At 52.8% G+C, this 115343-nt stretch carries 110 protein-coding genes and 1 pseudogene (1 of these 111 running past the window's edge); 34 read left to right on the plus strand and 77 right to left on the minus strand.

Translation table 11 applies throughout. The features are described 5' to 3' along the window. The first annotated feature begins 366 nt into the window (after positions 1–366). Both G3578_RS11135 and G3578_RS11140 read left to right on the plus strand, forming a co-directional pair. A complete protein-coding gene (locus G3578_RS11135) occupies positions 367–624 on the plus strand; it encodes a CDGSH iron-sulfur domain-containing protein (RefSeq protein ID WP_165212651.1) in 258 nt (85 codons plus the stop codon). Positions 625–952: 328 nt separating this feature from the next. After that, entirely contained in the window at positions 953–2317 is a 1365-nt protein-coding gene (locus tag G3578_RS11140; protein ID WP_165212653.1) for a putrescine aminotransferase, read from the plus strand. Positions 2318–2395: 78 nt separating this feature from the next. Here G3578_RS11140 and G3578_RS11145 read toward each other — a convergent pair whose 3' ends face one another. The 6 genes from G3578_RS11145 to G3578_RS11170 form a co-directional block, all read right to left on the minus strand. Beyond that, positions 2396–3520 (minus strand): polyamine ABC transporter substrate-binding protein, encoded by a 1125-nt coding sequence (locus tag G3578_RS11145; protein ID WP_241254583.1) that lies wholly within the window; start codon positions 3518–3520, stop codon positions 2396–2398. Positions 3521–3552: 32 nt separating this feature from the next. Beyond that, positions 3553–4332, minus strand: coding sequence for an ABC transporter permease (locus G3578_RS11150; protein ID WP_165212655.1), 780 nt, complete (start codon positions 4330–4332; stop codon positions 3553–3555). A gap of 1 nt (position 4333) precedes the next feature. Beyond that, the gene (locus G3578_RS11155) at positions 4334–5134 is read right to left on the minus strand and encodes an ABC transporter permease (protein WP_241254587.1); all 801 of its coding nucleotides are present in this window, start codon (positions 5132–5134) and stop codon (positions 4334–4336) included. Between the two features lie 110 nt (positions 5135–5244). After that, on the minus strand, positions 5245–6312 hold the full coding sequence (locus tag G3578_RS11160) for an ABC transporter ATP-binding protein (RefSeq protein WP_165212944.1): 1068 nt from the start codon (positions 6310–6312) through the stop codon (positions 5245–5247). 189 nt (positions 6313–6501) lie between these two features. Next, the gene (locus G3578_RS11165; RefSeq protein WP_165212659.1) at positions 6502–8325 is read right to left on the minus strand and encodes a sigma 54-interacting transcriptional regulator; all 1824 of its coding nucleotides are present in this window, start codon (positions 8323–8325) and stop codon (positions 6502–6504) included. 31 nt (positions 8326–8356) lie between these two features. Continuing rightward, positions 8357–8707 carry an Mpo1-like protein gene (locus tag G3578_RS11170; protein WP_165212660.1) on the minus strand — a complete coding sequence of 117 codons (351 nt, stop codon included), beginning with the start codon at positions 8705–8707 and terminating at the stop codon, positions 8357–8359. A 405-nt stretch (positions 8708–9112) separates the two neighbouring features. Here G3578_RS11170 and G3578_RS11175 point away from each other — a divergent pair, with 405 nt between their 5' ends. The 8 genes from G3578_RS11175 to G3578_RS11210 all read left to right on the plus strand — a co-directional run bounded on the left by G3578_RS11175 (position 9113) and on the right by G3578_RS11210 (position 16914). Then, complete coding sequence (locus tag G3578_RS11175) at positions 9113–9916, plus strand: glycosyltransferase family 2 protein (protein WP_165212661.1); 804 nt, start codon at positions 9113–9115, stop codon at positions 9914–9916. A 215-nt stretch (positions 9917–10131) separates the two neighbouring features. Beyond that, entirely contained in the window at positions 10132–10959 is an 828-nt protein-coding gene (locus G3578_RS11180) for a glycosyltransferase (protein WP_165212662.1), read from the plus strand. A gap of 68 nt (positions 10960–11027) precedes the next feature. Further along, positions 11028–12293: a nucleotide sugar dehydrogenase gene (locus G3578_RS11185; protein ID WP_165212663.1), complete on the plus strand. Its 1266-nt coding sequence runs from the start codon at positions 11028–11030 to the stop codon at positions 12291–12293. 22 nt (positions 12294–12315) lie between these two features. Then, the gene (locus G3578_RS11190; RefSeq protein ID WP_165212664.1) at positions 12316–13317 is read left to right on the plus strand and encodes a CgeB family protein; all 1002 of its coding nucleotides are present in this window, start codon (positions 12316–12318) and stop codon (positions 13315–13317) included. 1 nt (position 13318) lies between these two features. Next, a complete protein-coding gene (locus G3578_RS11195) occupies positions 13319–14434 on the plus strand; it encodes a DegT/DnrJ/EryC1/StrS family aminotransferase (protein WP_165212665.1) in 1116 nt (371 codons plus the stop codon). Then, the gene (locus G3578_RS21290; protein ID WP_165212666.1) at positions 14419–15504 is read left to right on the plus strand and encodes a Gfo/Idh/MocA family protein; all 1086 of its coding nucleotides are present in this window, start codon (positions 14419–14421) and stop codon (positions 15502–15504) included. Before G3578_RS11195 ends, G3578_RS21290 begins: the two co-directional genes overlap by 16 nt. Next, the gene (locus G3578_RS11205; RefSeq protein ID WP_165212667.1) at positions 15501–16481 is read left to right on the plus strand and encodes an NAD-dependent epimerase/dehydratase family protein; all 981 of its coding nucleotides are present in this window, start codon (positions 15501–15503) and stop codon (positions 16479–16481) included. The genes G3578_RS21290 and G3578_RS11205 overlap by 4 nt, the downstream gene beginning before the upstream one ends. A gap of 13 nt (positions 16482–16494) precedes the next feature. Beyond that, positions 16495–16914 (plus strand): hypothetical protein, encoded by a 420-nt coding sequence (locus G3578_RS11210; RefSeq protein WP_165212669.1) that lies wholly within the window; start codon positions 16495–16497, stop codon positions 16912–16914. A gap of 45 nt (positions 16915–16959) precedes the next feature. Here G3578_RS11210 and G3578_RS11215 read toward each other — a convergent pair whose 3' ends face one another. After that, positions 16960–17511 (minus strand): hypothetical protein, encoded by a 552-nt coding sequence (locus tag G3578_RS11215; RefSeq protein WP_165212671.1) that lies wholly within the window; start codon positions 17509–17511, stop codon positions 16960–16962. A gap of 174 nt (positions 17512–17685) precedes the next feature. Here G3578_RS11215 and G3578_RS11220 point away from each other — a divergent pair, with 174 nt between their 5' ends. The 5 genes from G3578_RS11220 to G3578_RS11240 all read left to right on the plus strand — a co-directional run bounded on the left by G3578_RS11220 (position 17686) and on the right by G3578_RS11240 (position 24647). Continuing rightward, entirely contained in the window at positions 17686–18309 is a 624-nt protein-coding gene (locus tag G3578_RS11220) for an FMN-binding negative transcriptional regulator (RefSeq protein WP_165212673.1), read from the plus strand. An 88-nt stretch (positions 18310–18397) separates the two neighbouring features. Beyond that, positions 18398–19156: a 2-phosphosulfolactate phosphatase gene (locus G3578_RS11225; protein WP_165212675.1), complete on the plus strand. Its 759-nt coding sequence runs from the start codon at positions 18398–18400 to the stop codon at positions 19154–19156. A 484-nt stretch (positions 19157–19640) separates the two neighbouring features. Continuing rightward, a complete protein-coding gene (locus G3578_RS11230; protein WP_165212677.1) occupies positions 19641–21782 on the plus strand; it encodes a hydantoinase/oxoprolinase family protein in 2142 nt (713 codons plus the stop codon). A 51-nt stretch (positions 21783–21833) separates the two neighbouring features. After that, positions 21834–24113 (plus strand): hydantoinase B/oxoprolinase family protein, encoded by a 2280-nt coding sequence (locus G3578_RS11235; RefSeq protein WP_165212679.1) that lies wholly within the window; start codon positions 21834–21836, stop codon positions 24111–24113. A gap of 27 nt (positions 24114–24140) precedes the next feature. Next, on the plus strand, positions 24141–24647 hold the full coding sequence (locus tag G3578_RS11240) for an acetone carboxylase subunit gamma (protein ID WP_165212681.1): 507 nt from the start codon (positions 24141–24143) through the stop codon (positions 24645–24647). A gap of 59 nt (positions 24648–24706) precedes the next feature. Here G3578_RS11240 and G3578_RS11245 read toward each other — a convergent pair whose 3' ends face one another. Both G3578_RS11245 and pdxR read right to left on the minus strand, forming a co-directional pair. Next, positions 24707–26638, minus strand: coding sequence for a sigma-54-dependent Fis family transcriptional regulator (locus G3578_RS11245; protein ID WP_165212683.1), 1932 nt, complete (start codon positions 26636–26638; stop codon positions 24707–24709). A 108-nt stretch (positions 26639–26746) separates the two neighbouring features. Beyond that, a complete protein-coding gene (gene pdxR / locus G3578_RS11250; protein ID WP_165212685.1) occupies positions 26747–28174 on the minus strand; it encodes a MocR-like pyridoxine biosynthesis transcription factor PdxR in 1428 nt (475 codons plus the stop codon). Positions 28175–28288: 114 nt separating this feature from the next. On the opposite strand from pdxR, the gene G3578_RS11255 reads away from it, so the two are divergent. Beyond that, the gene (locus G3578_RS11255) at positions 28289–29284 is read left to right on the plus strand and encodes an aldo/keto reductase (protein ID WP_206529636.1); all 996 of its coding nucleotides are present in this window, start codon (positions 28289–28291) and stop codon (positions 29282–29284) included. A 107-nt stretch (positions 29285–29391) separates the two neighbouring features. Here the strand turns inward: G3578_RS11255 and G3578_RS11260 are convergent, their stop codons facing one another. The 5 genes from G3578_RS11260 to G3578_RS11285 all read right to left on the minus strand — a co-directional run bounded on the left by G3578_RS11260 (position 29392) and on the right by G3578_RS11285 (position 33186). After that, positions 29392–29937 carry an SRPBCC family protein gene (locus G3578_RS11260; RefSeq protein WP_165212689.1) on the minus strand — a complete coding sequence of 182 codons (546 nt, stop codon included), beginning with the start codon at positions 29935–29937 and terminating at the stop codon, positions 29392–29394. 84 nt (positions 29938–30021) lie between these two features. Further along, a complete protein-coding gene (locus G3578_RS11265) occupies positions 30022–30360 on the minus strand; it encodes an ArsR/SmtB family transcription factor (RefSeq protein ID WP_165212691.1) in 339 nt (112 codons plus the stop codon). Between the two features lie 324 nt (positions 30361–30684). Beyond that, on the minus strand, positions 30685–32223 hold the full coding sequence (locus tag G3578_RS11275) for an MFS transporter (RefSeq protein ID WP_346774001.1): 1539 nt from the start codon (positions 32221–32223) through the stop codon (positions 30685–30687). 17 nt (positions 32224–32240) lie between these two features. Next, a complete protein-coding gene (locus G3578_RS11280) occupies positions 32241–32681 on the minus strand; it encodes an SRPBCC family protein (RefSeq protein ID WP_165212697.1) in 441 nt (146 codons plus the stop codon). A 19-nt stretch (positions 32682–32700) separates the two neighbouring features. Next, the gene (locus tag G3578_RS11285; protein WP_165212699.1) at positions 32701–33186 is read right to left on the minus strand and encodes a MerR family transcriptional regulator; all 486 of its coding nucleotides are present in this window, start codon (positions 33184–33186) and stop codon (positions 32701–32703) included. A gap of 129 nt (positions 33187–33315) precedes the next feature. On the opposite strand from G3578_RS11285, the pseudogene G3578_RS11290 reads away from it, so the two are divergent. The 4 genes and pseudogenes from G3578_RS11290 to G3578_RS11305 all read left to right on the plus strand — a co-directional run. Further along, positions 33316–33483: pseudogene (locus tag G3578_RS11290) on the plus strand (DUF255 domain-containing protein); the annotation flags it as partial. 89 nt (positions 33484–33572) lie between these two features. Then, positions 33573–33803, plus strand: coding sequence for an AbrB/MazE/SpoVT family DNA-binding domain-containing protein (locus G3578_RS11295; protein ID WP_165212703.1), 231 nt, complete (start codon positions 33573–33575; stop codon positions 33801–33803). After that, entirely contained in the window at positions 33797–34210 is a 414-nt protein-coding gene (mazF, locus tag G3578_RS11300) for an endoribonuclease MazF (protein ID WP_165212705.1), read from the plus strand. The genes G3578_RS11295 and mazF overlap by 7 nt, the downstream gene beginning before the upstream one ends. A 258-nt stretch (positions 34211–34468) precedes the next feature. After that, positions 34469–36529, plus strand: coding sequence for a thioredoxin domain-containing protein (locus G3578_RS11305; RefSeq protein WP_165212707.1), 2061 nt, complete (start codon positions 34469–34471; stop codon positions 36527–36529). A gap of 107 nt (positions 36530–36636) precedes the next feature. On the opposite strand, the gene G3578_RS11310 is transcribed toward G3578_RS11305, so the two are convergent. Then, positions 36637–38034, minus strand: coding sequence for a hypothetical protein (locus G3578_RS11310; protein ID WP_165212709.1), 1398 nt, complete (start codon positions 38032–38034; stop codon positions 36637–36639). A gap of 216 nt (positions 38035–38250) precedes the next feature. Here G3578_RS11310 and G3578_RS11315 point away from each other — a divergent pair, with 216 nt between their 5' ends. Together G3578_RS11315 and G3578_RS11320 are read left to right on the plus strand one after the other, a co-directional pair. Further along, positions 38251–39555: an AAA family ATPase gene (locus G3578_RS11315; protein ID WP_481752739.1), complete on the plus strand. Its 1305-nt coding sequence runs from the start codon at positions 38251–38253 to the stop codon at positions 39553–39555. A gap of 18 nt (positions 39556–39573) precedes the next feature. Further along, entirely contained in the window at positions 39574–41277 is a 1704-nt protein-coding gene (locus tag G3578_RS11320; protein ID WP_165212713.1) for a hypothetical protein, read from the plus strand. A 114-nt stretch (positions 41278–41391) separates the two neighbouring features. On the opposite strand, the gene G3578_RS11325 is transcribed toward G3578_RS11320, so the two are convergent. After that, positions 41392–42270, minus strand: coding sequence for a 5'-3' exonuclease H3TH domain-containing protein (locus G3578_RS11325; protein WP_165212715.1), 879 nt, complete (start codon positions 42268–42270; stop codon positions 41392–41394). Between the two features lie 226 nt (positions 42271–42496). Between G3578_RS11325 and G3578_RS11330 the strand changes: the two genes are divergently transcribed. The 7 genes from G3578_RS11330 (at position 42497) to G3578_RS11360 (ending at position 46864) form a co-directional block, all read left to right on the plus strand. Then, positions 42497–42697: an alpha/beta-type small acid-soluble spore protein gene (locus G3578_RS11330; protein ID WP_165212717.1), complete on the plus strand. Its 201-nt coding sequence runs from the start codon at positions 42497–42499 to the stop codon at positions 42695–42697. A 184-nt stretch (positions 42698–42881) separates the two neighbouring features. After that, positions 42882–42962, plus strand: coding sequence for a YjcZ family sporulation protein (locus G3578_RS11335; protein WP_165212946.1), 81 nt, complete (start codon positions 42882–42884; stop codon positions 42960–42962). A gap of 28 nt (positions 42963–42990) precedes the next feature. Continuing rightward, entirely contained in the window at positions 42991–43254 is a 264-nt protein-coding gene (locus tag G3578_RS11340) for a hypothetical protein (RefSeq protein ID WP_165212719.1), read from the plus strand. 155 nt (positions 43255–43409) lie between these two features. Next, positions 43410–44291: a M23 family metallopeptidase gene (locus G3578_RS11345; RefSeq protein WP_206529637.1), complete on the plus strand. Its 882-nt coding sequence runs from the start codon at positions 43410–43412 to the stop codon at positions 44289–44291. A 36-nt stretch (positions 44292–44327) separates the two neighbouring features. After that, the gene (locus tag G3578_RS11350) at positions 44328–45143 is read left to right on the plus strand and encodes a GTP pyrophosphokinase (RefSeq protein ID WP_165212721.1); all 816 of its coding nucleotides are present in this window, start codon (positions 44328–44330) and stop codon (positions 45141–45143) included. Positions 45144–45224: 81 nt separating this feature from the next. Further along, positions 45225–46433 carry a D-alanyl-D-alanine carboxypeptidase family protein gene (locus G3578_RS11355; protein ID WP_165212723.1) on the plus strand — a complete coding sequence of 403 codons (1209 nt, stop codon included), beginning with the start codon at positions 45225–45227 and terminating at the stop codon, positions 46431–46433. Positions 46434–46531: 98 nt separating this feature from the next. Beyond that, complete coding sequence (locus G3578_RS11360; protein ID WP_165212725.1) at positions 46532–46864, plus strand: pyruvate kinase; 333 nt, start codon at positions 46532–46534, stop codon at positions 46862–46864. On the opposite strand, the gene G3578_RS11365 is transcribed toward G3578_RS11360, so the two are convergent. The 4 genes from G3578_RS11365 to G3578_RS11380 are packed head-to-tail and all read right to left on the minus strand — an operon-like array spanning position 46861 to position 50994. Continuing rightward, positions 46861–47964, minus strand: coding sequence for a GerAB/ArcD/ProY family transporter (locus tag G3578_RS11365; protein ID WP_206529638.1), 1104 nt, complete (start codon positions 47962–47964; stop codon positions 46861–46863). The two genes, G3578_RS11360 and G3578_RS11365, sit on opposite strands and share 4 nt — an antisense overlap. Positions 47965–47981: 17 nt before the next feature. Beyond that, entirely contained in the window at positions 47982–48209 is a 228-nt protein-coding gene (locus G3578_RS11370; RefSeq protein ID WP_165212727.1) for a hypothetical protein, read from the minus strand. A 6-nt stretch (positions 48210–48215) separates the two neighbouring features. Further along, the gene (locus tag G3578_RS11375; protein ID WP_346774002.1) at positions 48216–49427 is read right to left on the minus strand and encodes a Ger(x)C family spore germination protein; all 1212 of its coding nucleotides are present in this window, start codon (positions 49425–49427) and stop codon (positions 48216–48218) included. Further along, entirely contained in the window at positions 49408–50994 is a 1587-nt protein-coding gene (locus G3578_RS11380) for a spore germination protein (RefSeq protein ID WP_481752740.1), read from the minus strand. Before G3578_RS11380 ends, G3578_RS11375 begins: the two co-directional genes overlap by 20 nt. A gap of 287 nt (positions 50995–51281) precedes the next feature. Here G3578_RS11380 and G3578_RS21170 point away from each other — a divergent pair, with 287 nt between their 5' ends. After that, a complete protein-coding gene (locus G3578_RS21170; protein ID WP_206529639.1) occupies positions 51282–51401 on the plus strand; it encodes a pyruvate kinase in 120 nt (39 codons plus the stop codon). Positions 51402–51453: 52 nt separating this feature from the next. Here the strand turns inward: G3578_RS21170 and G3578_RS11390 are convergent, their stop codons facing one another. Then, positions 51454–52176: a serine hydrolase gene (locus G3578_RS11390; protein ID WP_165212731.1), complete on the minus strand. Its 723-nt coding sequence runs from the start codon at positions 52174–52176 to the stop codon at positions 51454–51456. A 149-nt stretch (positions 52177–52325) separates the two neighbouring features. On the opposite strand from G3578_RS11390, the gene G3578_RS11395 reads away from it, so the two are divergent. Further along, entirely contained in the window at positions 52326–53105 is a 780-nt protein-coding gene (locus G3578_RS11395; RefSeq protein ID WP_165212733.1) for an MBL fold metallo-hydrolase, read from the plus strand. An 839-nt stretch (positions 53106–53944) separates the two neighbouring features. On the opposite strand, the gene G3578_RS11400 is transcribed toward G3578_RS11395, so the two are convergent. The 20 genes from G3578_RS11400 to G3578_RS11495 all read right to left on the minus strand — a co-directional run bounded on the left by G3578_RS11400 (position 53945) and on the right by G3578_RS11495 (position 72005). After that, positions 53945–54895: a phosphotriesterase family protein gene (locus G3578_RS11400; protein WP_165212735.1), complete on the minus strand. Its 951-nt coding sequence runs from the start codon at positions 54893–54895 to the stop codon at positions 53945–53947. A 3-nt stretch (positions 54896–54898) separates the two neighbouring features. Next, positions 54899–55303: a PTS sugar transporter subunit IIA gene (locus tag G3578_RS11405; RefSeq protein WP_165212737.1), complete on the minus strand. Its 405-nt coding sequence runs from the start codon at positions 55301–55303 to the stop codon at positions 54899–54901. A gap of 57 nt (positions 55304–55360) precedes the next feature. Next, the gene (locus G3578_RS11410; protein WP_165212739.1) at positions 55361–56224 is read right to left on the minus strand and encodes a PTS system mannose/fructose/sorbose family transporter subunit IID; all 864 of its coding nucleotides are present in this window, start codon (positions 56222–56224) and stop codon (positions 55361–55363) included. Beyond that, complete coding sequence (locus tag G3578_RS11415) at positions 56217–56981, minus strand: PTS mannose/fructose/sorbose/N-acetylgalactosamine transporter subunit IIC (protein ID WP_165212740.1); 765 nt, start codon at positions 56979–56981, stop codon at positions 56217–56219. The genes G3578_RS11410 and G3578_RS11415 overlap by 8 nt, the downstream gene beginning before the upstream one ends. A 74-nt stretch (positions 56982–57055) precedes the next feature. Then, positions 57056–57514, minus strand: a complete 459-nt coding sequence (locus G3578_RS11420; protein ID WP_165212741.1) for a PTS sugar transporter subunit IIB — start codon at positions 57512–57514, stop codon at positions 57056–57058. Positions 57515–57539: 25 nt separating this feature from the next. After that, positions 57540–58277, minus strand: a complete 738-nt coding sequence (locus G3578_RS11425) for a GntR family transcriptional regulator (protein ID WP_165212742.1) — start codon at positions 58275–58277, stop codon at positions 57540–57542. A gap of 86 nt (positions 58278–58363) precedes the next feature. After that, positions 58364–59008 carry a bifunctional 2-keto-4-hydroxyglutarate aldolase/2-keto-3-deoxy-6-phosphogluconate aldolase gene (locus G3578_RS11430; protein WP_165212743.1) on the minus strand — a complete coding sequence of 215 codons (645 nt, stop codon included), beginning with the start codon at positions 59006–59008 and terminating at the stop codon, positions 58364–58366. 2 nt (positions 59009–59010) lie between these two features. Next, a complete protein-coding gene (locus G3578_RS11435) occupies positions 59011–59982 on the minus strand; it encodes an ROK family protein (protein WP_165212744.1) in 972 nt (323 codons plus the stop codon). A 17-nt stretch (positions 59983–59999) separates the two neighbouring features. After that, on the minus strand, positions 60000–60782 hold the full coding sequence (locus tag G3578_RS11440; RefSeq protein ID WP_241254593.1) for an SDR family NAD(P)-dependent oxidoreductase: 783 nt from the start codon (positions 60780–60782) through the stop codon (positions 60000–60002). A gap of 87 nt (positions 60783–60869) precedes the next feature. Beyond that, entirely contained in the window at positions 60870–61970 is a 1101-nt protein-coding gene (locus G3578_RS11445) for a Gfo/Idh/MocA family protein (protein WP_206529640.1), read from the minus strand. A gap of 43 nt (positions 61971–62013) precedes the next feature. Then, entirely contained in the window at positions 62014–62832 is an 819-nt protein-coding gene (locus G3578_RS11450; protein WP_165212746.1) for a sugar phosphate isomerase/epimerase family protein, read from the minus strand. A 2-nt stretch (positions 62833–62834) separates the two neighbouring features. Continuing rightward, the gene (locus tag G3578_RS11455) at positions 62835–63821 is read right to left on the minus strand and encodes a Gfo/Idh/MocA family protein (RefSeq protein ID WP_165212747.1); all 987 of its coding nucleotides are present in this window, start codon (positions 63819–63821) and stop codon (positions 62835–62837) included. Further along, complete coding sequence (locus tag G3578_RS11460) at positions 63818–64774, minus strand: Gfo/Idh/MocA family protein (RefSeq protein ID WP_165212748.1); 957 nt, start codon at positions 64772–64774, stop codon at positions 63818–63820. The genes G3578_RS11455 and G3578_RS11460 overlap by 4 nt, the downstream gene beginning before the upstream one ends. A 19-nt stretch (positions 64775–64793) precedes the next feature. After that, positions 64794–66041 (minus strand): MFS transporter, encoded by a 1248-nt coding sequence (locus G3578_RS11465; RefSeq protein ID WP_165212749.1) that lies wholly within the window; start codon positions 66039–66041, stop codon positions 64794–64796. A gap of 100 nt (positions 66042–66141) precedes the next feature. Then, on the minus strand, positions 66142–67419 hold the full coding sequence (locus G3578_RS11470; protein WP_165212751.1) for an FAD-dependent oxidoreductase: 1278 nt from the start codon (positions 67417–67419) through the stop codon (positions 66142–66144). Positions 67420–67520: 101 nt separating this feature from the next. Continuing rightward, on the minus strand, positions 67521–68243 hold the full coding sequence (locus tag G3578_RS11475; RefSeq protein WP_165212753.1) for a GntR family transcriptional regulator: 723 nt from the start codon (positions 68241–68243) through the stop codon (positions 67521–67523). A 55-nt stretch (positions 68244–68298) separates the two neighbouring features. Further along, positions 68299–69096: a sugar isomerase domain-containing protein gene (locus G3578_RS11480; protein ID WP_206529641.1), complete on the minus strand. Its 798-nt coding sequence runs from the start codon at positions 69094–69096 to the stop codon at positions 68299–68301. A gap of 273 nt (positions 69097–69369) precedes the next feature. Further along, the gene (locus tag G3578_RS11485) at positions 69370–70326 is read right to left on the minus strand and encodes an MBL fold metallo-hydrolase (protein WP_165212755.1); all 957 of its coding nucleotides are present in this window, start codon (positions 70324–70326) and stop codon (positions 69370–69372) included. A gap of 85 nt (positions 70327–70411) precedes the next feature. Then, positions 70412–71194, minus strand: a complete 783-nt coding sequence (locus G3578_RS11490) for an enoyl-CoA hydratase/isomerase family protein (protein WP_165212958.1) — start codon at positions 71192–71194, stop codon at positions 70412–70414. Between the two features lie 25 nt (positions 71195–71219). Next, positions 71220–72005: an MBL fold metallo-hydrolase gene (locus tag G3578_RS11495; protein WP_165212757.1), complete on the minus strand. Its 786-nt coding sequence runs from the start codon at positions 72003–72005 to the stop codon at positions 71220–71222. A 132-nt stretch (positions 72006–72137) separates the two neighbouring features. Here G3578_RS11495 and xerS point away from each other — a divergent pair, with 132 nt between their 5' ends. After that, the gene (xerS, locus tag G3578_RS11500) at positions 72138–73256 is read left to right on the plus strand and encodes a tyrosine recombinase XerS (protein ID WP_165212759.1); all 1119 of its coding nucleotides are present in this window, start codon (positions 72138–72140) and stop codon (positions 73254–73256) included. A gap of 129 nt (positions 73257–73385) precedes the next feature. Here xerS and G3578_RS11505 read toward each other — a convergent pair whose 3' ends face one another. The 6 genes from G3578_RS11505 to G3578_RS11530 form a co-directional block, all read right to left on the minus strand. Further along, complete coding sequence (locus G3578_RS11505; RefSeq protein WP_165212761.1) at positions 73386–74522, minus strand: serine hydrolase domain-containing protein; 1137 nt, start codon at positions 74520–74522, stop codon at positions 73386–73388. Between the two features lie 130 nt (positions 74523–74652). Beyond that, positions 74653–76776, minus strand: a complete 2124-nt coding sequence (locus G3578_RS11510) for an RNA degradosome polyphosphate kinase (protein WP_165212763.1) — start codon at positions 76774–76776, stop codon at positions 74653–74655. 102 nt (positions 76777–76878) lie between these two features. Continuing rightward, positions 76879–77103, minus strand: coding sequence for a hypothetical protein (locus G3578_RS11515; protein WP_165212765.1), 225 nt, complete (start codon positions 77101–77103; stop codon positions 76879–76881). Continuing rightward, positions 77084–77281, minus strand: a complete 198-nt coding sequence (locus G3578_RS11520) for a hypothetical protein (RefSeq protein ID WP_165212767.1) — start codon at positions 77279–77281, stop codon at positions 77084–77086. Before G3578_RS11520 ends, G3578_RS11515 begins: the two co-directional genes overlap by 20 nt. A 31-nt stretch (positions 77282–77312) precedes the next feature. Further along, a complete protein-coding gene (locus tag G3578_RS11525; protein ID WP_165212769.1) occupies positions 77313–77588 on the minus strand; it encodes a DUF5132 domain-containing protein in 276 nt (91 codons plus the stop codon). Positions 77589–77636: 48 nt separating this feature from the next. Then, entirely contained in the window at positions 77637–82352 is a 4716-nt protein-coding gene (locus G3578_RS11530) for a cation-translocating P-type ATPase (protein ID WP_165212771.1), read from the minus strand. Between the two features lie 142 nt (positions 82353–82494). Between G3578_RS11530 and G3578_RS11535 the strand changes: the two genes are divergently transcribed. Together G3578_RS11535 and G3578_RS11540 are read left to right on the plus strand one after the other, a co-directional pair. Then, positions 82495–82821, plus strand: coding sequence for a hypothetical protein (locus tag G3578_RS11535; protein WP_165212649.1), 327 nt, complete (start codon positions 82495–82497; stop codon positions 82819–82821). A 29-nt stretch (positions 82822–82850) separates the two neighbouring features. After that, the gene (locus G3578_RS11540) at positions 82851–83207 is read left to right on the plus strand and encodes a glycine zipper domain-containing protein (protein WP_165212773.1); all 357 of its coding nucleotides are present in this window, start codon (positions 82851–82853) and stop codon (positions 83205–83207) included. 66 nt (positions 83208–83273) lie between these two features. On the opposite strand, the gene G3578_RS11545 is transcribed toward G3578_RS11540, so the two are convergent. The 30 genes from G3578_RS11545 to G3578_RS11695 form a co-directional block, all read right to left on the minus strand. Then, on the minus strand, positions 83274–84479 hold the full coding sequence (locus G3578_RS11545) for a trans-sulfuration enzyme family protein (RefSeq protein WP_165212775.1): 1206 nt from the start codon (positions 84477–84479) through the stop codon (positions 83274–83276). A gap of 364 nt (positions 84480–84843) precedes the next feature. Continuing rightward, positions 84844–85734 carry a lipase family protein gene (locus G3578_RS11550; protein ID WP_165212777.1) on the minus strand — a complete coding sequence of 297 codons (891 nt, stop codon included), beginning with the start codon at positions 85732–85734 and terminating at the stop codon, positions 84844–84846. Positions 85735–85771: 37 nt separating this feature from the next. Next, entirely contained in the window at positions 85772–86602 is an 831-nt protein-coding gene (locus G3578_RS11555; protein ID WP_165212960.1) for a lipase family protein, read from the minus strand. Between the two features lie 744 nt (positions 86603–87346). Next, on the minus strand, positions 87347–87781 hold the full coding sequence (locus G3578_RS11565) for a universal stress protein (RefSeq protein WP_165212779.1): 435 nt from the start codon (positions 87779–87781) through the stop codon (positions 87347–87349). A gap of 259 nt (positions 87782–88040) precedes the next feature. Beyond that, positions 88041–89213 (minus strand): thiolase family protein, encoded by a 1173-nt coding sequence (locus G3578_RS11570; protein WP_165212781.1) that lies wholly within the window; start codon positions 89211–89213, stop codon positions 88041–88043. 94 nt (positions 89214–89307) lie between these two features. Next, positions 89308–90477, minus strand: coding sequence for an acyl-CoA dehydrogenase family protein (locus G3578_RS11575; protein ID WP_165212783.1), 1170 nt, complete (start codon positions 90475–90477; stop codon positions 89308–89310). A gap of 41 nt (positions 90478–90518) precedes the next feature. After that, complete coding sequence (locus G3578_RS11580; protein ID WP_165212785.1) at positions 90519–91277, minus strand: SDR family NAD(P)-dependent oxidoreductase; 759 nt, start codon at positions 91275–91277, stop codon at positions 90519–90521. Between the two features lie 194 nt (positions 91278–91471). Further along, a complete protein-coding gene (locus tag G3578_RS11585; protein ID WP_165212787.1) occupies positions 91472–92674 on the minus strand; it encodes an ABC transporter substrate-binding protein in 1203 nt (400 codons plus the stop codon). Between the two features lie 41 nt (positions 92675–92715). After that, entirely contained in the window at positions 92716–93423 is a 708-nt protein-coding gene (locus G3578_RS11590) for an ABC transporter ATP-binding protein (protein WP_165212789.1), read from the minus strand. Further along, entirely contained in the window at positions 93407–94180 is a 774-nt protein-coding gene (locus G3578_RS11595) for an ABC transporter ATP-binding protein (RefSeq protein ID WP_165212791.1), read from the minus strand. Before G3578_RS11595 ends, G3578_RS11590 begins: the two co-directional genes overlap by 17 nt. Then, positions 94177–95208, minus strand: coding sequence for a branched-chain amino acid ABC transporter permease (locus G3578_RS11600; RefSeq protein WP_165212793.1), 1032 nt, complete (start codon positions 95206–95208; stop codon positions 94177–94179). Before G3578_RS11600 ends, G3578_RS11595 begins: the two co-directional genes overlap by 4 nt. A gap of 1 nt (position 95209) precedes the next feature. Then, complete coding sequence (locus G3578_RS11605) at positions 95210–96073, minus strand: branched-chain amino acid ABC transporter permease (protein WP_165212964.1); 864 nt, start codon at positions 96071–96073, stop codon at positions 95210–95212. Between the two features lie 52 nt (positions 96074–96125). Further along, positions 96126–97739 carry a long-chain-fatty-acid--CoA ligase gene (locus tag G3578_RS11610; RefSeq protein ID WP_165212795.1) on the minus strand — a complete coding sequence of 538 codons (1614 nt, stop codon included), beginning with the start codon at positions 97737–97739 and terminating at the stop codon, positions 96126–96128. A gap of 121 nt (positions 97740–97860) precedes the next feature. Next, the gene (locus tag G3578_RS11615; RefSeq protein ID WP_165212797.1) at positions 97861–98613 is read right to left on the minus strand and encodes an SDR family NAD(P)-dependent oxidoreductase; all 753 of its coding nucleotides are present in this window, start codon (positions 98611–98613) and stop codon (positions 97861–97863) included. A gap of 72 nt (positions 98614–98685) precedes the next feature. Continuing rightward, positions 98686–99105: a MaoC/PaaZ C-terminal domain-containing protein gene (locus G3578_RS11620; RefSeq protein ID WP_165212800.1), complete on the minus strand. Its 420-nt coding sequence runs from the start codon at positions 99103–99105 to the stop codon at positions 98686–98688. A 13-nt stretch (positions 99106–99118) separates the two neighbouring features. Continuing rightward, positions 99119–99556, minus strand: coding sequence for a MaoC family dehydratase N-terminal domain-containing protein (locus tag G3578_RS11625; protein ID WP_346774003.1), 438 nt, complete (start codon positions 99554–99556; stop codon positions 99119–99121). 60 nt (positions 99557–99616) lie between these two features. Next, a complete protein-coding gene (locus G3578_RS11630) occupies positions 99617–100390 on the minus strand; it encodes an SDR family oxidoreductase (RefSeq protein WP_165212802.1) in 774 nt (257 codons plus the stop codon). A 227-nt stretch (positions 100391–100617) separates the two neighbouring features. Then, positions 100618–101811 (minus strand): acyl-CoA dehydrogenase family protein, encoded by a 1194-nt coding sequence (locus G3578_RS11635; protein WP_165212968.1) that lies wholly within the window; start codon positions 101809–101811, stop codon positions 100618–100620. Between the two features lie 131 nt (positions 101812–101942). Further along, positions 101943–103091 (minus strand): acyl-CoA dehydrogenase family protein, encoded by a 1149-nt coding sequence (locus G3578_RS11640; protein ID WP_165212970.1) that lies wholly within the window; start codon positions 103089–103091, stop codon positions 101943–101945. Between the two features lie 59 nt (positions 103092–103150). Continuing rightward, positions 103151–104299, minus strand: a complete 1149-nt coding sequence (locus G3578_RS11645) for an acyl-CoA dehydrogenase family protein (RefSeq protein WP_165212804.1) — start codon at positions 104297–104299, stop codon at positions 103151–103153. Between the two features lie 30 nt (positions 104300–104329). Beyond that, positions 104330–105511, minus strand: a complete 1182-nt coding sequence (locus G3578_RS11650) for a thiolase family protein (protein WP_206529644.1) — start codon at positions 105509–105511, stop codon at positions 104330–104332. 353 nt (positions 105512–105864) lie between these two features. Then, the gene (locus tag G3578_RS11655; RefSeq protein WP_165212805.1) at positions 105865–107556 is read right to left on the minus strand and encodes a sigma-54 interaction domain-containing protein; all 1692 of its coding nucleotides are present in this window, start codon (positions 107554–107556) and stop codon (positions 105865–105867) included. Continuing rightward, positions 107553–108473 (minus strand): ketopantoate reductase family protein, encoded by a 921-nt coding sequence (locus G3578_RS11660; protein WP_165212806.1) that lies wholly within the window; start codon positions 108471–108473, stop codon positions 107553–107555. Before G3578_RS11660 ends, G3578_RS11655 begins: the two co-directional genes overlap by 4 nt. A gap of 183 nt (positions 108474–108656) precedes the next feature. Beyond that, positions 108657–109187 carry a hypothetical protein gene (locus G3578_RS11665; RefSeq protein ID WP_165212807.1) on the minus strand — a complete coding sequence of 177 codons (531 nt, stop codon included), beginning with the start codon at positions 109185–109187 and terminating at the stop codon, positions 108657–108659. A gap of 218 nt (positions 109188–109405) precedes the next feature. Beyond that, positions 109406–110575: a VWA domain-containing protein gene (locus G3578_RS11670; RefSeq protein WP_165212808.1), complete on the minus strand. Its 1170-nt coding sequence runs from the start codon at positions 110573–110575 to the stop codon at positions 109406–109408. A gap of 2 nt (positions 110576–110577) precedes the next feature. Then, a complete protein-coding gene (locus G3578_RS11675; protein ID WP_165212809.1) occupies positions 110578–111444 on the minus strand; it encodes an AAA family ATPase in 867 nt (288 codons plus the stop codon). Then, entirely contained in the window at positions 111441–111926 is a 486-nt protein-coding gene (locus G3578_RS11680) for an SRPBCC family protein (protein WP_165212810.1), read from the minus strand. Before G3578_RS11680 ends, G3578_RS11675 begins: the two co-directional genes overlap by 4 nt. A gap of 26 nt (positions 111927–111952) precedes the next feature. Next, positions 111953–112897, minus strand: a complete 945-nt coding sequence (locus G3578_RS11685) for an XdhC family protein (protein ID WP_165212826.1) — start codon at positions 112895–112897, stop codon at positions 111953–111955. A 92-nt stretch (positions 112898–112989) separates the two neighbouring features. After that, on the minus strand, positions 112990–115341 hold the full coding sequence (locus G3578_RS11690; protein WP_165212828.1) for an aerobic carbon-monoxide dehydrogenase large subunit: 2352 nt from the start codon (positions 115339–115341) through the stop codon (positions 112990–112992). Next, positions 115331–115343 carry the end of a (2Fe-2S)-binding protein gene (locus tag G3578_RS11695; protein WP_165212830.1) on the minus strand. It continues 500 nt past the right edge of the window, so only the last 13 of its 513 coding nucleotides appear in the window; its start codon lies beyond the right edge, outside the window — the gene reads right to left on this strand; the stop codon is at positions 115331–115333. Before G3578_RS11695 ends, G3578_RS11690 begins: the two co-directional genes overlap by 11 nt.

Here is a 115343-nt window from a genome sequence, read left to right on the forward strand (position 1 = left end):
GGAAACACTTCAGACAGCGAGATCAACGTCTCAAACCCAGATTCGTTTCCCCCGGCTACCGCCATTCTACACCTTTACTCATGAAAAAAGGTCAATCAGATGTTACTCTGATTGACCTCATAATACGGAAACGCCCAGATGTTGAGCCCCCTGCCCGCGTCGCGTTTCGGAGCGGACAAAAGCCGGCTTTATCGCGGGTCGTCAAGAGAGCGAGCAGGAACCATCATCCGTGACATGACCGACTTTGTCTACACGCTGAGCCGATCCTCCTGAGGATCGGCTCGTTTTCTCCGCTGAGACGATGCTCCTGCCTTTCCTTTTGGGCCTGACAGGCGGTATAATGGGAGGGGTAAGGAGAGATGGAGCATGGCGATGTACGACAAGCAGAAACCATATATCCTCACGGAGGAACCCGGCCTGCGGGAATATTGCGGCTGCGGATTGACAGAGTCGGCGCCGTATTGCGACGGTTCCCACAACGGCAAGGGATTTGGCAAGCGGCCTTATCTGGTAAAGTATACGGATACGAAAACCGTCTCGATCTGCGGATGCGGGAAATCCGGCAATCTTCCTTTCTGCGACGGCAGCCATCAAAACAGGGAAGGGGTCGGACGGCGTGAGTAGGGAAGATAGACACAACAAACTCGTCATCGGCGTTTTTGTCCTGACCGTCGTGGTATGTGTCATTGCGATCGGCGCCTTCATGTACGGAACGCTGACCAAATCATAAACGCCAACAAGGGGACACCCCGTCCTTGCCGGATTGATCGGCGGAGGAGGGGTGTTCTCGTTTGTGGGAAACGCTTCTCAATCCGGTGGTTTCTCCTCGAACGTTCTTTCTCCAGAATGAGAAAAACCCTTCGAGACGATGCCGGAACGGCCGGATACTGGCTGGCATCGTTCTTGCTTCCAGAATCAGTTGAACAATGGAGGAAAAGAAGGGGGGAACCGCATGGAACGGAAATCAAGGGAAGAGTCCCTGCAGTTGGCCAAAAAAATTCTGGGGTATATCGAAAGCGAACGTTTGACGCTGGAACAAAAGAAAGCCATCGTCTCGGAATCGATCGACAACTTTACCAACCATGTCACCAAAGCGATCCTGACGCACCGCAAATCCGTTTCCACCGATTACTCGGTGGTGGAGTGGGAAGACGAAGGCGCCGTCTTCCGCGACACGATGGGGGATGAATATATCGACTGCCTCGGCGGCTACGGCGTCTACCTGCTGGGCCACCGCAACCCCAAGGTGGTGAGAGCGGTGGAAGCGCAGCTGAAACGTTACGCGCTGCACAGCCAGGAAATGGTCGACCCGCTGCGCGGCTATCTGTCGCAGCTCGTCGCATACATTACGCCGGGCGATTTGCAGCATTCCTACCTGGTCAACTGCGGAACCGAGGCCAACGAGATGGCATTGAAGCTGGCCCGTCTGGCAACGGGGAAAACCTATTTTATCTCCACGGAGAAAGGCTTCCACGGGAAAACGTTCGGCTCGCTCTCCGCGTCGGGCAAGGCCCTTTTCCGCGAGCCTTATCTGCCGCTGGTCCCCGGGTTTCAGCATGTGCCGTATGGGGATGCCGATGCGGTGGAGCAGGCGATCCGCATGCTGATCAGCACGGGGGAAACGGTAGCGGGCGTCATCGTTGAGCCGATCCAGGGCGAAGGCGGCGTCAACATTCCGCCCGACGACTATCTGCCGCGGCTCCGGCAAATCTGCGACAAATACGAGTGCCTGCTGATCGTCGATGAAGTGCAAACTGGGATGGGGCGCACCGGGACGATGTTCGGCGTCGACCATTGGAACGTGGTGCCCGATATCATGACGCTGGGGAAAGCGTTTGGCGGCGGCGTGATGCCGATAGCGGCGATGGTGGCCAAGAAAAAATGGTGGGCCAAGATGGAAGAGAATCCGTTCATTCTGGGCTCTTCCACATTCGGCGGCAACCCGCTCTGCTGCGCGGGAGCGATTGCGGCCATCCATACCATTCTGGAGGAGAATATCCCGCAGCAGGCCAAAGAGAAGGGGGATTATTTCCTCAAGCACCTGAACGAAATCCGCGCCCGCCATCCCGAAATCCTCGTGGATGTACGCGGCAAGGGGCTGCTGATCGGGATGGAGTTCGCCCACAACAGCCTCGGCTATACCCTGGCCAAAATGCTTTTCGGCAAAAAGATCCTGGTGGGCGGAACGATCAACAACGCGACCGTGATCCGCATCGAACCGCCCGCCATCATCTCCTATGAGCAGATCGATTACGTGTTGGCCTGCATTGAAGAAGGGATCGCCCAGCTGGCGAAAGAGAGCAAAGTGGTGAGATGATCCTCATGGTGCGCTCGGCTTGACAAGCATAAAGTACCGGCCCCCCGATCGGGTGGGCCGGTTTCTCATGGATTCCCCTTATTGTGCGCTTTTCACTTCGGACCAGATGCGGTCGTACAGCTTGGCGGCATCGCCGATGTCCTGCAGCCCTTCGACACGGTTCATCTCTTCGGCAGGCGGGTAGATGGCGATATTCTCCAGGGTGGCCCGATCGATCATCGTCCGGGCTTCCTTGTTCGGATTGATATACGGGAACGAATCGGCGATTTCCGCACTGATCGCCGGATCAAGCAGGAAGTTGACAAACGCTTCCGCTGTCTTTTTATGCTTCGCCCCGGCAGGAATCACGAAGTTGTCCATCGTGATCATCAGCCCTTCCTTGGGCAAAATGGTTTGGAAGGTCGGCACTTCCCGCTGGGCGAGGGCGATCTCCGCTCCCCAGACGAACGCGACATTTACCTCTCCATTGATCATCAGCGTCTTCGGGCTGTCGCTGTCAAACGCCTTGATGTTGGGCATCAGCTCAATCATTTTCTGTTTGGCTTGCTCCAGGTGAGCGGGATCGGTGTCGTTGGCCGAATAGCCCAGCGACTTCAGCACCATGCCCAGAATAAACCGCTGGTCATCCACCATGACAATCTGTCCCTTCAGTTCCGGCTTCCAGAGATCCTGGTAGCTGGCGATCTCCGTCTTGATTTTCTCCGTGTTGACGGCCAGGGAGACGGTATTGCCCATGTAGGGAATCGAGTACTTGTTCCCCGGATCAAATTCCTTGTTGACAAATTCCGGCAGCAGGTTCTTGAAATTGGGAACATTGTTCAGGTCAAACGGCTCGATCATGCCCTGTTTCACCATGGGCTGTATGTAGTAGTCACTCGCTACCGTCAAGTCATAAATCCCGCCGCCCGCAGCAACTTTGGCGAGCATTTCCTCATTGGAGGAGAAGGTGGTGTAGTTTACCTTCACGCCGTATTTTTCCTCGAATTTCTTGATGACCGACTCAGGCAGGTACTCGGACCAGTTAAACACATTCAATTCCGCGTCTAGCCCTGCTCCGGCCTGCCCTCCTGGCGATCCGGCGGCTTGCGGGGAACCGCCGCCGTCCGCAGGCGTTGATGCGCTGGGGGAACCGCAGCCGGCTGCAGCGGCCAGGCCCAGCACGGTAAGTCCGATGCCCATCATGCGTTTCCAACGTTTCTTCATGAATACTCCTCCTCAATTGATTTCGATATGGTTCAGCTTTTACGCAGCCGTATCCGTTCGGCGATGACCACAATCAGCAGGGTGACCATGAGCATCAGGGTGGACAGGGCATTGATCTCGGGGGAGACGCCGAATTTCACCATGGAGAAGATCTTGAGCGGCAGCGTCGGGCTCGTCGGACCAGCCACGAAGAAGCTGATGATCACATCGTCCACCGACAGCGTAAACGCCAAAAGCGCGCTGGCGATCACACCCGGCGCGATGACCGGCAGGGTGACTTTCACAAACGTTTGCCAGGGCGTCGCCCCCAGATCCATCGCCGCTTCTTCGATGCTTTTGTCAAAGCCCGCAAGCCTGGCCTTCACCACCACTACCACAAAGGGAACGGAGAAGGTGATATGGGCGGCAATCAATGTCAGATACCCCAGCGGGATTTTCAGCTGTGCAAAAAAGGCCAGCATGGAGATGCCCATCACGATCTCCGGTATCACGATGGGCAGATACAGCATCGCGTCGAGCGCCGTTTTCCCCCGAAAGTGGTAGCGGTACATCCCGACGGCGGCCAGGGTGCCGATCATCGTGGAGGCAAGCGTGCTGACCGCCGCGACGATCAGGGTGGTGTTCATGGCTTCCAGCACATCGCTGTTGTGGAAAAGCTTGAGGTACCAGTCGACGGTAAAGCCCGTCCAGACCGCGTTGAGCTTGGATTTGTTGAAGGAGTAAAGAATCAGGATGGCAATCGGCAGGTAGAGAAACAGATAGATCAGCGCGGCGTATACGGCTCCGAGCCTGCCGGCAAAGGAAAGACGCATGTCAGGTCAACCCCTTTCCTTCTTTGTCTTTCGTCACCGCGAGATAACCGCCGATAAAGAGCAGCGTCAGCGCCATGAGGATGATGGAGGCGGCCGATCCAAACGGCCAGTCACGGGCGGTCAAAAACTGATTCTTGATCAGATTGCCGATCAGCACCGCTTTGCTGCCGCCCATCAGATCGGGGATAAAGAAGAGGCCGAGCGACGGGATGAATACCAGGAGCGATCCGGCCATGATCCCGGGAGCGGTGAGCGGAACGGTTACCCGCCAGAAGGTTTGCCAGGAGGTTGCCCCCAGGTCGGCGGCCGCCTCCAGGTAAGCCTTATCCAGCTTTTCGATGGAGGCATAGAGTGGCAGCACCATGAAGGGAAGCATGGTATACACCAGGCCGGTCAGGACGGCAAACTCGTTGTACAGCATCGGCAGCGGTTCGGCGATGAGGCCGAGCGCCTTCAAGACCGTATTGATCACCCCTTCCGTCCGCAGCAGCACGATCCACGCATACGTGCGGATCAGCGAGTTGGTCCAGAACGGGACGATGATCAACAGCAGCAGCAGATTGCGAAGATGGACAGGGGCCCGCGCAACCACGTAGGCAAAGGGATAGCCGAGGAAGAGGCAGAGGATGGTGGTGGTGAACGCAAGGACGCAGGAAACCCACAGGATCTTGTAGTACAGGGGATCAAAGAAACGGATGTAATTGTTCGCCGTCAGCGGCGGCTCAATGCCGCCAAACGTGCTGCGGCTGAAAAAACTGACGGCCAGCACCAGCAGGAGCGGCAGAAGAAAGAGCACTCCCATCCAGACGACAACTGGGCCAATCGTCCAGAGCCGGCCGTAATCGCGGGAGCGTTTCGGTTTCAGGGCGGCGGGAGTCTCCGTGCGGACAGGGGAGGTGGTGACGGACGATTTCATGGCTTCAACACCACCGCATGAGCCGGATTCCACTGCACGTACAGGGAATCACCCTGTCCGACCGGCAGGAGCTCGTCCGTTTTTTCATGGGAAACCAGCGTCTTGCCGTCAGCCAGCGTCACCACCGTCCTGGTGAAAGCGCCCGTGTAGATGCGTTCCGACAGCCGGGCGGGCAGACAGATCCGCTCAGGGGTGTCCGCCGGAGAAAGGGAGAGGGATATGCGTTCCGGGCGTACTGCCACGACAACCGGTTCCTGTTCCCGGATGTCCGCCTGCAGGGGAGCGGTCAGACGGAACCCCTCGCATTCCACCAGCAGCGCATCAGCCGTCCTCTCGATCGCCTTGCCGCGCAGCAGATTGGTTTCGCCGATAAATTCCGCCACAAAGGCCGTTGCCGGGCGGTTGTAGATCTCATCCGGTGTCCCGACCTGTTCCAGCACGCCATGATGCATGACCGCAATCCGGTCCGACATGGTAAGCGCCTCTTCCTGATCATGGGTGACAAAAATAAACGTGATGCCCAACTGCTTTTGCAGGTGTTTCAGTTCCACCTGCATTTGTTTGCGCAGCTTTTGATCCAGGGCGCCGAGCGGTTCGTCCAGCAACAGCACCTTGGGATTGTTGACCAGCGCGCGGGCGATGGCGATCCGCTGCTTCTGCCCGCCGCTCAGCTGCTCCGGTTTGCGCTTGGCGAAGTCCTCCAACTGCACAAGGCGAAGCGCCTGTTTCACCCGCCGGTCGATCTCCGCGGCGGGCACTCTCTTGACGCGCAGGCCGAACGCCACATTTTCGTAGGCGGTCAAATGGGGAAAGAGCGCGTAGCTCTGAAAAACCGTATTGACGTTACGCTCATATGCGGGCCTGTCCTGGACGGACTCCCCGTCGAGCAGGATGCGGCCGGATGTGGGCTGCTCAAAGCCGGCGATCATCCGCAGCGTCGTTGTTTTCCCACAGCCGCTCGGTCCAAGAAACGTAAGGAATTCACCCCGATGTATGTCAAGGGAAAGGTTTTGAACGACGGTGTTGTGTCCGAAGCGCTTGACGATCTCTTGCAGAACAACCATGGGATGTGACAAGCAAGACCCCCTCCTGTGTCGGTTGTTTTTCGGCTTGTTACCCTCTGCAAGAACAGTGCCACAAAACGGTCAGCAAAAACACACGGGAGCTGAACGGATATTTCCGCCGCCTGTTCTTGTCTGTAAGAAACGTGGATGACCATGGTCACCAAATGCATGTTGGACCATTCCAAGAAATTAGAATGCTTTCTCATCCGTGAGAAGTTTGTAACCCTCCAGTTTGCGGTAGAGGGTGGCGAGACCGATGTCCAGTCTCTCCGCGATCCGCCGCTTGGCTTCCAGCGAATGCCCATACTGTTTCAACATGCTTTGCAGGATCTGCAACTCGTGCTGGCGCAGCTGTTCTTTCAGGGAGGGCGTCCCATCCTCGCAGGCGGTGGGAATCTCTTGCGGGGCGTAGACGCTGCGGATGCGCAGCGGCACCGAATCCAGCCCGATATACGGCGTGGTTGCCATATTGACGGCATATTCGATGGCGTTTTCCAGCTCGCGCACGTTGCCGGGCCATTGGTACTGCATGAACAAGCTTCTCACTTCCGGCGTGAAGTCCAGCGGGGGGCGTTCCACCATGTGGCGGTACTTTTCCAGGAAGTAGTCCATCAGCAGTGGGATATCTTCCGTGCGCTCCCGCAGCGGGGGCATGTGCAGGGGAATGACGTTGAGCCGGAAGTAGAGGTCATCGCGAAACTCCTTGTTTCGCACCATTTCTTCCAGATTCTTGTTGGTGGCGGAGATGACGCGGATATTGACCGGGATCGGCTGATTGGAGCCTACCCGCTCCACCTGCCGGTTCTGCAGGACATGCAGCAGCTTCACCTGCAGATGGAGCGGCAGATCGCCGATCTCATCGAGAAAAATCGTGCCGCCATCCGCCAATTCGAACTTGCCGGCCTTGCCTTCGCGCCTGGCCCCGGTAAAGGCTCCGCCGACGTAGCCGAACAGCTCGCTCTCCAACAGGGCTTCCGGGATGGCTCCGCAGTTGACGATGATAAACGGGCCGTTGCGCCGATTGCTGGCCGAATGGATGCAGGCCGCCAGCATCCCTTTTCCCGTGCCGCTTTCCCCGGTGATCAAGATGTTGGAGGTGCCGCGGGCCACTTGTTCCGCCTGCCGGATGACGACAGAGATGGCCCGGCTTTTTCCATAAATTTCAGAAAAGTGTAGGTCTTTCGGCTCGTTTGTCAACTGGTAGGCCAGCCTGCGCATGTCTGCCATGCGGCGGAAGGAGGCGACGGCACCTGCAACGGTATCGTTTACCAGAATGGGGCGGGCGGTGACGATGAAATGCATCTCGTGATCGCCCAGCCTGTACCGTTCCTCTTGCTCGGTATACCCTTTTCCCGTAGCCAGTACCTGCAGCATGGGCGCATCTTTCCAGATCTCCCCGAGCGGTCGGCCAAGCAAGTCGTCCTTGTTTCGCTGAATCAATTGCTGGGCGGTTTCGTTGCAGGTGGTGATCATGCCCTGTTCATCAATCGCGAGAATCCCCTCATGAATCGACTCAATGAGGGTTTCCAGCTGGCGAAGGGTCTTTTTCCAGTTACGCAGGGCACTTTCCTCCGCGATCTTGCCGGTTAACAGCTCCGCCATCCGCTGCAGAAACGTCAGATACGGCATCTTGTTTTGAATCAGCGACCGGTGCTGCGCCTCGGTGAACGCGATCAGGCCGATGACGCCAATCACCCTGCCGTTGTAGTGAATCGGGGAACAAAGCTCCGCCAACTCTTCCGTCTTTCCCTGCAAAACAGAAGGATCATAGGAAGGATCGTTGCGCGCATCTTCCACGAAATAAGGCTGGTTCGTTTTCAGCACGCGGCCATAGAGATAGCCGGCGTCAATCTGGCCTCCTTCTTCCTTGGTGTTGATCCGTTCCCGGTATTTGCCCGTACCGGCGATGATCGTCATCGTGTCATCGACGATTTCCGTCTCAACCTGGAGAGCGGCACTGATCGCCTCCGCCACTTGCTGGGCCAAGGGCTGCACCTCTTTTAGCAAACTCATGGATTCCCTCCTTTGTCTGCATGGCCGGCGGTCACTTTTCATTCGGCAGCCGGTGCTTGGCGAATTCCTCGTCGATCCTACCGGTCAGGATAAGGCCGAACATGCGAAAGTCCGCCCGCAGGGACCAGAATGGATGACCAAACGTCGCGGGCCTGTTGCCTTCAATCCGAAAATGGCTGTACCAGGCGCAGCCGTAAGCCAGGACCGGGGCTAGAAGCAGCAGCCACAGGTGATACATCAGGCTCGCTGCGATGCAGAGAAAAACCATCGATGTTCCGACAAAATGCCAGGTGCGTGTCAACCGCTTGTGATGCTGGGACAGATAAAACGGCCAGAAATCCGCAAAGCTGTCAAAGGTCTGCTTCTCCTTGTCGCTTTTCATGAGTTCCTCCAAAATTTGAGAATTCTAATTTTTCTATAAATACGCTCCCATTCTCTGGAATTCCTCCTGCCTTCCTAAAACTCTATTTACCCCGCCGACGTAAGCGAACGCTCCACACACTCGGCAATAGCTAACGCTCCACCCACTCGGCGAAAGCTATCGCTGCGCCGAGTGGGGGCCCTTGCTGGTGTCGGCGGGAACCCCCAACCTTTCTACTTCGCTTTCGTGCATGAGAGATCTTAAACTTTCCAATATACCCAGGAAAAGGCACCTGACGAAAATAGACGGTTTTTTCCAGTCTATTCGTTAAATCGCTAGGATAAGTGCCGTGTCCATCTATCTGATGGCGGCGTACTTATGTAAAGATCGGATTGTAATTCACTTAGATGCAAAGAGGGGAGTAGGTTGGAAGAATTCACGATCGAACAGATGCCCGTGAGAATTTCTGTCATTATACCTGCGCGCGATGAGGCCCGAAGCATTGCCAAGGTCGTGGCGGAAGCGAGAAACATATCCGCAGACACGGAAGTGATCGTGGTCTGCAATGGTACGAGCGACGATACGGCTGACAAGGCAAAAAAGGCGGGCGCCAAGGTGGTCTCCACCAAGAAAAGCCTGGGACATGATGTCGGGCGGGCTGTCGGTGCATGCTTTGCCCAGGGGGACGTCCTGCTGTTCATTGACGGTGACTTCGTCATCCCTGCCAGCACCCTTCTTGGCTATATCGAACTGGTTGACAAGGGCTGGGATCTGGTATTGAACGCCTATTCCGGCTTTCAGGTGAAAACCAACATTCATTCTACCGCTGTTGCCAAACGATTTCTCAATAGAATCATAGGCAGGCCCGATCTCGAAGGAAGTTCGATGACTACGGTCCCCCATGCCATGAGCAGACGGGCGTTGAATCTCATTGGAATCAAGATATTGGCTGTGCCTCCCAAAGCACAGGTAGAAGCCGTCCTGCACGGCCTGCGCATTACGCGCGGACCACGCATAAACACATCCCGGTTCAACCGGAAGCGAGCCGGACGTAAAGAGAAAGTCATGGACTTGGTGCTGGGCGACCATCTGGAAGCGATCGCATATTTTATCAGCCAGCGCGGGCAAAGAGCCGGGTATACCGACTTCAATAGGATGCGGCAGCTCCTGGATGCGCACGGGTCCAGCCATTCGCGCGGGGTCTATTACCCATACATGCTGGAAATCTAGTTCGTCGGAGGTGAGTCGGCGTGATACCACAGCAGCGTCTGTTTCGCAGGACCGGTCTACAAGCTGATCGCCGAAAGATTGCAGAACTCAATCGTTCGGAGGAAAAGGAACGGACGTCGAAAAAAAACAGCGCCAGCGCAAAAGGCATGAAGCAATCGCGAGTTCGCCGAGAGGTCGGACAGATTCGGGAACGGCATGACACGGGGATTGAACTCGTGAAAACTTCTTCATTCATATGTGACGAGGACAAAGTGCTGGCGCAGAATCCATACAACTTGTCGGTGATCATTTCGGTCAGCAACGAGGAAGGAACCATCGGGGAATTGCTGGCGAGCGTGAAATCCCTGCAGCCCAAGGAAGTCATCGTGGTGGAAAATGGCTCGACCGACAAGACATTGGAGATCTGCCTGCAGCATGAGGTGACCTGCTTCTCGTATCCCTATCGTCTCGGACACGATGTGGGCAGGGCCATCGGCGCCCGGGAGGCAACCGGGGAAGTTTTTCTTTTTCTCGATGGGGACATCGTATTTCAACCCCAGGATCTGCTCCCTTTTGTTGCAGCCTGCTATCAACAGGTGGATATCGCGTTAAACGACGTGAATCCGTTCTACACCAAAGCCTCCATGATCGATGCCGTCAGTCTGGCCAAACGGTTTCTCAACAGAGTGCTGCGACATGGGTCATTGAAGTACGCTTCCCTGACGGCGATCCCCCATGCGATGAAAAGGAGAGCGGCCGAGATCATCGGGTATGCCAATCTCGCCATCCCTCCCAAAGCCCAGGCCATGGCCGCGTTAGCCGGTCTGACCATCGAGAACGTCCACGCCGTCAATGTCTTTTCGACAAACAAAATTCGCAGTTATAACTCGAGCAATACCAATGTTGTCGAAGACATGATACTCGGCGATCATGTGGAAGCCCTGCAGTGGGTGCAGGCAACCATGGGAAACCGATGCTTTTTTGCAGATATGATACGTCAGCGGGAAATGATCGATCATGCGATTTCCCAGCATGGGTCGTTTCACGAGGGGTACGAATGCTAGAGGCGCAGCCTCCCTGTACTCCTCGTAGCCGTGAGAACGAGATTTTACTTCCTGAAGAGGGTGTGAAAATGTCAAGTCTTCCAACAATCGCGGTTATCGGTTTGGGATTTGTCGGATTACCTCTTGTCCAGCTCTTCGCCTCCAAGGGATACCATGTGACCGGGATCGATATCGATCAGGAGAAAATCGCCATGCTGCGGGCCGCCAAGAGCTATATATCCGATATCTCGGATCAGGAGATCGGCATCATGACAAACAGCGGGTTGCTGGATGTGACCAGCGATTACGCTGCCGCAGCCGGTGTCGATACCATCATCATCTGCGTGCCGACGCCGCTGCGGAATCGGGAACCGGATTTATCCTATATTTTTCACGCCGTCCAGCAGTTGAAACCCTATTTGAAAAAAGGGCAGCTTCTGGTCCTGGAAAGTTCCACCTTCCCGGGGACCACGGAAGAGTATGTGAAACCCTTGATCGAAACCGATGCCTTGACGGTCGGCGAAACCATCTTCCTGGGTTATTCGCCGGAGCGGATTGATCCGGGGAACAAAATGGTCTCGATTGCCGACATTCCCAAGGTGATCAGCGGGGTGACGCCCCAATGCCTGCAGAAAGTGAAGCAGCTGTATGATTCCGTCTTCAAGCAGACCGTTCCCGTCTCGTCGCCAAAGGTGGCGGAGTTCGTCAAGATGCTGGAAAACAGCCAGCGTCTCATTAACATCTCTTTCATCAATGAAGTAAATCTGCTGGCCAATAAAATGAATGTCGATTTGTGGGAAGTGATCGAAGCCGCCAAAACGAAGCCGGTTGGATTTACCCCCTATTACCCAAGCGCTGGCATCGGCGGGCACTGCATTCCCGTAGACCCATTCTTTTTGGCGTGGATCGGCATGCGGGAAGGAGTGCCGCTGACCATGATCCATCAAGCCGGGTTTATCAATGAAATGATCCCGCACTTTATTGTCAGCAGCGTCGTGCAGGAGCTGACAGTGCGCGGCAAGCCCCTGGAGGAAGCCCATGTGGGGGTGATCGGCCTTACGTACAAAAAGGACGTGAACGATATCCGGGAGTCGGCCTCGCTGAAAGTAATCGAACTCTTGCTGGACAGAAGAGTCACCGTCTCGGTGCATGATCCGGTTTTTGTCGGGGAGCTGCCTTTTGATCTGAAAACATTCTCGCTCGAACCGAACGAGTTGGGTGTTTTTGACATCGTCCTGATCCTGGTTGATCATTCGGGCCTGCCATGGGAAGGCATTGTCAAACACAGCCGCTGCGTCATCGACACGCGCAATGTGGCGCCGCAGCTGCCGGGGGCGCACGTGGTTCACCTGTGAACGGTTGAGGGAGAGATGATCGATGGAGCGGTTCACCATCTTTTTTTTGGATCATCGTTCGATGTATCTGGACAGTCTGGGGGATGCGCTGGGCCAATGGGGGAATCGGATCTGTTACCAGTGCTCATGGAACATGCGGGAGATTGAGGCGGGCATCGCCTATTTTCGACCGGATATCTTGATTACGGTCGGCTGTGATTTGCCGCTGCATTCTCCCGACTTGAACGATCTGCCGGCCTTATGCCGGGCCTATAATCTGTTCCATATCTACTGGGCAACCGAAGACAAGATTCACTTTGACTCCTGGTCGCTGCCGTTTATCAGCCGCATCCAGCCGGACTGCGTGTGGACCATCCATCCCGACTGCGTCGCTGAATACCGCAAAATGGGGATCGACGCCCAATATCTGAATTTCGCCCTGAATCCGCGATTTTTTCCGGGGAAGCCGGAAGGGGTGGAGGAGCGGTATGATCTGACCATGGTGGCAAGCGCCCATTTGCATAAGCGGACGGATCGGTACGATCATCTCGCTGCTTTGATGTTCCCCTTCGTACGGGCAAACCGGAAAATCCATGTGTGGGGAGGCGGGTGGCTGGAAAACGGCGGGTTGATCCGGGAGCACTTTGGCGTCGACGTGCCCGCCGATTGGGTAGAAGGCTATCTCCCTTACCGCCAGACAGCATCCGTTTACCATCACAGCAAAATCATTCTGGGGATTCAGAATGCTCCGGATCAGGTGACACAACGCACGTTTGAGATCCTGGGAGCGGGAGGTTTCATGCTGGCTTGCCGAACACCCGAGCTTTCCCGCATGTTTACCGATGGCGCAGAGATCGCGTTTACCGATCATCCATCGGATACCGTGGAACTGGTTTCCCGCTACCTGGAACAACCGGCATTGCGGTACCGCATTGGTCAGGCAGCACGGCAGAAAGTGCTGCAAGAGCATACGTACCATCATCGGCTGCAAGCCATATGGCCCGAGTTGGAGCGCATGGTAAGCAAAAAAAGGGGAGGAAGGTAACATGATCCCTTTGGTAGATTTACGAAGACAGTTTCACTCCATCCGACCGCAAATTCTTGCGGGCATCTCGGATGTGATTGAAAGCGGCAGTTATATCCTGGGAGCAAAAGTAGCGGAGCTGGAGCAGCGCATTGCCGAGAGATTGGGGGTTGCGCATGCGATTGCGGTGGCAAATGGGACGGACGCCCTGATCCTCACGCTGGAAGCATACGGCATCGGTCCGGGCGATGAAGTGCTGACCACGCCCTTCACGTTTTTTGCCAGTGCCGAAGCGGTCTCCCGCGTGGGGGCCAAACCGGTTTTTGTGGATATTGATCCCGACAGCTACAACCTGGATCCTACCAAGCTGGAAGAAAAGATCACGCCGGCAGCCAAGGCGATCATACCCGTCCATCTGTTCGGACAGCCGGCCGAAATGGACGCCATCTCGCACATCGCCCGCAAGCATGGTCTCGTTGTCATCGAAGACGCCTGCCAGGCGTTTGGCGCTGCCTATAAAGGAAACCCGGTGGGCAGTCTCGGCGATGCTGCCTGCTTCTCATTCTTTCCCACCAAAAATCTGGGGACCCTGGGTGACGGCGGACTGGTGGTGACGAATGACGATGCGGTGGCTGCCCGTATCCGCCTGTTGCGGCAGCACGGCAGCACGAAGAAATATGTTCACGAGACAATCGGCTATAACAGCCGCCTGGATGAAATCCATGCCGCCATCCTGCTTACCTGCCTGGAGCACATCGACGCGTGGAACGACACGAGAAGAAGATTGGCTGCGCGATACCGGGAAGGTTTGCAGGAGATCGCCCACCTTCGAATCGCGCCGGAAAGCCCGGATGTCCGCCATATCTACCACCTGTTTTGCCTGGAGACGCAGCATCGGCCAGCGGTGATGCGCAGCCTGCAGGCGGAAGGGATCCAATGTGCCGTCTACTATCCGCTGCCGCTTCATTTGCAGCGGGTGTATGCCGACCTGGGCTACAAGAAGGGCGACTGCCCCGTTTCCGAACGCTTGTCGGAACAGCTTTTCGCCATCCCCATGAGTCCGTTCCTGCAGGAAGCGGAACAGGATCGGATCATCGGCGTGCTGCGGGAGGTGACCGCTGCGTGCGATTCGGAATAATCGGCTGCGGCCGCATTGCCGAGCGGCATATCGCGTCTATCGCCGCCCTGCAGGAGGGGCAATTGGTCGCGGTAAGCGATATCGTCCCGTCCAATATGGCACGGGCCGAGCAGCTGTACCAATCCCAGGCAGGTCTGGATCGCCCTCTTCGCAAGTACGCGGATTACCGGGACCTGTTAACCGATCCTGCCGTTGACGTCGCGGTCGTTTCCACGCTCTCCGGGCTGCACGCCGGGATAGCGAAGGAAGCGTTGGGGGCAGGAAAACATGTGGTGCTGGAGAAGCCGATGACCCTGTCGCTGCGGGAAGCGGACGAACTGAACGCGCTGGCCGACGCACGGCAGCGCATCGTGATGGTCTGCCATCAGCTGCGCTACCGTCCCCTGATGCAGACCATCAAATCGTATGTGGAGCGCGGTGCCCTGGGGGATATCTACCTGGGCGTCGTCTCGATGCGCATCCATCGTCCGGCCACTTATTACACGGAGGCTCCCTGGCGCGGAAGCTGGAAAGAAGACGGCGGCATGCTGCTGAACCAGGGCATTCACATGATCGATCTGCTGCAGTGGTTTCTGGGGGATGTCAAGACGGTATACGGGGATGTGGCCAAGGGGCCGCTTGCGAAAGAGACGGAAGACGTCGCGCTTGGACTCTTGACGTTCGCGGGTGGATCCAAAGGCATGATTGAAGCCAATACCGTCACGTATCCCCGGAATCTCGAATATGCCATCTCCTTGTTCGGCGAGAAAGGCACCATCGCCATCGGCGGGCTGCAGCTCGACCAGATCCGCCGATGGGAATGCCAGGAGCAGTGGCACACCGCAGAAGAGATTGCCCGATTGGCGCAAGAGAAGAACGAACATGCGGCCATGTATCAGGATCTGGCTGATGCGGTCGCCAACCGCACCGGGGGTGTGCTGGTGGATGGTCGGGAAGGGCGCAAGGCGCTGGAGACGATTTTCGCCCTTTATCAATCAGCGGTCACGTCCCGGCCGGTTACCCTGCCCCTTCCAGATTTTCGAACGTCGGATATGAAAAGCAGCTTGCAAAAAGACGGGGGGTTATCATGAAATTCGGCAGCGTGTTGGTAACGGGTGGAGCTGGCTTTGTCGGATCGCAACTGGTGAAACGGCTGCTGCCGCTTGCCGATCACATCACGATCATCGATGATTTGTCGACGGGCAACCGGCAGGCGATCCCAGACTCCGATAAAATCACGTTTTATCAGGACAGTGTGACAAACGAAGGCTTGCTGCAAGCGGTGCTTCCGGAGGTGGAATGGGTGTTTCATCTATCCTGCCGCAACCTGGTGCTCTCCGCTGAAAATCTGGAAGCCGATTTTCATACCAATCTGTACGGCGGATTCCTGCTCCTCAACCTGGTGAAGAAATACTGTCACGGGTTGCGAAGGATGATCTATACCTCAACGGCTTCCGTGTATGGGAATGCACCGGTCATCCCCACGCCGGAATCTTTCTACCAGATTACCATGCCTTACTCCGCCAGCAAGTTTTCCGTCGAACATTATTGCCAGGTGTTTATTCATATGTATCAATTGCCTGTCACGATTCTGCGTCTGTCCAATCTGTATGGGCCCGGGCAGCTGACCTCCAATCCGTATTGCGGGGTAGTCAGCAAATTTTTCGAAGCCATCGAGCAGGGTCGACCGATGACCATTTACGGCGATGGCAGGCAGAGCAGGGATTTCACGTTTATCCAGGATGCGCTGGACGCCATCCTGCTGGCTGCACGCCATCCACATACGGTGGGAAAGGTGTACAATGTCGGCACGGGCAAGGAAACAAGCATTCTGGAGCTGGCCGCAGCAATCGCCAAGGTAACGGGGAAACAAGAATATCCCTACGAATTTCAAGAAAAGCGCACCGTGGACCGGGTCGTTCGCCGCGCGCTGGATGCACGCTCCCTGCAGCAGGATATCGAGTGGACGGCAAAAGTTGCGCTGGAGGATGGGCTGCGTCGGACCTATCAATGGCTGACAGGGACGGAACATGAGCGGGATGAGGAAATGACTGACAAGTCTGAGTAAAGGGGGGAGGAAGGTGGTCAATCTGGAGAAGAGCATGTTTTTTATTCCGAATCGCCTGCACGTACGCGGCAGGGAAATGTTCGTCTCCTTCAACATTGCGCCGATCCCGCTGGAAACCATCGTCTCCCGTATCTCCCTGCACGTTCAGATCCCCGCCCCATGCAGCAGTCTCTCTCTCCGGATACAGGCATTGGCAGGCGGTTGGGATGAAGGGCTGATGAAAACGGGCTATGTACCGCCCGCAGGGGAAACGATCGGTGAGGGGAGCTTTCCGGTTCTCCAGCAGGAAATCGTGATCGATCTGCAAGCCTACGAACAGCCTTGGCGGTTCGACAGCGGCCGGAATCATGGCATTTATCTGCAGCTGCTCGAAGATGCGCAAGCTTGGTTTGAGGAGAAAAAACCGCCCTATCTGGTCGTTGTGACGGATTAAGGAAAAAGCTTCTGCCTGGATCAAAGGTAGAAGCTTTTTGCTGTTTCAGCGGGGCTTCATCAGCTGTTTCAGCTTGTTGGCCATTTTCTGGGGGGACAGCTTGTCGAAACTTGGATAGCCTGCTCCTTCGATCGCGACGGTTCTGCCCTGGTGAATCGGGTATACCCCCTGCCAGACACCCACGATGGTATACAGCGTGGTTCCCGCCACCCGCCGCAGGAAACAGACGTAATCCCCTTCCGCCAGCGGGCCGGGGTATCGGAGATTCAGCGGATCATCCGCATCGGGCAGCGGTTCGATGCCTGTCGTCAGCAGGTGGAGCAGGTGAGTGGGTTTGCCTTTCATCGCCTGCTTTACGTGAATGGTCTGCACGAAGTTGAACAAGCTTCCGCTGGGCACTCGTAAGCCTGTGGGATAACGCTGGTGGGCGCTGTCTGTCCATCCCAACACAATGAGATCAGCGCGTTCGATCAGTTCCCGTTCATTTTGGGTAGGGGTGGTATCCACGCGGATTGTCCCGTAATCCGTTCGCTCCGCATGAATCGAAGTACCCGCGCCGAACAGCAGCAGGCCCGTCAGAAACAGCTTGGGCCACATGTCGACTCCTCCCGTCTCTCCGAAGTGTGGAACACCGTTTGTTAGTATTCGCCACCCGGTCCAGTTTAGTCGGAGGCAGGAAGCATTTTGGCTGGTAATATTGGATACATCTGGCTCACGGTATGATAAGATGGAATCATTTCCGGAGGCAAGGAAAGAAAGGAGCGGGGAAACATGTATGTTCCAAAAGCGTTTGAGATCACCGATAGGGACGAGGTGATAACGTTTCTGCAAGAGCATCCGTTTGCCACATTGGTCACCATCAATGACGGGAAGCCGTTTGCCACCCATCTCCCGCTGGAACTGGAGAAAAACGGCGATCAACTTTTTCTGACCGGCCACTTGGCTGCCGCCAATCCGCAATGGCGCCATTTCTCGCATAATGAATCGGTGTTGGCCATGTTTCAGGGGCCGCATGCCTACATATCGGCTTCCTGGTATACCTCTTCCGGCCAAGTGCCCACCTGGAACTACATGGCTGTCCATGTGTACGGAAAAGCGCGAGTCGTGGAGGAATCACGCTTGCGGGCGATGCTGAAGGAGATGCTGGCAAAATACGAAGGAGGCAGAGAGAACGGCGTGTTGTGGGAACAGGTGCCTGCGGCCGATATGGAGAAACTGTTGAAGGCCATCGTCGGCTTCGAATTGGAAGTGGAACGGATCGAAGCCAAATACAAGTTGAGCCAGAATAAAAACAAGGAAGACGTTCAGGCCGTCATCCGTCATTTGGCGGCAAGTCACGAACCGGTTGACCAGCAAGTGGCAGCAGCAATGCGCTGTCTGCATCAGGGGGTCTGACAAGCAGCAATGGCGGAAAGATGACTTGCATACATGACAATCATCCGTTATATTGGAAATCTGCTGTATTTTGGGAGGAGCGTGAAAAATGGCGCGGATCGAAGTTTTTCAACAGCGATTCCATAAGGTGCGGTTTGAATGGGGGCCGGAAGGGGTGCGCGCATTGGCTCCGGTTTCCGACATCGTCGTGATCATCGATGTGCTTTCCTTCACCACCTGCGCGGATGTAGCCGTAAACCGCGGGGGCATCGTCTTTCCCTATCAATATCGGGACCCGAGTGCGATCGCATTTGCTGCCGAACGGAATGCCAGATTGGCAGGTAAGCGCGGCGAAGGGATTTCGCTGTCGCCAGCTTCGCTGCTGGATCTGGCGCAGGGCAGCCGGATCGTGCTGCCGTCTCCCAATGGAGCGACCTGCTCGTTTCTCGCCAAAGACTACGGCGCGACGGTGGTCGCCGCCTGCCTGCGCAACGCTTCGGCGGTTGCAGACTACATCAACAACCAGGGTGGCACCGTGGCCGTCATCGCCGCAGGGGAACGATGGCCGGACGGGAGCCTGCGCCCGGCGTTGGAAGATATGATGGCAGCGGGAGCCATCCTTTCCCGCCTTGATCACCGCCGCTTGTCTCCGGAAGCGCGGGCAGCAGCGGCTGTCTTTCATTCCGCCAAGCATGATCTGACGCGGGTGCTGGAGGAGTGCAGTTCAGGTCAGGAACTGATCGCCATGGGGTATCCGGAAGATATCGCCATGGCAGTATCCTGGGACGCGAGCGAGACGGTTCCGATCCTGAACCCGGAAGGCGCGTTTGTTTCCTGGAAACAGGCGAACCTGATCAAGACGGAATAGGGCCAAGCAGGAGGGTTCTTAAAACCTTTCATCAACAAGGGGCAAAAATCATGTCATGATTCGAAGCCTTTTGCAGGCGGAAAAACAGCAGCAGCCCGAACGGTTCGGATGATCATATAATGGATCAGAAACAGCCGGCGCTCTGAATGGAGTGTCGGCTGCTTCGATTTTCACCAGGCGTACGAGCCTGCAGGCATGTTCGAGGAACCGACCGCAACAGGTGTGGAAAAACGGAGAACTGTTCACCGGTGTAGCGAACAGTTGTAGCGTACAGCTGTAGCGAATCGCTACAGAAAACGACATCGAGGGCAGAGGAAGCGGTATGCTCCCGCGTGGGAAACCCGTTCTGCAGCAAGCGGAAAAGCCATTCAGGGATACGATCCATGGTTGGCATCGTTTGTGCTTTATGTTGGGAGGCAGCAAGAGCAGCCCTCTTGTGCGAACATATCAACCAATTCTTGATGGAAGGGAGATGATTTACCACATGGGAAGTGTGAATGCGCAAATTCTCGCGATCGACGCCGGGGGCACCATGACAGACACCTTCATCATCAACGACAAGGGGGAATTTGTGGTCGGCAAAGCGCAGTCTACCCCTGAGGACGAATCGATCGGCCTCTTGAACTCGGCGCGCGATGCCCTCTTGTACTGGAACACCACGGTGGAAGATGCGTTCCCCCAGTTGGTCGCGGGCGTGTATTCCGGAACGGCGATGCTCAACCGCCTGGTTTCCCGGAAGGGTCGGCGCGTCGGGCTGATCGTCAACAAGGGAATGGAAGACTTTCACCGCATGGGGAGAGCCATCCAGGCTTATCTCGGGTACTCGTATTCGGACCGGCTGCATCTGAACACACACCGCTACGATCCCCCGCTGGTTCCGAGGGAGCTGACACGGGGGGTGACCGAACGGGTCGATCTGTTTGGCAATGTGGTGATTCCGCTTTATGAACATGAAGTGGAACAAGCGGTGGTCGATCTGCTGGAACAGCAGGTCGAAGCGATCGTCATCAGCTTCCTCCACTCCTACAAGTATCCAGCACATGAGCGCAGGGTTCGGGACATGGCGAAGGACATCATGAAAAAACGGGGCAAAGAGGTGCCGATTTTCGCTTCGGTCGACTACTATCCGCTGCGCAAAGAGTCGCACCGCACCAATACCACCATCATCGAGGCATATGCGGCCGATCCTTCCCGCGAAACGCTGTTGAAGATCGACAAACGCGTCAAGGAAAAAGGGGCCAAATTTGACCTGCGGGTGATGGCCAGCCATGGCGGAACGATCAGCTTCCAGGCGAATGAATTGGCCCGCACGCTGGTATCCGGACCGATCGGCGGCGTTGTGGGGGCCAAATATTTGGGCGAGTACCTGGGCATTCGCAATATCGCATGTTCGGACATCGGCGGTACCAGTTTTGACATGGCGCTGATCACGCAGGGGGATTTGAGCATCAATACCAGTCCGGACATGGCACGCCTGGTGCTGTCGCTGCCATTGGTTGCGATGGATACGGTGGGAGCTGGAGCCGGCAGCTACATCCGGATTGACCCGAACTTCAAGTCGATTACGCTGGGGCCTGACAGCGCCGGCTACCGGGTAGGCGTGTGCAATCCGGCGGGCGGCGTTGAAACCGTTACTGTATCGGACTGCCACGTCGTGCTCGGATTGATCAATCCCGACAATTTCCTGGGAGGCGAGGTGAAACTGTATCCGGAGAGAGCTTATCAGGCAGTCAAGGAACAAATCGCCGATCCGCTCGGCCTGAGCGTGGAAGACGCCGCCTACGGGGTGATCGATCTCCTGGAGTCGCAGCTGCGCAATTACCTGGAATCGATGATTCTCGGCAAGGGCTACTCTCCGTCCCAATACGTGTGCTTCTCCTACGGCGGGGGCGGACCGCTGCATACCGCCGGTTACACCAAAGGGCTCGGCTTTGAGGACATCCTGGTGCCGGCGTGGGCCGCAGGCTTTTCCGCCTTCGGATGCGGGGCCGCCGATTTCGAGTACCGTTACGACAAGACGCTGGACATCAATGTAAACGCTACCGCGGGCGAACAGGAGAAAAAGGACGCGATCGGCGAACTGCAGCAGGCATGGTCGGAACTGATGGACAAAGTGGCCGACGAATTCGAGAAAAACAGTTTCCCGCGCGACCAGGTCGAATTCCGCTTCTATTTCCGCATGCAGTATCAGGGGCAGCTGAACGATCTGGAAATCGAATCGCCGATCAAGGCGTTGCGCACGGTTGAAGACTGGGAGGTGCTGGTTCACGCATTCGAAGAAACGTATGGCCGCGTCTACGCGAAAGCCGCCCGTTCCCCTGAGCTGGGCTATTCGGTGACCGGGGCGATTGTGCGCGGAATCGTCGAAGTGCCAAAGCCGAAAATTCCGGAAGAGCCGCTGAGCGGCGAGCAGCCGCCGACGGAAGCGTACCTGGGCACCCGCCCCGTGTATTGGAAGGGGAAGTGGACAACGGCCGACATTTGGGAAATGGAAAAACTGAAAGCGGGGAATCGGATCAAGGGGTTTGCCATTCTCGAATCGACCGCTACCACGTTTGTCATTCCGCCAGGTTATGAGACGCGGCTGGATCGACACCGCATTTTCCACCTGAAGGAACCCAAGTAAGCGCACAATGTGTCAAATGTTGCAGGAGAAAAATGGGAGGAGGGATTGGAAGTGGCAAATGTGCAAAGTGAATGGGCCGTTCAAAGCAAAGCCCGCCGTCCGATCGGATTTCAGGGAAAAACGCTCAAACAAATGAGGGAAGAAATCGACCGGCTGAGCCGTGAAACCGGTCATTACGCCGGGTTGTACGAACTGCCCTTCAAGGAATCGGACCCGATCCGGTACGAAAAAATATTTGCGAAACTGCGTGGCGGCGTGGTTCATGCCCGCGAGACGGCGAAGCGGGTGGCCGCTTCCCCCATCGTCGAGCAGGAAGGGGAACTGTGTTTTACCCTGTACACGCCGGAAGCGGATTCCATTGTGACCTCCACGGGCATCATCATCCACGTGGGAACGATGGGGGCCGCGATCAAGTACATGATCAGAAACGATTACGAAGAGAATCCGGGAATTGAACCGGGCGATATCTTCTGCAACAACGACTGCCAGATCGGCAACGTCCACCCGTGCGACGTGCACACGATTGTGCCGATATTCTGGGGGGATGAACTGGTCGGCTGGGTAGGCGGCGTCACCCACGTGATCGATGTCGGAGCCACCGCTCCCGGCAGCATGACGGTCGGTCCCGTGACGCGCTACGATGACGGCTATCAGGTGGCCTGCCGCAAAATCGGCAAAAACGACACGCTGCTGCGGGATTGGCTGATTGAAAGCCAGCGTTCCGTCCGCACCACCAAGTACTGGCTGCTGGATGAACGGACCCGCGTCGCCGGCTGCCACATGATCCGCGACCTGGTGCTGCAGATCATCGAAGAGGAAGGCATTGACACGTATAAACAGTTTATCCGGGAAGTGATCGAAGATGGCCGCCGGGGGTTCATCAACCAGGTGAAATCGATGACCATTCCCGGCACATACCGGGGCGTTTCGTTCGTTGACGTTCCCTATAAAAATCTCGACGTGCCGCCCTATGCCCGGGTCAACACCATCATGCACGCCCCGTCCGAGATGACGATTCACAAGGATGGCAAATTGGAGATCGACTTTGAAGGGGTCAACCGCTGGGGCTGGCACAGCTATAACGCGACGCCGGTCTCGATTACCAGCGGGATCTGGGTGATGCTTTCCCAAACCTTGATCCCGAACGACCGGGTGAACGACGGCGCCTATTACGCGAGCCGGTTTGGACTGCCCTACGGTTCCTGGCTGAATCCTGACGATATCCGCACCGCTCACAGCTACGCCTGGCATTTCCTCGTATCCGCATGGAGCCCGCTGTGGCGGTCGCTCAGCCGAACCTATTTTGCCCGCGGCTATCTGGAAGAGGTGAACGCGGGGAATGCGAACACCAGCAACTGGCTGCAGGGCGGCGGGTACAACCAGTTTCATGAAAACCACGCGGTCAACAGTTTCGAATCGGCTGCCGAAGGTGTCGGGGCAAGCGCTGTCAAGGACGGCATCGATCATGCTGCGGCCGTATGGAATCCCGAAGGCGACATGGGGGATATGGAGATCTGGGAGCTGGCCGAACCGCTCTTGTACCTCGGACGGACGATCAAGCCGAATACTGGCGGATACGGAAAATACCGGGGAGGCAACGGGTATGAAACGTTGCGGATGGTTTGGGGTGCCAAAGACTGGACCATGTTCTTCATGGGCAATGGCTACATGACCAGCGACTGCGGCCTGATGGGAGGATATCCCGCCGCATCCGGGTATCGGTTCGAAGCCCATGGGACCAACATCAAGGAACTGATCGACAAGAAACTGCCGCTGCCGTTGGGGGGCGATCCGGACCCCGGCAACCCGCAGTATGAAAAGCTGATCAAAGCGAGAGAGATTAAGCGCGACAAACAGGCGATCACAACGGAAGAGATTTTTGAAAATTACGACTTGTATCTGAATTACCTGCGCGGAGGCCCCGGCTTTGGCGACCCGCTCGAGCGGAATCCGAAAGCGATCGAAACGGATCTCAACGAAGGCCACCTGCTGCCCGCTTATGCGGAAAAAGTATATGGCGCCGTCATCGCTCAGGACCAAAAAGGCCGCTGGGTGGTGGATGAGGCGAAGACGGAACAGCGCCGGGCCGAAATCAGACAAGAGCGGATCAAGCGGGGCAAACCCACGCGCGAATGGATGAAGCAGGAGAGGGAGAAGATTTTGAACAAACAGGCGGCCATTCAGGTTCGTCACATGTACGCCAGCAGTTTCGCCTTGAGCGAGAAATTTACCAACCATTTCAAACAATTCTGGGACCTGCCGGAAGAGTGGATCATCAAGGAAAGCGAATTGGGCATCCCGGTATTCGGGGCCCGCAATCAACTCCAATAACGGCTTGACAGGCAAGGAGGTCGAACCATGCCCAAGTACGACAAAAAAACGATTGAGGAACTGATCGACGGCACCATCGATTTTTTCAAACTGAAGGAGATGCTCTCCAGTTTTAAAGATCCCGAGCGGTTTGACACCTATCTCGGCATCCTGCAGGAACGGGTGGCGTGGAAGGAGCGGATTCTCCTCCCGGCCGGCCTGCACCTGTACATCGTGCTGAAAGAAAATGGCGACCGCATCGTGAAGTGCGATTGCGGACACGAATTCTGCGACTATCGGGACAACTGGAAGCTGCATGCCCTGATTTACGTCCGTGATACGGAAGAGAAACTGGAGGAACTGTATCCCAAACTGCTGGCTCCGGACCCGCAGTGGCAGGTGATTCGGGAATACTACTGCCCGTCATGCGGTGTGCAGCTGGAGGTGGAAAACGTAACGCCCTGGTACCCGGTGATCAAGGAATTCGAGCCCGATATCGACGCGTTTTATCTAGAATGGCTCGGCCGTCCCGTGCCGCAGCCGAAGGTGGGATAGCGCCAAACAGGCAAAAAGCGATGATCTTGTCGAAGGTCATCGCTTTTTGCGTGAAACGATTACAACATGTTGTATTTTTTTAACTTTCTGTACAGAGTCGTGCGGGCGATGTTGCAGCGCCTCGCGATTTCCGACAGGTTTCCGTTCGTCTCCCGGTATAGTTGGTTAAGCAGCTTTTTCTCTTCCTGTTCCAGCGGAGAGGTGGACGGGTTTCCCACGCTCGTCATCAACAAATAGCCGGGCAAATCCGACATGTGGATGCGTTCCCTGTCGGTAAACAGAACCGCATGCTCGATCGCGTTCTCCAGCTCCCGGATATTTCCCGGCCACGGGTATGCGCGAAGGAACGACAGCACGTCATCCTCTGCGGCGATCACCCGCTTGCCATGCTTTTTGGCGAATTTTTGAATCAAGTGGTCGCAGAGCAGCAGCACATCGTCGCCGCGTTCCCGCAGGGGAGGAAGCGCCAGCTGCACCACATTCAGCCGGTAGTACAGATCGGAGCGGAATTTTCCTTCCTTGACGAGCTGTTCCAGGTTTTGGTTGGTGGCGGCGATAATGCGCACATTGACAGGAATCGCTTTGGACGATCCGAGGCGGACGATCTCTTTCTCCTGCAAAACGCGCAGCAGAAACACCTGCAAATCAAGCGGCATTTCCCCGATTTCATCGAGAAAGAGGGTCCCGGTATCCGCTTCTTCAAATTTTCCCGTTTTGCCTTTCGGACTGCCGCCGGTAAAGGTGCCGGTCTCGTATCCAAATAATTCGCTGGCGATCAGCTCTTTCGGAACGGCTCCGCAGTTAATCGCGAGAAATGGCGCCCGATGACGCGGACTGGCAAGGTGGATCGCGCGGGCGAACCGTTCTTTGCCGGTGCCGCTTTCTCCCGTGATTAAAACCGGAACATCGGTGGGGGCGACGATTTGACTCTTCAACACGACGCTGTGCAGCGCCTTGGATTGGCCGATGATGTCCGCCCAATGATTTGCAGGAAGCGGAGTGGAGGGACGAAATTGCGGCGATTTGTGGAAATGCAGGAGGAAGCCGACCCTCTTGCTCCCCTTGAAAACGCTCTCAATTGAAACGGTCAACTGCCGTTCCGGCAGAAAAACTTCCGCTTGCGGGTCGTTGAGGCTGAACAGGGTAGACTTCAGGGGAGACAGCTCGGAGCGTGCCCAAAACGCCCGCTTGTCTTCCAATTGCAACAGAGACAAGGCGTTAGGTGTCGCGGCAACCGCTTGTAAAGCTTCGTCCAGCATGAGAATGGGGGCATGGTTGCGTTTGTCCGTAGCCTGCAGGAAACAGGCCTGCAAATAATGGCGCGTTTCCATGGCAGCTTCACGAAACCGCTGTTCGATCGTTTTGGCCGTCATCACCGCCGTTCCCAGGGAATGGGGTTGGGCAAGATCGCAGGGACCGGTTAAGTCAATCACCCCTAACAATTGGCCGGTGAGCGGATCTTCAATCGGGGCGGCCGAACAGATCCAGGGATGGGCGCCTTCGCAAAAATGCTCATAGGAAAAAATCTGGATCGGCTGTTTGGCTGCGATACACGTCCCGATCGCATTGGTGCCGGCCGTCTCTTCGCTCCAGTCAGAGCCGGGCACAAAATTCATCAGCTCCGCTTTCTGCAAAATCTTCTGTTCGCCTTGCACGTGAATGATTCTGCCTTTGTTGTCGCACAGGGTGATGATGTAGTGGGTATCTTCGATTTGACGGGCCAAATCTTGCAGGATGGGCAGGGAAACCTGGGAGAGTTGGGATTGATTGACCCATTCAACCAATTGTTCGTCTGTGAGTACGATGGGGGATTGCTTTTGGAGAGGGTTGACGCCTTTCGTTTGACAGCGCTTCCATGACTGGTATACCTGCATCCTCATGCTTTGCGGTTCGCGCTTTTCGAAAACAAAGAGGTTCCAATTCTCCTCCAGCTTCTCCATTTCTTCACGAATGTTGCTGATTGAGTGAATAGCTATATAAGGATTGGCCATAACTATCCCCCCAAAAGCAATCTAAAATAAAAAAATGGTCTTCATTATACAGAATATTATAACAAAATTCAAACAATTTCAACATCTTTGTTTTCAAATGCGCATCGTTCAGTTCCGCAGCTTCCAATCGTGCACAAACCGGCTCAGCCTCTCGATTCCCGTCTCTATCTCTTCCTCTCGAATATTTCCGTAGCCAAGCAGGATTTGATGGGAATGGCTCCCTTTTACAAGAGAATATTCTTCGACGCAATGAATTTTGACTCCGTACGCAATGGACCGCTGCCAATCTACGTCAAACGGACCCTGTGGAAATTCTACAAGAACATGCATCCCCGCTTCATCGCCCCGAATGACAGCGCGATCGCCAAAATGCCGTTTCACAGCTTCGATCAACACGTTGCGCCGATTGCGGTAGATGGTTTTCATTTTATGGATGTGGCGATCCAACCGTCCGTCCCGGATAAACCGGGCAAGGGCGATTTGCGGGATGGAGGGGGAGCGGATATTCAGTTCCTCTTTTACACTCGCAAATCGACTAACCAAGCGGCGGGGAAGGACCAGGAAGCCGATGCGCAGTCCGGGAGCAAGCGTCTTGCTGAATGTCCCAACATAGATAACCCTATCGGGATTGAGGGTATAAAGAGGGGGGATGGGTACGCCTTTCAAGCGAAAATCGCCGTCATAATCGTCTTCAATGATATAGGAATCGGCCTTCTCGGCGAGCCTGACCGCATGCTGCCGCCGTTGGATCGACAAAATGCTGCCGCTTGGAAAGTGATGAGAGGGGGTAAGCAGCATCAAGTGGCCATCCTGAAAATGTGCGATTTCGTGCAGTTTCATTCCCGACTCGTCAACTTCCACCGGTGTGATCCGATACTCCGTCTGCCTGAATATATGTTGTGTAATTTCAATCGTTGGATTCTCCAGGTAAATGGATGAATAATCAGGCCGCAGCGCCTTGGCGATCAATGCAAGCCCTTCCGAGGAGCCGGACACGATCATGATCTGTCCCGCCGAGCAGCGCATTCCCCTCGTTCGATGCAGATACACCGAGATTTCCGATCGCAGTTCTTCTTCTCCGCGTATATCTCCGTAATCATAAAGAACGCCAGGCGAATCTTCCGCCGCGTTTTTCAGATACTTGGCCCACACTTTGCGGGGAAAGCTCCGCAAATCAGGCGTCCCTGTCAAGAAATGAATTATTCCTTCCTGGTCGGGCGGATCGGACCGATGCTGTTGTCCGGCCATGTCCGCCGGCTCCGCTTCACCGTGCATGTCGGAAGCCATTGCAATGATCCCTTCGGCAACAAAAGTGCCGGAACCGGTACGGCCGATTAAATACCCCTCCGCGATCAATTGCTCATAAGCGTCGATCGCAACGTTACGCGCAATGCCGAATTCCTGTGCCAGCTTCCTTGTGGAAGGAAGGCGCGTTCCCTTAACCAGCTCGCCTTTCTCGATTTTCTGCCGGATTTGGCTGCAAAGTTGGGCCGTTACCGATATCTCCGACGATCGATCAAGATAAATACCGAACATGGCAGCCTCCCAATCAAATGGCTCCTCAAATTTTATGAAGATTGGCTCTAAAAAGAACCAATTTTTCTCATTATAATGGGTTCAATTCCAATGAGGAAGGGGAGGAAGGATCAGATGCAAAAGAAAAGGCTAGGAAAATCGGAAATCGAAGTGAGTCCGCTCGGATTCGGCTGCTGGGCGATTGGCGGGCCGTTTTGGCTGGACGGGTTGCCAGACGGTTGGGGAGAGGTAGATGACAACGAATCGATCCGTGCGATCCAACGGGCTTTGGAACTGGGCATCAATTTCTTCGACACGGCGGATGTATACGGCACCGGGCACAGCGAAGAGGTGATCGGGCGAGCCTTGAAGGGACGCCGGCATGAAGCGGTCATTGCGACCAAATTCGGGTTCACCTATGACGCGGCGAGCCGCAACGTGTACACGAAGGTGGATCTGTCTCCGGATTATATCCGTACGGCTTGCGAAGCTTCTCTCAAGCGGCTCGCGACCGATTATATCGACTTGTACCAGATTCACCCCGGGGACATTCCGTGGGAGCAGCTCGACTCTGTGATCGAGTCGCTGGAAGAATTGAAACAGAAAGGGTGGATTCGCGCTTACGGATGGAGCACAAGCAATACGGAGGGAGCTGAAGCTTTCGCCAAGCGATCTTCCGCCGTTTCCATCCAGCATGGTTTAAACGTGCTGATCGATGATTCAGCTATGATCGATTTGTGCGAACGATACCAGCTAAGCAGCATAAACAACGCCCCTCTCGCCATGGGACTGTTGAGCGGCAAATTCAACAAGGCGACTCAGATCTCATCCGATGACGTTCGGGGCAGCAGCCACAAATGGGTTATTTATTTCAAGGACGGCAAGCCGAAAGCGGAATATTTGGATGCCCTCGATGCGGTGCGGGACATATTGACTTCCGAGAATCGCAGTCTAGTGCAGGGCGCCCTTGCCTGGATTTGGGGCAGAAGCGGAATGACGATTCCGATCCCTGGATTAAAAACCGTCAAACAGGTGGAGGAAGCGGCGAAGGCGATGGAATTCGGGCCGCTCGCCCCGGAGCAGATGCAGGAAATCGACGTGATTCTGAGAAGAGGCTCTGTTGCCGGATAGATGCCGGTTCGGGGTGACGGTAATAGCGGACGAGGTTTCGGGATATATAGAATGCAGCCATTGAAAAGGAGCCATAATTCGGCTCCTTTTCAGTGATTTTGGGGTTGTTATCCCTGGGTACCCGGTCGAATGTTCGCCAAGTAGTCTGAGAGCTGATCGAATGTTCCATTGAATCCCTGCTTCAGAGATTCAACCATTCCCTTATACGTACTGCGTTCTTCCTCAGATGCGTTGATGGGGGCGCCGCGAAGGGTTAGAGTCGTTTTTCCTTCATTTTCAGTGAAAGTCAGGATATTCAGGACTTCCAATGGGAACGTTGGGCTAAACGGAGCACGGATCTTGTTGCCTTCCGGATCGGAGAACGAATTGACAAATACAATCTTCTCCGGCGCCTCGATTTCCCGATACTCAAACTTGCCCCACATCTCGAGGCCTTCAGGCGAACGCATGCTGTAATGGAACACTCCGCCCGGACGAAAATCAAGATGGGCAGTTCCCCACTCGAACCCTTTCGGTCCCCACCAGTTCTTGAGATGATCAACTTCCGACCAGACCTTGAAGACGAGCTCGCGCGGCGCGTTGAACTCCCGCGTGTACTCAAATGCGTAATTTTCCTGTGTATCCATGCTGTTTGGAACGTTGGTTTCAGCCATGTCCATCCTCCAATCATAAGCGTTTTATTGAATCAAAGCAGGCCCCAGAAGATGGCAGGCCGGCCGAGACTCCGTTTGGCAGGACTATTTCTTTCCAGCATTATGATGATCCTGTTTTTGCAATTGATGCAAATATCCCTCCAGATTATCCAATTTTTCCTCCCAGATGCGGCGAAACGTTTCCAGCCAATCGTCCAGTTCCTGAAGCGGTTGGGTGCGCAGTTTATAAATTCGCTTGTTCGCCACCGGCTGCACTTCGACAAGGCCGGCATCACTGAGAACGCGGAGATGCTTGGAAGTTTGCGGCTGGCCCAGCTGAAGCCGATCTGCGATCTCTCCGACTGACAGGGGACCGTCTCGCAAAAGTTCAACGATATCTAACCGATTTGGTTCGGCAAGAGCGCTGAAAGTCGTTACATTCATTGGTCGATCTACTCCCGTGTTTTTCATGCTTACAATATACCGTAATCGGAATATATCTGTCAAGGAATATATGGATGATTTAAAATTACCACAGGAGGGTGGGTGGTCTACACGCCTCATCCCGTAGATTGGTACCGTGGGGAGAAGAAGCTTTCAGCCGGGCAAAAAAAATAAGCCGGTGTTTTGAGCACCGGCTGTTCCACACCACATGTCACTGGTGTCGTGTCTACAAACGTAGAAGATATTACGCATTTGCGAAGTCGGGACGAGGGGGTTGATCTTGGCGCCTTTTTGCGGAAGAGGAGTGATCTGGGGTAAAGGCTTTTAATGCTGCTGCTTCGACTCTTTTGGACTGATCTGCCCGATGGGCTGGATATGCCGGAGTCTCACCAAGATGAGCGCGGCGACGCTGCACATGATGACACCGCTTGCCATGGCGACCGCATGCATGCCATCGATAAAGGCCTCGTACGCAAATTCCAACAACTTGGCGCTCAAGTTGCCAGGCAATTTTTCCGCCACGGCGATGACACCGGCCAAACTATCTTGTGTTGTCAGCACGGCCAACTTCGGCATGTCGGGCGGAATGGATGCGGCGATGTGGTTATGGTAAACGAATGTACCGAGACTGCCCAGAGCGGCGATGCCGAGGGCGAAGGCGAATTCTCCGCTGGTCTGCAGCAGGGCCGCTGCCGCTCCCGCTTTCTCCGGCGGGGCCGAACCAACTACGAGATCGCCGGAAAGACTCACCAGCGGGGATGCTCCCATGTTGAACAAGATATAGCCGATGACCAGCGAAGCGAGCCCTGTTTTTGTATCGACTTCCGACAGCAAGAAACATCCCGTTGCCGAGACAGCCAGACCGCATCCGATCAGCAGCGCCGGACGAATGCGGCGCGCGATGAGCGGCGAGAGCAGCATGCCCGACATGGATGCGATCACAGACGGCAGCATCCATAATGCGGCTTGGATCGGCGACATCCCTTGGACGAGCTGAAGGTGCTGCGCAACATAGAGCATGACGGCTCCTGTCAGGGTGATGCCAAACATACCGCCCAGTGCGGCGCTGAACGCCGGGTTGTTGAACAGACGCAAGTCGATCAGCGGATCGTGCAATCGGCGCTGCCTGCGCACAAAGATCAAGCCCAAGGCGACACCGGCCGTTACGGAGCAGAGCGGCACCGGTTGCGGTCCATCAACAGCAATCTTCTTGAGCCCGTAAATAAAGGACAGGATGGCAGCCAGTGACAGGACGATGCTTGCCGCGTCCAACGTGCCGGCTTCGGGCATTTTGTATTCCGGAAGCAAAGCAGGCGCGGTAATCAACAGCAGCACCATGACCGGTACGCCGAGCAAGAAGATCGAACCCCACCAATAATGCGCCAGCATCGCCCCGCCTACAACGGGCCCCAGCGCCATGCCGCCCATCGAGCATGCCATCCAGATACCGAAGGCCAGAGAGCGTTCCTTGTGGTCATGAAACATGTAGCTGATCAAGGCTAAGGTGGAAGGCGCCACTGTCGCTCCGGCGATACCGAGCACGGCGCGGGCAGCGATCAGCATTTCGGGACTTGGGGAGAATGCGGCTGCGACCGAAGCCAGGCAAAACCCGGCTCCTCCCAGCATCAACAGCATGCGGCGACCGATGCGATCGCCCAATGTTCCCATCGTGATGAGGAACCCGGAAAGCGTAAAACCGTAGATGTCCATGATCCACAACTGCTCTACGCCGTTTGCGCCAAGATCGGCCCCGATATGTGGCAAGGCGAGGATCATGACGGACACATCAATCGAGATGAGCAGTGCCGGCAAAGCCAATACGGCAAGACCGATCCATGTGCGTATCCCGGCCTTCCGGTTCACCAAATTCTCAGCCTGCTTCATAGGCGGCTGATCACATCGCCGAGCTTGTCCAACAGCTCCTTCGTTCCATGCTCGCGCTGTTCGGGGGTGTCATGGCCGTCCAGGAATACGCCTTGTTCGGTAAAAATCAGCTTCGTTCCACCGTCTTCCTGCTTGAATTCCACCGTCGTCACGGAAACGGAGATGCGGGTATCGTACATATCCATGGTGTAGGTGTAAACGATGCGGGAATTCGGCACAATGTCCTGATAGCAGGCATCGAAGGTGTAAAGAGGGCCACCTGGGGGGCCTCCCCGATTGATCTCGCGCCCGCCGATCCGAAACTCGAATGTTTCCGCTTTGGGGAACCACATGGACTTGGTTTCAGGATTGGCCCAAGCGGAAAAGACTTGATCCGGCGATGCCTTGTAAAATTTTTCGATCACAAAGGTGGCGTGCTTTGCAGACGGTTCCTTCATTTGAACAAGACCTCCTTGCTCAGGTTTTCGGCAATTTCTTGTCGAGATAGGCGCCAAGCTGGTCAAGATAAGCATTCCAACTTGATTTTCGCTCGTCGAAATATTTCTCGTGATTCATCCGCATCACTTGCATCAACCTGGTGAAGTGTTCAACGGTCAATGGTTTGTTTTCCTGCATGAGGTTTACGGTATGTTCCAGTTCAAGCAAAAGCTTCTGCTGGTTCCTGATGTTCTCACGCAGCCGTTCCACTTGCATGGAGACGATATCGTACAGGCTGATTGTGCTCCCGGTCAAGATGGATTTGATCTGCTCGAGGGACAACCCCAACTCTTTCAATGACAAGATTTGTTGCAGGCGTGTGAGATCCTGGTCGGTGTATAATCGATACCCGGCTTCTGTTCGACCGGAAGGCGAAAACAATCCAATCTGGTCGTAATAACGCAACGTGCGTATCGTCAAACCGGTTATCTTCGCCAGATCTCCCACTTTCCACTCATGTGGCATAATCATCTCCTTCCTTTGTCGCCAGCTTTCTACCGGTATTTCCACTATAAACCATTACGTCACGTCACGCTCAAGCTTTTTTTACAATAACATAACAAAAATATCCAGCAGACAAGGATGCGGTGCCCTTTGACAACGAACAGCAAACCCAACCGCTTAGCCAAGGAAAAGTCATCGTACCTATTACAGCACGCCTATAATCCGGTGGACTGGTTCCCTTGGTCGGAGGAGGCGTTCGAAAAAGCAAAGCGTGAAGACAAACCCATCTTCCTAAGCATCGGCTATTCCACTTGCCATTGATGGCAGATAGTAATTAGAACAATTTGACATTGTTCTATATTTTGTATTTACTTTGTGTATACAATTCATTTTATAGGGGGCACAGAATGTTACAGGTTCAAAAATGGGGGAACAGTCTGGGCATTCGAATCCCAAAGGCCATAGCTTTAAAAGTTGGTCTGGAAGAGGGCACCGAAATTGATCTGGATATTGAAGATGGTAACCTTGTTATCAAGCCAAAATCAAAATCGTTAGATGAGCTGTTATCTCAGATAACTCCCGAAAACCTTCATGATGTGGTTTCTACTGGTAAACCGAAAGGCCGTGAGTCATGGTAGGACGTTATATTCCAGAGCGTGGCGATCTGATATGGCTGCAGTTTACAACGCAATCGGGACATGAACAGGCCGGCAAGAGACCTGCGTTAGTTATAACTCCCGCATCATACAATGGGAAAGTTGGGTTATCATTACTCTGTCCGGTAACCTCCAAGATTAAAGGTTATCCGTTCGAGGTAATCATCCCACAGAATTTACCAATCGAAGGAGCAATTCTTTCCGATCAAGTGAAGAGCCTCGATTGGCAGTCCCGACAAGCCTCCTTTATCAGCAAGGTACCAGAGGAGACCATTGCCGAGGTTGTTTTCAAAAATTCAAATTTTAATCTTATGATAACAAGGTTCATAAATGTTGTATTAAAATACGGTTATTATGATCAATCACTTATGGAACAAGCTCCCAATTGATTTGAGTAATCTCTTAGGCATCCCTGGTTAAGATATTACCAAATCGGAACCGCTTGGGGAGAGCCGTATGACAATGCCGTAATGGAGAGCTTCTACAAATCGTTAAAACGTGAACTGATGCCGGAAACAAGGAGATCAAGGACCCCGCACATGATACTAACAACTCATGTCTTATAGGCGTGGGTTTTTCTTTTGGTCGCAGGATATGCTAAGCTTGAAATAACAAAAATATCCAATGAAACTAGGAGGCTATGCCCCTTGACAACAAAGCATAAACCCAACCGTTTAGCTAATGAAAAATCCCCCTACCTTCTGCAGCACGCTTACAACCCCGTAGACTGGTTCCCTTGGTCTGACGAGGCGTTTGAAAAAGCGAAGCGCGAAAACAAGCCGATTTTTCTATCTATAGGCTACTCCACCTGCCACTGGTGCCACGTCATGGAGCACGAATCATTCGAGGACGAAGAGGTTGCCGCGCTGTTGAACGAACATTTCATTTCCATCAAGGTTGATAGAGAAGAGCGTCCGGACGTGGACCATATCTACATGACTGTCTGCCAGGCGATGACCGGACACGGGGGCTGGCCGCTGACCGTGGTGATGACCCCCGAGAAAAAGCCGTTTTTTGCCGGGACGTATTTCCCCAAGGAGACCAAATGGGGGCGCACCGGGCTGATGGATATCCTGCGCACCCTCTCCGCCATCTGGACGCAGGATCGGGCCCGGATCGAGAATCGGGTGGACCACATCCATCGTACCTTGGCCCCGCACATGTCCCGGACGGACAAGGGAACGATTCATCCGGAAATGTTGACGCAGGCTTATCAGCACTATGTGCGCCTGTTTGATCCGGAATACGGCGGGTTTGGTGACGCCCCCAAGTTCCCCACGCCGCACAATCTGCTCTTCCTCCTGCGCCATTGGCATCTGACCGGAGAGCAGCATGCGCTCGCGATGGTGGAAAAAACGCTGGATTCCATGCATCGGGGAGGAATTTACGACCATATCGGCTACGGTTTCGCCCGTTATTCCGTCGACCGTGAATGGCTCGTCCCGCACTTTGAAAAAATGCTGTACGACAACGCCCTCCTTGCCTATACCTACCTGGAAGCCTTCCAGGCGACAGGGAACAGCCGCTACGCAGCGGTGGCACGCGAGATTTTCACCTACGTCCTGCGGGATATGACCGATCCGGAAGGGGGCTTCTATTCCGCGGAAGATGCCGATTCGGAGGGTGAAGAAGGCAAGTTTTATGTCTGGACCCCGGAAGAAATCCGGGAGGTGCTGGGGGAAGAAGTTGGCGAGCTCTTCTGCCAGGCCTATGATATAACCCCCCAGGGCAATTTTGAAGGACACAGCATCCCCAATCTGATCAATACTCCGCTGGAACGCTTTGCGGCCCGTATCGGGAAAGAGCCGGAGCAAGTCCGTGCTCTCCTGCAGGGAGCCAGGGAAAAGCTCTTCCACCATCGGGAAAAACGGATTCACCCCGGCAAAGATGACAAAATCCTGACCGCCTGGAACGGTTTGATGATCGCCGCTCTCGCCAAAGGCGGGAGGGTGCTTGGAGAGCCTGCCTATACAGAGGCAGCGCGTCGTGCCGTTCAGTTTGTCATGAACAAGCTGCGAAATCCGGACGGAAGGCTCCTGGCCCGCTACCGAGACGGGGAGGCGGCCTACCTTGGCTACGTGGACGATTATGCGTTTCTGATCTGGGGGCTGACGGAACTGTATGACACGACATACGAGGAGCCGTATCTCCGGCAGGCGCTGGAGCTGAATGACGATCTCCTGCGTCTCTTCTGGGATGAGCAGGACGGCGGGCTGTTCTTCTACGGCAGCGACGGGGAACGATTGATCGCTCGTCCCAAAGAGATCTATGACGGGGCGACGCCGTCCGGCAACGGCGTATCCGCTTATAATTTCCTGCGGCTGTACCAGTTGACCGGGCGCACGGATCTGCGGGAGAAAGCAGAGCAACTGCTGGAGGCGTTCGCCGGCGGCATCCGGCATTATCCGCCCGGGTACAGCTTTTCCCTGCAGGCTATCCAGCTTGCCTCCTCCCCGGTGCGTCAGGTCGTCGTGGCCGGGCCGCGTGACGATGAGCGCACCCAAGCGTTCCTGGCCCAGGTCACGAACGGGTACCAGCCGTTCACCTTTGTCCTGCTGCACGAGCCTGACAGTCCATTGCCGGAAGTGTCGGACATCGCCAGGGATAAAGGGATGCGGGAAGGAATGCCAACGGTCTATGTTTGTGAAAATTTTGCCTGCCAAGCGCCCGTGACCGATCTGGAGGGGCTGGCGGAGATGCTTCGGTAGGGAAGACATCTGCCGACCGAAGCGATCCAGCGGCGGGGAGACCAACAGGTAGGTGCTCAGCATCCATGACAGAACGGACGGCTGTTCAAAGCCGTCCGTTCCGCTTCCTAGATGAAAAACATCGCCGCGATGGTGGTGACGATCAGGCCGATAGCGACGGGGTACAGGTTCCGGCGGGCCAGTTCAAACGGGTCGACCCCGCAGATGGCCGCTGCCGGAATCAGCGCCCAGGGGATAAGCGTTCCGCCTCCTACCCAGATCGCCGCGAGTTGGCCAAGAGCGGTCAGCGTGGCGATGCCGGTGCCCAGGCTGGCGGCAAACAGTTGGGCCACCGAACCCGCCAGCGTGATGCCCGAAAAGCCGGAACCGTCCAGGCCGGTGATGACGCCGACGACGGTTAGGGTGACGGCGGCAATCTCCTTGTTCAGCGGCAGGGTATGGGCCAACGCCACGCCCAGGTCGTTAACAATCCCCTGCGAGCCATGGGGCAAAACGTCCCCGAACACCTTGACGAATCCGCTGTCCCCCATGTAGAAAAAGGCGGCGATCGGGATGACGGGTCCGAACACCTTGAAGCCGAACTGGAACCCTTTGATCAAATATTGGGTCACTTGTTCAGGCCCGTTTCGCTTGTGGGCGAACAGGGCGACGACCAGCAGGATGAGCAGGGCCGTACCGCCAACCAGGGCGGTAGCGTCTCCGCCTTTTAAATCAAAAAGAAACATCGCGACCACATCCAGGAGGAACAGGAGCGGAACCAACAGCGCGAGCGCATTCCGTACGCTAGTGGGGAGCTCGATTGTCCTGCCGGCTGGCGCTGCCTCATGGGCAGCCGCCACCTCCTGCGAGACGATCAGCGTGCCATTCGCCAGGTCCCGCCGGAGCATCCAGAAGGCCGTCACGGTGGTGACTGCCCCCATGATGATCACCAGCGGCACGCTGGCCGAAATCACGTCGCCCACCGGAATACCGGCGGCTTTGGCTGTCAGTGTGGGAGCCCCCTGGATGATGTAGTCACCCGACAAGGCGATGCCATGGCCGAACAGGTTCATGGCCATTGCCACGCCAAGGGCGGGCAGGCCGACACGGACCGCCACAGGCAGCATGACGGCACCGATCAAGGCCACGGCGGGTGAGGGCCAGAAAAACCAGGAGATGATCATCATGACCAGTCCAATGACCCAGAATGCCAGCGCGGGATTGCGGATCAGTGCCGTCATCGGCCGGATCGCCGTCTCGTTGACACCCGTTTCGGTCAGTACATGGCTCATGGCGACAATGATGCAGATCACCAGAATGGTGGGCAGCAGTTCTGTAATCGCATAGATGAAGCTTCCAAATATCCCCCCGACCGACGCCGTGATGGAGCCGGTGGCGGTGAGGCCGAGCAGCGCAATGCCGATGATGCAGAGCAGACTGGTGTCACGTCTGAGCACCATCATGAGAATGATGAGCAGCACAAACAGGACATACACCCCATGCAGTATCACGAGCGGAGCATCCATGCCGTCCCCTCCTCAGAACGCAATGTAAGGTAGACTCCCCCTTTGCAAGCAGCGTATGCGGGGGGATAGGCATGGGTGAACGCGGAGCCCCGGGATGGCCCGCCCAACCCAGGGCGCGTATACTGGCAATTTGGTGCGTAATATGTCACCATAGGGAATGGATGAAGTATGAGAGGAGGAGAGCGGCGCATCCCCTGATCAGGCCGCCTGGACACGATGAAGCTACAGACGACTCCATTGCAGCGGAAGATGGAACAAGCGATCCATTTGCTTGAAAGCAGGTTTCTGGAACGAGGCGAACTGATTCGACTGCTGCTGCTCGGGATCATGAGCGGCGAAAACGCCCTTCTCATCGGCCCACCCGGCACGGCCAAGTCTCAGATGGCCCGCGCAATCGCCCAGCTGTTCGGCTCCGAGCATTGGTTTGAGTATCTGTTGACGCGCTTCACCACGCCGGACGAGATCTTTGGTCCCGTTTCGCTGCAGCAGTTAAAACAGGATCAATATGTTCGAAAGACAGCGGGCTACCTGCCGTCCGCGCAGTTCGCCTTTCTTGACGAGATTTTCAAGGCCAACAGCGCCATTCTGAACGCGCTGCTGTCGATCTTGAATGAGCGCCTCTATTTTAACGGCCGGGAAAAGGAACATGTCCCGCTTCACTTTCTCATCGCCGCCTCCAATGAGCTGCCGGATGAGAACGAGCAGCTGGCTGCTTTGTACGACCGTTTCCTCATCCGCTACGAAGTGACCTATTTGCAGCATGCGTCCAGCTACGAAGCGATGTTCAACCTGCCGAAAGAGCCGCTGCCGGTGGTCTTTTCCCTTTATGACAGCAAGGATGTTCAGGCCGCCGCCAGCAGTGTGGAGCTGCCGGAGGGGCTCGTCTATTTTCTTTATCGCCTGAAGCAGGACATGGAAGAAAAAGAAATGGTGCTGTCCGACCGGCGGCTCAGCAAGATCGCCCATGTCTGGAAAACCTCGGCCGCTCTGCACGGGCGTGATCGCGTGTCGATCTGGGACACCATCTTTACCCCCCACATGCTGTGGGACGTCCCGGAGGACCTGCCAGTCCTGCGGGAGATGTTTGAGGCCCGTTTCATGGAAGCGCTGAAGGAAGAGATCGACAGCGAACTGCCGCTGCGCCGCTACAACCGGATTGCGAACCGCTGGCTGGAGAAGGAGGCGGAGCTGCACGCCTTCCAGTTCAAAAAAGAGATCGGCGCCAAAATGGGCAAGGAGGCAGCCGAGACGTACCGGTCCATGCTGGAGGAATGCCGCCAGGAGCTGGAAGAGACGGCCCGCGAGCTGCGCGGCAGACTGCTGCAATGGCTGGAAAAGGAAAAAGATCTGGCGTCGTACATCCGGGAGAAAAATTACCTGATCGACAATGTGGACAAATATGCGGTGAAATATGCCCACCTGCGGATGGAAGGCGAACGGATCCTGCAGGTGCTGCAGGGGCTGTACCGGACGATCTTTGACAGGGAAATCCCCGGATGCGAATACGACTATACCCTGTAACGATGGGGAGGAGCACGCGTGATCATACGTTGCAACCGGGTTGATCGCTACTTGTTTGACGCGTATTATCATTCGTCCCGCGTCGCGCAGGAATGGGTGCGGGAAGCGAAAGCGAGAGCCCCCTGGTTTGACCGGGAGCTGTTGGCCGATTTCTTCCTCTGCTTCTATCTGCCGCAGCCGGAGGTGGATCAGACGAAGGAGGCCACCCCGTTTCATCGGTGGATGGTCCAAACCCTGCGCCGCCAGTACTTTTACCGAACCATTCACCCCCGGACGGTAGGGCGGGAGACCGCCGCGTTCAAGACGGCGATCAAAGCACTGATGTGGCTCACGCGGACGTATGCAGAGGAGGTAGAGAAGCGGGAGAAGGAGCAGCAGCCCCTCTTCCAGGGATTTCAGCCGAAGCAGGGCCGGCAGGGAGAAGAGCAGGCCAACCTGGTCGAACGCTTGACGGAAAAGCAGATCGAACGGTTGAAATTAATGGGGTATACCCTGCAGCAGGGGAAGCGGCTGGTTGAGGAGAAGCAGGAAGCCGCCGACACCCGCCCCCTGGTCGAAACGGAAATCCAGGCCCTGCGCCGCCGGATCGAAGAGATGCGGGAAGAAATGAAGGTAAATTTTCAAAAGCGCGGCAAGCTGCTGCAAAAGATCAAGAAGACGGAAGAGGAGCTGGCCCAGCGCGAAAAACAGCATGAGCGCCTGCTGCGGCAGGAAAAGGAAGCGATCGCGGCGATCGAGCAGGAATTGGGCCAATGGCTGGAACGTTCACTGCAGGAAACCCTGTCCGGCGAAGAGGAGGAAAGCGCCTTTCTGCACGAACTGCTCCTGGCCAGCCAGCGCTTTGCCAACCGGCGCTGGGGAAGCGAACTGGGAAAATTGCGCCGCCAAACCCTGGAGCATTATTTGAAATGGGTGGAAAAGCTGAAGCGCCATCCCGACCTGCTGGCCTTTCTGGAAGAAGTCGGCCGTAATGTGCAGCATTTCCGGTTGAAGCGCAAAGAGATCCGCTCCCAGCAGATACCGGAGGAATACTATGACCTGCGCCAGTCGGGGGACATCTCCCATCTGCTGCCGAGCGAGGCCGTCCTGCTGGCCGATCCGGACTGGGAGAACTATTTTCTGCTTAAGTGGGTGGAAGAGAAGCTGCTTACCTACGACACCGTCGGCTGGATCGAACAGCCGCCGAAAGGGCCGGTCGTCTGCATGCTGGACACGTCCCACTCGATGCGCGGCAGCAAGCTGCGGCTGGCCCAATTGTTTGTCATGACCTTTGCCGCATTGAGCCTGTTGGAAAAGCGGGATGTCTGGCTGCTGTTGTTTGGCGCGCGGGGTGAGCTGAAAGAGCAGCAGCTATATTGGCGCAGACCGGACTGGCCCGCTTTTTACGCGCTGGCGCAGATGGCGTTCGGGGGAGGTACCCACTTCGATGCCCCCCTCAGGCGCGCCATTCAGATCTCGGACGATTATCCCGCCTTTCGCGGAGCGGATTTTGTCATGGTGACGGACGGGGTAGGGGGGATATCGCTCCCTGTACAGACGCTGCTGGCCGATTTGGCCCGGCGGAAACAGGTGCGCCTGCATACCCTGATTATCGGGTCAGCCCGGCAGCACCTGGTGCAGAAATACGATATCCTGGGCGTCTCCCACACGGTCCGTTTCGCCGCCACCTGGGAGGCAAAAGATGAACCGAATACCGCCTTGCTGCTGGATGTGTTTCAATAGCAAAAGCCTGAGCAAACGAAAAATGCTCAGGCTTTTATCTTGCAGTTCCTGCGCATCCGCTCGGCGAATATCGGTCATGGGCCGGCAGCTGCCCCGGCGCTGCCGGCAGCATCTTCAACCAACCCGCGACAAGAGCGAACGGCCAAATTCCAGTTCTTGAAATTTGGCGGTCACGCGCTTCACATCATACTCCCACTCCGCCTCTTCCAGGGAAATGTCGACCGGCACGTCGCAGAAGATCGTGGCCAGCTTTCGGCTTAAAAATACCAGTTCCCGGTTTTCCTCCAATTTTGTCCGCAATTTGGGCGTACACTTGTCCAGATTGGTATAAAGACCATCGAGGCTGCCATGCTCGATCACCAGCTTCAACGCCGTCTTTTCCCCGATCCCGGGACAGCCGGGAATACAATCGGAAGCGTCACCCTGCAGGGCTTTGACATCCACCACCTGCTCCGGAGTAATGCCCCGCATAGCTAGCAGGCTCTCCGGGGAATAATGTTCATGCTTGCCGCCATTCTTCAGGATCTTGACATGGACAAGATCGCGGACAAGCTGCAAGCTGTCATAATCACCGGTGGCAATGACAACCTGATGCCCTTGCTCGGCGTATCGTTTGCTCAGGGTACCGAGAATATCGTCACCCTCATACCCGTGATGGCCGACATTCGGCACGGAAAAGGCGTCCGTGATCTCCTTCACCAGGTCAAACTGCGGGATCAGCTCGGCGGGCGGGTCGTTCCTGTTTGCCTTGTAGCCGTTGTACCACTGGCTGCGGACAAGCGTTTCCCGTTCGGCCACGTCCCATCCAACGATCAGGTGGGTCGGACGAACCATCTCCGCGTAATCGAGCATCATCTTCGTAAAGCCGTACACCGCATTCGTATAGACGCCGGTGGACGTTTGGCGGATGCCGCCCGCCCAGGCGGAGGCATAATAGGCACGAAACAGAAAGCTCATGCCATCGATCAGCAAAATTTTGTGGCAGTCATTCACCGCAAGCGACTCCTTTGCACATGTTCTTCCTGTCCATTATAGCACATCCGTCCATGCTTACAGATTTTACATCGTGTCCGATCGTATGGTTTGGCCGTCCAGAGGGATGATAGTAACACAAGGCGAACCCCCATCGTCTCCGCGGTCTCACTGGAGAGAAGCCATCTGGCTGACGGTTCGATTCCGTCCCGGGAGAAAAAATCAAACGGTTAAGGAGGCATCACACATGGCTAACCAAGGTGGAAGCAGAAACAATCTGTTGGTACCTCAAGCAAACCAAGCTCTCGACCAATTGAAGTATGAGATTGCCGCAGAGTTTGGTGTAAATCTCGGTGCAGACACCACCTCCCGTCAAAACGGTTCTGTCGGTGGCGAAATCACCAAGCGCCTTGTGAGCTTCGCTGAACAACAACTGTCCGGCCGCTAAGTCGAACCGTCCACCTCTAGGGTAAGTGAAGAAAATTTCATAGCATGGATGGAACGAAGGGTCCCGATTGGGGCCCTTTTGCTTGCACATGCGCCCTTTCTTGGCGAAGCAGTACAAACACACAAGCGCATTCGCGGACTAGTCATATGGTAAAGTGTGATAGCACAAGAAGGAGGTGGAATGTATGTCATGCAGCAACGATTTCATCCTCGTGCTGGTGTTATTTATCCTCCTTGTCATCGTCGGTGCGACTTCATGTGATTGATGAAGAGGAATGAAGGGGGGAAGAGCGCATGAAGAAGAGGGAATTAAGAAAACTGCTGAAACAGAATCCGGAGTTTGAAGCTTGGCTGCAAAAGGATCCAGCCAGGCTCTCTGAGTTGAAAGCCAATCCAGCCTCCGCTCAGGAATTATTCAGACGGTGGAGCATCAGCAGACGCATGTTTGATTTCGATTCCATCACCGAAAAAACCAAGCGTGCCAAAGATGTGCTCACCAATTTCCAATCCATCCTGGAAGTAATGTCCGAATATGCGAAAAAGGAAGAACTGTTTTAAGGGCTCGCTCACAGGCGGACCCTCTTTTTTTGAGGGAGCCTTCCCGGGAACGTACGACGCCCAGTCCCGCTCTCCCGCACCGTGTCGGGTTTTTCCCTTTTTGCGGGCAAACCATGGGAAAATTTGTTATACTGATCCAGAGGGGGGAAGGTCAAATGTGGTTATCGGCAAAAGTAGCGTCACTTTTGATCGGGTTCAGCATGATGCTCGGCGTCAGCTCCATTGGACTAGCTGTCGCGCCGGTTGAAACGGCAAGCACGATGTGGAAACAGCAGGTGGACTTGCGCGTTCAGCCTGCCCGTACCTACCCGGGCGATGTCCTGTTCGTCCGGAGCAAAAACGCCCGTGCCGTCACCCTGTTTCAAAAAACATACAATCTGATTCCGTCATCCGGGGAATATGTTCGGTTTATCCCCGTTCCGATCGACACGAAACCGGCTGTCTATCCCCTCCAGACCGCCGACGGGAAAGCCCGAACGCAGGTCACGGTCCAGCCGAAAACATTTGCGGTCGATGCCATCACCGTCAGCCAGCAGATGAACAGCATGCGGCAAAACACAGCCCGCATCAATGCCGACCAGCAAAAGATCTATCGAGCCCGATCCACATCCGCGCCGGTGCCGTATTTTGAAGGAGCGTTTGTCATGCCGGTGCAGGGAAGGCTGACCACCCCGTACGGTTATCAGCGCGTGGTGAACGGCAAACCGGAAAGCAGACATCTGGCCATCGACATCGCCAACAAAGAGGGGACCCCCGTGGTCGCCAGCAACAACGGGAAAGTCGTGCTGGCCGAACCCCTTTATTTGACCGGCAATACCATCATGATCGATCACGGGCTGAACCTGTTTTCCTCTTACGCCCACCTGTCCAAACTGGAGGTAAAACCCGGCCAGCTCGTAAAAAAAGGGCAGGTGATCGGCCGCGTCGGCACCACCGGTTTTTCCACCGGTCCGCACCTGCATTATGCGATGCTTATCGGCAACACCTTCATCAATCCCAATCCGTTCTTCTCCGCATCGCCGTATCAGTGGAAGTAGGGGAGAAAAACGTTCTTGCATCGGAGGTTTGTCAACATGAATCCACATGTACCCAAAAAAGTGCTGAACCAGCTGGTTCATTTCCTGGCTCCCTATGAGCAGGCCGTGGACGAGCTGAAACTGAAGCTGAAAGGGATCAAGTACGGTTTTCAAAAAAGCGGCCGTTATTCGCCGATTGAATTCGTCGTCGGCCGCGTCAAGAAAATGGACAGCCTGCTGAAAAAAGCAAGGGAAAAAGGCATTGATTTTCACCAGGATACCTGGCAGGAGGCCGTAAGCCGTGAAATAGCGGATATCGCCGGACTCCGTGTCGTCTGCCGCTACATCGACGACGTGCGGGAAGTAAAGGAATTGCTGATGGAGCGGGAAGATATTGTCGTGCACGATATCAAGGATTACATTGCCAATCCGAAAGAATCTGGCTATCGCAGCATCCACATGATCGGTTCCTATACCGTTTATCACGGCAATCAAAAGAAAACGCTCCTCTGCGAAATTCAGATCCGTACCCTGGGCATGAATTTCTGGGCGACCAACGAGCATGAGCTGCGCTACAAATACGACGGCAACATACCCGAAAATGTGCTGCGCCAGCTGAGGGAAGCCTCCCAGATCACCCATCAGCTGGACGAGCTGATGAACAGCCTGCGGCAGGAGATCCTGACGCCGGCACCGGTTGATACCACCCTGGAGGAAAAACTGGAAGAGATCTTCTCCCTGTACGTGAAACAGGATCTGGAGTCCGCCGCCGCATTGTATCGTGAGTATGTCAGCGGATTTGAGCAGGCTTTTCAGGATAATCCCCAGTTCAAGATGATTTATGATTTGCTGGGCAAACGATTTGGCGGATAGCGCGGGGTTGCCTGTCCACCTTTCTTGCGGTAAAGTGGAAGGGTGTCATCAGCCTGAATCGAAAGAAAGGATTTACATACAATGCGACATCTTCTGTTATGCATGACGTTCGTTGCAAGCCTGCTGCTGGCGCCGTTTTCCCAAGCCGCATCGGCCCAGTCAACCGATTCATTGACCGCCGCCATGCTGAACGGGAAATCGGCCATCCTGATCGACGCCGCTACCGGCACGGTCCTGTTTGAAAAGAATGCACACGCACCCATGTACCCGGCCAGCATCACCAAGATCGCGACCGGCATCTACGCCATTGAGAACGGGAATCCCGATGATATCGTGACGGTCTCGAAAAACGCACGCTATGTGGAAGGAACACGGGTGTACCTGGGAGAAGGGGAACAGGTCACGCTGCGCAAGCTGGAATATGGGCTGCTGATGCATTCGGGCAATGATGCGGCCATCGCGATCGCGGAACATATGGCCGGCAGCGTGGAAGCGTTTGCTGAGCGGCTGAACGATTTCCTGCAGGAAAAGGTGGGCGTTACGGAGACCCATTTTACCAATCCACACGGGCTGCACGATCCCGATCATTACACCACGGCAGCCGATATGGCCAAGATTGCCCAGTATGCCATGAAAAATCCCACCTTCCGCGCCATCGCCGGCACGGTCAGACTGCCTTGGGACGGCCGGGAGTGGAAATCGGAATTGATCAACCACAATAAGCTGCTGCGCGATTATGAGGGCGCCACCGGCATCAAGAACGGTTTTACCGATCAGGCCGGCCATACCCTGGTGGGTTCGGCCAAACGCGGGGAGACGGAACTGATCGCGGTCACCATGAAAACCGATTCCAGCAATGCCTCCTATAAAGATGTGACCACCATGCTGGATTACGGGTTTGCCCATTTCGAGACAAAGCTCGTTGCCAAAAAAGGGGAGGTGCGGGCGGCTTCGAAACCGTTTATCGTCCCGGAAGACGCGTACATCACCGTTCCATTGGGAACCACCGTTCAGGAACAAGTGACGGAGCAAGGGGAGCTGGTTGTCACAGCGGGAGACCATCAGTACCGGTTTCCGCTGGAGCCGAAGGAGATTCATCCGCCGCCCGCTCCCGCCAAACCGGACGTCAAGCAGCCGGAGCAGGCAGGCTCCGCATTTCTGCGGTATGCCGTTTGGGCTTTCCTGCTGCTGATCGCACTGTTTGTGCTGTACGCGGCCGCCCGAACCAAAAAAAGACGAAAAGCGTTGAAAATCAACCGTTACCACAGAGAAAGAGATTGGGGACTCTGACAGAAACAGGCGGGATGCTGCCTGTTTTTTTGTTTGCATGGAATGGCAGCCAGCAACAAAAACTGTAGAGGAAGCGTTTGTGATCGGAGGAATGGCTGATGATTGACATTGTCTGTACGCTCGGTCCGGCCAGCAGCAAGCCGGAGGTGATTCGCCAACTGCTGGAACAGGGGATGACGGTGGCCAGAGTCAACCTCTCCCACAGTGACCAGCGTACCCACAGAGATGTGATCCATACCGTTCGGGAGGTGGCCCGATCAATCGGCAAACATGTGTCCATCCTGGGTGATTTGCAAGGACCCAAGATCCGTTTGGGAGAAATGTTTGCGCAGCAGGTAGTAGGGGAGCAGCCGTTTGATCTGGCCGATATCCTGCAGCTTCTTTCAGGTAAGGTGCCGTCTGCACGGAATGGAAGGAACACGGTGCGTTAGCCCATGTTCCTCCCGAGGCGTTTCTTCACCCAAGCCATGCAGAACAGGAACACAGGGAAGGCCACGAACACCGCTATAAGTGAAATGGTTACGGTCGTCGATATCGCATGGGTTAATTCCTGCAGATTGGGCGCTACCCAAATGCTGAGCAGCATGAGAAGAAAGCCAAGTGGAAATACGAGCGGTCGATAATCGGACAGATCCAGCCATTGGGCGGTTCCAAGAACGGATACGTAAAAAAATAGGCAGATCTTCACAAACGCCCCCAGCACCCAAATCGCCATATACAGCGATTCCAAATGGGTGAAAAAATCGGCAAGACTGATGTACCTCGCGAGAATCAGAAAGGGATAGGTATAATTGCCGGTCATCTCCCCCAGGAGCAGAAGGGTAGCCAGATTGGAAATAACCAGCGTCAGGATCACCGCGAACAGGGAAATCATGGTGCTTTTCGCCGCTTTTTCGCGATCGGTGACAAAGGGGAGAAGAAACGATACGGTGAGAAATTCGCTAAACCAGGATTGCAGAACGCCAGCCCCCGCGATGGAGGGCAGAATCCCTCCTTCCATGATCGGGAGCATGTACAAAGGGTTCAGGTCAGGGATGATTGTCAGAATGATGAACAGGAAAAGAGCCACAAAAGCGGGGAGGAAGAGTTGGGCAAACCTCCCCACGATTTCCACGCCTCCACGTACGGCTAATGCACATACCAGCACCATGCTGCCTGTCACCACGATGAGCGGGGTCTGATGCAGGAATGCCCCGACCAGGAATTCGCCGTATTCCCGTATGACAATCCCGTTGAGATAGAGATAGAAGAAGGGCAGGATGAACCCGATCAATTTCCCGAGAACCCGGCCGACGATTTGTTCGCTTGCTTGGACGATATTCAGGCCCGGATACATGTGATGGAACCGAAACGCGATAAATATGGTAATCCAAGCGCTGATCGCCCAAATTGGCGAAATCCATAAATCCTGCTTCGCAAATTTGTACGTAATCGCCGGTGTGGTGAGAATCGCGGTAGGGACGATTCCCAAATACAGCATCATTGCCGATTGTGCGGCGGAAATTTTCCCTTTTTCGATCACCCTTCCCATGCCCCCCTTTCGGCGAATTATTTCTCAAGAAACGTCACCAGCGGTTTGAAAATGGCATTTATCCATTGTGTAGGACCCGGCATGTCTGGATAGCAAATGAGAAGGATGCTCAGCGCCCATGCCAAGATGGTTAGGGCGGCAAAAGCCGTTTTCTCTCTTCTCATTTGCCCCTTCATTTTCGGCCATTCATACATCGTCATGAAAACAAATAGCGCTGTGACCCCCATGATCGCCGCCCATTTCATAATTGCTCACCTCTGATCCCGCTTAAACAGGCTTTTACCGGTCAGTCCCGGTCGGGTAACTTTGGGATTCGTCTCCAGGCGGACCTCCACTTTCGGGTATATCTCATGCCAGCGATCCTTTGCTTGTTTCCACTCCTTCGGATATTTGCGATAAAACGCATCGGCAAAATTAAAAATGTCGACGTTCATTTTTTTCTGAGCTTCCGCCAGGGCCGCCACCACACGATTATCAATATCGGTTTTCAGTACAGTATCCAAATATTGGATATTCTCGGGTTTCATGAGATCCAGATCCGTTGTGTTTTCGATGATATCGTCCTGTGTTTCAATCTTAACGGTGATGCTCCATTTCTTTCCAGCGATATGAGGGACCAATTCCGTATGGCTTCTTAACAGGTAGAGAGAGACATAACCTTTTGCGTCTTTTGGGGAAACGGTCACGGTGGCGTTTCTTATTTCGTTTCTCAGCCACATGACCCCTCTGGTTGTGTAATTATTCAGCCGACCAACCATTTTTCCGTTTTGAATAATCGCCGAACCGTTAATAAACGGAAACGAATCATCGGGTGTCTGTCTGATTTCCACCCAGGGGATAACAGCCGCATGGGCTTTGCCGGCCATCATTTGCGCCAACTCTTTTATCGTGATGTTTAGCCCTGTTTGCGACTTGGCCATTTCCCGCAGCACTTCCGCGACAGATCGTTCAATGGGAGGCCGAAGCTGCAGCACATCTTTCGCCAAACCTTTGCTGACGAATACGTTGCCTCGTTCTCTTGGAGCGGGGTGCCGGGTCAAATATTCCATCGGTTCGGCAATGCCTTGCCTTGCCAATCTTTCCCCAAAAATGAAAACCTCGTCTTGTCCCCAAAACACCTTGCGCGGAAGCACCTGCTGCAATTTGGATGTGGCATCCGCCAAGGTCAACCCTTTCGCAGAGCGAACGATGGATAGTCCGGCCCCCCCGCTGTCGCCGGAGGACATCCCTCCCACCTTTTGACCGCCTGACGGATTGGTAACGAATATGCTTACGGATAGTTCCAGTTGGTGATCGTCCGTTACATCCAATCCGGCCGCTGTAATGATCGCCAGATCGTTTACTTCCGTCCGGTCCCAGCAGCCGGATAGAAACAGCGTATGGATGAAAACGAAAACATGGAGAAGGACGGTTTTTCGTTTTGGCGTGATCATGAACATCCCCTTACGATGATCCTTCTTCATCCCTGTTGGGTGGACTTGGTTGTTGTCCGGGGGCCTGCCGATATTGGTTCCACTCACCGGATAAGTGCGGGCGCGTATTCAACGCCCACCGCGGGGCCCGCCAAAGCACGTCTTTCGTGTCGCGGCCTTTCAAAGGGGCCAAAGGTGTCATATAGGGGACACCAAAAGAACGAAGCGTGAGAAGATGATTCAACACCACAATAATCCCCAGGATCAAACCGAGAAATCCCAGGAAGCCGGCCAGAAACATCATGGGAAATCGAAGGAGCCTGACAGCAATGCCCACGGTGAACCGGGGAGCCATAAACGATGCGATCCCTGTAATCGACACTACCATGACCATCGGAGCGGACGCGATACCGGCTGCGATTGCCGCTTGACCGATTACAAGCGCCCCCACAATACTGACGGCTGACCCTATTTGCTTCGGAAGTCTGGCTCCCGCCTCGCGCAGCGCTTCAAACACGGTCTCCATCAGGATAGCTTCCACAAGCGCCGGAAATGGCACCAGTTCTCGGGACTTCGCCATCGTTAATAAAAGGGTGGTCGGAATCATTTCCTGATGATACGATACAACAGCGACATAGACCGAAGGCCCCAGTAATGAGACGGCAAGAAATAGGTAACGCAGCCAACGAATCGCCGTACCGACAAAGTATCGTTCGTAGTAATCTGCCGGTGATTGCAGCAAAGAAAAAAACGTTACCGGAGCGATCAGCACACTGGGGGTTCCGTCGACGAACACGACGACATGCCCCTCCAGCAAATACGCGCTTGCAACATCCGGACGTTCCGTCGTCAGGAGTTGGGGGAAAGGGGAGAATGGGTTGTCTTCAATCAATTCTTCGATATAGGCGCTTTCCAATACACCGTCGATCTCAATCCGCTGCAGCCGTTGCGTTATTTCTTCGACTAAAGCGGGGGCCGCAATTCCCTTGATGTAGGCTATCGCGACTTTGGTTCTCGAATAAGTTCCGATGCTCATTGATCTGATTTTCAGGTTCGGGTTTTTTATTTTCCGCCGCAGCAAAGAAGTGTTGGTCTGCAGCGTTTCGATGAACCCTTCGCGCGGACCTCGCAAAACCGATTCGGCCTGAGGTTCTTCGATGCTGCGTTTTTCCCACTTCGATAATCCGATCGACAATCCTTGGTTTTCCTGATCCATCAGCAGGACGGGATTCCCGCCGGATATTTCTTCGATCACATCAGCTATGGTTTCAACAAGTTTTAAGGAAGAGACGGCGATTTTCTTACGAATGTTCGAAAGGGAATCTGCCTGCGCAAAATCCTGCAGAAGCGGCGCCAGTACATGTTGGTCGAGCTCATCCATATTGGTCAGACCATCGATGTAAACAAGCACGGCTTTTGTTTGACCGCCAATCAAAAACTCATGAAATATGACGTCGGAACAATCCGCAAATATCTCTTGCAACAGCCGAAGATTTTCATTCAAATCTCCGGATAGCATTGGGTGGGTCAATGGACTCTTGCTTGGCAGTTCGACATTTGCCGACTTTCGCCGGTTGGAACGTAGCATTTTTTTCATGTTTTTCTTCCAGTCGTCCATAACGAGATCCCCTTGCCGCACTTTTAATTTATTATTGCCATCATCTGGTTTCGTAAAAACAGCCAGGGATTTTCAGGAGGAGGTGTCGGTTGAGGAATTCAAGCATGGAGGGGAAAGAGAAGGGGGAGAGACCAAGTTCCAAAAAAGAAGAGCGTCCTTCAGCGGGGCGCTCGTCAACTCGACCTGACTTTGGTTTGCTCCAGGAATTTTGCCAGGCGATCCAATGTCTCTTCATTATTTTCTCGGTGGAGTAGAGGGGGATTGGTTTTTCTGGAATTGGTGGTTGGTTGTACGCCCGCAACTTTTCCGGTATCCTTCAAGCCTCTGATGGCGTGATGGTTGCGAGAGGCGATCTGGGCGTGGAGATTCCTTATACTTGGGTGCCGATGCGGTGCCATCTGCCCTAAGTGGAAGGTAGACGGTGCTTTAGACCATGTTCCTCCGTAACAGCAAGTTTTTTCAATCAGATGTATGATCCAACTCGTTTTGTATTTTTCGGCGAAATTCCGAATCTCGAAGCAGCTTTAGCTCAAACGCATTGATTGCGGATGAAAGCTTGGTGAGTTCAGTTGGTGATAAGCGATGAAAAAACATCGCCAATTCGGTCTGGTTGCCCTGTTTATCGGTCGCGTACATCGCCTCGGTTAGAACATAAGCGGTAGAGCCTCCCTTTCTTCCTGCATGTTCCAGCCACGATTGATTGGCGGGATTTTGCATAATACCTTCCATTACAACATTCAAATGCTTTTGCACCGATGACTCAAAGAAGGTTCGGCTGTTCATCTTTTGCAGGATGGAGACGTAGTCTTTCGTGGTGGAAGCGATAAAGTAATTCGAGTTCATCTGATCAAAATCAGAGTCATACCAGGCTCTGAGGTTGGACGCTTGTTTATAGCGACCGTCTTGATCATTCCGAAGCTTCATATGTATTGCAAATGCGTGCTGACGGAATTCTTCGCGTGTCATCTTGGAAAGCTCATCTTTTGCCTTTTTGGCGGCTTCCTTTATGGGCATATCGGGATATTTCCGCATCAGTTCATAAGGAATAAGTAAGCTGGATACAAAAGGATACAAAGGTTCATGGAGAGAAAGTCCGAGTTCGCTCAAATTTCGGTTAATGTTGTCCAATCCCAACCTTTCCATGAGGTACTCCGTATTGGCGTTAGAACTAAAGACGATCATCCCTTTGACCACTTCAGATGAACAAACAACTTTGTCACTTAACATATTTTTGATGGAGTAGAGGAGAATGCACGTAGTCGATCCGAGCGCGGCATGATACAATCGAGACGCAAAGAAGGAAAATGGAAAAGGATGGGAGGATGGGAGACATGATGACGATACAATTTATGGGGACGAGCGATGCGCAGGGGGTCCCACGCTTAATGTGCGATTGTGCGGTCTGCCGACAACCCGGCAGAGAGAATGAGCGCAGTCGGCCAAGTCTATGGATTCAAACAGGTACACACCAGATGTTTCTCGATCTTTCCCCGGATTTTCGCCAGCAATACATGCGGTTGCAACTTGAGCAGATACCAGACCTTGTCCTGTTTACGCATGCCCATCACGATCACATTGGTGGACTGGGGGATTATGCTGATCTTTGCTTTTGGCACGGCAGGAGAGCCACTTTGATCAGTCCTGCTGACGTGATTGAATCCATTCTGATCAGGTTTCCGTATCTCGCCAAACGACCTTCGCTTGTCTTTCAAGGGAAACATGCATTTTCAGTGGGGGGATGGGAGATCTCCTTTCATCGGGTGAATCACGGAGCCAACGGGCATTCCTACGGGGTCCGTTTCGAAACAGAAGCATTTCGCTGGGCATACGTGTCGGATGCGATTCAGCTCACGATGGATGAATGGCAGCCGTTTACCCAACTCGATTTGTTGATTTTGGGCACCTCTTACTGGGAAGAAAAAACGCCTGTGGCCAAGCGCTCTGTTTACAGCGTCATCGAAGCGCTGGAAGTGCGTAAGATCATTCAGCCGAAGCAGCTTATCTTGACCCACTTGTCTCATGACATCGATATACGGGAAAAGTCCAGCTCATTACCGCCAGATGTCCATTTTGCCTATGACGGGATGCGATTGTCGATAGCAAGCGTATAGGGGGACTATGGGGGCATCTGGTATTTGAGCCCTTTTATCAGATTCCTTTTGAGTCCGATAATATATATTATGTTAACTAATAAAAACAAAACGTATCAATCATTCAAAACTCTAGGTACGGATCATCGCATTATCAGGAAGATATTTTCGCTAACGTCTTTGATAATGCAAGGTTCGTGATTCGTAAATTTCAGGATCCGTACCGATTCCGGCTGCGGAACAGTCTTGCACAATGAGGTTCGCTCTTTTTCAAAAAAGTGAAATTAACGACGCTGCAGGAATTACTTGGTCATGAAAGTCTGGCAGCAACTTCGATTGATACGTATTTGAACATTAACGAATAGCCATTGATTCTCTTTGCATTTTTGGTACAGCGCAACTTTTTCGCTTGAGAATACACCTGGATTTGGTGCAAGAAAAAGTTTAGAGCGACTTTGAGTCGCTCATGTTCGTTCCAAATAAAATGTCGTATCACATGCGAATATTCAGCTGCTCCCCCTACATTGGCGGTGGGGAGGAGGCAATCCATTTTTGCTTTCAGTTCATGAAAATGCGATTTTATGAACTGAAATTCAATGAAGTTACATTATTAAAATTTCACTAAAATTTTTTGTGATATTTGCTGCCATCCATGAATAACATCGATTTTTTTACTTTACATCCTCACTGTCTTCCTCTTTCTTTTTTCTTTCTCTGTCCTCCTCTCCACCGTATTGCTCAATCCCAAGCAGTTTACATGTGTGCTCCTCCACCCCCTTTTCCGTTCCGGGTTCAAGTCTTGAGCCAATACTTTTTGAATCATAATAACGGCTAGTTTGGATAAAAGGGGGATCTTGAAATTATAGCCTCCGTAAAGCAAAGGCACGCGCTGGATTATGCACAAACAAATCTTCCACAATCGCATCGGCGGCAAGCCCTGCGGAAGCAAGTGCTGCGTACAGTTTTCTTGTAAAAGTGGTGATCAAATAGTCCAACCCGGGTTCCCCATTCCAACCTTTGAAATATTGTTTTCGTGCAAAATCGCCGCCAATCAGGATCTGTTTATGCAGGTTTCTTTCAGCCAGCCGCAGTACCAGCTGGATCGCCGCATCTTCGGTATCGTATTTTTTCTTGGGGATCTGGTCATAACTGAGGAAAGCGCCGCGTTCCGCAACCTTCACATGCAAGTCCAAATCCGGGTTGCGATCCATATGGCACAGGATCACGTTTTCTGCGGATACGCCTTCCTCTGCCAGGAGCGCCAACTGCTCCTCTCCCATTGTTCCTGCTTCTGTATGAGTAATAATTGGCGCACCTGTTTGCAAATGGGCACGTGCAGCAGCCCTTGCCGCAATCTCTTCCCAGGGATGTATCCTATCCAAACTGGTTCCAAACTTGATCAAGCCTGCTTTTATACCAGTCTGATCGATGCCGTCTACTACTTCTGAGATCATCGTTTTCGCGATTTCGTCGATTTCTTTGCCTTCGGTATAAGGCCGGCAATAAATCCCTTTGTTAAAGCCAGTCACGGCGATGAGATGAACCCCTGTTTTTAGCGAAAGCTGTTTTAACGCTTGGACATCTCGACCATAATCGACCGTGGTCATTTCCGCTATAGCCTTCCCGCCGGCTTTCCGAAAGGCTTCCAGATCAGGAATCACACCTGATACATCATCGAGTACAAGATCACTATCTTTTGCCGCCAATTCGGGAGTTGCATGAGCGAACAGGTGTTCATGGCTGTAACAGATACCAAGCTCGCCTGCAGGAATCATCCCGAGTATAGTTTGGATCTTCGTCCCTTTGTTCAATGATTAATCCTCCTTTAAGAAAGCACCAACATTCAATATGCCTGTTCCCCCGCTTTGAACAGCCGTTTCTGCAAGCGAATGGATATCCCCCGTGCCGCGTGTTAATAGCACGTCTAGCAGCATGGGAATGTTGACGCCTGTAACCGCCTGGCAGTCAATGCCTTCTGCAAGGATGGATGCAATCGTATTGCAAGGACTGCCACCAATTAAATCTGTGAGAAGCAAAACCCCACTCCCTCTATTTACCGACTGGATGGCAACTTTCACTTTTGCGTACAACTCCTCTGGAGATTCTCCGGGCATAAGGCTCACGCCCATGAGTGACTCTTGCTTTCCCACGATCATTTCAGCTGTTTCAATCAGCGCTGATGGAAGCGGACCATGGGCGGTAATCACGATACCAACCATCAAACCATTCCCCTTTTCGTCATTTTGAACGAACTCATCCGCATGTTATGCCACGTGTTAGAACACATGCAATAAGGAACCGACTGCACCAAAGATAACCAGATAAAGAAGAAGCTTCATCACCGAAACATTTTTCCGGTCATGCAAATACCAGAGCGCCAACACAAGCAGGAAAGGCAAGAACTTGGGCATCAAACCGTCCAGGATGACCTGTAATTCTGTGGCTTTGTCGTTAAAGGACCACGTAACCGTGGTGGTTAGATTGACAAAAGATGCGGATAGTCCACCGATTACGGTCAATCCCAAAATGGAAAGAATGTTGGTGGTAGTAGTGATTGTTTTTTCAGAAAACGCTTCTGTATCCATCAGGTTGATCCCTTTCTGGAATCCGATCTGCGTTCCCCAGAGTACAAAGCCAAGGGTTATCATAATCCAAACCACGGCAAATCCGACGGGGCCGAGGAGATTCTGCTCCATTGCTAATCCCATTCCGAAACTTAGCAAGAGCGCATTCACTGTACTCGCAAACAACGAATCACCTAGTGCAGCAAGCGGCCCCATCAATCCGGATTTCACAGCGTTGAACACATCATCCGGAATCTCTTCCCCCTTAGCCTTTTCCACTTCCATTGCCGCAATTGCCCCGATCAGAGGCGTGCCAATCGTCGGCTCCGAGTTGAAAAACACCATGTGCCGCGATAGGGCTTCTCCCAGTTGCTTCTTGTCTTTATACAGCTTTTTGAGCACTGGCAACAGACTCCAGGCAAACGCAATATGCTGCATCCGCTCCCAATTCCATGCGGAGGTATTAAAAAATAGCCAGCGCAGCGCAACAGAGCGGATATCTTTCTTTGTGATGGTTTCTGGATTCACATAAGGTTGAGTATCAGCCTTTTGGATTTGTGTGACGGAATTAGACATGGGCCTCCCCTTCCTTTCTTCCAAGACTGAAACTGATCAGGGCTAATGCTACGCCTGCCAGCGCTACTGCAAATATCGGCAGTTTTAGCGCAGCAACTGCCAAAAAGCCTAAGATGAAATACGCCAGGATACTTGTTTCACGAACCAGCATTTTCAACAGCACGGCCATCCCTAATGCCGGCAGCAGTCCGCCAACTACCGTGAGCACATGGGTGAACCAGTCTGGAATCAGCTTGAGAACTTGTTCAGCAATTGGCGCGCCCAGGTAAAGTACCAAAAACGCGGGAACAAATCGCAGAATAAATGCCAAGATCTGCGGCGCGCCCAGCAACATAAAGGTGAATTTGCCCAATTGCGCTTCTTTCGCATAGCGATCAGCCAAATGGGCAAAGAATGCGTTGATGGTGGCAAAAGCTTGCCAGGTAAATGTCCCGATCAAACCAAGGGGAACCGCCATCGATACGGCCACCTCCGGGCTTACCTTCGTCATCATTGCCAACGCCGTTGCGATATAGCCAGCGAAGTTCATATCAGCGGCCATCGCACCGCCTGGTGTAATCGCCCCGATATAAAGCGCATTGATGGTAGCGCCAATTACCATGCCCGTTTGCACATCACCAAGGATGAATCCTACAACCGTGCCGGCGATCAATGGACGCCCGAATACATACCAAGCGATGGCCTGCCCACCCAGCCACGGTGTGGCAATCCATCCCAAATAGGCAAAAAACGCAATGAAAATTGATTCCCACAACATGAACGTTTCCTCCTGTTCTTCGTCATCGTTTGATTATGAATGTTCTGTCAAAACGAATAAACATAACAGCGCTTTCATTCACGAAAATACGATACTTGATCCGTGGGCACCATCTGATAGAACACATCCACCCCCTTATCCGCCAACTCTTTCAATGCCTGGTAATTCTCCTGATCGAGATAGACCGTGGAGGCATACTTTTCCCGTCCTTCAGCCTTTCCGACATTACCGACATTTACTTTCCATTTCATTTCTGCTGGTGCAGCAGAAATGATCGTTTTGGCAGTGATTGGAGACTTTACAAGGAGAATCACATCGTCCTGCGGAAGGCTGGCAACCTGCTGTCCCGCTTCCTCGACCGAAAGCACCAGCAAGTTCACTCCTCGGGGAGTCGCCAATTGCAGCGCTTTTCTGATCATTGTGTTTTTCGCTGCAGTGTCATCTGCAACCACGATCGTCTTTGCCTTCAATTGGCGAAGCCAAGCGGTAACCACTTGCCCGTGTACTAACCGGTCATCAATGCGAATAAACATGATAGATCCTCTCCTGTCTTTCTGATCATTGTCTTCTCAGCCGAACTTGATATTCATAGCTGTCGGGACGAGCTTTTCCTTCTTCGTAGATGATTGCTCTCCCCTGCCGGTCAAAAGATGTACGAGAGAACGTAATAACGGGTTCTCCCGCTGCGATTTGCAACAAGGAGGCCGTTTCAGAATCAGCAGGTCCCGCCCCCACTTTATGGACTGCTTCCTGAAGGTAAATACCCTTGTGCTCCTCAAGAAACTTATACAACGATTCCCCGAAAACATTGGGGTCGTCTGGTTGGAGCCAGGTCGGAAGATAATGGGTAACAAACAAGATCGGATTTCCGTTTCCGGTTCGCAGACGTCGAATCTGCAGAACACTTTCCTGCTTCCCCAGATGCAGTTGTTCTCGCACCTTTGGCGAAGGGTAAACCGTGGAAATACCCAGGATTTGCGTACCAGGCGTAATCCCTAATTGTTTCATCTCTTCGGTAAAACTTAACAGATGCGGTTGTGCGAGCTGAAGTCTGGGAGAACCAACGAATGTCCCTTTTCCCACTAATCGGATCAACAGTCCTTTTTGCTCGAGTGCTTCAAACGCTTTACGTACCGTCGCTCGACTGACCTGAAATCGTTTTTGCAGCTCCTGTTCGGTTGTGAACAGATCCCCGGGTTTGTACATGCCTTCTTCAATTTCTTTTTCCACAATTTGTGCAATCTGATGATATAAAGGAACCGGTTCATCGCGTTTCAGTTGAAAGTCAGGATTCATGGAGCATTTTCTCCTTCAAAATACGTTTATTCGAATGTCCGTACAAATAATAGTGATAAAATGAGAAGCCCTGACTTACGCAAATCTTACGTTTGGACTCTCGCTTCCCTTATCTTGTCTACAAACTGAATGGCCATTCTTGTGATGGAGACATAGTCGCCGCTTTCCGCCCCCTTGGTCAAGGAACTGCCCACTCCTACCGCAGAAGCTCCCGCTTTGAACCAGGTCGTTACATTTTCAATCGTCACCCCGCCCGTCGGCATGATTTTTACATGGGGGATCGGTCCTTTCACCGCATTGATAAATGCGGGGCCAAACACTTCGCCGGGAAAAAGTTTGACCATCTCTGCGCCCGCTTCCATTGCCTCCACGATTTCCTTTATGGTCATGGCACCCGGAAAATACGGAACACCATATCTATGACACAGCTCGGCAATATCTTTATTCAGATATGGGCTCACGATATACTGCGCACCTGATAATATCGCAATCCTTGCCGTTTCAGCGTCCATGACGGTTCCCGCTCCGAGCTTGACCATCTTATCCCCATACAGCAGTGCAAGCTGTTCGATGGTTTGATGAGCCCGTGGAACGGTGAATGTCAGCTCAATGGCTGTTATTCCTCCACTCACACAAGCATCCGTGATTCTGGCGGCTTGCTCACCATTTTCAGCACGAATGACAGCAACGATCCCTGTTTCGCATATGTGGGAAGTCACATGATGCCCCATCGTCATTTCCCCTCCCTTGAAGTATGCATCACCCAGGCTGCCGCTCCGTATGCACCTGCCATGTGGGTAAGCTCTGCCCTTTTCACTTGCATGCTTCCCAAATAATGGGGGAATAAAATTTCTTTCTCTTCAAGCCTTTCTTCAATCATTCGCAACAACAGATCGTTGTTGGCGATTCCTCCGCCGAGTATCACCGCTTCGGGATTCAGCACAGCTTTCATATTGTTCAAGGCTGTACAAATATGACCGGCAACATTCTCCAGAATATGGATCGCGGCCTGATCGCCCATCCCGGCGGCCTGTGCAACTATCTCGGGCGTGATGAGATTGAGATCACTCTCGACCAATTCTCTGATCTTCGTATGCAAGCCTTGTTTTATGAAACGAATGGCGGATGTTACGATAGCCGGACCACTTGCCACAGTTTCCAGGCAGCCCTTATTGCCACAACCGCACAACTCTCCGTTAGGCACCACCACCTGATGCCCGATTTCACCGCCTACCCCTCTGCTTCCCATGAGCAGTCGGCCATCTGCCACAATGCCGCCACCAATGCCCGTCCCGATCGTCAGACAGATGAAGTGAGAAAAATTCCTCCCCGCTCCGAACACTTTTTCACCATACGCAGCGGCTCTGGCATCATTCAACAACTCAACACTCCATCCCGTCAATTGATGCAGCTGGTCACGCAAATGTACACCACGCCATTGATCTGGAGGAAAATTGGGCATCATGACCACGATCCCTTCTTCCCGGCGAAGTACTCCAGGAACCGTTACTCCCACTCCTTTTATGGGCTGATTCAGCGTTTCCTGAATTTCCTTCACAAATGAGGCCATGCGCTTTATCACATCGCCGCTCCCTCTTTCCGGCAGGGTTGGTATTTGTTTTTCCAACAGCAAGCTGCCGTCTTTTTGGAGCGCGATTGCTTTGATGTAAGTTCCTCCCAAATCTATTCCGATGAAAACCTCCATGCCACTTCCCCCTGCTGTTATTGTGCGGTCCAGCCACCATCAATGGGAAGAGCGACCCCGGTGATAAATTTTGCATCATCCGATGCCAAGAAGAGGATCGCCTCCGCTACATCATGCGGATATCCGATATGTGGTGCCAACGGCTGCAGATAGCATAACGCCTCACGGATTACCTGATCGTTTACGGCCCGTTGCGACATCGGGGTATCCAGCAGGCCGGGGCAAACCACATTGACTCGTATGTTGTCCTTCGCGTAATACACAGCTGCGGCCCTGCTCAAGGAGATCACTGCCCCTCTGCTCGCCGCATACGCATGTGTAGTAAAGTGCGCCTGTGTGCCGACCATACCCAGAATGGAAGAAACATTGATGATCACGCCGCTTTTTTGTCCTGTCATCATCCTCAGCGCATGATGGTTGGTCAGATAGACGCTTTTCACGTTGGCTGTCATCACCACATCCCAGCCCTCTTCCGTGCATGCATCCAAAGGGCCGTCTCCCCACTTGCGCCCGCTAATCCCTGCTACATGGACAAGGATATCAAGCTTGCCATAGGAGTCTCGAATCTTGCTGAACAAACGTTCGGTTTGCTCGGCTGACGTCGCATCTCCATGCATGGGAACAACCTTGCCGGCATGCCGCAGCAATTCGTTTAACCGGGATGCGGCTTCCGCTGTTTTCCCTTCACTTCTCCCGGTGATGATCACTTCTGCGCCTTCGCTTGCGAGGCGCAGTGCCGTATCAAAGCCGATACCGCTTGTACCACCGATCACGAGCGCCACTTTCTCTTTCAGTTTCATCACCAGCACCTATCCTTTCCCTTTTGCTATCCTCTTTTCACTTTCACAGGATTCATCCCTATCCTGCAAACACAATATGGAGCATCATTATCCATGCAGGATCTCTGCGATTGAAACGGCCCTTTTCTCACGGGACGAGAGATAACAAGCTTCTACCATCGCCATGGTCTCCAGGTTGTTTTCTCCACTGATGGCCGAAGGAACACCTGTTTCGATCTGACGGAACAGTTCCCCCATGGTATAGCGAAACGCTCCCGGAAACCAGCTTCCCTCCAGCTCGGGGCTATACCATTGGTCTGCCAATCGCTTGGAGTAAAACCGAAGTGTACTTGGGCCGCCATGAGGCCAACCGATATTCATCTTCACAACGCCTTCCGTCCCTTCGATTTTGTAGAAGACGCCGAATCCCTCCGGATCCCAGGTGAAACCGTCATCCCACGCAGATGCTCTCAGACCGCTGTCATATTCAAGTATATAAGAGCCAATATAGTCTCCTTTAAATTGTCCAGCAGGGTGGGGAGCAGCGCTGGCATAAATCAGATCGGGGGTCCCAAACCAGAAACGGAACTGATCCAGATGGTGGATGCTCATAAACAAAAACATCAACCGCTCGTACTCTTGCTGATACGGCTGCCAGTGCGGTTTAAACCGCAGCTCAATCGTAGCCACGACGGGTTTGCCGACATATCCCTGCTCCAACAAAGCCTTCGTCGCAAGAATGGCAGGATCAAATCTACCGTTCTGGTTCACGACAAGCTGTACACCTGCTTCCTTGCAAAATGCCACCAACTCTCGCGCCTGCACCATGTTGATTGCAAGCGGTTTTTGGGCCAGGATATGTTTCCCATGTCTTGCAGCCTCCCGGATAATCATGGGCTGTTCATGAGGCGGTACGGCAATATCAACGACCTCGATATCGGGATCAGCCAACATCTCCTGCACATTTTCATAGACTTGCGGGATTCCGAATTCATCTGCAGTTCGCTTGGCATTGTTCACATTTCGCGAGGTTATGCCAACGACCCGGTATCCCGCCTCCCGATAAGCAGGCAAATGGCATTCCTTTACAATAAAACCCGATCCTACGATCCCGATGCCATACTCCTTTTTTTCAGGCAGGCGGGGCAGATATTCAAGCTTGAATGACTCACTCATCGTGCAAGCTCCTTCTCTTTTGTGATTATCCAATCAGGGTGTAAACCCGACTGTACGAGCCACCTCTCCTATCCCTTCAATGACGAAGATTCAGATCTTGCATGATTTTTGCGGTTGCGTGGTACGCCTCTGTTACCCATTCGATGATGCGATCGGGATAGGGCGCAAATTCAAGTTCAATGGAAACCACATCATCATAGCCAGCCTCTTTCACTGCCAGAAGATAACCGGCGATATCTGCATTTCCGCGCCCCGGGGGCCAATCGTTGTGTACCGTACCATCATTGTCAGAGAGATGAACACCCCCTATTTTCCCTCGCAAGCGCAAGATTTCCTTGGGAGCAATCCCTTGCACATGAAGGTGTCCGATGTCCACGTTAGCCAGACAGTTCGGCATATCGACATCTGCCAAAAACTGTTCCATCGTATCGATATCATTCACCAAGGAATATTTGAACGGTTCCAGCTCAACCAGGACATTCATTTCACACTTGGCTGCGTATTCGGACAGTTCTTTCGCCGCTGCCACTGCTTGTGCCCACTGTATCTTGGGATCAATCACGTTTTTTTCCCAAATGTATTCTCCCAAAACGATCAACAGGTTCTTCGCATCCAGATACACACCCATGTCAAGAAGCTTCTTGTAGCTTTCAATGGCGTAGCGTCTCACATGCTCTTCCAGGGAAATCAACTCCGGATACGCGGAAACCATTACGTAGACCGGCATCTCATAAGCATCACAAAGCTTCTTGATTCGTTTTAAATCATAGGATTTGAAAGAAAAATCGGGAAAAATGTCAATGGTGTCAAATCCGATTTCTTTCAGCTTGGTAATTCCTTCAAAGTATTCGACTTTTGATCCAAACCAGCATGAATTAATGCAGCCCAGTTTCATCTCTATCCCTCCATTTTCCCGTATAATGGGACAAATTCCTTTTCGCGCGCTGACAGATAGGCTGCCTCCACCACCTTTACCGCAGCCACACCATCCCACGCAGATGCCAGCGATGTCTCTTCTCCTCCGATCCGTTTCACAAAGCCTTCGATCATATATGCGTATTCGCTCTCTCCCCAGTACTCCCAGTAAACGCTATCGGACGTATAGACCGAAATCGTCTGGGCGAAGCCATTCAGATCCATAACACCCTTCGTCCCTGTCACCCGCAAACCAAGTCCTCCCCAGGTCGGGTACCCCGCAGGGCGTGACCAGCTGGGATCAAGGTCGGCAATGACTCCATTGGAAAACAGCAATTGTATATGCCCTACATCATCGATGTCGTACTGCGCATGCAGAAAGGAGTCGATTTCTGCGTAGACCTTGGCAATTTCCGCTCCGGTGTACCAACGCATCAGGTCAACCAGATGAACGGTATGATCCATCACTGCGCCACCGCCCGCCAAATGCGGCTTCACAAACCAATCACCCGGACATTTCCCCTGATTGGTGCCATGAAAAGCGAGAATCTCACCGATTTTATTTCCTGCAAGAGCTTTCTTCATCTCAATGGCAGGCGAGTTAAAGCGCATCGGAAATGCGGTGGCCAATACCAGATTCCGTTCATCTGCCTTGCTAGCCATCTTCTCGGCACTCTTCCCCGTGGTCGACAATGGCTTTTCACACAAAACGTGCTTGTTGGCTTCCAAGGCGGCGAGTACCATTTCCTCGTGCTTGGCGTTTTCCGAACAAACAACTACAGCCTCGCATTGGTCCAAGGCATCCTCCAAGGCAGCCATGAATGGCACGCCATACTGCTCCGCTTTTTCCTTTCCTCGTATCGGTTGATCGTCGTAAATGGCAACCAACTGGGTATCGGCACATGCACGAATCGCCGTGGCAAAAAGGTCAAAATGAACATGTGCCGCGGACAATATGGATATCCTCACAAACCCTTGCCTCCTTCCTCAACCGTCACGGGTTTCCTGGTATCGGCGGAATGTAATGCCAACAATGCCAAGCAGGTGCTTTGATATGCATCCTCCAGCGTGATCGATACGTCCGTATCCTGACGTACTGCATGCACGAAGTCAGCCAGTTCCCTGTAATAAGGGTCTTCATGCAGGAAAATGGCAGGTACCTCTACCGCATCCTTTTCTTCGGGTAACGAGTGGACATGAAGGGGTATCGTATACCGGCTGTGATATGTCAGGAGCTTTCCTTCCTGCGCCAATTCTGCTTCCATCGTAAATCCGCCGTCATATCGCCAACTGGCTTCGATCCGAGAGATGGATTTGTTCTTGTGCCTCATCGTGATTAGCGCATAGCGATACTCCTGATCAGTCTGCGCCAAAATCCGGGTTACAGGGCCCAGCGTCCAACGCAGGAAATCGATGTCATGCAGGCTGAGATCCAAAATAACCCCACCGCTTTTTTGTCGATCCAAAAACCAGTTGTGTTTTCCTTCCGGCAGCTTCGCCCGGCGTGACAGGAGGGCGCTGACTGGTTTTTCCGGATCAAGCTGTTCCCTTAACTTCTGATACTCTGGGAAATAACGCAGTACCTGTCCTACCATGATTTTGCGTTCAGTCTTTCTGGCTAGATCGAGCATTTCCTTTGCATCTGACAGGCTTGATGCAACCGGCTTTTCCAGAAAGATATGCTTGCCAGCTTCCAGCGCTTTGACAAATGCGATTTTGTGTAAAAAAGTGGGAAGGCAAATATCAACTGCATCTGCTTCAACACGCACACACTCGTCCAAATCGCGATAAACGGGTATTCCATCAATTGAAGCATTGCCCGATGTCGAAAAAATCGCCACAACCTCAACATCTTTCATTCTCCTGTATGCCGCCAAGTGAAGTCTCCCCATAGCCCCGTACCCCAACAGGATTACTCTCATAATTTACACCTCTACTCGCTTAATTCTGTAGATGGGTATCCACTGAACGGGACATGGACTGCTTCTCATCCTTGTTGGCAAACGTCAGGAAAAAGAACAGAGAAATCACAATCGAACCTACCGCGGGATAGAGCCAGAAGGTTTTCCACTGTGAAAGCGCCTCTGCCCCCTGGGCCGTAACCGTGCTGTTAAACATGCTGCCCGCAATGATGGAGCCGAAATACATCCCAATTCCTTGCGTAAACAGCAGCAACAAGCTTTGCGCCTGTCCCTTTATTTTTTCCCCTGCCTTTTTCTCCGCGTAAATAAAGCCCGTTACAAAGAAGAAGTCGTAACAGATTCCATGAAGCGCAATCCCGATATACATGAACCATGCCACCTGACCGGACGCTCCGAAAGCGAACAAGACATACCGGAGCATCCAGGCCAGCATGCCGGCGAGCAGCATGTATTTCACACCCAGCTTGCGGAAGAAAAACGGGATCAGCAGCATGAAGAAAATTTCCGACATCTGACCGATCGTCATAACGCTGCCCACGTTTTCAAATCCGGCGGCCGCAAGAAATGGCGAAGTGAAGGAATAGTACGCTGCGAGCGGAATGCAAATCAGCATCGAGCAAATGGTAAAGACTAAATAGTTTCGTTCTTTCAACATGGCCAAGGCATCCAGACAAAGAAGATCGCGCATAGACAGTGGCTTCCCTTTTGCCGGAGCAGGTGTGTGGGGCAATGTAAAGCTGTATAAGCCAAGGATCGCCGAGGCAACAGCAGCAATCTGGAAGATCACCGGGCTATCTGAATAACCGAACTGTCCAACGGCAATACCGGCAACAATCCAACCAATCGTGCCAAACACCCGAATCGCCGGGAAGTTTTTCGCCCCATCCTGTACATTGTGGAAGGCGACGTTGTTGGTAAGGGCAAGCGTCGGCATGAAACAAAGCATATAGATAAAAAGGAGCCAAAGGACTGCCGTACCGTTGGCATCTTCAATCTGGGCCGGAATCATCCAGAGCAATACAGCTCCGATCAAATGCAAAATTCCCAGCACCTTTTCTGAAGCAAAAAAACGGTCGACGATCATTCCCAGGAAAAACGGGGCAATAATGGCGGCAATTGCACCAATCGAGTAAGCGGTTCCAATAATGGACGACAAATTATACTTGCTTAGTGCCAATCCGGCTGTTGCATACCATGCGCCCCAGACAAAAAACTCAAGAAACATCATGGTTGAAAGTCGGGGTACAGCCAATTTGTTCGTTTGCATCAACCCATCACTCCTTTACACATGATTCACTTGATTAAATTAAGCGAAAAAACGGAATTTCCTGGTAAAAGACCATCACCCCCTTTCCATTCAAAGGTTTTTACAAAATCACCTCTTGCTGCAAAAGCTCTTCTTGCAGCCGTTTTACGTTTATCTCGCTGAACCGTGTCTTCTCATCCAGACAGATCGATGCAGCAACACCAGCAGCCTGCCCCATCGCCATACATTGGGCGGAGTTTCTTGCTGATGCCTGGGCTCCGTGCGTGGCGGATAGACAACGACCTGCTACAATAACATTTTTAAGTTGTTTGGGGACCAGTGACCGGTATGGGATGTGATAATACCCATCCCCTTGCACATAAGCCCAGCGCGTCTCTCTCCCCGAATGATGATCTTCAACAGGTGCACCACAGCATGCGATGGCGTCTTCAAATTTAGCTCCTCGAACAACGTCTTCTTCGGTTAAGACGTACTCGCCGATTATGCGTCGGGTTTCCCTGATGCCAATATGCTGACTCGTAGCGATGAGAAAAGATTGCTCAAAACCTGGGATCTGCTCCTTGAGGAAACGAGCATATTCTTGTGCCTGTCTGCGTCCCTCCACCTCTGCCAGCGTCAAGGCAAATGGATCAGTGGCATCCACACCCGGAACCCGTACCATATTGCATTGAACAACACCTGGGTTGGGTGTGATATGCCAGGACCCATCTTCCCGCGGGAGCCTGTAAGCGCCAGATTGATTCGCCTCCCGCATTTTTCGCGCAAGTTCTTGGTGGTTCATCGTTTTTGCCTGTTGAATGTCAACATTGGCTAAAAAGAAAATCGTGGAAAGCGATTGCATTTCTGAAGGATCCGATTTTTCAAACATCGCTCCGGCTCTTGCCGCAATATCCGCATCCCCTGTCGTATCGATGTAATGGCTTGCGCAGATTTTGGTTAAACCATTTTTGTTGGCGACGACAACACTTTGAAGTTCATGGTTCTCCGTATTTACCTGACAAGCGTAGGTGTGGTAGAGAAGCCGTACTCCCGCTTCCAACACCATTTCTTCATAGACGATTTTCAACTGTTCCACATCATAGGTAATTCCTGTACCGGCACCATACGTATTGGGCCTCTCAAAACACGCCTTTCTTTTTGCCAATCGCTGTACAATCTCCCACGGGATGCCCCCGACAATTCTTCGCGTTTGTTCTCCCGGTGTATAAAATCCGTAGAAAGTGTCGACACCTGTTGCGGTTCTAGAGCCTCCCAAACATCCCTGTGACTCAATCAGGATGACATCCAGTCCCTTTCTGGCTACGGCAATTGCTGCATTAACCCCGGCTGCACCGCCTCCCAAAACAAGTACGTCAGTCGTTAATATGTGAGTAGTCATGATTTCACCTCTGATATAAATACGATTATACGTACAAATAAGAATTGGAAAATTTCAGATTTTTTACCACCCCCAACAAGGGGGGGCAAGGGAAATCGAATTTATCTTTTCAAATGAATCTCATACGAGTATTTGTCCGCACGTGCAACCCCAGTCTCATACACAATCGGAGTACCGATTGGGTCGTAGCCGACACGGCGAAACAGAAGGAGCGGAAACCCGTCGTCCACAGACAAATACTTCGCAATCTCTTCGTCCGCGGTGGTCGCCTCAATAATGTGCTTCGCCTCGACAACCGGTCTTCCTGTCTGCAAATGAATGAGTTCGTATAATGAACCGCTAAAGTCATTGTCTTCCTGCAAACCCAACTTTAACGGCACATAGGAATCCGTGTAGACGATAGGCTCTTCGTCCCCCAGACGAATTCGACGTATATGCAGTGTCTTCTCCCACTGTTCCAGGCCCAGCGCCTCACGGACAGCTTTTGGAGATTCGACTGCCTCCACACCCAACAGCTTTGTTCCCGGTTTCATTCCCCGTCTGTGCATCTCTTCGCTAAAGCTGAGCAGATTGGGTAAATCGACGACAAGCTTGATTGGAGAGACAAATATCCCTTTTCCGGTAACCCGATGGATGAGTCCGTCGGATTCCAATCCTTCCAATGCCTTGCGAACGGTTGCGCGGCTTACCTGAAAGCGATCCTGCAGTTCCATTTCCGTCGCGAAATAATCTCCCGGTTTGTAATTCCCCTCCAGGATTTCCTTCTTCAGTATCTCAAAGATTTGATAATAAAGCGGTACCGGCTTGTTGCGTTCAAGTTTCATTATCCAAAAACCTCTTACAGACGAATTTTTCCTGAGATCATCATACCACTAATTATTACAAATAACGAGTACTAGCCCAATACTCTTCGTAGGAAGCTTCAAACAATCGTTTTGATTCCTCTTCTCCCACAAATACAGAGCTGGTAATTACCTTGGGTGGACGACCTCTATCCGTTAACTCTTTCGCCACTTTGCATTTGATAAGATTAACAATTACGGTATTCCCAATCGTTGAACCAGGACCTACCGGCGTGTCCAAGTTTTCAATTTTAACCATGGCGTCCCCTGGAACTGCACAATTGTCAATGATCACATCCGCCAGTTCATATAGTTTATAGCCGGAACTATGCTTGGATTTGGCCAACTGACTGTGCGCAAGGGAAGTTACCGCAATCAGCGGGATGCCCCTCTCCTTCATTTCGAGGGCTATATCAACGACAACACTACTGGTACCGCTATGAGAAAACAAAATCATGCTGTCATGCTTGCCAAAGTGAACGTTCGACACGATTACCCTACCGAACCCCTCTACATTCTCCAAAAAAATGGCTTGCCTCTGTCCGTTGCTCCCGACTACATTGTGATGATTGGTTAATGACAACTCCACCATCGGATGAAAGCCGGGGAAACTACCATAGCGTGGGTACATTTCTTCAACAGCCATCCGAGAATGTCCGCTCCCAAATAAGTGCACCACACAATTATTCATAATACTGTCTACACAAATATCGGCGGCGCGATCTATTTGTTCCATCTGGGTGGTTTCTATCTTGTGGATGATTTTCTTGACTCCATCCAGATAATTTGTCTCCAGCATCTGAAGAGCTAGCTGGGTAGAATTGTGCTTTTCCATGGACGATATTGCCCTCCTGTTTTTATTGTATATAATTACGTTTGTACGTACAAATCATTGATTGAAGTATACGAATTTTCTGCATGATTGTCAATCGTTTTTTTGCCTGCAAAGTATGATGGTCGCTGTCGACTGATTAAACAAGTGCTTTTTCAATTGAAAAAAGCATGCCTGATGTTGGCATGCCAGAGATTCGCTTCATGATTCGTACGTTTGTTTATACGCCATCTCTTCATTCTTTGTATGGACCTCTGCTGATTGAACCATGATTGATTACCCGTTGTTCGCAACCTTCGAACTACGCTGAAAATAGTCCAGGATCCCCATCGCGCAAACCTCCATGTCTACCCGCAGCACTTCATATACCGGATGATCGGCCTGCACGTTTCGCATGGAAAGGTAATCTTCAATCTGCTTCAATAATTCCTCCGACAGTGCTCGAACATCCAGCCCCTGTTCCCAGCATCGCCTGCCGATGTCCACAAACGTATCCAGCCACGTTTCCACCATCTCCAGACAACGGATGTCGGCGGTTGCTCCAAAATGACCGAAGTAGATCTTATCCGGATTCAGCCTGCGAATGCGTTCGATCGATTGTTTCATGGCTTCCGGATTGAACTGGTTCGGAGAAGTCGTCGGCAGATAGAGAGGCACTCCGCCATCCACCGTTTGCGGATATTGTATGCCGGCAGTATCCCCTGTAAATACGCCTCGGCTCAGCGGGTCGAAAATGCTGAAATGGTGGTTGGCATGACCGGGAGAATCAAAGAATTGCAGGACGCGATTGGGGCCGATGCGCAGCTCCCCATTATCCATAACCAGCAGCCGTTCTTCCGGAACCGGCAGGATCGGGTGGAACAATTCCTCAAACCGATCACCGTACACCGCTTTGGCCCCACGTATCAGTTTTTCCGGATTGACGAGGTGCGCCGCTCCTTTCGGGTGTACGATGATCTTGGCGTTGGGACATTCCCGTAAAAGCAAACCGGCGGCCCCTGCGTGATCGAGATGGATATGGGTAACGATTACATAATGAAGATCATGCGGCTCAATCCCTACCTGTTTGAGTCCATTCCGCAGATATTCGATAGACGGGCTCGATCCTGTTTCGATGATGGTTGGATGTTCATCCGGAATGACATAGCTTCCTGTCCGTTTCGGCCATCCAAGGTCAAACAAGTCGATCACATAGATCCCATTGTCTAATGAAATCGGTGTGCTCTCTTTCACTCGGCTTCCCCCCGCTCTGGTTACTTGTGGTGCATATGCTTATTTTTAACTGAATTCTCCCTCTTTTCAATCTATCTTGCATAGACTAACGCAAAAAATCGGGTTTTCGTTTTTCCAGAAAAGCGGTAATGCCCTCGATGGCTTCCGGTGTTTGAGCCATTTTGGCAATGGTTTGGCTTTCCTTTTCCATCTGTGTTTCCAAAGATTCATTCCATCCGCTGTGAAGCAATCGCTTGGCTTCACCCAGGGCCGTTCTCGCCCCTTCGGCGAATTGTGCCGCCATTTCATTGGCCTGCGCAAGCACCTCCCCGTCAGGGACAATCTTTGTCACCAATCCTAAATCAAGTGCTTCCTGCGCGGAAAGAACCCTGTTCGTCAGTACAAGGTCGAGCGCACGCTTAAAGCCTACCAGGCGGGGCAAAAAGTAACTCGCAGCCAAATCCGGGGTCAGGCCAACCTTGGTGTAAGCCATGGTAAATCGGGCTGACACGGCCGCGATGACAATGTCACATGCAATTGCCAGACTCATGCCTCCCCCGGCAGCCACTCCATTGACGGCGGCGATCACGGGAGCATCCATGCGGGAGAAGCGTGAAATGGCTGCATGCAGATAGGTAGTCACTTCCTTCAAGTGGGAGGGTAATTGGTGCCGCTGCTGGGAGAAACTTTTCAAATCTCCTCCAACGCTGAAAACATTGCCGCTCCCCGTAATGATAACGGCTCGAACGTTGGGCGAGTCACACTCGATAGCGGCATGCATCAACGCTTTTGCCATATCGATATTCATTGCATTGGCCGCTTCCGGGCGGTTCAGCACAATCGTGGCAACGTGATTCCTCACATCGAAGGATATTGTTTGATCGTTCATCCGCAAACCTCCTGGTCATCTATTTTTAGGAATCCATTTCTGTCACAACGGAGCGAACGATATGTACGGAATCAAATTGACCTTCTGAAACAGAAATGATAGGAAGATCATTGGGGAACATGCGGTTCTTAATCTCAGTAATGGTATACCCTTGTTTATGCAGATGCAAGATCTCTCCGCACATATTTTCCAGATAATCAAGCTTCATTTGCAGCAAGCGTTTCCCATCCGCTACATAGCCTGCATGACAGCAAAACATCGATTGAAAATCATGGGTGAGAACCGTACGGATCGAATTCATGATGGCAGGGATAGACTCATGGCTCATGATGATTTTGGGTTTTGGCGTAAGAAACAAATCACCGGAAAACAGCTGGCCCGTCTCTTCATTCAACAGAACGACATGATCATCCGCATGCCCCGGTGTCTCCATCACTTTCCATACGAATCGCTTCGAATGAATGGTATCGGCAATGGGCCGGGCGAAAAAGGGATCTCGAATCCCCCACAAGTTTTGGCGATACAACTGATAGGTGATCGGTTTCGAGCAAAACTCGATGGATGTGGGGTGAATGTAGAGAGGAACGTTTTTATTCTGTTGCAACCAGGCAGCTGTACCAACATGATCTTCATGACTGTGTGTCATCACAACGGAATCAATCAAACTCGACTGGTAAAACGGGATAAGCTCTTGCAGCATGGTTTGTGCTCCTGTATCGACAAGCATCCCATCCACCAAAAAGAGATAGACTTGCAGGGAGTGACCTCCTTTTACACAGACAACCTCTTCCATCTCAGATACTTCTATCATTCGACCTTTCTCCTTTCTCCCCTGCCCGGCTGCAGCACATTCTCCAACGTTCAACAGCAGAATATATGTTCGATTTCCTCCCGAATGATTATACTATTGATTGAAGAGATTTTTTTATTGGTGGTGAAAAGGGTGTCTGTTACCAAACAGCGCGATGCGCTCAAATTACTTGAACGAACCGGCGATTTTCCCTGGTATGTGGAAAAGTACATCGAACATAAAAAAGCAAAACGAAGCTCTCCCTCTACCCTACTCGGCTACTTGCGGGATTTTGAATATTTCTTTCGCTGGTTAATGGCGGAATCCCTCACCAGGGCCAAAACCATCAAAGAGATCGAACTTCACGAATTAAATGATTTAACCAAAGAAACCGTCGAAAGCTATATTATTTACCTGCGGGAATCACATTTGTCTGAACGTGCCGTCTTGTTGGACCGGCCCACACGCAGCGCCAAACGGGAATACAGTGACAAAACGATTACTCGCAAGATATCCAGTTTGAAATCACTGTTCCACTATTTATCCGCCCTGTCAGAGGATGAAAACGGAGAATCGTACCTAAGCCGCAATGTGATGGCGAAAATCGAACTGGCCGAAGAAGAAATCACCCCGCTGGCGAGGGCGCATGCGATTCGCTCCAAAATTCTGGTTGATCAGGAGATTCATCGATTTGTCGACTTCGTCTACCATGGATATCAAGCTTTTTGTGACACCAAAAGAAAGTTGGAGTATCACAACCTGAACCGGGAACGGGATACGGCCATCATCGCGCTGATCTTGTCCGGGGGGTTTCGCGTTTCGGAGATTGTCAATCTCAATCTTTCCGACATTATTTTAGAAAAGAATCAGCTGAAGATGGTCAGAAAAGGGAAAAAGGAAGACGCACCGTTTTTCAGTGATTGGGGGAAAGAATACCTCGTCAACTATTTGAACATGCGAGACAAATATAAACCGGCGGATGGCGAAGAAGCCGTATTTCTGGCCGTTGCTCCGACAAAGCCGTATGGACACCGCATCGAGGTCCGCACCGTGCAGAAGTTGGTGAAGAAATACGCCAAAGCGTTTGGGATCCCTCATCTTTCCGTGCATAAATTAAGACACAGCTTTGCCACACAGTTCCTGCGCATCAATCCCGACCCGCATCAGCTCCAGGCGCAGTTGGGTCATTCCAAGATTGAGACCACGATGCAATATGCGCATGTGCTTGATGATGCCTTGAGCATCGCTGTTAACCGCACGACTCAAAAATAATCCCCCATACGCGCTTGCGGCAAATAAGCCCCCTTCCTGCAGCCATTGGTTGCGCATCCACAAGGGGGGCTTCCCTGTGAATACGCCTGGTCGTTAGGGCTCGAACGGACCAGGATGGGTCATCCGTTGTCATGGTAGCATCAGTTCTTGCAGAACCTTGTTGGCTTCATGGTTGACGGGAATGGGTTCCGATGAAACCGCTGACGGAATGATGTAATCCATTACCATTTTGTCCGGATCCACGCTTTCGGAAGAGGTTTGGACAACGATCACATCCAAATCAGGAATCACGATCATGTACTGCCCGTGTGCTCCCACTGCTTCATAGACGGTGTGGCCGGCCAGATTTGTCAGCCAGAAATAGTAACCATAATGCTCGCCGCCCGGAAGATTTGTTGGCATTTGCGGAGAGGTGGAAGCCCTTACCCATTCCGCCGGGATCACTTGGGCGCCATCCCACTCCCCCTGCTTCAGATACAAGTATCCGAATTTTGCCAGATCGCGAGGAGTCATGAAAAGACCTGCTCCCCCCATCGTTATGCCTTTTTTGTCCGTTTTCCAGTCCACGTTGGTTATTCCAAGCGGGGCAAACAGTTTTTCTCTGGCAAAGTCAAAGGTGCTTCTCCCCGCCTTTCTTTCAACGATTGCAGAAAGAACATGCGGCTCTCCCGAATTGTAATTGAACAGATTGATCTGTTCCTTGATGATCGGTTTATCCAGGACATACTGCAACTGATCGTCACTGGCGTCCCATTCCCTCCATACTTGATCGCCTTGTTCCCATTCCGGCCAGGCCAATCCCGAGGACATCGTTAAAAACTGCCGGATGGTCATGTTTTGTTTGCTGTCATCATGATTCGCGATTTTCAACTCAGGAAAGTAACTTACGACACGTTCATCCAAACTGCTGCTGACGATGCCGTCTCTCATCGCGATGCCCCAAACAGCCCCCATGATGCTTTTTGTGACCGAGAAGAGATGGTGCTTGCGGAATTTTGAATAGCCATTCCCATACGTTTCGGCCACGATATAGCCATTGCGGATAATAAGCAGCCCGTCCGACGAAGGTTTCTTCTCTTTCATGAATCGGAACAGCTCAACCAGCTTCTCGCTCTTCATCCCCTGCTCTTCCGGCAGACACGTTTTCCATTCCGTTGTTGGCCAGTATGCAGCCGGTCGTGCATGAATGGAACCTGCTTCTGAGCAGCCGGTTATCAGCGCACATGCCAGAAACAGAACACCTGCGAAGAGTTTTACTTTTTTCATTTGCAATCAATCACACTTCCAATTATTGTGAAGTTCGCTTAATAGTAAAACAATTCAGAACAAAAAGCAAGTTTCTCTTTTCCAACCGCTGGGCCCGTTGGCAGCCGCAAAAACACGATGGCGTACCCCATCACTCCGGAAGGGGCAAATGGGGTTCCAGGTGATGGGGAGCAGCATCGAACTTCTTCCCGATTGCAGAAAGGCAGGCTTCTTCCAAAAAATAGAGCTGGCTGTTTAGCGGGGCAGGTTTGTTTGAAACCACGTTGATGTAGGTACCGTCGGGCAGCAGCATGCGGGCCTTTGCATCATCACTTAACATGATGTCCAGGATCTGCTTGATTCGTTCTTTCAGATTCTCTTGATAGACGGGGAAAAGCAGCTCGACTCTGGCAACCATGTTTCGCGTCATCCAATCCGCACTCGCCAGGAAAATGCGTTCCTCACCGCCGTTCAGAAAGTAATAGATCCGGCTGTGTTCGAGAAAGCGCCCGACGATGCTGATGACGCGAATGTTTTCGCTGACACCGGCAATACCGGGGCGCAAACAGCAGATTCCGCGAATGATCAGATCAATCTCTACGCCCGCACAGGAAGCCTTGTATAATGCTTCCATAATTCGCTTGTCGGTCAATGCGTTCATTTTGGCGATGATGCGTGCCGGTTTTCCTGCCAAACGGTTGGCCGTTTCTTGCTCAATCAACTGCAGGAACGTTTCCCTCAAGCCGACAGGAGCGGTCGTAATCGCCTTCCAGTACGGAGGCTGCGAATATCCGGTCAGATGATTGAAGAAATGGCTCGCATCGATGCCAAATTCCTCCCGGGCCGTCAGCATGCCAAGGTCCGTATACACCCGAGCCGTTCGATCGTTGTAATTGCCCGTACTCAGATGGACATACCGGCGAATGCCATCCTGTTCGGCACGGACGACCAGCGTAATTTTCCCGTGCGTCTTCAAACCGACGATCCCGTAAATCACATGACAGCCGGCCTTCTCCAGCGCTTTTGCCCACACGATGTTGTTCTCTTCGTCAAAGCGGGCTTTGATTTCCAGCAGAACGGTTACCTGTTTGCCGTTTTCCGCAGCGCGAAGCAGCGCTTTTACGATCGGCGAATCTCCGCTCACCCTGTAAAGCGTCTGCTTGATGGCAAGCACGCCGGGGTCCTCTGCCGCTTGCTGGACGAACTGAATGACGGGATCAAACGATTCATAGGGATGATGCAGCAAGAGGTCCTTTTGCCTGATCGCTTCAAAGATGTTTGTCACCCCCTGCAGCTCCTTGGGCGGTTGGGGGACATACTCCTCAAAACGCAGATGATCATAGCCGGGAAGGGCATAAAACTTGAAGAAAAAGCTGGGGTCCAGAGGGCCGTCCATGCGGTATACATCCGCGTCCTCCAGTTCGAGCCAATCCTGCAGCGTCGCCGCCAAAAAATCGCTCATGGAAGAATCGATGGCCAGGATCACCGGCTCTCCCATTTTCCGCTTTTTCAGTTCCTGTTGAATGGCTTCCAGCAGATCTTCCGTCTCATCTTCATCAATGGTGAGATCCGCATTGCGCGTGATGCGAAATGGGCTTGTTTCCCGGATGGTGTACCCCTGAAAGAGACTTTCGATATGTTCCTTGATCACCTCTTCCAGCAGCATAAAATGGGCCTCGCCAGCCGGTGACGGCAGCTGCAGGAAACGGGGAACCACGGCGGGAACCTGCACGACGGCAAACAGCGGGCCCTCGTCTTCTTCCTGAGGATTTTCCAATAACACGGCAAGATTTAAACTCTTGTTTAACAGCAGCGGAAATGGATGGCTCGCATCAACCGCCAGCGGGGTTAGGACGGGAAACAGGTGATGATGAAAATAATCCCGCATGAACGCTTGCTGTTCCGCACATAACTGATGGGCCTTTACAAAGCGGATTCCCGCCTGCTCCAGTTCGGGCGTAATCTGGTGTTTCAGCACGTCAAAAAGCTTGTTCATCACGGCGTGGGTGCGTTCCGAAATGGCTGCCAGCTGTTCTTTGGGCGTCATGCCCGATTTGTTGTCCGGCTTCGAAAGCCCGGCTTTTACCTGATCCTTCAGCCCAGCCACCCGTACCATAAAAAACTCGTCAAAATTACTGCTGGTGATGGCGATAAATTTCAAGCGTTCGAATAACGGATTTTGACGATTGGCAGCTTCTTCCAAAACGCGTTCGTTAAAAGCCACCCAGCTTAATTCCCGATTGATGTAGTAGTCTGGCAAGCTGAAGTCTCTCATGCTGCATCAACCTTTTTCTCCAGTATCTGACCATGCAGCCAGGCGGATTTCTTTTTCCAGCCGAGGTCATGGATCGATCAAGAATTCATCAACGCCCTCGCATCATCTGATCCGGGGAAATGAGATGAACTGCAGCAGATTGATGCGCGATTTTTTCCCCTTTTCACGGACATGTCCAAAAAATTCTCCCAGGAACATTTCCCATTGGCTCCCCACCGGCCTCTTCGCCGCTTCGTCCTCCAGGATCGTTCTCACGCTCAAATTCAATGCCGTTTCCAAGTGAAAAAGGGCCCTGCTCAAATGGTAATCAATGGTCTGCTCTTCCATGCGCATGATTCTCCTTTTTATAGGGATCACCAAACAGATACTCAATAAATTCATTCCAGACCTGAATGATCTCACGCTGCGCTGCGTCACGTTCGACGATTTCTTTTGTTTTCATGAAGGCCATGTCAATATGCGAGGCCGCCTTTTTCAAGTGATCATGAACGATCTCGTGATCCATCTGCACGTCCCCCTTCCCGCTTCATCCTGGCCTAATGGGACAACGACTCGTCTTCCGTATCGAACATGGCGATTTCCTTGTTAATCTGTTTTTTTAACCGTTCGTACTGCGCTTCGGCGATAATATCCTCCACTTCCTCCCTTGCGATTTGCATGAGGGCTTTGGTGCGGTTAACCAGCGCCACCACGCCTTCCATACCGGACATGGCAAGCGGGCGAAGCGTCATCTTCGCGATCGGCAGCAAGGCAGAAGCTGCCACTGCCAGTGCTGCACCCGTGATGATTTTTTCCAGATTTTTGGTAATCATGAACAGCCTCCTTCCGTGATGGGATGATAGCTCCCTACGCTGTGGACGCTACATGGCCACAGCATAGGGATTGTTGAGTGTAATCGTCTCTTGCTTCTTCGACATTTTGGCAAGGAGGGAGAAGGCCGGTTTCGAGAGAATGGATACCGAGCCACCGACGAGCAGGATCGGCACCCAATAACCCAATGGTATCGGCACGGTGTGGAAAAATCTTGCCACGGGCGGCAGGTAGAGGGCGGTTAGCAGCGCCAGCCATGAAGCTCCCAGCGCTCCCATGAAGAAGCGATCCGTTGACCAATCCCGGATCGATTCTTCCGATCCTTCCTGTCTCCAAGAGAAGGTTTGCAGCAATTGGCCGGTCACCAAGGTGGTAAAAGCCACCGTTTGCGCCAGCGCGAGAGACGCACCTGAAGCCAGGCTGAAGGCAAACAGCCCCAGTGACGCAGCCCCCAGTAAAACGCCTCTGGTGACGATTTTCCGGTACAGTTCCGCATCAGCGATGTCGGTCCGCGACAGCTGCTTGTTTTTGTTACCCGGATTGACAGCCAGAATCATCGCAGGCAGCGCATCGGTCAGCAGGTTCATCAACAAGATTTGAATCGGAACCAGCGGGATGGGAAGGCCTGCGATCACCGCCATGCTTGTGACGAGGATTTCCGCGAGATTACCGGTTAACAAGCAGCCAAGCGCTTTCCGGATGTTGCCGATAATGGTTCTGCCATTTTTTACACCATCGACGATGGAACCAAAATGATCTTCAATCAGCACCATATCGGCCGCCTGTTTGGTCACTTCCGTACCGGTGAGCCCCATGGCGATCCCCACATTGGCTTGTTTGATGGCCGGGGAATCGTTCACCCCGTCCCCTGTCATCGCCACGATATGGCCGCGTTTCTGCAGGGCCTTGACAATCCGCAGCTTATGGTCCGGGGTAACCCGGGCGAATACGGACACATCATCAATCTGCCGGCTCAATTCTTCATCCGACAGCCGGTCCAGCTCATGACCGGATAACACCTTTTGCGTGCCATCGTAAATGCCCAGTTGTCTCGCGATAGCGATCGCGGTAATCGGGTGATCGCCGGTAATCATGACCGGTTTGATGCCGAGGGAACGTGCCTCGGCGATGCTTTTGTCCACATACGGTTTCGGCGGATCGATCATCCCGGCTAAACCGACGTAAATCATTTCGTTTTCGTCAATACCCTCCGCTTCATCTTTTTCCAAGGGACGATAGGCAAACGCCAACACCCGCAATGCATGTTGAGACAGTTTTTCATTTTGCAACATGATCGCCTGTTTCTGGGCTTCCGTCAGCGGCAAAATCCTGCCATTTACCTGATATCTGTTGCAATGACGGAGGATCGTTTCCACGGCACCTTTCGAAAACACATAGCAATCCTTGCCTGATGCGGTATCTTTGCACATGACGCTCATTTTGCCGGTACTGGAGTCAAACGGAACCTCCAACCCGCGATGCCAATGGGTCATGTTCTGCTGCCAGTATCCTGCCTTTGCCGCCAGTGTAAGCAGCGCTCCCTCCGTGGGGTCGCCTTTGACGATCCATTGACCGTCCTGCTGCTCAAGCTTGCTGTTGTTGCACAGCAGACAAATCTGCAGAAGACGCTCCAGGTCGGCATTTGAACGGCTTTCAATCGCGCTTTCGGAAACCGCGGGAACAGCAGAAGCCGCAGCGGCTTCGATGCCGATTTCCTCGATTATCCCGATCGGTTCATACCCGGTTCCTGTGACAGTGAATGCCCTGTCTGCCGTTGCGATCGCTTTTACCGTCATTTCATTCTTGGTTAACGTCCCTGTCTTGTCGGTACAAATCACGGTGACCCGCCCGAGGGATTCCAATGCAAACAGCTTGCGGATCAAAGCGTTTTTCTTGGCCATGCGAAAAACACCTGCCGTGAGAGCAATCGTGATGGTTACCGGAAGGCCTTCCGGTATGGCAGAAGCGGCCAGCGTGATGGATGTGGTGATCATCTGCGAAACCGGTATCCCCCGGAAAAGCCCCGCCAGGAAGACAACCCCTGCCGCAAGAAACGCCCCCTTGACAAATTTCTTGCTGATCGACGCTACCTTCTCCTGCAAGGGAGTCGTTTCTATCTCTTCCGCATGCAAGAGAGCAGATAGATGGCCGAGTTCCGTACCCATGCCGGTTTGCACGACGATGCCCATACCCTTCCCTCTGCAAACGTCCGTTCCCATGTACAGCATGTTTTTTCGTTCGGGAAGCGGGCATTCTGCGTCTGTCAGGCAATCCTCTTTTTCGACAGGCAGCGACTCGCCGGTCAAAGCCGATTCATTTACCTGCAAAAATGAAGATTGCATGAGACGCAAATCCGCAGGGACCCGATCTCCTGCCTCAACCGCGACGATATCGCCGGGAACCAATTCGCTTGCGGAAATCTCCAGCTGCTGACCGTCTCTGATCACCTTGCACATGGGCACTTGAAACGCGTCCAGGGCTGCTACCGCTTCTTCCGCCTTTCGTTCCTGAATGACGCCGATGGCCGCATTGGCAAGCAAAATACACCCCATCGCGATTCCGTCAAACAACCCGCCGGTGACGACCGACAGCGCGCATGTGCCGAGCAGAATGAGCGAAGGAAACTCCTTAAATTGTCCCAAAAACGATGTCAGCCAGGAGGTTGGTTTTCTTTCTTCCAACCGGTTGCTGCCAAACCTGTTTCTTAACTCAGCCACCTGGGAAGTCGACAAGCCAAGGCGCGCGTCTACCATGAAATAATTAGCCGCTTCTTTCCAGGAAACGGCATGCCATGAAACGGGAGTCGTTTCAGCAGCGGCCGCCACTTCAGGCTGATACATGTTGAGGGCCGGTGGGATCGTAGCGGTCTTCTCGCTGCTTGTTTTGGCCCTGGCCAGGAATACAAGCGACAAGGCATCAGCGGCCAAGTTGACGACCGGCGCGGACAGCACGCCGAATGTCGCCAAGGCGGTGGCAATCCCATTCCAGCATTTGGCCCATCCAAAATGCTGACGAACGGTCTGATCCACTTGTTCCGCATATCCAACCGTTTCCAACAGCTCAGGCAGCCTGTGGAACTCAATCGAAGGGATTCCCATCTCATTCAAATACGCCTGGCTCGGGCTTGGCTGTTCGCCGGCGACAAAAAGCACCTCTTCCCCTTGCTGCCGCTTGACGGCGATCTGTTCAACGAGTTCCTCTGGCTGCAAGGCAAGCCAACCGGTATCCACACCATGTTTCGAGAACATGGTTGGTTCCATGTTCAAAGAGTTATGCAGGATGCCGATGCGCCATCCTTTTTGCGAGAACGCATGGATGGTTTCACCGCAGCGTGACGCGATTTCCTGCTGACGGAATAACAGCCCCACACATGCTCCGCCTTTGCTTGCCTGTTTCCCGATGAACAGGACGTGACAGCCTTTTTTGCTTAACCTTTTCGCATCAAGCAGATAGTCGCTGCAATCAATTCCTTTCTGCTGCAAGTACTCAAAATTTCCGACGAAGACGAGCGATCCGTTCACCTTTCCCTGTATGCCATGTTCATCCGTTTCAACCTGATAGGCGGTTCGGATCGTCCGGCATGTTTGCTCTGCTTTCTCCCAAATGTCCTCTTTCCAAGGATGGTTGCCCTTTTTCATCAGGGAAGCAGCCAGGCAGACGATCTTCTCCGGCTCTTTTTCCTTGGTCATGAACTGAAGATCATCTTGTTTGTTCGCAAACAAAAAAGAACTGTCTTCCACCAATAGGGTTTTCGGGTGCGCAAGCTTGGCCAGCGTGCCGTTGGCCGGAATCGGGTAATGCCTGTGATGGGATACCTGTTCAGCCTGTTTCCACGCAACTTCCGCCGGCAGGGTGGCGATTCGGGGATTGGCCGCCAGGAGAACCGCAATGCCGCGCAGGGGATCACGTGTCAACGCCCATGCCGCTCCCGCCGCAATCATGCCCCATTTTCCCGCTTTTTCGGCATACCGCTGTATCTCCGGCGGTAGGCTCGCTTCTTTCTCCCCCTTTAAAGAGGCTTGACTTCGCTGCCATTCCACATACTGCAGGATGCTGATGCCTGCCAGCACGATCAAATTCTCACGTACCAATGCCAGCGCCAGCGCACTTGCCCCCAAAATAAGATCGGTATTCCACTTCCGGTCCTGGGAATACTGCCGCAACCCGCGCCTGATCAAAGGATAGCCCGTGGCGATGGAAACCAATGCGGACAAATAAAAAGGTCCGGGCCTGCTGGCGAGAGCAGAACGCCCCATCCACAGCCGTTTCAGACCCAGCAGAGCCAAACCGCCCATGGATACGGCGAGCGGAAGCGGAACGTTGGCTGCCAGATATCTTTTTTTGCCCAACATTTTCGGCACATAGGTGATGCCGTCATCCAAAGGAGGGAAAGCTGCCTGATCTTCCTTACTGACCGTTTCCGTTTCCATCGCTGCCGCAGCTTCCGCTTTCCCCTCTATCGGACCGCCCATCGGTTGATTCAGGCTGTCCGAAGCAGAAAGCTCCTGCTCCTGTTGCAGCATGTGCCGCTCCACTGCCTGAATGATCCCCAATATCTCGCGTGCTCCTATCGTTTTCTCGTCATAGACGACGAGCAGCCGGCCGGATGCTGTACAGGGATCTACCTTGCAGATTCCTTTGACAGTAGAAAAACGGGATTTGAGCAGCTCTGCGGTTTTCGCATTCTGCTGCAGGCCGCAAATTTCCACGCGGATACGTCCCGGCAATATGCGCAGAAATCTTTTTTTGAACTCCAGCGAATGCATGACGTCTCTCCTTATCTTCTCTCTGATGCCTGATGTCTGTGTATTATTGGCATTGCAGGACATTTTATACGTCATAGGCTTCCCCGCATATTTTTGCCCGTTTTGTGAAATCCTTTTTATGAAATGAAAGGAGGATCGACGAATGATAAAATCACCGCTTGGAGTCGCCTTCGTTGCAGCAGCGGTTATCCTTTCCGTTTCACCGGATGCCCGAAAAACAGTGCGAAAGTGGGCGGTTAAGGGAACGGAACTGCTGCTGGAACTGACGGATCAGGTAAAAATGGCAGCAGCGGGAATCGGCAGCCAGCGGGAATCTGCCGCGAACAATGCCATGCCGGTGAAACGGCATGACCGTTTGCAGGATGGATCGTTCGAAACAACCGGCATGGAAGCATTTCCCATGGGAAATGTACATAATGCGTTGAGCGATGAGTTTATGAAGAACCAATTGGGCACACTCAAAATGTAAGCAAACAAAACTGGATAGGAGGTACACACATGTTTGAAGGGAGCTCTTTGTGGGCTGGAGTTATATCCGGCGGAATGACGCAGGTGCAGGATACGAACGCCTGGGCCAATGGTCAGTTGGATAAAACGAACTACTTCATCAGAACCACAGGCAATGTAACCGGGGCTCTTGGCGTGATGGCGGGGGTGGAATACGGAGGGATTTTGGGTACATCCATACTGCCTGGCGTCGGCACGGTAATCGGCGCCATCTTGGGGGGCATGCTGGGCGACAGAATCGGTCGCACCGTTGGCTATCAGGCGGGCAATGCGCTGTTTAACACCCAGATCACGCAGAACATGATGCAACCTGTGACCCAGCAATCGACTGCACAACAGCCCCATTAACATGAGGGAAAGCCGACGATTCCCTTTACAGGGGATAGTCGGCTTTTTCAACCCCGATTACCTAGTTCAAACCGCCCGCAGCGCCTGCAGCACATCCGCTTTCAGGTCTTCGATATGCTCGATGCCGACCGAGAAGCGTACGAAATTGGACGGAATCCCGGCGATCCGCATCTGCTCCTCGGTCATCACGCCTTCCCACATCGCCGCGGTATGTACCACCAGGGAATCGACCCCGCCCAGGCTGACCGCGTTTTGCGACAGTTTCAGGGTGGAAACGAAGCGCTGCGTCTCTTCATAGCCGCCTTTGATGGCAAAGGCGATCACCGCCCCGAAACCACGCATCTGGCGTTTCGCCAAGTCGTGTTGGGGATGGCTGGGAAGACCGGGGTAATACACCCGCTCGATCTGCGGCTGCTTCTCCAGAAATTCGGCCAAGGCGAGGGCGTTGGCGTTGATGCGGTCCATCCGAACCGGCAGCGTACGCAGGCCGCGCAAGAGCAGCCACGCATCCATCGGAGAAAGGACCGAACCGAGGGAAATATGCGTGTGCCAGATCCGCTCGGCTAACTCCTCGCTGGTGCAGATCACCCCCGCCGTCAAATCATGATGGCCGCCCAAATACTTGGTTGCACTGTGCACAACCACATCGACACCCAGATCATGCGGCCGCTGATTGATCGGCGACGCAAATGTGTTGTCTGCTACCACGATAATGCCGCGCGGTCGGGCCAATGATACTACGGCTGCCAGATCTGTCACCACCAAGGTCGGATTGGCAGGCGTCTCCACCATGATCAGCTTCGTATTGGGCCGAATTGCATCGGCAAAGGCGGAGACGTCGGCCTGCTCAACCAGGGTCACTTCAACGCCAAATCGCGGCAGCATCTCGTCCATGATCTTGGCGGTGCTCATGTAATGCCGGGTCTGGGCAATCACATGATCGCCTGCGCTGACCAGCGCAAGAAGAGTCGTGGCTATCGCCCCCATCCCGGAGCCGGTAACCAGCGCTGTTTCCGTACCTTCCAGCTCAGCCATTATCTTTTTTACCCGCTCATGAACCGGATTGCCGTAGCGCGTGTAATAGCGGGGGTGACGCGGAGTTCCCGCCATGTCCGCGAATTCGGCTGCATTCTGTGCACGGAACGTGGCCGTGTAATAAATCGCGGGGGCAATCCCCCCATCGTTGGCCAACCCGTCATCGGCATGAATAACCAAGGTTTCGTCCCGTAGATCAGCGTGATCTGTCCCACCATGATGATTGCGTTTGTCCATGCTCCATCTCCTCTTTCCTTTTTTATTTAACTTGCTCTGCAATTGCCGAATCAGCCGACCGGCAGCGTTCTGCTTTTCGGAAGATTCGTTTCTTTCTGCATGTTCTCATTTTATCTGATACCGGGATCCAGGACAAACCGTGCAAAAGGAAAGCACCTCCGCTCAATCGTACGCATACGAGTCAGCAAGGTGCTCCCGAACATTACCATCAAACCCATCTGCTTCATAGTTAAAAATAAACAAGTCTTCATTGGCTGTGTAGCCGTAGTCACTAATCATCTTTGGCCCTAGCTCATCAGGATCAGTGATTTCAGTAATATAATGGACATCAGGATTAGTGAGAGGGGATTTATCTCCCTGGTGGCTACGTCTCGCGTTTCCTGGGCGAAGACGATGACCAGCGGGAATCTACCAAATGATTCTCCCTGCATATTTCTAAAAACGGAACGCATATTCCCGTATCGGGACAAAATCCCGGGTTTTCCGTACATAATGCCTTGGTAAAATCAGGATTCTGTTGGCTGAGGTTTTTAAAATAGCAGACAATCTCATGATTGCGAACAGCTAAACTGTTCAGCTGGAAAGAGAGCGGAACCTTCGTGTCTACATGCTGATAGAATAATCCTTTCTTTGTAAACGGAGGCGGATACGCGTTAGCCGGTAAAGTGGGAATAATGTCATGGACATTGAAAATCCGAATACTATTCCTAACCGTTTGGTTGAATCGAGAAACAAAGTCAGGGTCTCCGACACGCGGACTGCCATACGTATACACGATAGGATTTTTAAACCCGGTGTTCACCGCAAGATCCAAAGCAGCTAATACGGCTAAACCTCCTCCCAAACTGTGGCCTGTAACCATTAGTCTTTTTGTTGTAGAAAGCTTGTTTAATTCTCTGATCAATTCGTTTCTTGCCGATTGATAGATACATGTGAATCCGCGATGGGTTTTTCCTGCATTTCTGACGAAAGGAAATGGTACTTGATACAAGTCTTGGTCCGACTCATTGTCCTCAAATGTTCGAGTTCCTCTCAAAGCTATAATGATGGTATCTTGTGACTCTGCAACAAAACCAAAAACTTCCGCTTCCGGCTTCTCAACTCCAGCAAGAGCGCGAATGGTATATCGAAGGGTAAATCCTTTCGGCAAGAGTAGCGTTCCCTTTTCAAAAAGCTGATATGACTGATTGATCATGGCCGCAAGCAAGATCGCATCTTCACTGTTAAACATATACGTTATGCTTGGGATATTCATCTATGCAGCTCCTTTCTCAGATACAAGGGTTCAGGCGCTAGCATGTACCTCGAAACGGAATACACATTTCGGTATCGGGACAAAAACCTGGATTTTCATCACATAATGATTTCGAAAAATCAGGATTCATTTTGCTGAGGTTTTTAAAATAGCAGGCAATCCCATCATTACGCGGCGTATCATTCAGTTGAAAAGAGACCGGAACCTTTGTTTTTACATGTTGATAGTATAAACCTTCCTCGGTGAAAGGCGGCGGATACGCTTTATCCGGAAACGTCGGATAAGAGTCATGAATATTAACAATTCGTATACTGTTTTTTACCGCTTGGTTGAATCGGAAAGCAAAGACAGGGTCTCCGACACGCGGACTGCCATACGTATACACGATGGGATTCTTAAACTCGCTATTCACTGCAATATCCAAAGCAGCCAACGTTGCCAAAGCTCCCCCGTAGTTGTGACCGGTAACAAACAGTCTTTTTGTTGCAGATAGCTTGGTTAATTCTCTGATCAATTCGTTTCTTGTCGATTGATACATACATGTAAATCCACGCGAGGTTTTCCCCCCGTTTCTAACAAAAGGGTATGGAACTTGAAGTATGTCATAGGCTGCTAATAGATCCGCAGGATATGCAGCGTAGCCTCTAAACACTATAATGATTTGATCTTGTGACTCAGCAATAAAACCGAATACTAATTCCGTAGGATTCTCCACGTCAGCAAAAGCGCGAATGGTATATCGAAGGGTAAAGCCTTTTGGCAAGATCAGCTTCCCTTCAGACAAGAATGGATATGTCTGATAGTTCATTGCTGCAAGGAATATTGCAGTTTTACTATTAAAAATGTTCTTTTTGGCTGAGAAAACCATAAATACAATTCCTTTCGGCTTGATCTGTATTTTTTGTTGCTTTTTCAAAATATTTTTTCATTTTAATGTTGGCACTTCCCGCCTACAGGTTGACCCCGTCAGGTGGATTTGGCCACCTCATATTAGTGTGCTTCTCTCTTTGGGCCAGTCGGCTGCCCCTTTATGAGCCTATGCTTTGTTACATGAGTGAGTGCTTGTACGGAGGAAATATTGCAGCAGATACATGCGTGTTGGTTCCGATCAAGTCCATTTGCCGTACCCGTATGGACTCAAGATCGATCTGCGGCTGCTTTTCCAGAAATTCTGCCAAGGCGAGGGCGTTGGCATTGATGCGTTCGATCCGGATCCGCAGCGTGTTGAACCGGATTGCCGTACTCTTTCCTTTTTTTATTTAGCGTGCCCTGCAATTGCCGAAACAGCCGACCGGCAGCGTTCTGCTTTTCGGAAAATGCGTCTCTTTCTGCATGTTCTCATTTTTGCTGATACCGGGATCCTGGACAAACCGTGCAAAAGGAAAGCACCTCCGCCCAATCGTACGCATACGAGTCAGCGAGGTGCTATTCTTGTGTCATGTTGCGAAATCGGCGCCGTTCGTTGAACATGCCCTTTCAATTCCGGCAGAACAGGCGCTCTCATGAAAGCTGGATCGTTTCCGGTTCTTCCATTCCGCCTCGAGCTCTTGAATGTGTCCGCTATCCGGCAGCATAATCGAGCACAAGTCATAGGTAGACTTGGACGTTCGCGCTATTTCACAATCAGTATGGGACATTCGGCGTTTTGCAGGACTTTATGGCTGACACTACCAAGCATCAGTTCCTTGAAATATCCAAGTCCTCGACTTCCCATGACGATCAGATCATAGTTTTCGTACTTGCTCTGGATGCAGATCTCCTGTGCGGGATCGCCGACTTTGACATCGATGAGAAAGGAAATTCCGGCAGCTTTCAACGCTTCCGCCCCCTTCGCCAGAACTTCTTCTCCCTGACGTCTAATTACACCGTCTACATCAATGTCGGTATCATGCAGAAACGCATTCACTCCTGGTGTCAACGGGGGAACGACATGGAGCAGCGTCACTTCGTATTCCTTCTCCTGTCCTTGACAAATCTTAATGACTTCCTGCAGTGCGCGTTCGGAATGACGAGACCCATCGAGGGGGACTAGAATTTTGTGGTACATAATAAATTCCTCCTAGCCGTTTATGGTGAGATTTGATCCCAATTTATACCCCTCAAGATGATGCGTAAATCGGGGAGTCCCCTGATTTGTTACAGTGATTTTCCTGAATTTACCCTTCCAATCCGCCCCTTTTTCGGTCTCCTATCAGGATTGTTGGAACCGTCGACGGAGCAATTTGACAACTTCACTTACAACCTTAAGAAAGGGCCTGATACTCTCTTTTCGAGAATACATCAGGCCCTTTGTTGCTGGAACTCCATTACGTTTCTCGCTCTAAAATCGTAGCGATGCCTTGACCGCCTCCTATGCAGGCTGTCAGTAAGGCGTAGTGCCCCTGAATACGCTGTAATTCATAGACGGCTTTCGTTGCTAATATGGCTCCGGTAGCTCCCAGCGGGTGACCATGGGCGATCGCTCCTCCGTTTACATTTACCTTGCTGGGATCCATTTGAAGCTCACGATCGCAAGCGATGACTTGAGCGGCAAACGCTTCATTGATTTCGATGAGATCGAGATCATCCAAGCGTAGGCCCGATTTCTCCAATACCTTGCGTGTGGCAGGCACTGGACCGATCCCCATGATGTTCGGATCGACTCCGGCAATGGCTCGCTCCCGGATGACAGCGAAAGGCTTCAACCCTAATGCTTCCGCTTTTTCCCGGGCCATGATGACAAGCACGGATGCTGCATCGTTCAAGCCGGAACTGTTGCCGGCAGTGACGGTCCCTCCTTCCAGGAATGCGGGCGCAAGCTTGGCTAACCCTTCCAAGGTCGTTTGCGGCCGGGGATGCTCATCCGTATCGAAAAGATCGGTTTCTCCTTTTCCGGTAGGTATCGGGATGGGGACAATCTGTTCCTCAAATCGTTTTTCATTCATGGCCCGTGCCATCTTGCGTTGACTGTTCAGGGCGAACTCGTCTTGCTCTTCACGGCTAATGCCGTATTTTTTGGCAAGATTTTCTGCCGTAATGCCCATGGGAGGATTACCAATTTCCGTCGGGGATAATTTGGGTCTGATAAACCTGGGTGGCTGCACACTGTATAACTTGCCCGGTTTCTCCATCAAATAAGGCGCCTGGCTGTAACTTTCAATCCCTCCCGCAAGATAGACGTCGCCATCTCCAGCATTGATCGCCTGTGCAGCCAAAAGGATCGCATTGATTCCCGAGCCACACTGCCGATCTACGGTTAATCCGGGAATTGCCAAAGACAACCCCGTTTTCAGTGCGCATAAACGGGCAATATTTCCTCCACCGCTCAGCACATTGCCCAAAATCACATCATCGATCATGTCCGGACTCAGATTAGCACGTTTGATCGCTTCCTTGATCACAGCTGCACCGTAGTAGTGTGGCGGCAGGGTTGCCAATGCTCCTCCGCTTCTGGCGATTGCTGTGCGAACCGCGGCAACAATCACCGCATCACGTTTCATCTTTCCCACTCCCTTTCTCTTTCATGGAAAAATGGCATGCAGGTACGCCGCGCTCCTCCCGTTCATCCTCATGTCTCCGCAAAATACCTGCCAATTACAAACTCTCTCCCAGTTTTACGTATCCTTTTAACAGATTTCTGGCGATGATCAGCCGCTGGATTTCATCCGTTCCGTCGTAAATGCGCCACAGTCGGGCTTCCCGGTACCAGCGTTCGATCGGCAGTTCCTTGGTATAGCCCATGCCGCCGTGGATCTGGAGAACGCGGTCGACCACCCGGTTTCCCATATTGGCACCAAACAATTTGGCCATCGACGCATAATGGCGATTGTCCATCCCCTGATCCAGCATCCAGGCCGCATTGAAGACCAACCACTTGGCCGCCTCAATTTCAACGGCCGAATCTGCAATCATCCACTGGATGGCTTGTCGTTCCGCAATGGGCTGACCAAATGTTACCCGTTGCTTGGCGTAATCGATGGCCATTTGAAGCAGGCGTTCGGCTGCCCCAACCGCTCTCGCGCCGACAATCCAGCGAGCAAATCCGATCCATTCCAGCCCAAGTTGATACCCGCCGTGCAATTCGCCCAAGATGTTTTCTTCCGGAACGCGCACATTCTCAAAGATCAGGGAAGCCGGCCCCCACTCTCCCATCGTATGGATGTACTCGGATTTCCATCCCATATCGCGGTCGACCAGGAAGCAGGTTACACCCCCGCCCTTTGCCTGCCTCTCCTTGTCCGTGACAGCAAATACCATCGCAAAATCGGCTTCATTTCCATTGGTAATGAATACTTTTTCCCCATTCAGCACCCACTCGTTCCCATCTTTCTCCGCCCGCATGCTGATCCGGCGGGTATCTGAACCCGCTCCCGGCTCCGTGAAGGCGAAACAGGAAATTCTTTCTCCGTTGATGGTGGGAATCAGATATTTCTTTTTTTGCTCTTCATTGCAGTAATAGAGGATGTTGTCGGCAAATCCGCCAAATTGGAAGGGGACGAAGGTGCGCGCCAACTCCATGACGACGATCGCTTGCATCATCTGGCCAAGGTTTGCCCCACCGTATTCCTCGGGGGTGTTGATCCCCCAAAATCCCAGTTTCTTTGCTTTTAGCTGCAGTTCTTTTTTGTGCTCGGGCGTGATGCCCGGTCTGCCTTCCCTTTCATTGCGAAGCACCTCCGTTTCCAGAGGCATCAACTCTTTTTCCACGAATTTTCTGACCGTTTTTTGAATCATTTTCTGTTCTTCATTCAAGCGTAAATGCATCAGTACCTCTCCCTTTCGAAGTTGAATCAACAGACATGTCCCTAACGCTTAAATGCAGACGCTCCATCATCGACGCAGAATACATGCCCGTTCATAAAGGATGCATCGTCACTGGCCAGGAAAGCGACGACCTTCGCCACTTCCTCCGGTCGGCCGGCTTTTCCACGCATTTGGGCGCGCTGAATCTTGTTCCATGTTTCCGGGTCCTCTTTCCACGCTGCAACAATGCCGGTGTCAATCAGTCCAGGAGCAATACCAACCACCCGTATGCGATACCGGGCCAAATCCAGTGCGGCCGATCTTGTCATGGCAACGACGGCGGCCTTGCTGGCGTGATAGGGGAAACAGCCGCGATCGGCGATAAACGCGTAGATGGAAGCCGTATTGATGATGACCCCGCCCGTTTCTTTCATGGCGTTGCCGGCCGCTTGGATCCCAAAGAAAACGCCATGCTGATTGATGCCAACAACGCGATGATATTCATCGGGCGGAACGTCCAGCACGTTATCACGCTGTTTGACAGATACGCCGGCATTGTTAAACATGATGTCCAGTTTGCCGTACATGTCGATGGTTCTGTTGACGAGATGCTGCACACTCTCATAAGACGATGTATCCACGGTTACAAAACTGGCTTCTCCCCCTTCCTCCCTGATGGTTCGTACCGTTTGCTCGCCCGATGGCGGATTGACATCCGCTACGACAACCTTTGCGCCCTCCCTGGCGAACTCTACAGCCGTTGCACGACCAATTCCGCTTCCACCGCCGGTAACAATCGCTACTTTGTTGGCAAACCGCATGTTCATCCCTCGTTTCCATTTCTGATTGACCGGAAGACCAGTCGCCCATCGCTTGGCTTGGCAGCGGTCATCTTATACTAACCGGTTGGTATGGATGTATGTTGACCATTTCAGCGTCCATTTCCGATTGGCTGCCGCAAAGGGCACTCTATTCTCACCGTCCCTGGAAAGCTCCCTTTGCGGCAGCCTGCATGTTATTGCTGAGCTGGAAGGGGAATCTGAACGTATTTGCCGTCGACCATCGTTGTGGCTTTCGGTTCGGTTATGAATCCGCCGTTTTCCGTGATCCCTTTCGCCAGCAGCGGAACGTTATCATCCGAAAGCTGTTTGCAGGCGTCATTGATTTTCGCGCGTATGGCAGAGGCATCATCGGTTGTTCCCGCCAGTTCCATCGCTTTGGCGAACACCTGCATCGCCATGTAATGGTACGCGGTTTCGGAGGTGGGGATTTTGTCGGCACCAAATCTCTTTTTGTAGCTGTCGACGAATTTTTTGGTTCCTTCTGTCGGGTACAGGTAAGCGGGATTGACTCCAATAACTCCTTCCAGCAATTTCAGATCTTTCAAAATCGGTTCCATTTCTTCCACTTTCGCCTGATCCATGACGATAAACCCGCCGTGAAATCCTTGATCCCGCGCCGCTTTGATCACAAGCGCCGTCGGTTGGGAAGCCCCGCCGACAAACAGAACATCGGGCCCGCCTGCAAGCGCTTTCGTAACAGCCGGTGCGAAATCGCTCTCTTTGTTGTAATCAACCGGGTTTTCCGCTACGATTTCGCCGCCCAGTTCGGTCCACGTCTTCTTGAACAGCGCTGTCCAGTCTTTCGCATATTGATGGGTACCGGGAACCAGCGCCACCTTTTTGCCAAAGCGCTTCATCATTTCTTCCGAGAATGTTTTCGGGTAGGTGTCATAGCGGGGAGGGATTCGGACGGTTAACGGGTTGTTGGTTGCGGTTACTTTCGGTTCGCTCGTATACGCGGCGATCAAGAATTTTTCCTGCACGTTGAAAGTTTGCAGCGCAAACACGCCGCCCGAATGCGGGGTAAAGATAATGGTCGTATTGTTTTCCGTTTTGAGGCGTCGGGCATTGGTGGCCGTTTCGTTCGGTTGATACTTGTCATCCAGCGCTGCCAGTTTCAGCTTTACCGTTTCATTGCCCACCTTGATGCCGCCGGCATTGTTGATGTCATCAATGGCCATTTGCAGCCCATCCAACGTGTTTTTTCCGTATAGTGCCGCGCCACCGCTCTGCGGTCCGGACCACCCGATGCTGATTTCCCTGGTTAGTTCGCTGCCGCCGCTGCCCACTGAGGCGGATTGGTTGCCGCACGCCGTGGCACAGAGCAGAATGGCGGCAGCTGATAAGGGAAGAAGACATTTCCACGTTCTTTTCATGCAATCCTCTCCTTTTCTGTTCGTTTTCTTCGATCACTCCTTCAGGCACCAATGTATGCCCGTTTCACCTCCTCATTGTTGCGCAGCTTGCTGCTGGAACCTTCCAATACGAGCCGCCCGTTTTCGATGAGATAGCCGCGGTGCGCGATCTGCAGAGCCGCATAGGCATTTTGTTCTGCCAACAGTACACTTGTTCCATTGCGGTTGATTTCGGCGATTGTCTCAAACATTTGTTCCACGACAAGCGGGGCAAGTCCGACTGAAGGCTCATCCAGCAGCAGCAATTTCGGCTTTGCCATTAAGGCGCGTGCTATGGCAACCATTTGCTGCTGGCCTCCGCTTAATGAACCCGCCGCTTGATCCTTTTTGTCGTACAAAATCGGAAACAATTCAAAGATCTGCTTCAACATACGCGCGGTTCCCGCTTTATCCTTCCGGTGTACGTAGCCGCCCAGGATCAGGTTTTTTAACACCGACATGTCGAGAAACAGTTTTCTGCCTTCGGGGCATTGGGCGATCCCGGCTTTTACGATCCGGTCCGGCGACCAGCCCCCGATCGATTGGCCCATAAAATGAATGTGACCTGTCGATGGCTGCAAGAGTCCGCTAATCGTACGGAATATGGTGCTTTTCCCCGCTCCGTTCGCCCCAAGCAGCACGACGAGTTCTCCTTCGTTCAGGTGCAGGTTGATGGAATGAAGCGCTTCGTAGCTGCCGTACTTGACGGAAACATCAATCAGTTTGAGCATGATGTGCGCCCCCCAGGTAAGCCTCGATCACCGTTTCATTCCGGCTGATTTCTTCCGGTGTTCCTTCCGCAATCTTCATCCCCTGGTTGAGGACCATGATACGGTCAGCAAGGCTCATGATCATCTGCATCTTGTGCTCGATAATACAAACCGTCAGACCCGCTTCCTTCATCTTTCTGATGAGAGCGGCTATGCCGCTTGTTTCATCGGCGTTAATGCCCGCCGCAGGTTCATCCAAAAGCACAAGCGTGGGGTCGGTAGACAAGGCCAAGGCGATGGCCACTCGTTTTTGCGCTTCTTGCGAGATGCTTGCAACCGGACGATCCGCCAATTCGGGGAGCCCTACAAACTCGAGCGCTTTCATTGCCTTCTCCCTGCATTCACGTTCTTCTTTCCGATACCTGTTGGTACGCATGACGGCATCCCACAGCCCGCTTTTGGTCCGCAGACGATGACCGATGATCAGGTTGTCGATCACGGTTGCCTCCGCAAAGAGTTTCGTCGTTTGAAAGGTGCGAGCCACCCCCATTTTTGCCATGGTATAAGGCGGCTTATCGGTTACATCCTTTCCCTGCAGCAGCAATCTGCCGGAAGTTGGTTTATGGAAACCGCTGATCAAATGGAAAAAGGTGGTTTTCCCCGCCCCGTTCGGCCCGATAATGGCTGTGATCTCGCCTTGCTTGATGTGAAAATCGACTGCATGGACAGCCGTATTTCCGCCGAATCGTTTCGTCAATTTCTCCGCTTTCAGCATCATTCTCCCCCTCCCGCAAGGCTTTGATCATGAAGCACCGACCGTTCTACCGCCTGCTTCTGTGTCAATGGCTGCCCCAATCGCCGCTTGTGCATGAGACGGGTAAGTGTGCCGATAATGCCATACGGGAGAAACAATACGAGAAGGACGAGAACGGGACCGAAAATGATCATGCGATACTCTTGCCAGGACTGCAGCCATTGCATCAGGATCATGACCAGCGCCGTTCCAACCAATGGCCCCCAAAGCGTTCCGATTCCCCCAACCAGAAGATAGAGCAGCATGTCGAACGAGTGTTCCACGGAGGCAATATCAGGTCCAAGGAAGCGGATATATCCTGCATATAAAGCGCCAGCCAAACCGGCCAGGACCGTAGAATGGACAAAGGCGATGATTTTGTTGCGCATCACATTGATGCCGAGCGCCTCCGCCAGTTCTTCGCTGTGCCGAATAGCGATGAATGTTCTCCCCACCAGGGAATGGATAATCCGGTGGTTGACAAACATCGTGAGAACAAGGAAAAACAGCATGAGGTAGTACTGGGATGTCATGCTCGCAAATTCAAACGAGCCGATTTTCGGAATCGGAATCCCCAGTAATCCGCGAACCCCCTCGGTCAACGATTCCCATTTTTCGATAACCAGCAGAAGGACCACTCCGACGCAGAGGGAAAAGATCGCAAAATAGTGCCCCTTTAAGCGAAGCGAGATCATTCCCGCCACACTGCCGACAAGTCCTGTTACCAGAACGGCGATCACAAGGGAAGGGAGAAACGGCATTGCCGCTTTTGTCATGAGAAGACCGAATGTATAAGCCCCAATGCCGAAAAATCCGGCATGGGCCAACGACAACTGTCCCGTATAACCGGCGATGATGTTCATGCCGTTGACGACAATGGTCCAGATAAACACCTTGACGACGATATCAAGATAATAGGGATTGGAGGTGAGCCAAGGAATCGCAGCGGCTAACAGAAGCAGTACGGGTACAGCCAGTTTGGAAGCCCTGTTGAAGGCAGCGTGCCGTCTCATGTTAGCGGGCCTCCTTTGCGAACAATCCGGTCGGTTTCACCGTCAAAATGAGGATCAGGATGACAAATGCCACCAAATCCTTGTACTCACTGTTGATATAAGTGCCGGATATGCTTTCCGCCAGTCCCAGTATATACCCCCCTATGACGGCACCGGGGATACTCCCCATCCCCCCCAGGACAATAATGACAAACGCTTTCAGATTCACCATCGCGCCCATGGAAGGATAGACAAGGTTAATCGGCGCTGCCAAAGACGCGGCTGCTGCCGCAAGCCCGGCCGCAATGCCAAACGTCAGCAGGGATACCTTGTTTGCATCGATGCCGACGAGGAAAGCTCCTTCCCTGTTTTGCGCCATCGCTTCGATGGTAGATCCGATCACCGTTCGCTTCAGGAACAGGTTCAGTCCGATCATCAGGATGATCGCGGCAACGATGATGATCACCCGTTGCTGCGTGATCGTGACGCCGAATACGGAAATGACCTCTCCGTAGGGGGAATCAAGGCGGCGGTAATCCGATCCCCACAGCTTTCGGGCCACCGCTTCCAGAAACAGCATCACGCCGACCGCAGCAATCATCGAGTTGATATGGGGGGCGTTGTGCAGCGGCCGAAACACCAGTCTCTCCAACAGCATCCCGATGAGAAACAGCGCTGCCACCGAGACGAGTATGGCAGTCCAATAGCGAAACCCGTAGATGGTCATCATCCACAATGTCAAGTAAGCTCCGAGCATATACAGGTGACCATGAGCAAAGTTTGGCAGCTGCATAATTCCATAAATCAAGGTGATTCCGAGGGCTACGAGACTGTAAATACTGCCGAGCACCAAACCATTCACGATCTGTTGAAAAAACAGCTCCATCTCCATCACCCCCAGTGGCATCGTTCCGAATCCGAAAATATCCGGAATCTTCTTACGCTTTACTCTTTGCTTCTTCCGCCAAGACCCGCCGGAGGATTTTCCCGACCGCCGTTTTCGGCAGCGAATCGCGGAATTCAATGATTCGCGGCACTTTAAATGCGGCGAGGTGCTGGCGGCAATAACTCTCGATTTCCTCCGGTGTGGCATGCTGTCCTTGTTTTAGAACAACGAAAGCTTTTACCGTTTCCCCCCTGTACGCGTCGGGCACGCCGACCACCACCGCTTCCTGGACACTGGGATGCGTGTAGAGAACCTCTTCAATTTCGCGGGGATAAACATTGTATCCACTCGCGATGATCAGATCTTTTTTGCGGTCCACGATATAAAAGAATCCATCTTCATCCACTCTTGCCAGGTCACCGGTATAGAGCCAGCCGTCCCGAATGGCGTGAGCGGTTTCCTGCGGCATGTTCCAATACCCCTTCATGACCTGCGGACCACGAATCACCAGCTCCCCCACTTCGCCGATCGGAAGGGTTCGGGTTCCGGTCAAATGATCGACAATCCGGGCTTCCGTTCCGGGTAGCGGTATGCCAATGCTTCCCGGTTTCTTGGTTCCGTTGCGTGGACTGGAATGCGTGGTTGGAGAAGCCTCAGAAAGCCCGTATCCTTCATACATGTTGGCACCCGTTTTTTGTTCAAACGCATGCATCAGCTCAACCGGAAGCGGGGCGGATCCGCTGTTGCAAATCCGAATCGCGTCAATCCCGTACTGTTCGGCGCCCGGATAAGCATTCAGGGCGACGTACATGGTGGGGACGCCGGGAAAATAAGTCGGTCGATGTTCCTTGATGGTCTGCAACACCTCGAGCACGTCGAACCGCGGAAGGAGGATGACGGTCGTCGCGGTCAGGACACCCAGATTCATCGCGCAGTTCATCCCGTAGACGTGAAACAGCGGAATCACGGTCAGGATTTTGTCTCCCGCCGTAAGCGGATCTTCACTAGCGTGTGCGTTGATTTGCTGGACATTGGCTACCAGATTTCGATGGGTCAGCATGGCACCCTTGGAACGGCCCGTGGTCCCTCCCGTATATTGAAGGACGGCTATGTCTTCCTCCGGATTGATCGGTTCATCCGGTACCGGGCTGCCCGAAGGAAGGAAGTCTTCCCATCTGACCGCATTTCCGGCAAGCTCCAAGCTGGAGGGAGCAAACGACACGACGATAACCTTTTTCAAATTTTCATAACCTGCCAGATGACGGACTCTGGCATACAAGTCAGCAAAAACAAACAATACCTCAGCGCCGGAGTCTTGCAGGACAAACTCAATTTCACGCTCGGTATATAACGGATTCAGCTGCACGACAACAGCTCCCCGGCGGAGAACCCCATAAAAGGCGCTGACAAACTGCGGACAGTTCGGCAGCATGATGCCGACCCGGTCGCCTTTCCGAACACCGGATTGATACAGGGCTTCCGCTACCTGGCGTGTCGATGCTTGCAATTGCCCGTATGTGATGCGCTGTTGATAAAAAATGATCGCCGTACCGTCTTTATATTGTTCCGCTGTCCGATCAAGCATTTCCGGCAGTGACATCAGGTCGTAGGTAAACGCTTTCCCTTTGACATAACTGACACCATCAAAAACCGTTGTATCCGACATGAGGAAACCTCCCTTCCCCTGTAATCAACGCTTCTCTGCCGCGGTTAGACAAGCTGCGGAAAGTGCCCGTTCCGACTTGCAACCGATTCCTGCAATGCATGGTAAGACCGGGGCAGCATCCTTAAATGCCGCCGCGTACGTAAAGGACCTGCCCTGTAATAAAGCTTGACTCTTCGGAAACGAGGAACAGAACCGCATTGGCGATATCAATCGGTTTCCCTGTTCGGCCCAAAAGGGAACGTTCGGCGGCAGCCTTCTTCAGTTCTTCAAAATCGATGCCCATTCTTTCCGCCGTTGCCTTTGTCATATCGGTCTCGATGAATCCGGGCGCTACTGCATTCACATTAATGTTAAACTTCCCGAGTTCAATGGCCAGCGTTTTGGTAAAACCTTGCAGCCCTGCTTTGGCAGTCGCGTAATTCAGCTGTCCCCGATTCCCCAAAGCGGAAGTGGAACTGAAGTTCACGATTTTCCCGTATCGTTGCGGAACCATGAAGCGCTGTGCTGCTTGTGTCGCGTAAAATGAGCCTTTTAAATGTACGTTCATCACGGTGTCCCAATCATCATCGGTCATTTTATGAACCAAATTGTCCCGGATTACGCCGGCATTATTCACCAGGATGTCAAGACGTCCGAACGTATCGACCGTTTTTTGCACCATCTCTTCTACGGATTGACGGCTGGTGATGTCACACGGGATCGCGATGGCTTCACCGCCTGCACGCCGGATCGCTGCTGCCGTTTCCTCGCATGCGGTGTGATTGATGTCTGTTACGGTCACTTTTGCGCCCTCTTCGGCGAGCCGCAATGCGGTGGCCGCACCAATCCCCCGGCCGGACCCTGTAATAATGGCTACTCGATCTTTCACTCTCATAAAATAAGCTCCTTTCGAGATCGATGTTTCGTCCCGCATCGTTTCGCGGAACGGAGATGCATGGTGATCGGGTTACTCAACGGGACATGCGAATTCCGCCTGACCGACGACGACTTTCTCTCCCTTCTGCGTAGCAGCCCACACCTCGCAGGTTACGACTTGTCTCCCCCCTTCCATGCGGGTGTGTTGAACGCGGCCTTCACATGTAATGACATCTCCCGGCCGCACCATGCCGGTAAAGCGGACGCCAAACTTCAGCAGATCACCTTCCGTGCCGATGGTATCCGTAAGCAGTTGCCCCACAAACGCCATTGTCAGCATGCCATGCGCGATCACTCCGCCAAGACCGGCTTGCTGGGCAAACTCCTCAACGGTATGAATCGGATTATAATCACCGGAAGCGCCGGAATACATGACCAGCTGCGTTTTTGATACGGCCGGCTTCACAAGCGGTCCAATCGTGTCTCCGGCTTGCCATCTTTTGTTCGTCATGTCCTTCCCCCTCCTATCCTCTGTAGATCACGATTGACCTTGCAAGAAACACCGTTTCTCCCGATTCGTTCATCCCTTTCTGCTCATAAACCAGAAACGTCATCTTCCCCAATTTCCCTTCCTTTTCATAGGCATCTGCCAATTTTGTCGAGCAGTACAACACGTCACCTGCACCGATCGGCTGTCGATATTCAAAATGTTGTTCCCCGTGGATCAGCCCTTCCCTTTTGAATCTCAGGCCCGGTATTTCCCCGTAGTCAAACGTTCGGCTAAACGTGGGCGGAGCGATGATCCTTCCGAAACGGGTGGTTTTCGCGTACGCTTCGTCCCGGTAGATCGGATTCGGGTCCCCGATCGCCTCGGCAAACTTTCGAATAGCCCCTTTTTCCACCTCATTTTTCACCGGTTGCGACTCGATACCGATAAAAGGTGCAAACAATTCCACACTCACCGAAACCCCTCCTGTCTTCCTTACTTTGATAGGCTCTGAGACAATATGGGCGGCGATTTCTTATATCGCGGTAACCCCTCCGTCAACAGCAAGGACTTGCCCCGTTACATAGGCGGAAGCATCGGATGCAAAGAACAAGGCGGTTCCTTTCAGGTCGTTTTCCCCTCCGAAACGCCCCATGGGGGTGCGTTCCAGAATCTGATCTCCAAACTTTTGCAGGAGTCCGGATGACATTTTACTGGGGAAGAAACCAGGGGCTATCGCATTTACGGTAATCCCCTGCCGCGCCCATTTGACGGCCAGATCACGTGTAAATGAAATGACGGCTCCCTTGCTTGCGTTATACCCGATCGCATTCATATAGCGCGGATCACTGCCGACCAAACCGGCGACGGACGCAATGTTGACGATCCGGCCGTATTGGCGTGCCGCCATTTCACGGCCAACCGCCTGCGACATCAAAAACAAGCCCGTTACGTTGACATGCAGGATTTGATTGAATTTTTCGAGCGGGTATTCCTCAACAGGGGCTCCCCACGTTATCCCGGAGTTGTTGATCAAGATGTCAATCTTGCCAAACGCTTTTTTGGTTTCCTCCACGACGCGCTGCACATCTTCCGGATTGGTGACGTCACACATTACCGACAAGCTGTTTCTGCCGAAACCTTTGATTTTTTCCGCCACCGCGTCACAAGCTTCTTTTTTGCGGGAGCAGACGACAACATCGGCGCCGGCTTCTGCCAGACCGATGGCGATTTGTTCGCCAAGACCGCGTCCTCCTCCCGTTACGATGGCCACTTTTCCGCTGAGATTGAAAAGATCGTAAACATGCATCGAAACCACCTCTCCTTTTTCCCGCGAAAGCAGATTGGCTGGAACCTTGTCGACATTGAAAGCGTTTGCATAACACTCGTGTCCGCCATACCTACCGGTCGGTATATTCAGGATAAAATTTTTATTATATTCATAATATATTGTATATTCCAGTTTGACATGCTACTAGCTGATTTCTTCGTGTTTTTTTGACAAGAATCACCATCCCGGTTCGCTGGAAACCTCCTTTATTCTTCAAACGGCCACGGCGGCAGCATCCGGTTCAGCCGTTTGTCGGAGCGATAGCCAAGGGCGTATTCTCCCTGCATGATGGTATGGATTTCACGGGTCCCTTCATAGATGACAGGTGCCTTGGCGTTGCGCAGGTAGCGTTCAACCGGATATTCATGGGAATACCCGTACGCCCCATGAATCTGGACCGCATCGTTCGCCGCCTCAAAGGCCGCATCACACGCAAACCATTTGGCCATGGAGGTCTCCCGGGTATTGCGTTTCCCCTGGTTTTTCAACCAACCGGCACGGTAGACAAGCAAGCGGGAAATATCCAGATTGACCGCCATTTTGGCAATCATCTGCTGCACCAGCTGGTGTCTGCCGATTTCCTTGCCGAAGGTTTTGCGTTCATGGCAGTATTTCACGCTTGCTTCCAAACACGCGTTGATCAGGCCGCAGGCACCAGCTGCCACGGTAAAACGGCCGCTGTCCAGCGCTGACATGGCAATCTTGAATCCTTCGCCTTCTTCCCCCAGGCGGTTTTCCGCCGGCACCCGCACATCCTCCAGGAAAACCTCTCCGGTGTTGCCGGCACGGATGCCGAGCTTACCCTTGATAGCCCTGGTCGTGACGCCGGGAAAGGTACGCTCCACGATGAAACAACTGATGCCGTCATGCCGTTTGTCCGGATCGGTTTTGGCAAAGATCAGGAAATGGTCGGCCACATCGCAAAGAGAGATCCACGTCTTCTGACCGTTCAGGAGATAGTGATCGCCGATGCGTCGTGCGGTCGTCACCATGGCGGCCACATCGGAACCGGCATTCGGTTCGGTCAGTCCGAAAGCGCCGATTTTTTGACCGCGAGCTTGGGGAATGAGATACGTTTCTTTTTGCCATTCGTTTCCCCATTGCAAAATCGTCATGCTGTTCAGACCGGTATGAACGGATACTGCGGTGCGAAAGGCGGTATCGCCCCGTTCCAACTCCTCGCAGACAATGGCCAGCGTGTTGTAATCCATCCCCGCCCCGCCGTACTTTTCGGGAATGCAGACGCCCATCAATTCCAGCTCGGCCAGTCTCTTCAGAATGGCCGGTTCAAAATGGCCGTTGGCATCCCACTCCTGAATGTAAGGATTTATCTCTCTGTCAACAAACGTGCGCACCAGTTTTCGGACAGCTTCCTGTTCCTCCGAAAGCGCGAAATTCATCATGCTGCATTTCCCCCTCCTTTCCTCTAAACCGCTGTCAGCACTTTTTTGAACTCTTCCGTCAAAAGAGGGACCACCTCAAACAACTCTCCCGCAATCCCGTATTCGGCCACCTGAATTTTTACATCCATTTAGAGATACTCCCGCTTCAGTTGGGCCGCGATGATGTTTTTCTGAATCTCCGAAGTCCCCTCGTAGATTTTGGTGATGCGTGCATCGCGGTAGAAGCGCTCGATCGGGTAGTCCGCAATGTAGCCGATCCCTCCGTGAATCTGGACGGCCTTATCCGCCACTCGGTTGTAAACCTCGGAGCCCAGCAGCTTCACCATGGCCGCTTCCTTGATCACATTCATCCCCTGGTCCACCATCCAGGCGACCCTGTACGTCAGCCAGCGCAGGGATTCAATATCCAGCGCCATCTCCGCCAGGTAATGCTGGATGATCTGCTGTTCGAGAATCGGCTTGCCGAATTGGACCCGTTCGCTTGCGAATTTTATCGACATCTCCAGCAGCTTTTCACTGGAGCCCAGATTGCGCGCCGCCAGGCCTGCTCGCCCGTTGGCAAGGATTTTCAGGGCGTTGACGTATCCCTTTCCTTCTTCTCCCAGCACGTTCTCTTCCGGCACTTCGCAATCTTCGAAAAAGATTTCGGCCGAGTGGGAGCCGCGCAGTCCCATCTTCTTTTCCCATTTGCCCACATGAAAGCCCGGAAAATCCTTCTCCACCAGAAAGGAGGTGATTCCCTTCGGACCTTTGGACGGATCCGTCACCGCCATGACGGTGAAAACATCAGCGATCGGCGCGTTGGTAATGTAATGCTTGCTGCCGTTTAACAGGTACTTGTCGCCTTTTTTGACCGCCGTGGTTTTCAGGTTGGTGGCATTGGACCCGGCGCTTGGTTCCGTCAAGGCAAATGCTCCGATCAGCTCTCCGGCGGCCATTCTCGGCAGATATTTTCGTTTTTGCCGCTCGCTGCCGATCTCCACGATCCCGACCGTACCGATTCCGGTATGAGCCCCGATTACCGTGGTAAATCCATTGTGGGTGCGGCCCAATTCTTCGTAGACAGCGCATTTGCCGATCATGCCGATGCCCAGTCCGCCGTATTCTTCCGGTATGCTAAGGCCGAACAACCCCATTTCTTTTGCCATCTCCAGAATTCGGGCGGGAATCTCGTCTTTCTCCTCGATTTCCATCGCAACCGGCTCCACTTCCTTCTCCACAAACTGGCGCACATGCTGCTTTAAGAGAGCAATGTCTTCCGGCAGCCGAAAATCCATCATGCTGGGATTGTCTCCTTTCTATCGGTTGCATTGCGATTCATTTTTGTATCAAGTCCTTAGCATTCTTCCAGCACCCTCTGGGCAATAATGTTTTTTTGAATCTCATTGGTTCCTTCATAGATCTTTGTGATGCGGGCATCCCGGTAGAACCTCTCCACCGGATATTCGGCGATGTAGCCCATTCCTCCATGTATCTGTACCGCCCGATCCGCTACTTTGTTAAACACTTCCGTCGCGAACAGCTTCGCCATCGATGCTTCCTTGATCGCTTTCCTGCCTTGATCGATCAACCATGCTGCCCGATAGTTCAAGGCTCGGGCCGCTTCCGTCTCCGTCGCCATTTCCGCCAGCATCCATTGAATGCCCTGGTTATGGCTGATCGGCTTGCCGAACTGCACGCGCTCCTTCGCATAGTTGGCTGACAATTCAAGCAATTTGTCGCACGATCCGACCGTACGGGCCGCCAAGCCGACCCGACCTTCCCCCAGGATTCTCAGGGCAGAGGCATACCCTTGCCCTACTTCCCCGATCACATTCTCTGCCGGCACTTCGCAGTCCTCAAAAATGATTTGCGAGGTATAAGAGCCTCTCAATCCCATCTTCTTGTCCGTTTTCCCCACGATCAATCCGGGGAAATTTCGCTCCACCAGAAAGGCGGTAATGCCGCTCTTGCTCCCTTTTTCCTTGTCGGTTACCGCAAATACCGTGTAGAGATCCGCAATCGGACCATTGGTAATGAAATGCTTCATCCCGTTTAGAATCCATTTGTCTCCTTTTTCCACGGCCTTGGTCGAGAGATTGGTCGCGTCAGAGCCCGCCCCCGGTTCCGACAAGGCGAAGCAGGCGATTTTTTTCCCTGTGGCCATGTCGGGCAAATACTTCTCTTTCAATGCTTCCGAGGCCAACTTCACCAAGCCGGTGCTGCCGATTCCCGTATGTGCCGTGATCAGGGAAACAAAGCCGTTGTGCGTTCTTCCCAACTGTTCCAGCAGTACGACTTTCTCCACCATGGAAAGACCGATGCCGCCATACTTCTCCGGAATGCTGATGCCAAACAGCCCCAGCTCCTTTGCCTTCTCCACCAGATGTGGCGGTATGGCGTCTTCCTCTTCGATCTGCTGGGCAACAGGATCCACTTCGTTTTCAACAAAATCCCTGACCATTTTCCGAATGTGCTGCAGCTCTTCCGATAGTTGAAAATCCATAGCGTCCTCCCGCGTGCATTCTGAAAGATCTTATAGCAATTCCAGCGCAATCGCCATGCCTTGGCCTCCGCCGACACACAAAGTGGCCAGGCCGTACTGTTCCCTGCGCCGCTTCATTTCATGGCACAGCGTGGTGATGATTCTGGCACCGGTTGCTCCCACTGGATGTCCCAGAGCAATCGCTCCCCCGTTGACATTCACACGCTCCGGATCCAGATCAAGTTGGCGAATGACCGCAAGCGCCTGGGCGGCGAATGCTTCATTCAATTCAATCAATCCGAAATCGGACAGCTTCATCCCGGTTCGATGCAACAGCTTGCGGACGGCTGGCACTGGACCGATCCCCATCACTTCCGGTGAAACTCCGGCACAAGCCCAGTCGACAATTCTGGCCACCGGTTTCACATCCAGCCGCGCCGCTTTGTCCTGGGTCATCAAAACCATGGCTGCGGCTCCATCATTTCGCCCGCATGCGTTGCCCGCCGTTACCGTTCCTCCCGGCTTGAAGGCCGGTTTCAAGGCAGCCAGCTGCTCCATGGATGTTGTCCGCGGAAACTCATCCTCATCAAAGCCAACCGTTTGTTTCTTCTGTGCCACCTCAACCGGCACAATCTCCTCCCGAAATCTGCCGCTTCGAATGGCTTCTGCAGCTTTTTGCTGGCTGCGCAGCGCAAAGGCATCCTGATCCTCTCGGCTGATCCCGTACCGCTCCGCCACATTCTCTGCCGTTATCCCCATCCCGAGGTGGGAACCGTATATTTCGTTGGGCTGCTGCCCATTCTCCAGATTCGAATCCACCAATACCGGATTCCCTTCACCAAACCGTGCATTGCGCAGATAAATGGGGGATCGGCTCATATTCTCAGCGCCGCCGGCCACGACAACATCGGCCTGCCCAACAAGAATCTGCTGGACGGCGGACGCAACCGCCTGCATCCCGGAGGCGCACAGCCGGTTGACCGTCATGGCGGTGGCCTTCTCCGGAATCCCTGCCCGTAATGCCGCCACCCTTGCCATATTGGAAGATTCTGTTGACTGCCGCACCTCACCCATGATCACTTCGTCGACCATATCAGCGGCAATGCCTGCCCTGCGCACCGCCTCTGCAATCACGATCGCTCCCAGGGTCCCCGAGGGAATATCTTTGAGCGTTCCGCCATATTTGCCGATCGCCGTCCGTACCGGTGATACAATGACAATCTCGCGTATCATTTCCCCGCCCCCATGATGAAGGTATTGTTCACACACCATCCCCCTTGCTGTATCTTATTTAGCAAGAATAATGCCAATGACTGGGACAACGGATGCGCCTCAATTCCAGCCATCAATCCCCCGCACTGATACAGGGTTTGTACGGGTGGACCCCTCTTGGAGAGGCTCAGCTCTTCCAGTCAGCCGGTAAAACGGCGGAGTTGTTTCTGCATCACTGATTCATTTTTGTATCGAACAGCTTCCCGCCCCATTTCCTCGGTCTGCCCAAGCGCTTGGCAGGTATGGGCGGTTCCTGCCCAACTCCGCCATGCAGTTAAGAAACTAAAAAAAGGCGCTTCGCTGGAAGCACCTTTTCACTTACGGCTTGCCGTTTGCAAACGGTATTTTTTCAGTTTTCGGACGATCGTGGCCTGGCTGGTTCCCAACTCCTCCGCGATCTTGTACGTACTGTTGAATTTTTCAACGGCGATGGTCAACATTTCGCGCTCGGCGGATTCGATGGCTTCTTTTAAGGATTTGATTTTGGCGGTGGAGAGCGGCTGTTCCTCCTTTTGCCGATATTCGCTCGGAAGATCGTCCAAGGTGATGCATGTGGCCGGTACGATCAGCACCAATCGTTCCACCAGGTTCGACAACTCCCTCACATTGCCCGGCCAGTGATATTGGTAAAAAAACTCTTTCAATTCCCTGCTGAATTCTCTGTCGATCTGGTACTTCTCCTGGAAATGTTTCAGAAAATATTGCACCAGCGGCAAGATATCTTCTCTGCGTTCCCGCAGGGGAGGTATGGCGATGGGAATGACGTTCAGGCGGTAGTACAAATCTTCCCGAAAGGTCCCTTTTTGCACCATTTCTTTCAAATTCCGATTGGTTGCGGCAATCAGCCGCACATCCACACTTTTGGGCCTGGTTCCGCCTACTCGTTGAACCTGTTTGTCCTGTAGAACCCGCAGCAGTTTTACCTGAAGAGCCAGCGGCAGTTCGCCCACCTCATCCAGAAACAGCACCCCTTCATGCGCCAGCTCAAACAGTCCCGGCTTGCCTGACCGACTGGCACCGGTAAATGCGCCCGCTTCATAGCCAAACAGTTCCGTTTCCAAAAGATTATGCGGGATGGCTCCGCAGTTCACTTTGACAAACTCTCCCTTTCCGAAGCGGCTGCTTGCGCGGTAGATATGCCGGGCCAGGAGATCTTTGCCGACACCCGTCTCGCCAAGGATGAGGACGGTCGCGTCGAAATCTGCGATGCGATCGGCCATATCGTAAATCTCCCTCATGCGCCTGCTTTCCACAATGACATCCGGGTCCCGGCAAGCTTTTGTCTTCAGCTTCTCCAGTTCCTTTCTGTATTGATCGTTCAATTCCAACGCTTTGTTCAATTCGTGACAAAGCTGGTTCAATTCAGAAAGATCGCGGATATTGGTGACGACCTTTTCGATTTCTCCCTCTTCGTTAAACACAGGCGTTCCGGTCATCAATGTTTCCTTGCCGGCAAAATTGCTCTGCACGACTGTCACCGGGCGTCTCTGTTCCAGCACCTTAAAGGTGACGGATTCTTTCAAGATTCCCCGCTGCATGAGATCCCTGGTGTTTTTGCCGATATAGTATTCCTTGGGGATGCCGGTAATCCGCTCAATGGCGGAGTTGGTTTTCAGGGTCGTTCCTTGGTTGTCGGTAATGTAGATGGCATCATACGAATTTTCAATAATGGCATCCAGCTCCCGGTTCAGTTTGTCCAACTCGGTAATCTTCTGCTGCAACAATTTGATATGGGAGCCATCGGCCGCCACGTACACGACCATGTCTTGCCCTTCATTTACGATGGGATGATAGAGCAACAGATACGGGGCCCCCTGAAATTCAATCGAAAGCAGATGATTCCCCCGTTCCTCCCATTGCTGAAAGAGATTTCGGATATTCTCCTTGGCGGCGAAAGGTTGAAACGTTTTTGCAAACATCGCGTTATGACACTGGATGATGCCAGTGGTATCTGTCACGATGACGGGAAAAGGGACTGCTTCCACCCAATCGCGGAGCGGGATCATCTGTTGCAGCCCTCCTTTGCCTCAATGGACAGCAGGATGGTGTACAACGTCCGCAATACCGGTACATCAATTCCCAACACGGCAGCTTTTCTGATCAAGTAACCGCAGAGCGATTCAATCTCCATCTTTTTTCCGCGTTCCCTGTCCTGCAGCATGGACGTCTTGTGATTCCTTGCCTGTCCGGCGGAAAGAAAAATGCTGTCAATCACATGCGGCCTGATGTCCACTCCGCTTGCCGTGCCGATTTGGACGGCTTCCCGCAGCACGCGTTCAGCCGTCGTCCGGAGATGTTGATCATCCAGAACCTCGCCAACCGTAGCTCTCGTTGCGGCGGTCAAGAGGTTGAATGTGACGTTCCATAACAATTTCTCCCATTTTCGATCGAGGATGGAATCGGTTAGCCTGCACTCGATGCCGGCAGAATGAAAGATTTCCCGCAGCGCTGCAGCTTGATCTTGAGCGGATTTCTCCAACGCACCCATGATGATGGCGTACGGCCCATGCTGCCGGATCACTCCTGGCTTTTCCACACGTGAGGAAATGTATGCTGCTCCGGAAAAGATGCGCTCCTTCCCGAAAATCTCCGCAAGGATCTCCTCATTGTCCACCCCGTTCTGGAGGGTAAGCACCTTTGAATCCGCTTTCAATAACGGGTGAAGAGCCATTGCCGTCTCCCTTGTATCCGTAGATTTGACGGTAAACAGGAGCAACTCCGCTTGGCTTACCTCTTCCATGCTGTCGGTAAACGTACCGTCCACCCGAAAGGAATCGAAATCGGTTTTGACGAGCAGACCATCTTCTTTCATGGCTTGCAGATGTATGCCCCTTGCCAGAAAAACGACCTCATGTCCAGCCTTTTTCAGCATGGCCCCATAAAACCCACCAACAGCACCCGAACCGATAACTCCAATCCTCAAGATGCGCCACTCCCCCAGAGAGAATATCACCCGGTTCCGTTGAAAAACATCGGTAAACCGGGTTATCGCCACATCCTCTTTAAGCCGCTTGCGATTTTCATGAATTTACACTCTTTTCGAATTGTTCTTCTATCTTATCCAATTCATCTTGGAATCGTCAAGAAAGGTAGCCATTCCATGGAATTACGCCCAAAAAATTCGTTGTACAACAAAGAACACTCCGGTGAGGGCGATCAGTCCAACCATCATTCCGATTCTACCGAAAAAAGGTCTTTTTGCTTGGATCCCTTCTTTATGGGCGTCTCCTGTCTCCTCCGCAATAAGCCGCAGCAGGACAACCATCACCGCAACGAAGATGATATTGACAAACCAAATCATCGCTGTGGGAAAGACGAGCATGACGCCAAGCATCGCTCCCATCATTCCGCCCATGATCCCTGCCAACATGCCGTCCAATACGGCCAGCAAGCTTATGGGTCTGCCGGCAGCATAACCGGCGGTCATCCCGGCCACCACAGCCAGGATGGTGGAATTGGTCAAATCATGATACAAAGAAACGCCGAAGAGAATGCCAAGCGTCAGACTCACCATCATTCCGATGGTCATCGCGATCATCATTCCGGCCATATCCGTCAATTTTTCACGCCGTTGATAAATTTGATAGACGAGATAAGCAGTGACGATCAGGACCCCTAGCATATTGACGAACGTCATGATGATCCCCCCATGCTTTTAGGATGCTTTTCTTTCATCGAAAGCCGCATTCCGCATTACAGAACCGGCCATGCCCTTTTGAAGAGAATGAGGTTGCCGGTACGTTTGATAAAAAACACCTTTCCTGTTGGGCAGCATGGCAAGTGATAAACTAACCATCCCAAACAGAAAGGTGTTCCGCGGACTCATGACCAAAGGGCTCCATGTCATCGGCGTGATCAAAGACTCTGCGATTGCATGCCTGGTATCCATGACGGTGCATCATCAGCGGAACCGCCGTTTGCAAAAAGATTCCGCTTAACCGCCTCCATCCACGATTCCAGGTCATGGACATCCACAAACCGATCGACGTAAGGAAGCGCTGTGCTCATCCCTGCTGCCACCGGTTCGTATCCTTCTTCTCCCAGCAGCGGATTGACCCAAACAATTTTGCCTACCTGCCCGGAAAGGGACTCCATTGCGCGTTTTAATATTTGGGGATTGCCGGTATCATAGCCATCCGATACAATGATGAGCCACGTTTTCTGCCGCAACAAACTTCCATACCGGTTCAACAGACGTGTCAGGCAAGATCCGATACGCGTACCGCCCTTTAACTCGATCAATTGTTCATAGGGGATGCCCTGGACAATTTTGCGTGACAAGAGCGGTGTCACACGCTTGATATCCGTACTGAACACGAATGCTTCCACACGGGCCTTGGTATGCAGAAACGCCCAGGCAATCGTGGTAAAGAAATCGGCGTGCGGCTTCATCGACCCTGAAACATCGGTCACCACCACAATTCGCGGACGAGCCTTGCGATATTTGCGTTTATAGATGACGAAAGGATCTCCCCCGTTTTTCATGGCTGTACGCAATGTTCGCCGAAAATCGATGGAAAACCGCCGCCCCTTTTGCAAGCGCCGACTGCGCGGGCTATCAAATTGAAGGACAGCTTTCTTTGTCCAATGCAGGATTTGCCGCAACTGTCCCTCTTTCATGACTTGCAGGGCGTAACGCTGACCGTGATCGGGATTGTATGCTCGCAGCATGGCTCCTTCAATCTGCAGGGACGAAGAGGTGTCAGCGGTGAAGTTCCCGGAGCCTTGCAAACCGCCTTCCGCTTCCATCACTGTCTTTTGTTTTAATTCGTGCTGCAATATCCCGAAATGACGTTTGAACAGACTCGGAAATATCCCCCATTCTGCCGGACTTTTGGCGTAGATGGAGCGCATGGCGTCCATCACTTGTTCCATCGACTCGATCTCAATGGCCGATAAGGCGGCGATTGCCGTCAGGCTTTCAGGCGTCCCCACCCGAAAGCCGTACTGTCTGAGAAACGGAGCAAAACTTTGTACCTGCTCGACGATCCTTCCGGACAAAACGCCTACCTGTCTTAACAGCACCTCTAGCCCTTCCATAACAGTGACAAACCTTTCTGATAGACAAACTCCATATCTTCTTGCGTCTTGAGCACACATCCCAGCGTAAGGGAGATGCTTTCTTCATCCAGCTGGCTGACAGCCAATTGTTCCATTGCCTGTGCCCAGTCAATCGATTCGGCCATTCCCGGCGGTTTTAACAAGGACCACTGCCTCATTTGGCGCACGGCCCGGACAATTTGCCGGATGAGATTGTCCGCCAATCCCGGCACACGCAGCTTGATAATTTCGACTTCGCGCTCCGGGCTCGGATAGTCAAGCCAGAAGTATAAACAACGCCTTCTGAGCGCATCCGAAAGATCCCGGGTACGATTGGACGTCAGAATCACCATGGGGGGATGCGGCGCACGGAACGAACCGATTTCCGGAATCGTAATTTGAAATTCCGCCAGAAACTCCAGCAGCAACGCTTCAAACTCCTCGTCCGCCCGGTCCACCTCATCAATCAATAAAACGGGCGCGGGTTCTGTCCGCAATGCTTTGAGCAGGGGACGCTCGATCAGATACGCTTCGGTGTAGATATCGGTTGAGATCTTTGCTTGATCACGTCCTTCGATGACGGTGCGTGCGGTTAACAGCTGCTTGGGATAATCCCAATCATATAAAGCATGGGCAGCATCCAATCCTTCATAACACTGCAAGCGGATGAATTCAACGCCGCGAATCTGTGCCATCACTTTCGCCAGTTCCGTTTTCCCCACACCGGCAGGTCCTTCCATAAGAACAGGGCGCCCGAGACGCCCCGCCAAGTACAGTACGGTAGTGAGTGCCTGATCCGCCACATAACGGGCTCGCTGCAATTCTTCCTGCAACCTGTTAATTTGTTCGTTCATTCCTCATCCTCATTTGCTACCGCAACTTCGTTTTTCATGGAAATCAGCGCATTTCGAATGTTTTCAAACACTTGTTCCGTAATCTTGCGAGCTTGCCCGTCAATCAACCGTCCCCCGATGGTGGCGATCGGACCGCTGACCACGACATCACATGTCCATTTCAACAGGGTACCCTGCTGTTCTTCCAGATCTTCCAAAAACATTTTGGCGCTCATATCAATCCCGCTTCCCATGCCGCCACCCTTGACCGACATCGAAGCCGCCTTGCCCGGTTCCTCGATCGTGATAACGTTTGCCAGATCAAAAGCACCCCGAATCGGACCTAAACCAACCCGCACTTTTGCGCGAAAATTTTGATTGTCAGTGACGTCCATGCTTAACAAATCAGGCAGACAAGGTCCCACCTTGTGCGGATCCATAAGAAAATTCCAAACCATTTCGCGGGACACCGGGATGGTAAAATCACCACTGTAGTTCTTCAATTGTCATTCCTCCTTCGACTTGCATCTTAAACTTCTACCGTATGTGCATATTTTTCCGGATTTTTCAAGAATTCCTGGCGGCAATGCGGACAACAAAATCCATACTCCTTGCCTTGATATTCCGCTTTATGCAGCGTCGTGTTCAAATCCACCACCATGTGACAGATCGGATCGATCACTTCCCGCCGGGTCTTGTTCTCTGTTACCTGCAGCGTCAATGGAGCAAAGGTGCGTTTCTTCCTTCTGTATTCGATGATTTCCGCCAAAATCGTAACCGCGATTTCGGCCGGGTCTACCGCCCCCAAGTCCAATCCTGCCGGAGCGGAAAGAAAGGAACAAAACTCTTCCGAAACTCCCCGGATCTTCAAATCTGCCAATACCGCTTCCCGGCGTTTGGGACTTGTGACCAGCCCCACATAGGAAAGTTCGCATCCTTGCAGCGCCAGTATGCTTTCCGTATCATAGAGACCCATCGATGCGACAACCACATACGCTCCCGGTGACAGCTGAGCCTGGATGGTTTCGGTCAATCCGGAAAGGTTGGATGCATCTGCAGAAGCCGCCTGTTCCATGACCACGGATCTAACCTGAAAATTCAAGTGAGCCGCCAGTTTTTGCAGATTGTCCGCGATGGGAGAATGACCGATCACCAGCAAAACGGGTGCCGGAAGCTTTGGCTCGATAAACAATTCAACGGTTCCCTCCGAGTGGCAGGTCATCGGCAAAACGGTAAGACCGTCCGTTGTCCGAGACTGCGACGGATCAGACGTGATCAGCACCAGATGGCTGGCCCCGTTTTCGATACATTTCAATGCTTGTGAAACGACAAGCGTTTGGATGCATTGGCCGCCGACGAATCCGATCATTTCTCCCGTGGAGGTAATCAACGCCTTTGCTCCGACAATCGCCGAAGTGGGTTTTACGGTGCGAACCACGGTAACCACCGCAAACGGTTCCCGCGCTTCTTCCATTCGAAGAGCCTCTTGCCAGATCTTATCCATACAGGGTGTCTGACGGGGAGTCCCCCGTCAGACCATCCTCCTCTCCTACCCAAGACTTCCTCTTATTCCGTTACCCCGCTCTTGCGCAAAATTTCCCAAACCTTCCAGGGGAAAATCGGCATGTCGATATGCTCAACACCAAACGGTGCAAGCGCATCCACAACCGCATTGACGAAGGCGGCCGGGGAACCGACATTGGGTGATTCGCCCACACCTTTTGCACCGATCGGGTGATGCGGCGATGGCGTAACGGTTCGGTCCGTCTCCCAATGCGGCGAATCCAGAGCAGTGGGTACAAGATAGTCCATCCAGTTCGGGGCCAGGCAGTTTCCATCCTCGTCAAACGGAATGTCCTGCATAAACGCAATCGCAAAACCTTCCGTCAATCCACCGTGTACTTGGCCTTCCACGATCATGGGATTAATCACGTTGCCGCAGTCATCAACGGCCAGGAAACGGCGTACTTTCACAGCGCCCGTCCCTTTGTCAATATCCACAACCGCGATATAGGCCCCATGCGGGAAGGTCAGATTGGGCGGATCGTAATAATAGGTTGCTTCCAGACCGGGCTCCATGCCTTCGGGCAAATTCGTATAGGCTGCCAAGGCCACTTCCCCCATCGTAACCTTGCGGGAGGGGAGCCCTTTTACCTGGAACGCCTCTCCATTCCATGCAACATCCTCTTCTCCCACTTCCAGCAGATGAGCGGCAATTTTCTTCGCCTTTTCCCGGATGCGCCGTGCGCAAAGCGCCGCTGCTCCTCCTGCTGTTGGGGTACTGCGGCTTGCATAGGTGCCCAAGCCATAGGGAGCCGTATCGGTATCGCCCTCTTCCACCAACACGTCATCCGTGGTTAAGCCCAGTTCTTCTGCGATGATTTGCGCAAAAGTGGTTTCATGCCCCTGTCCCTGATGCCGTACTCCCAATCGGGCAATCACTTTTCCGGTCGGATGCACGCGGATTTCAGCACTGTCAAACATTTTGATCCCCATGATATCAAACGAATGGGAAGGACCAGCACCAACCACTTCCGTGAATGTGGAAATGCCAATGCCCATTAACTCGCCGCGCGCCCGTTTCTCCGCCTGTTCCTTGCGCAGTTCCTGATAGCCGATTTTCTCAAGGGCCAGCTTGAATGTTTGCTCATAGTCGCCGCTGTCATAGGTCCATCCTGTCGGAGACTGATAAGGGAACTGCTCTTTCTTGATAAAGTTGCGCAGTCTCAGGTCGGCAGGATCCATGTTCAACTTGCGTGCCAGGACATCCATGGTTCGTTCGATCAGATAAGCGGCTTCCGTGACACGGAAAGAACAACGATAGGCCACGCCCCCCGGCGCCTTGTTGGTATAGACGCCGTCCACTTCAACAAACGCCTGCTGAAAATCATAGGAACCGGTGACGATGCTGAACAAGCCGGCAGGAAACTTCGTCGGATCCGCCGCCGCGTCAAACGCGCCGTGATCTGCAAGCGTTTTCACTCGCAAGGCTAGAACTTTTCCGTTTTCATCTGCAGCGATCTCGGCTTTCATATGGTAATCGCGGGCAAACCCGGTGCTTGCGATATTCTCCGTACGGGTTTCGATCCATTTGACCGGCTGTCCCAGCTGCAAGGAAGCAACGATGGCGCAGACATATCCCGGATAGACCGGAACTTTGTTCCCAAACCCTCCGCCAACGTCCGGAGAAATGACATGAATCTTGTGTTCAGGCAGACCGCTGACCATCGCCAATACCGTGCGATGCGCATGGGGCGCCTGTGACGTGACATACCAGGTTAATTTGCCTGTTCCCTTGTTGTAATCCGCGATACATCCGCATGGTTCCAGCGGGGACGGGTGAACCCGTTGAAAACGCACATCCTGGCTGACCACCACGGGAGCGTCTTTGAAAATCTCCTCTGTCTTTTCACGATCTCCCGCTTCCCAGTGCCAAATGTGATTGCTCTTCTTTTCCCGATCATCCCGCAACACGGGGGCATCCGGCTGTATTGCGCGGAACGGGTCAACGACGACAGGCAGCGCCTCGTATTCGACCTCGACCAGTTGAGCTGCATCCACCGCCGCAGCACGCGTCTCCGCAACGACGGCCGCCACCTCTTGGTATTGGTAAAGCACCTTCCCGACCGCCAGCACCATTTGCACATCCCCGGCCATCGTCGGGATCCAGGCCAGCTTCAGCTTTGCCAAATCCTCACCGGTGATAATCAATTTGACGCCGGGGACCTGATAGGCAGCGTCGGTATTGATGCTTTTAATCCTGGCATGCGCATAGGGACTGCGGACAATGCTCATGTGCAGCATATTTGGCAATACAATGTCATCTACATAACGACCCTGACCTCGGATAAACCGGGGATCTTCTTTCCGATGGATCGATTTTCCCATCGGCCGAAGTTCGCATTGATTAATTGCCACTG

This window comes from Brevibacillus sp. SYP-B805, assembly GCF_011059135.1.
Taxonomy (GTDB): domain Bacteria; phylum Bacillota; class Bacilli; order Brevibacillales; family Brevibacillaceae; genus Brevibacillus_F.

What these genes read in the sequence shown, in the direction of transcription:
- pdxR (WP_165212685.1), bottom strand. Translation starts at nt 28,174, where the DNA reads ATGTTCGGTATTTATCTTGATCGATCGTCGGAGATATCGGTAACGGCC.
- G3578_RS11620 (WP_165212800.1), bottom strand. Translation starts at nt 99,105, where the DNA reads ATGACGAACAAAAGATGGCAAGCCGGAGACACGATTGGACCGCTTGTG.
- G3578_RS11585 (WP_165212787.1), bottom strand. Translation starts at nt 92,674, where the DNA reads ATGAAAAGAACGTGGAAATGTCTTCTTCCCTTATCAGCTGCCGCCATT.
- G3578_RS11565 (WP_165212779.1), bottom strand. Translation starts at nt 87,781, where the DNA reads ATGTACCACAAAATTCTAGTCCCCCTCGATGGGTCTCGTCATTCCGAA.
- G3578_RS11520 (WP_165212767.1), bottom strand. Translation starts at nt 77,281, where the DNA reads ATGGATCACGAGATCGTTCATGATCACTTGAAAAAGGCGGCCTCGCAT.
- G3578_RS11330 (WP_165212717.1), top strand. Translation starts at nt 42,497, where the DNA reads ATGGCTAACCAAGGTGGAAGCAGAAACAATCTGTTGGTACCTCAAGCA.
- G3578_RS11135 (WP_165212651.1), top strand. Translation starts at nt 367, where the DNA reads ATGGCGATGTACGACAAGCAGAAACCATATATCCTCACGGAGGAACCC.
- G3578_RS11285 (WP_165212699.1), bottom strand. Translation starts at nt 33,186, where the DNA reads ATGCCACATGAGTGGAAAGTGGGAGATCTGGCGAAGATAACCGGTTTG.
- G3578_RS11470 (WP_165212751.1), bottom strand. Translation starts at nt 67,419, where the DNA reads ATGACTACTCACATATTAACGACTGACGTACTTGTTTTGGGAGGCGGT.
- G3578_RS11220 (WP_165212673.1), top strand. Translation starts at nt 17,686, where the DNA reads ATGTATGTTCCAAAAGCGTTTGAGATCACCGATAGGGACGAGGTGATA.
- G3578_RS11225 (WP_165212675.1), top strand. Translation starts at nt 18,398, where the DNA reads ATGGCGCGGATCGAAGTTTTTCAACAGCGATTCCATAAGGTGCGGTTT.
- G3578_RS11600 (WP_165212793.1), bottom strand. Translation starts at nt 95,208, where the DNA reads ATGAGACGGCACGCTGCCTTCAACAGGGCTTCCAAACTGGCTGTACCC.
- G3578_RS11315 (WP_481752739.1), top strand. Translation starts at nt 38,251, where the DNA reads ATGAAGCTACAGACGACTCCATTGCAGCGGAAGATGGAACAAGCGATC.
- G3578_RS11230 (WP_165212677.1), top strand. Translation starts at nt 19,641, where the DNA reads ATGGGAAGTGTGAATGCGCAAATTCTCGCGATCGACGCCGGGGGCACC.
- G3578_RS11205 (WP_165212667.1), top strand. Translation starts at nt 15,501, where the DNA reads ATGAAATTCGGCAGCGTGTTGGTAACGGGTGGAGCTGGCTTTGTCGGA.
- G3578_RS11640 (WP_165212970.1), bottom strand. Translation starts at nt 103,091, where the DNA reads ATGGATTTTCGGCTGCCGGAAGACATTGCTCTCTTAAAGCAGCATGTG.
- G3578_RS11190 (WP_165212664.1), top strand. Translation starts at nt 12,316, where the DNA reads ATGGAGCGGTTCACCATCTTTTTTTTGGATCATCGTTCGATGTATCTG.
- G3578_RS11615 (WP_165212797.1), bottom strand. Translation starts at nt 98,613, where the DNA reads ATGAGAGTGAAAGATCGAGTAGCCATTATTACAGGGTCCGGCCGGGGG.
- mazF (WP_165212705.1), top strand. Translation starts at nt 33,797, where the DNA reads ATGGTAGGACGTTATATTCCAGAGCGTGGCGATCTGATATGGCTGCAG.
- G3578_RS11605 (WP_165212964.1), bottom strand. Translation starts at nt 96,073, where the DNA reads ATGGAGCTGTTTTTTCAACAGATCGTGAATGGTTTGGTGCTCGGCAGT.
- G3578_RS11530 (WP_165212771.1), bottom strand. Translation starts at nt 82,352, where the DNA reads ATGCATTCGCTGGAGTTCAAAAAAAGATTTCTGCGCATATTGCCGGGA.
- G3578_RS11160 (WP_165212944.1), bottom strand. Translation starts at nt 6,312, where the DNA reads ATGGTTGTTCTGCAAGAGATCGTCAAGCGCTTCGGACACAACACCGTC.
- G3578_RS11380 (WP_481752740.1), bottom strand. Translation starts at nt 50,994, where the DNA reads ATGGACGACTGGAAGAAAAACATGAAAAAAATGCTACGTTCCAACCGG.
- G3578_RS11525 (WP_165212769.1), bottom strand. Translation starts at nt 77,588, where the DNA reads ATGATTACCAAAAATCTGGAAAAAATCATCACGGGTGCAGCACTGGCA.
- G3578_RS11340 (WP_165212719.1), top strand. Translation starts at nt 42,991, where the DNA reads ATGAAGAAGAGGGAATTAAGAAAACTGCTGAAACAGAATCCGGAGTTT.
- G3578_RS11395 (WP_165212733.1), top strand. Translation starts at nt 52,326, where the DNA reads ATGATGACGATACAATTTATGGGGACGAGCGATGCGCAGGGGGTCCCA.
- G3578_RS11610 (WP_165212795.1), bottom strand. Translation starts at nt 97,739, where the DNA reads ATGTCGGATACAACGGTTTTTGATGGTGTCAGTTATGTCAAAGGGAAA.
- G3578_RS11515 (WP_165212765.1), bottom strand. Translation starts at nt 77,103, where the DNA reads ATGGAAGAGCAGACCATTGATTACCATTTGAGCAGGGCCCTTTTTCAC.
- G3578_RS11430 (WP_165212743.1), bottom strand. Translation starts at nt 59,008, where the DNA reads ATGGGGCATCATGTGACTTCCCACATATGCGAAACAGGGATCGTTGCT.
- G3578_RS11390 (WP_165212731.1), bottom strand. Translation starts at nt 52,176, where the DNA reads ATGATCGTCTTTAGTTCTAACGCCAATACGGAGTACCTCATGGAAAGG.
- G3578_RS11550 (WP_165212777.1), bottom strand. Translation starts at nt 85,734, where the DNA reads ATGAATATCCCAAGCATAACGTATATGTTTAACAGTGAAGATGCGATC.
- G3578_RS11450 (WP_165212746.1), bottom strand. Translation starts at nt 62,832, where the DNA reads ATGAAACTGGGCTGCATTAATTCATGCTGGTTTGGATCAAAAGTCGAA.
- G3578_RS11355 (WP_165212723.1), top strand. Translation starts at nt 45,225, where the DNA reads ATGCGACATCTTCTGTTATGCATGACGTTCGTTGCAAGCCTGCTGCTG.
- G3578_RS11335 (WP_165212946.1), top strand. Translation starts at nt 42,882, where the DNA reads ATGTCATGCAGCAACGATTTCATCCTCGTGCTGGTGTTATTTATCCTC.
- G3578_RS11420 (WP_165212741.1), bottom strand. Translation starts at nt 57,514, where the DNA reads ATGTTTATTCGCATTGATGACCGGTTAGTACACGGGCAAGTGGTTACC.
- G3578_RS11370 (WP_165212727.1), bottom strand. Translation starts at nt 48,209, where the DNA reads ATGAAATGGGCGGCGATCATGGGGGTCACAGCGCTATTTGTTTTCATG.
- G3578_RS11630 (WP_165212802.1), bottom strand. Translation starts at nt 100,390, where the DNA reads ATGCATGTTTACGATCTTTTCAATCTCAGCGGAAAAGTGGCCATCGTA.
- G3578_RS11375 (WP_346774002.1), bottom strand. Translation starts at nt 49,427, where the DNA reads ATGAAGAAGGATCATCGTAAGGGGATGTTCATGATCACGCCAAAACGA.
- G3578_RS11460 (WP_165212748.1), bottom strand. Translation starts at nt 64,774, where the DNA reads ATGAGAGTAATCCTGTTGGGGTACGGGGCTATGGGGAGACTTCACTTG.
- G3578_RS11415 (WP_165212740.1), bottom strand. Translation starts at nt 56,981, where the DNA reads ATGTTGTGGGAATCAATTTTCATTGCGTTTTTTGCCTATTTGGGATGG.
- G3578_RS11635 (WP_165212968.1), bottom strand. Translation starts at nt 101,811, where the DNA reads ATGAATTTCGCGCTTTCGGAGGAACAGGAAGCTGTCCGAAAACTGGTG.
- G3578_RS11260 (WP_165212689.1), bottom strand. Translation starts at nt 29,937, where the DNA reads ATGGCTGAAACCAACGTTCCAAACAGCATGGATACACAGGAAAATTAC.
- G3578_RS11295 (WP_165212703.1), top strand. Translation starts at nt 33,573, where the DNA reads ATGTTACAGGTTCAAAAATGGGGGAACAGTCTGGGCATTCGAATCCCA.
- G3578_RS11345 (WP_206529637.1), top strand. Translation starts at nt 43,410, where the DNA reads ATGTGGTTATCGGCAAAAGTAGCGTCACTTTTGATCGGGTTCAGCATG.
- G3578_RS11570 (WP_165212781.1), bottom strand. Translation starts at nt 89,213, where the DNA reads ATGAAACGTGATGCGGTGATTGTTGCCGCGGTTCGCACAGCAATCGCC.
- G3578_RS11535 (WP_165212649.1), top strand. Translation starts at nt 82,495, where the DNA reads ATGATAAAATCACCGCTTGGAGTCGCCTTCGTTGCAGCAGCGGTTATC.
- G3578_RS11465 (WP_165212749.1), bottom strand. Translation starts at nt 66,041, where the DNA reads ATGCAAACGAACAAATTGGCTGTACCCCGACTTTCAACCATGATGTTT.
- G3578_RS11575 (WP_165212783.1), bottom strand. Translation starts at nt 90,477, where the DNA reads ATGCATTTACGCTTGAATGAAGAACAGAAAATGATTCAAAAAACGGTC.
- G3578_RS11505 (WP_165212761.1), bottom strand. Translation starts at nt 74,522, where the DNA reads ATGAAAAAAGTAAAACTCTTCGCAGGTGTTCTGTTTCTGGCATGTGCG.
- G3578_RS11240 (WP_165212681.1), top strand. Translation starts at nt 24,141, where the DNA reads ATGCCCAAGTACGACAAAAAAACGATTGAGGAACTGATCGACGGCACC.
- G3578_RS11195 (WP_165212665.1), top strand. Translation starts at nt 13,319, where the DNA reads ATGATCCCTTTGGTAGATTTACGAAGACAGTTTCACTCCATCCGACCG.
- G3578_RS11350 (WP_165212721.1), top strand. Translation starts at nt 44,328, where the DNA reads ATGAATCCACATGTACCCAAAAAAGTGCTGAACCAGCTGGTTCATTTC.
- G3578_RS11675 (WP_165212809.1), bottom strand. Translation starts at nt 111,444, where the DNA reads ATGAACGAACAAATTAACAGGTTGCAGGAAGAATTGCAGCGAGCCCGT.
- G3578_RS11650 (WP_206529644.1), bottom strand. Translation starts at nt 105,511, where the DNA reads ATGATACGCGAGATTGTCATTGTATCACCGGTACGGACGGCGATCGGC.
- G3578_RS11475 (WP_165212753.1), bottom strand. Translation starts at nt 68,243, where the DNA reads ATGAAACTTGAACGCAACAAGCCGGTACCGCTTTATTATCAAATCTTT.
- G3578_RS11555 (WP_165212960.1), bottom strand. Translation starts at nt 86,602, where the DNA reads ATGGTTTTCTCAGCCAAAAAGAACATTTTTAATAGTAAAACTGCAATA.
- G3578_RS11590 (WP_165212789.1), bottom strand. Translation starts at nt 93,423, where the DNA reads ATGCTCAAACTGATTGATGTTTCCGTCAAGTACGGCAGCTACGAAGCG.
- G3578_RS11595 (WP_165212791.1), bottom strand. Translation starts at nt 94,180, where the DNA reads ATGATGCTGAAAGCGGAGAAATTGACGAAACGATTCGGCGGAAATACG.
- G3578_RS11255 (WP_206529636.1), top strand. Translation starts at nt 28,289, where the DNA reads ATGCAAAAGAAAAGGCTAGGAAAATCGGAAATCGAAGTGAGTCCGCTC.
- G3578_RS11490 (WP_165212958.1), bottom strand. Translation starts at nt 71,194, where the DNA reads ATGAACGATCAAACAATATCCTTCGATGTGAGGAATCACGTTGCCACG.
- G3578_RS11545 (WP_165212775.1), bottom strand. Translation starts at nt 84,479, where the DNA reads ATGGACAAACGCAATCATCATGGTGGGACAGATCACGCTGATCTACGG.
- G3578_RS11265 (WP_165212691.1), bottom strand. Translation starts at nt 30,360, where the DNA reads ATGAATGTAACGACTTTCAGCGCTCTTGCCGAACCAAATCGGTTAGAT.
- G3578_RS11440 (WP_241254593.1), bottom strand. Translation starts at nt 60,782, where the DNA reads ATGAAACTGAAAGAGAAAGTGGCGCTCGTGATCGGTGGTACAAGCGGT.
- G3578_RS11405 (WP_165212737.1), bottom strand. Translation starts at nt 55,303, where the DNA reads ATGGTTGGTATCGTGATTACCGCCCATGGTCCGCTTCCATCAGCGCTG.
- G3578_RS11580 (WP_165212785.1), bottom strand. Translation starts at nt 91,277, where the DNA reads ATGCGGTTTGCCAACAAAGTAGCGATTGTTACCGGCGGTGGAAGCGGA.
- G3578_RS11245 (WP_165212683.1), bottom strand. Translation starts at nt 26,638, where the DNA reads ATGGCCAATCCTTATATAGCTATTCACTCAATCAGCAACATTCGTGAA.
- G3578_RS11495 (WP_165212757.1), bottom strand. Translation starts at nt 72,005, where the DNA reads ATGATAGAAGTATCTGAGATGGAAGAGGTTGTCTGTGTAAAAGGAGGT.
- G3578_RS11435 (WP_165212744.1), bottom strand. Translation starts at nt 59,982, where the DNA reads ATGGAGGTTTTCATCGGAATAGATTTGGGAGGAACTTACATCAAAGCA.
- G3578_RS11310 (WP_165212709.1), bottom strand. Translation starts at nt 38,034, where the DNA reads ATGGATGCTCCGCTCGTGATACTGCATGGGGTGTATGTCCTGTTTGTG.
- G3578_RS11685 (WP_165212826.1), bottom strand. Translation starts at nt 112,897, where the DNA reads ATGGAAGAAGCGCGGGAACCGTTTGCGGTGGTTACCGTGGTTCGCACC.
- G3578_RS11480 (WP_206529641.1), bottom strand. Translation starts at nt 69,096, where the DNA reads ATGGAAAAGCACAATTCTACCCAGCTAGCTCTTCAGATGCTGGAGACA.
- G3578_RS11145 (WP_241254583.1), bottom strand. Translation starts at nt 3,520, where the DNA reads ATGAAGAAACGTTGGAAACGCATGATGGGCATCGGACTTACCGTGCTG.
- G3578_RS11645 (WP_165212804.1), bottom strand. Translation starts at nt 104,299, where the DNA reads ATGGATTTTCAACTATCGGAAGAGCTGCAGCACATTCGGAAAATGGTC.
- G3578_RS11425 (WP_165212742.1), bottom strand. Translation starts at nt 58,277, where the DNA reads ATGAATCCTGACTTTCAACTGAAACGCGATGAACCGGTTCCTTTATAT.
- G3578_RS11410 (WP_165212739.1), bottom strand. Translation starts at nt 56,224, where the DNA reads ATGTCTAATTCCGTCACACAAATCCAAAAGGCTGATACTCAACCTTAT.
- G3578_RS11665 (WP_165212807.1), bottom strand. Translation starts at nt 109,187, where the DNA reads ATGACGTTCGTCAATATGCTAGGGGTCCTGATCGTCACTGCTTATCTC.
- G3578_RS11150 (WP_165212655.1), bottom strand. Translation starts at nt 4,332, where the DNA reads ATGCGTCTTTCCTTTGCCGGCAGGCTCGGAGCCGTATACGCCGCGCTG.
- G3578_RS11280 (WP_165212697.1), bottom strand. Translation starts at nt 32,681, where the DNA reads ATGAAGGAACCGTCTGCAAAGCACGCCACCTTTGTGATCGAAAAATTT.
- G3578_RS11365 (WP_206529638.1), bottom strand. Translation starts at nt 47,964, where the DNA reads ATGGGAAGGGTGATCGAAAAAGGGAAAATTTCCGCCGCACAATCGGCA.
- G3578_RS11215 (WP_165212671.1), bottom strand. Translation starts at nt 17,511, where the DNA reads ATGTGGCCCAAGCTGTTTCTGACGGGCCTGCTGCTGTTCGGCGCGGGT.
- G3578_RS11540 (WP_165212773.1), top strand. Translation starts at nt 82,851, where the DNA reads ATGTTTGAAGGGAGCTCTTTGTGGGCTGGAGTTATATCCGGCGGAATG.
- G3578_RS11360 (WP_165212725.1), top strand. Translation starts at nt 46,532, where the DNA reads ATGATTGACATTGTCTGTACGCTCGGTCCGGCCAGCAGCAAGCCGGAG.
- G3578_RS11155 (WP_241254587.1), bottom strand. Translation starts at nt 5,134, where the DNA reads ATGGGAGTGCTCTTTCTTCTGCCGCTCCTGCTGGTGCTGGCCGTCAGT.
- G3578_RS11165 (WP_165212659.1), bottom strand. Translation starts at nt 8,325, where the DNA reads ATGAGTTTGCTAAAAGAGGTGCAGCCCTTGGCCCAGCAAGTGGCGGAG.
- G3578_RS11655 (WP_165212805.1), bottom strand. Translation starts at nt 107,556, where the DNA reads ATGATCCCGCTCCGCGATTGGGTGGAAGCAGTCCCTTTTCCCGTCATC.
- G3578_RS11170 (WP_165212660.1), bottom strand. Translation starts at nt 8,707, where the DNA reads ATGAAAAGCGACAAGGAGAAGCAGACCTTTGACAGCTTTGCGGATTTC.
- G3578_RS11510 (WP_165212763.1), bottom strand. Translation starts at nt 76,776, where the DNA reads ATGAGAGACTTCAGCTTGCCAGACTACTACATCAATCGGGAATTAAGC.
- G3578_RS11185 (WP_165212663.1), top strand. Translation starts at nt 11,028, where the DNA reads ATGTCAAGTCTTCCAACAATCGCGGTTATCGGTTTGGGATTTGTCGGA.
- G3578_RS11140 (WP_165212653.1), top strand. Translation starts at nt 953, where the DNA reads ATGGAACGGAAATCAAGGGAAGAGTCCCTGCAGTTGGCCAAAAAAATT.